Raw genomic sequence first — 114,601 nt, forward strand, 5'->3', positions numbered from 1 at the left:
AGGAGTCGAGGGAGTCGAGGGAGTCGAAAGAGGCGAAGGAGTCGTCGTAGGTGCCCGAGTCGCCCAGCGCCAGGAGGGCGTCCACGTCCGCCGCCCCCGCCAGTTCCACGTCCGCGATCCGCGTGTCCGGGTCCCGCACGGCGCCCGCCAGCAGCCGTTCGTAGCCGTCCGCCAGCCGCTCCACGCTCGCCCGGTCCAGTACGTCGGTGTCGTAGGAGAAGACGGCGGTGACGCCGTCGGGGGTCTGCTCGATGCGCAGCAGCAGGTCGAGCTGGCCCTCCTGCTGCGGTACGTCGATGAGGGCGATGTCGAGTCCGGCGTAGGGGAGGGACGGGCCGAGGGCCGCGCCCGGCGGGACGTTGGGTACGGGCGGCTCCATGCGATCCATCTGGACCAGGAACAGCGCGGCCCGGAACAGCACGGTGTCGGGGAAGGCGAGCCCGCAGGGGTAGCGCACCCCGAACATGCCGCGCATGACCCGCTCCCCGGCCTGCGTGGCCGCCGAGCGGAAGGTGGTGTCGGGGCCGAACTCGGCCCGCACGGGCATGGTGTTGAGGAAGCAGCCGATCAGGTCCCGCTGCCCGCGTCCCGAGCGGGCCGAGGCGGGCACGCCGAGCAGGAAGTCGTCCTGGCCGCTCCAGCGGTGGGTGAGGGCCTGGAACACGGCGAGAAGGTAGGCGAACGGGGTCACGCCGGCGGCGTTGGCGGCCGGGCCGAGCCCGTCGGCCGACTCCGGTGCGAGGCGTCGTACGACCGTGTCGCCGCGCAGGGACCGTACGCGCGGCCGGGGGCGGTCCAGGGGCAGTTCGGCGGGGGCCGAGCCGCGGACCGCGGTCCGCCACTCCTCGGCGGCGAGCAGGCCCGCGTCGGAGGCGGTGTAGCGCAGTTCCTCGGCCGCGTAGTCGGTGTAGGAGGAGGTCAGCGGGCGCCAGGCGGGTGCGGTGCCCGTCGCGTGTGCCGCGTAGGCGTCCAGGACGTCACGGACCAGCAGCCAGCGCGAGGTGAAGTCGCTGACGATGTGGTGGGCGGAGGTGACCAGCGCCCAGTCGTCGTCGGCGCGGCGCAGGAGGACGACGCGGAAGGTGCCCGCCTCCAGGCGGAACGGCCGGGCTCCGGCCTCCTCGGCGGCCCGGAACAGGTGGGCCTCGTCGGCGCCGTCCAGGTCGCGGAACTCCAGCCGGATCAGGGGCTGTTCGGCGACGACCCGGACCGGGCGGCCGTCCTGCTCGGTGAAGACGGAGCGCAGCAGCTCCTGCCGCTCACCGACCGAGGCGACGGCCGCTTCCATGGCGGCGGGATCGATGCGGCCGCGCAGCCTGAGCGGCATCACGATGTTGTAGGCGGCGCTGTCCGGGGCGATGCGGTACGCGGTCCACATCGACTCCTGGATCGTGGTGAGCGGCAGCGCCCGTACGGCGGTGCTCATCCGCAGCCTCCCGCGTGGCTCAGGTCGGAGGCGCGGCCCGCGACGACGGACAGGTCGGCGGCGCCGGGGTCGGTCCCCTCGCCCGGCTGGTCGAAGGAGGCGACGAAGTCGGCCACCCGGTCCAGGCCCCAGTAGGGCTCCGAGCCGTTGATGAAGTACGGCACCCCGAACACGCCGTCGCGTACGACGTCCAGCAGCGCCTTGGCGCCCTGGGCGCGCAGCTCGGGGTCGTCGGTGTCGGCGGCCTCGAAGCCGAGTTCGGCGGCGAGTTCGGCGACGGTGGCCGGGTCGCACAGGTCGCGGCCCTCCAGCCAGCGGGCCCGGCCGGCCCGCTCGACCCAGGCCTGGCCGAGGCCGTGCCGCTCGGCGACGAACCAGGTCAGGTGCGCGGGCTCCCACCACGGCTCGGCGTCCACCGGCCAGGTCAGCTCCAGGCCGCGGGCGGTGGCCAGGCGGCGCACGTCGCGCAGGATGTAGAACTGCTTGGCCCGGGACATGGGCGTGTACGGGAACTCGGCCCCGGCCTCGGCGAGCAGCTTCCCGCTGGTCTCGTCGGGCTCCCAGAAGGGCCGCCACTCGAGCCGGTCGAGCAGGTCGGGGCGGTGGGCGCGCAGCGCGCGCAGGGCGAAGAAGTTGTAGGGGCTGCGCAGGTTGAAGTAGAACCGCGGCGGCCGGGCGGCGCGTGGCATGGCTGATTCCTTCCGTGGTGCCGTGATCAGACGACCCGTGGTCAGACGACCAGTCCGCCGTCGATGGCGAAGACCTGTCCGGTGATGTAGGAGGCCCGCTCGCCCGCGAGGAACGACACCAGTTCGGCGACCTCCTGCGGCTCGCCGAAGCGGCCCAGCGGGATGCGGCGGGTCATCTCCTTGACGTGCTTCTCGGAGAGCCCGCCGGTCATGTCGGTGCCGATGAAGCCGGGGGCGACCACGTTGGCGCGGATGCCGGACCGGCCGGCCTCCTTGGCGAAGGCCTTGGTGAGGCCGATGATCCCGGCCTTCGAAGCCGAGTAGTTGGTCTGGGTGGCGTGGCCCTCCGCGGCGACCGAGGAGAGCGTGATGACCGTGCCCCGGCGGCGCTTCATCATGGGGAAGGCGAGCGCCTTGACGAAGTGGTAGGTGCCGTCGAGGTTGGTGCGCAGCACGGCGTCCCAGTCCTCGTCGGCCATCATCGCCAGATGGCCGTCCCGGACGATCCCGGCCGCGGTGACCAGGACGTCCACCGGGCCGAGCTGCTCCTCGGTCTGCCGCACGAAGTCCGCGACGGCGGCCCGGTCGGTCACGTCGACCCGGCGCGCGAGCGTCCGAGCGCCGTGCGCGGCGGCCGCCTTCGCGGCCAGTTCGCCGGCCTGCTCGTTGGACTGGAAACACAGCGCCACGTCGTAGCCGTCCCGGGCCAGCGTCTCCACGACGGCCCGCCCGATACCGCGCGATCCTCCGGTGACGAGGGCCACCGGCCTCGGTGTGTCGGACATGGACTTGCCTCTCTCCTGGGGAAGTTCGGACCGTTGGTTGCGGGAGTGCCGTCAGGCCAGGCGCAGCAGCAGCGCGCCCGCCGTGCCGTCGCGGTCGACGGCGGTGACCAGGGTCAGCCGATCCACCAGGCGCGGGTCGGCCTCGGCCTCGGCGAGGACGGCGGCGAGCTGGAAGGCGGCCGAGGCGGCGCCGGCGTCGCCGACCAGGGAGCGGACGGGCAGCCGGTTGCCGGTGAGGCCGTCGAGGGCGGACTCCTCCTGTTTGCCGAGCAGTCCGGGCGGGGTGCCGGGGGCGATCAGCTCCACGTCGTCCGGGGTGGCACCCGCGGCGGCCAGCACGTCGGCGACGCAGCGCTCCAGTGCCGTACCGGCCCGCGCGGTGTCCTGGAAGGCGCGGAAGCGGGAGCCGAGGACGGTGGCGAGGACCGGGCGGCCGGACTCCCGGGCGTCCGCCGCGTCCTGAAGCAGGAACAGCGCGGCGCCCTCGCCGAGCGGCTGCGGTGCGGCGCCCCCGTGGTCGGCGACCCGCTCCAGGCGGGCGCGCTGCACGGAGAACTCCTCGGCCGCGCCCGCCAGCAGCGCCCTGCCGTGCCCGCCGCGCAGCAGCCGGGAGGCGTACTGCAGGGAGAGCAGCGCGGTCGCGGCGCCGCCGGAGACGGTGACGTTGGGGCCCTTGAGGGTGTGCCGGATGGCGCTCTGCCCGGTGGGGCAGTTCATGACGGTGTTGGGGAAGCGTGCCGGGTCGACGAGGTAGGGCTTGTCACCGGTGAGCGCGTCCCGGGTGAAGTCCATGATCGACTGCACGCTGCCGGAGGTGCCGAGGACCAGCCCGGTCGACTCCGGGTCGGCGGCGAGCCCGGTGCCGTACTCCTCCAGGAGCATGCCGACCGTGGTGGCCGCGATGCCGGTGACCCGGTCCATGGAACGGGTGCCCTTGCGGCCCAGTACCGCCTTGATGTCGAAGCCGGGGATCAGCCCGGCCTCCTCGTACGGCACCGGCCAGTCGGCGCCGTCCAGCGGGGCGATCGCACGCCGTCCGGACGCGAGGCCCCCGGCGAAGGCGGCCCTGCCCAGTCCGTACGGCGAGGACACGGCCCAGCCCGATATCACCAGCTCCGCCGGCGGCGCGCCCGTTTCGGCTGCCATGGCGTCCCACTCCCCTCTGTTCTCGGGTGTCTGTGTCTGTTTCAGGCCACGGTCGGCACGGGCGCCGTGTCCCACCGGCCGAGCACCAGCACCGCGTTGTTGCCGCCGAAGGCGAGGCCGTTGTTCTGCACGACCTTCAGGTCCGCCGCCACGGCCTCGTTGGGCACGCAGTCGACCGCGCACTCGGGGTCGGTGGTGCGGTGGTTGACGGTGGGCGGGATGAAGCCGTCGCGCAGGGCGAGCGCGCAGGCGGCCGAGGCGAGGGCGCTGGCGGCGCCCATGGTGTGCCCGATCATCGACTTGATGGAGACGGTGCGCGGCAGCTCGTCGCCGAACACCTGCCGGATCGCGCCGACCTCGGTGACGTCGTTGGCCTTGGTGCCGGTGCCGTGCGCCGAGATGAAGTCGACGTCGGCCGCCTCGATCCCGGCGTTGCGGTGTGCGGCCGTGATGCAGCGGGCGATCGAGTCGCGGTCCGGGGCGACCGGGTGGCTGGCGTCGCAGGACAGCCCGTAGCCGAGCACCTCGGCGTAGATGCGGGCGCCGCGGGCCAGTGCCGACTCCAGCGACTCCATGAGCAGGATGCCGGCGCCCTCGCCGGTCAGGATGCCCTGCCGGTCGGCGTCGAAGGGGCGGCACACGTCGGGTGCGATGGTGCCGAGCCGGTAGAAGCCGGTGAAGGTCTTGCGGCACAGCGCGTCCGCGCCCCCGCACAGCGCCATCTCGACGTCGCCGGAGCTGATCGCGTCGTAGCCGTATCCGACGGCGTAGTTGCCGGCGGCGCAGGCGGTGGGGACGGTGACCGTCTCCACGTCCTCCAGGCCAAGCTCGCGCACGATCCCGGCGGACAGCCGGCCGGGCCACACCCGGCGGGCCACCACGGCGTCGAGGACGTCGTCGCCGCTGGTGACCTGCAGCCCGGTGAGGTGGTCCAGGTCGCGGGACTCGCCGTCGGTGGTGCCGACGGAGACCAGCGACCGGACCCCGCGCACCTGCTCCTCGGTGAGGCCCGCGTCGGCCACCGCCATCCGGCTCGCGGCGACCGCGAACTGGGCGGCCCGGCCGAGGTCGTCCGGGGACTGCTCGGTGATCCAGGCCTCGGGGTCGAAGTCGGTGATCTCGCAGGCGTTGGAGTAGGCGAAGCCGGTGGTGTCGAACGCGGTGATCGGCTTGGCCCCGCTGCGCCCGGCCCTGAGGCCCGCGGCGAACGCGTCCACTCCGGTGCCGATGCTGGTCACCACCCCGAGGCCGGTGACGACCACCCGGTGCCGGGCGCCGGTCACTGGGCCTTGGCCTCGGCGACCACGGCGTAGACGCCGGCGAGGTTGACCATGCGGCTCAGCTCGGACTGCTTCAGGGTGATGCCGAAGGTGCGCTCCAGGGAGGCGAGGATCTCGATGGTGCGCAGCGAGTCGGCGTCGTGCTCCTCCTTGAACAGGCTGGTGTCGGTGACCTCGTCCAGCTCCAGCTCCAGGATGTCGCAGACGATGTCCTTGATCTGGCCCTGCTCGGTCTCGTCCAGGGCGGGGATCTGCGTGGTCATGGGGTGCCTCCGTATGTGGGATGAAAGGGGGTTCCGTGGTCGATGCCGACCATGCTGGGCGGGCCGGCTATCGTTGCCCTATATCGGCCAACTCGCTCGTGTTCTCGGCGTGTTGGGGGAACGCGGTGTCGTCCTCCCAGAGGTGGGAGACCGCGCCGAAGTGACGCCGTACCCAGGCGTCGTCGTAGATCGTGTCGAGGTAGCGGTCGCCGCCGTCGGGCAGGATCAGGACGACGTTCGCGCCGGGTTCGACCCGTGGCAGGACGCTCTCCAGCGCGGACACGACCGCCCCGGAGGAGCCGCCGGCGAGGATCGCCTCGCGCCGCACCAGCCGCCGGCAGCCCACCACACAGTCCAGGTCGGTGACGTGGATGACGTGGTCGGCGTCCGCGGGGCGCAGCAGCTTGGGCCGTACCGAGGCACCGTGCCCGGGCACCAGCCGCTTGCAGCTCGCGGTCGGCCCGAACAGCACGCTGCCGACGGCGTCGACGGCGTGCACGGTGGTGGCGAGGCCCGCCTGCCGGATGTACTCGGCGCAGCCGCCCAGGGTGCCGCCGGTGCCGGCGGCCAGGACCAGGTGGTCCACCCGTCCGTCGAGCGCCTCGGCGATCTCCCGCATGGTGGTCAGGTGGGCCTGCCGGTTGAGGGGGTTGGCGTACTGGTCGGGCCAGTACGAGTCGGGGGTTTCGGCCAGCAGTTCCGCCACCCGGCGCAGCCGTGCGGGCAGCAGCTCGCCGGTGACCGGGTCCGGCTCGCGGACCACTTCGACCTCGGCGCCGTAGGCGCGCAGGATTGCGATGTTCTGCTGGGTGGTGCGGGCGTCGACCACGCAGACGAGGCGCAGTCCGAAGTACCCGCAGATCTGGGCGAGTCCGATGGCGAGGTTGCCGGAGCTGGACTCGATCACCGTGGAGCGGCCGGGCACGAGCTCCCCGGAGCGGATCCGGCCCAGCACCATGCCGAGCGCGGAGCGGTCCTTGACACTGCCGCCGGGGTTGAACCGTTCGGCTTTGGCCAACAGCCTGCCGGGAAATCCCGGGACGAGCCGTTCCAGCTCGATCAGCGGGGTTCCCCCCACCGCGGAAAGGATTCCCTTGAGTCCGGACGGCGGAGTGCCGGGGAGTCCGCCCGGCCCCGGGACAACGGCATTCCCGTCTTCGTACGGCATCTGATGCAGCCATCCTCTGCTGGGAGTTGCGGGGCGGTTTTCTATGCCAACCGACAATCGCCGGGCCGCCTATACCTCACCCATACAAGGCTGCTCAAGCAGAGATTCCAGCCATCTATAGAAGCGGCATAGCCGGCCCTCCGAATCTGGCGTGGAATCGCTCGACAGCGCCGGGACGAATGTGCTCCCGACCCACCCGACCAGGAGAGAGAGCCCCGCATATGACCGATACCGACTCCCGTATCCGTAAGGTCGTCATTCTCGGCGGCGGTACGGCCGGCTGGATGACCGCGGCCTATCTGGGCAAGGCTCTGCAGGGCACCGTGGACATCCAGGTGCTGGAGGCCCCCGCCATTCCCCGGATCGGCGTGGGCGAGGCCACCGTTCCCAATCTGCACCGCGTGCTCTTCGACTATCTCGGGATACCCGAGGAGGAGTGGATGCGCGAGTGCAACGCCAGTTTCAAGATGGCGGTGAGATTCGTCAACTGGCGTACCCCGGGCCAGGGTGAGCCCGAGGCCCGCACGCTGGAGGACGGCCGGCCGGACCACTTCTACCACCCGTTCGGCATCCTGCCGGACCACGACAACACGCCGTTGTCGCACTACTGGTTCAAGAACAAGCACGAGGGCCGCACGGACGTGCCGTTCGACTACTCGTGCTTCCGCGAGCCCCCGGCGATGGACGCCAAGCTCTCCCCGAAGTGGCTCGACGGCACCCCCTCCACCCGCTACGCCTGGCACTTCGACGCCGCGCTGGTCGCCGACTTCCTGCGCCGGTTCGCCACCGACAAGCAGGGCGTCGAGCACGTCCAGGACGAGATGGTGAGCGTCGAGCAGGACGAGCGCGGGTACGTCACCGCGCTGCACTGCAAGTCCGGGCGGGTGCTGGAGGCGGACCTGTTCGTGGACTGCTCGGGCTTCCGCGGGCTGCTGATCAACAAGGCCCTGGGCGAGCCGTTCCTGGACATGAGCGACCACCTCATGTGCGACAGCGCGGTCGCCACCGCCGTTCCGCACGACGACGAGGCGAACGGCGTGGAGCCGTACACCTCCGCCATCGCGATGTCCTCCGGCTGGGCCTGGAAGATCCCGATGCTGGGCCGTTTCGGCTCCGGTTACGTCTACTCCAGCAAGTTCACCTCGCAGGAGGAGGCGACCCGGGAATTCTGCGAACTGTGGAATCTTGACCCGGCCGAGACCAAGTTCAACCACGTCCGTTTCCGGGTCGGCCGCAACCGTCGCGCCTGGGTCAACAACGTGGTGAGCATAGGCCTCGCCTCCTGCTTCCTCGAGCCGCTGGAGTCGACCGGCATCTACTTCATCACCGCCGCCATCTACCAGCTCGCGAAGCATTTCCCGGACCGCACCTTCAACCCGGCACTCGTCGACAGTTTCAACCACGAGATCGAGGTGATGTTCGACGACACCCGCGACTTCATCCAGGCGCACTTCTACTACGCCCCGCGCAACGACACCCCGTTCTGGCAGGCCCAGAAGAAGCTGACGCTGCCGGAGAACATCCAGCAGAAGATCTCGGCCTACAAGGCGGGCCTGCCGATCAATTCCCCGATCGCCGACGAGTCCACGTACTACGGCAATTTCGAGGCGGAGTTCCGCAACTTCTGGACCAACGGCAGCTACTACTGCATCTTCGCCGGGCTCGGCCTGGAACCCGACGCCCCGCTGCCGGCGCTCGCCCACAAGCCGGAGTCCGTGGCGGGTGCCGAGCCGCTGTTCGAGCAGGTCCGGCAGCAGCAGGAGCACCTGCTGCAGACCCTCCCCAGCGCCTACGACTACCTGCGCCGGCTGCACGGCAAGTAAGGCCAGGCCCAGGACCGCACGGCGGTGCCCGCCGCTCCCCCCGGCGGCGCGGCACCGCCGGCCTCTCACGGACAGGAGTCCTCCTGCATGAGCACATCCCTGAGCACGGCGTCCCACAACCCTGACAACAGCGCCAACACCGATAACACCGATAACACCGATAACACCGACATACGCCCGCTGATGTCCTGCTTCCCGTCCGGGGTCTCCGTCGTCACGGCGCTCGACGCCGACTCCGTCCCGCGCGGGATGACCTGCAGCTCGCTGGCGAGTGTGGCCCTGGATCCGGCCACCCTGGTGGTCTGCCTGCGCACCGCGGGACCCACCCTGCAGGCCGCCCTGGACAGTGGCCGGTTCGCCGTCAACCTGCTGGACGAGCGGGCCCGGGACGTCTCCGACCTGTTCGCCTCCGGCACCGCCGACCGCTTCGAGCGCGCCGAGTGGCGGCTGCCCCTGGGCGCCGGCGGCCCCCATCTCACCGGGGCCGCGGTGGCCGTCGCGGACTGCGAGATCGCGCACACGGTCGAGGTCGGCGACCACACGGCCGTCTTCGGCCGGGTCACCGGCGTCACGCTGGCCGACGGGGGCGAGCCCCTGCTGTACGGCCGCCGCCGGTACGCCCGCTGGTCGGTGGCGACGAGCCCGCTCGCCGAGATGTCGGTACCCCTGGAAGGAGACGCCCGTGTCGGCACCCGCCTTTGACCCGGTGCCGGATCTGCTGATCGCGGTACCGGTGGTCATCGCCGCCTGCCGGGCCGGCGCAGGTCTGTTCCGGCGGCTGGGCCAGCCCCCGGTGATCGGCGAGATCACGCTGGGCATCCTGCTCGGCCCGTCGCTGCTCGGCTGGCTCTCACCGTCGCTCCAGCACTGGCTCTTCCCGCCCGCCGTGCTGCCGTACATCGGCGCGCTGGGCAATCTGGGGCTGCTGGCCTTCATGTTCCTGGTCGGCCTGGAGCTGGACCTCTCGGCGCTGCGCGGCCACAGCCGCTCCGCGGTGGCGGTCTCTCAGGCCAGCATCGCCCTGCCGCTGACGCTCGGTTCACTCCTCGCGCTCGGCATGTACGGCACGTTCGCCCCCGAGGGCGTGGGCCGGCTGCCGTTCGTCCTGTTCATCGCGGTGTCGATGAGCATCACCGCGTTCCCGGTGCTGGCCCGCATCCTCACCGACCGCGGCATGTACACCACCCGCCTGGGTTCGCTGGCGATGGCCTGCGCGGCCGTCGACGACGTGACCGCCTGGTGCCTGCTGGCGGTGGTGGCGGCGGTCGGCGCGAGCGGCTCCCTCCAGGACGCGGCCCTGACGGCGCTGTGGTCCGTGGTGTTCCTCGCGGCGATGCTGTGGATCGTACGACCGCTGCTCACGAAGGCCGCCGGACGGGCCTCGCGGGCGGTGGAGTCCACCGTCCTGGTCGTGCTGTTCAGCGGCCTGTGCCTGTCGGCCTTCGTCACCGACCGGATCGGCATCCACGCCCTGTTCGGCGCCTTCCTGTTCGGCGTGGTGACCCCGCGCGGCTCGCGCGCGGTCGAACTCTCGGCGGCCCGGCTGCGGGCGTTCACCGTCCCGGTGCTGCTCCCGCTGTTCTTCGTCAGCACCGGCCTGAAGACCGACGTCGCCCTGCTCACCGGCGACTCCACCCAGTGGCTGTGGGCGGCGGCGGTGCTGGCGGTGGCCGGGCTCGGCAAGTGGGGCGGCAGCACGGCCGCGGCCCGGCTGGCCGGCGAGACCTGGCGGGACGCGATGTCCATCGGCGCGCTGATGAACTGCCGCGGCCTGACCGAGCTGGTGGCCCTCAACCTCGGCCTCCAACTGGGCGTGATCGGACCCGCCCTGTTCACGATCCTGGTCCTGATGGCCCTCCTCACGACGGCGATCACCTCTCCTGCGCTGAGCTGGTTCCGCCGAGTGCCGACCGACGCCGGTGCCGGAGCCGAACCCGAAGCCCTCGCCGTAACGGCCGAGGCCTCTCAGAACCTTCCGGCAACCTCCCAGCCCCGGCCGGCTGAAACCAGCCCGTCCGGCGTTTGAGGACGAGGCCCGTTCAGGGCCGACAGCGGGGGTCTGGGGGCGCAGCCCCCGGGGGCGGTCACACCGACCCCGGGGGCCCACTCACGCGGCTGGCGCCAACGCCCTCTCCCGCGTCGCGGAAACCCACCGCTCCAGCGTCGCCCGAGCCGCCCCGGAGTCCACGGAATCCGCAGCCCGACCCAACGCGGCACCGATCCGCTCGGTGACCGTACGACCGCCACCCTCCTCAGAAGCCGCCAGAGCAGCAGCCGCCGACAGCAACACCGCATCCCGAACAGGCCCGGACGCACCGTCCAGCAAGCGCCGCGCCACACCCGCGTTGTGAACGGCGTCGCCACCCCGTAGCGCCTCGACCGGCGCGAGCGCGATCCCGACGTCCCGCGGATCGAACGTCTCCTGCCGCACCTGACCCCCGGCCACCGAGAACACGGTCGACGTGGTCGTCACCGTCAGCTCGTCGAGTCCGTCGTCCCCCCGGAACACCAGCGCGGTGGCCCCCCGCCGCGCCAGCACTCCGGCGACCAGCGGCAGCAGCCGCGGGTCGGAGACCCCCACCGCGTGCGCCGCGGGAGCCGCCGGATTGGTCAGCGGGCCCAGGGCGTTGAACACGGTCGGGATGCCCAGCGCCCGGCGCGCCCCCGCCGCGTGCCGCATCGCCGGATGGAAGTCGGGGGCGAAGCAGAAGGTGATCCCTGCCTCCTCCGCCACCGCGGCGACCTGCCCCGGCGGAATCCTGAGACTCACGCCGAGCCGCTCCAGTACGTCCGCGGAGCCCGAGGCCGAACTCGCGGCCCGGTTGCCGTGCTTGACGACCCGTACGCCGGCGCCCGCCGCCACGATGGCGGCCATGGTGGAGATGTTGACGGTGTTCGCCCCGTCTCCCCCGGTACCGACCACATCGACGGTCCTCCCCGGCACGTCGATGCGCACGGCGTGCGCCATCATTCCCCGTACGAGCCCTTCCAGTTCGCCGACGGTCTCCCCCTTGGCGCGCAGGGCGACCAGGAAGCCGGCGATCAGGGCGTCCGGGGCGCTGCCCCGCATCACCTGGTCCATGACCCACGCGGTGTCCGCGCCGGACAGGTCACGGCCGTTCAGAACGGACCCGAGCAGTGCGGGCCAGGAGCGTTCCGTCCGCTCCGTCTCGGTGCCTGTGCTCACAGATCTCTCCTTCGGTCCGTGGTCGGCCCGTCGCCCCGACTAGCTCCAGGGGTCCACGCCGCCGGTGCCCAGCTTCACGGTGACCCCGTCGCCGGAGACCACGACGCCGGCCTCGATGACCCCGTCGGCGACCGCGGCCGGCCGCGGCCGCGGCTGCGCCTCGGCGTGGTCGACGCCGGCCACCGCGGTGAAGACGGCGCCCGCGGTCAGCACGGCGAGGACGAGGGCCTGGAGCTTGTTCTTCCGAGCGGTCTTGACGAGCTGCATTTTCGTCTCCCGTTGGGTTTTCGTTGCTGCGGTTCGTTCCGACAGCAAGAAATCTATGGGGGTGCCGCTTCGCTTTATTATCGGCCGAGCTTCGCCTCTGCACGACCGACGATAACGATGATATACATGCAGGTCAGAGGCGGTCCCCGGGAATACGGACCACCGAATTCCGATATCCTGGAAGGCGAATCGGCACCGGTACGAGTAATTCCGCACCCGGTGCCGTTAATTCCGCTCGTCAAGCGACCCGCTCCACCGCCGCCGCGCCCCTCAGGAAGTTCTCCAGCAGCCGCAGCCCGCCGAGGGTGGTCACCGACTCGGGATGGAACTGGACGCCCTCGACGGGCAGATGCCGGTGTCTGAGGCCCATGACATATCCGTCGTCCACGGCCCGCGCGGTCACCGTCAGCTCCTCGGGCAGCGGTTCGGCGACGATGAGCGAGTGGTACCGGGTGGCGGTCACCTCGGTGCCGAGCCCGGCGAACACCCCGGCCCCGTCGTGGGTGACCGGGCTGGTCTTGCCGTGCTTGAGCCGCTCGGCGACGGCCACCTCGGCCCCGTAGGCGAGCCCGATGGCCTGGTGGCCCAGGCAGATGCCGAGCAGCGGCACGCGCCCGGCGAAGGCGTGCACCAGCTCCACGTGCCCGGAGTCGGCCGGATGCCCGGGCCCCGGACCGAGGACCACCGCGTCCGGCGCCCCGGCCAGCAGCTGCTCCGGTGTGCGCGTACCCGAGCGCACCACCTCGGTGTGTGCCCCGAGGGTGCGCAGGTACTGGTCGATGATGTGGGTGAAACTGTCGTAGGCGTCGACGAGCAGGACGTTCACGGAAGCAGCTCCTCACCGGTCAGCGCCCAGTAGGCGGCGCCCATCTTGTGCAGCGTCTCGCGCCACTCCGCGTGCGGGTCGGAGTCGGCGACGATGCCCGCGCAGGCCTGCGTGGAGTACGTCGTCCCGTCGTGGGCGACGGTACGGATGCACAGCGCGAGCCGGGACCAGCCGCGCACGTCGACCAGGCCGACGGCACCGGCGTACATCCGCCGCGGCTCGCTCTCCAGCTCCTCGATGATCTCCATGGCGCGGATCTTCGGCGCGCCGGTGACCGTGCCGGCCGGGAAGGTGGCGCGCAGCGCGGACCAGGTGTCCTCGCCGGGCGCGAGCCGCCCCTCGACGGAGGAGACCAGGTGGAAGACGTGCGAGTAGGTCTCGACCGTCATCAGCCGCTCGACGGCCAGCGTGCCCGGCCGGCTCACCCGGCCGATGTCGTTGCGGCACAGGTCGACCAGCATCACGTGCTCGGCGCGCTCCTTCTCGCTGGCCCGCAGTGCCTCGATGCGGGGGCCGTCGACGGCCGGGTCGCCGCTGCGCGGGGTGGTGCCGGCGATGGGCCGCATCACGATCCGGTCGCCGCGGGTGGCGAACAGCACCTCGGGGCTGGCGCCGATCAGGGTGGCCCCGCCGCGCGGCACGAGGTACATGTGCGGGGACGGGTTGCGGTGCCTGAGCCGCCGGTAGACGTCGAGCGGGGCCAGGTCGGTGGTGACGTCGATGCGGTGGCCGATCTGGATCTGGTAGATGTCCCCGACCCGGATGTGCCCGAGGCAGCGTGCGACGTTCCCCAGAAACGTTTCCTCGTCGGTGCTGTCGTGCACCGCGTGCGGCACGGGCGCCTCGGGTACGGCACCGGGCACCGGCCGCAGCCGGGCGACGGCCCCCGCGACCGTGCCGGGATCGGCGGGCGGGAAGTCCTCGCTGTGCGCGGTGCGCAGCGCGACGGTACCGGTGGCGCCGTCGTAGTGGACGACCTCGCGGAACAGGGTGAGCACCAGGTCGGGTCCGCCGTCGGCGGTGCGGTGCGGCAGCCGCTCCATGTGCCAGGCGGCGCCGTATCCGACGGTGGCGAGGAACCCGAAGGCGTAGGTGTCCGCGGGTACCGCGGTCTCGACGGCGAAGGTGCGCTCGGCGGCCCGCAGCAGCTCCCACACCTGGTCGCCGGAGGCGAGCGCCCGTGCCCCGCCCGGCAGCGGGGCGAGGTCCAGGGCGTCGGCGGCGGCGAGCAGCGCGTCCACGACCGGTGCGATGCCGTCGACGGTGACCCGGTCGGCGTGCACCTGGAGTTCGGCGAGCCGGCCGTGGCCGACGAGGGAGTCCCCGCCCTCCTGTTCGGGCGCCTCCAGGCTCTCCAGGAGGAACACCTCGCCGTCGCCGAGGCGTTGGCGCAGGGTGTCGTACAGGGCGAGCGGGTCGTGCGGGGGCAGCGGGGTCTCGTCGACGCGGACGGAAACGGGCCGGCGCCGGGCGCCGGCCGCGTGGGGCGGTGGGTCGAGCAGGGTGGTCACGGGTGGGGCCCCTTCCTCGGGGTGGTCCGGTCAGGAGTGCGCTCAGCCGTAGCGGCGCAGCTCGTGGAAGAAGTCCGGCTGGACGGCGAGTTCGCCGGAGGCGTGCAGGGTGTCGTACACGTGCTTGCCGAGCGCGAGGTCGAGGACGCCGAGGCCGAACGGGGAGAAGAACACCGGCCGGTCGGCGGGTACGGCCCGCTCGCCGGTGAGGACGTCGTACAGGGTTCCGTCGATGAAGTCCCGGCCGCCGGTGAGCTGTTCGGCCAGGTGCGGGGAGGTGTCGGCCTTCAGGCAGTGCTCGATGTCGTCGACGAAGTTGGCGCCGGTGAGGATCACCTCGGGCGCGAGGTCGCGCAGCGACACGTGCAGCACCAGCGGGTGGTGGCCGAACCAGCCGGGGTCGGTGATGTGCGGGGTGCCGGCGATCGTGGCGAAGACGATCAGGTCGCTGCTCCGGACCAGGTCCTCGGCCTTCTCGTGCACGGTGACGCGGCCGCCGTCCGCCGCCCCCTCCAGGTAGCCGGCGAATCCGGCCGCGTGCTCGGCCGAGAGGTCGTGCACGCCGATCTCGTCGAACCGCCGGCCGGTACCGGCCAGGTACTGGTGGACGTAGCGGGCGATGAGCCCCGTGCCGACGAATCCGACCCGCCGGGGCCGCTCGCCCCGCCCCCGGCTCAGCGCGTCCGCGGCCAGCGCCGCCGAGGCCGCCGTACGGGCCGCGCTGATGATGGAACTCTCCAGGCAGGCCAGCGGATAGCCGGTGTCGTGGTCGTTGAGGATCAGCACGGCGGAGGCGCGCGGCAGTCCGGCGGCCACGTTCTCGGGGAAGCTGGAGATCCACTTCAGCCCGTCGACGCGGTTGTCGCCGCCGAGGGACGCGGGCAGGGCGATGATGCGGGAGCTGGGCCGGTCGGGAAAGCGCAGGAAGTAGGACGGCGGATTGACGGTGTCACCGGCGCCGTGGACGCGGTACGCCGTTTCGATCAGGCCCACCACCTCCTGGTACCGGCCGTCGAGTACCCGGTGGACCTGGGCCCCGGAAATCACCGCGAAGGAAGGCGCCTTGGCAACGGGCGGCATCTTGTACTCCACACTTCGGCTGACGTCTGTCCCAGCCGAAAGTAGGCACGTCCCTTATCGGCTGATTATTGGGCGTCTACATCACGTGCTGCGGTACGGATCGCGTGCTGCGGTACGGGAAGTGCTGCGGTACGGATCACGTGCTTGCGGTGCGGATCACGTGCTGGCGGTACGGGACGTGCACGAAACGGCTCTCAGCCGGAAGCGCCCTGACCGGGCCCCTCGTCCAGCCGGCACAGCAGCCGCTCGGCCTGCGCGCGCCAGCGGGGCGAACCCGTACGCAGGAAGACGGCGTGGGCCGCGCTCGCCCGCTCCCGGGCGGAGTCGAGCCGGCCCTGGCGGCAGCGGGCCTCGCCGAGGACGAGGTTGATCTGGCCGTCGACGAGGGGGCTGTCGATGCGTTCGACGACGTCCAGGGCCTCCGTGAGGGTGGCCTCGGCGGCGTCCACGTCACCCGCGCCGAGCCGGGCCTCGCCCAGACCGAGCAGGGCGTAGGCGAGACCGACCAGATCGGACTTGGCCTGCACCAGCTCGATCACCTGCAGAAACGCTTCTTCTGCCTTCGGGAAATCGGACCGCGCCAGATGCACCCGGCCGAGCCGGTGGATGGTCTGCGCGACGCCCCGCTTGCTGCCCCGGTCGATCGACTCCATGACGCGCACGGCCTCGACCCCCAGCTTCATCGCCAGCTCGGTGTTGCCCCGCTCCAGCTCGATCTGGGCCATGTTGTCCAGCGCGTGCGCCTCGGAGGAGATGTCGCCGACGGTGCGGAAGATCTGGCCCGCGCGCTCCAGCCGGGTCATGGCGAGGTCGAGGTCGCCGCTGAACCGCTCCAGGATCGACAGGTTCCGCAGGTTCAGCGCCAGCCCGTGCGGCTCACCGGCCTGCTCGAACAGCTCCATCGCCTCGGTGTACCGGGCGTGCGCCTCCCCCAGCCGCCGGTAGGACTGGGCGACCCCGCCGAGCTGGTGCAGCATGGCCGCCTGACCGCGCAGACTGCCGCTGCGCCGGGCCGCCTCCAGCGCGACCTCGGCACACTCCCGCCAGTCCTCCAGATAGTGCCGGGTCTCGAAGAGCACGGCGGCGGACACCGTCAGATCCCAGGCGAGGTCGTCCATCTCCAGCTCGGCCGCCTGCGCCACCGCGGCCACCAGCGACAGCCGCTCGGCCTCCAGCCACTCCAGCGGCGAGGAGAGCAGTTCGTCGGTGTGGATACGGTCGAGGGGGCGGCGCGGCGCGGGGCTGTGCACCACGCTGAAGTGGCCGCCGTACTCCCGCCGGTGGGCCTCCTCGGCGAGGGACAGCCAGGTGCGGAAGGCCCGCTCCCGGGCCGCCCGCTGCTCCGGCTCCGGCTCCTCGGCCTGCGCCCGCTCGCGCGCGTACAGCCGCATCAGGTTCTGCAGCCGGTAGCGCAGCCGGCCGGTCGCGTCGACGCCGACGACCTCCAGGAACTGCGCGTCGACCAGGTCCTCCATGAGCCGCTCGGCGTCCAGCACGTCGACGTCGAGCAGCGCACCGCCGACCCAGGCGGCGAAGTCCGGCACGTCCAGCAGGCCGAGGCGCCGGTAGAGCCGGGCCGCGTCGTCCGGGAGATAGCGGTACGACAGCTCGAAGCTGGCCCGCACCTGTGCCGCGCCCTGGCTCAGCTCGTCCAGCCGGCGCCGCTCGTCGCCGAGCCGGGCCACCAGGTGCCGTACGGTCCAGTGCGGCTTGGAGGCGAGCCGGGCGGCGGCGATGCGCAGCGCCAGCGGCAGCCGGTCGCACAGGTCGGCCAGGCGCCGGGTGTCGGCGCGGGCGGAGTCGATGCGCTCCTCGCCGACGATCCGCCCGAGCAGCTCCACCGCGTCGTCCCCGGGCAGCACCCCGAGGTGCACCCGGGCGTCCTGCGGCCAGGTGACCAGCTCCTCCAGCTGCTCCCTGCTGGTCACCAGCACGGCACAGCCGCCGCTGCCCGGCAGCAGGGGCTGGATCTGGGCGAAGGAGCGGACGTTGTCGAGCACCAGCAGCACCTGCCGCTCGGCGAGCACGCTGCGGTAGAGCGCGACGAGGTCCTCGGTCTCGGTGGGGATCTGGTCGCTGGGCACCCCGAGCGAGCGCAGGAACCTGCTCATCGCGTCGCGGGCCGGTGTCGGCTCGTGGTGTTCGTCGTAGCCGCGCAGGTCGGCGAAGAGTCGGCCGTCCGGGAAGTGCTGGGCGGCCCGGTGCGACCAGCGCACGGCGAGACCGGTCTTGCCGACCCCCGCGATGCCGGTGATCAGCCCGATGGCGGGCCCGTGCTGGCGGTCGCGGCCCGCCACCAGCGTGTCCAATAAGGCGAGTTCCACTTCCCGCCCGGTGAAGCCGGGGACGTCTGGCGGCAGTTCGGAGGGGACGACGAGGGTGTCGGCACGCAGCGCGTCGCTCGCCGGTACGGCCGGGGCGGGCGCCAGCGAGGGGTCGTCGCGCAGGATCGCGTCATGCAGTCCCTGCAGGTCCGGGCCCGGTTCCATGCCCAGTTCCTCGATGAACTGGGCGCGCGCCTCCCGGAAGGTGGCCATCGCCTCGGCCCGCCGCCCGGACCGGTACTGGGCGAGCATCAGATGGTGCCGGGTCCGCTCCCGCAGCGGGTGTTCGCGCACCACGGAGGTGAGTTCGGGCACCAGGTCGTGGTGGTTGCCCAGTTCGAGCTGGACGGCGGTGGCGTCGTCGTAGGCGTTGAGGCGGTGGCCCTCCAGGCGGGCCGCCTCGTCCTCGACCAGGGAGCTGGAGATACCGGCGAAGGCGGGCCCGCGCCACAGCGCGAGGGCCTGGGTGTAGCACCCGGCGGCCTCGGCGTGCCGCGCCTGCTGCACGGCGGTCTCGGCGGTCTTCACCAGCCGGGTGAACTCGAGCACGTCCACCGAGTGGCCGTCGGGTCTGAGCACATAGCCCGGGTGGGCGGTGACGATGATGTCCTCGGCCGCTCCGTGACTCTTGAACGTCTTGCGCAGTGCGGCGATCACGATCGCGATCTGGGTGCGGGCGGTGGCCGGCGGGCGGTCGTTCCAGACGGCGTCCACGAGAGTGTCCACCGGGACGATCCGGCCCGAATTGAGCAGCAGCAGAGCGAGCACCGTTCGCTGACGCGCACCGCCGATCGGCAGACTTCGGCCTTGTGACGTCACCGTCACGGGCCCGAGTACCTCGAACCTGAGCCGCTCGCCCACGGATGTTCCCCCAGAACTTCCATCCCTACGTCCCGCCAGGTGGCCCAACGGACGACAATACCCGAGAAAGTGAACTTGCCCCCCACCGATTTCACCGGTCGCACCATTCACGGGGCACGCCATTGCGAAATCTGTGATTCCCCTTTTACTTGCTCAGTCCACACATTTCAGGAATGCGAATTCGCACACCACACCCTCCCCCGATTCCCCTCATTGTGTGAACATGCTGACCCCGAGCACAAGTTCCAGGACGGGCCACACAGGGCTTCACTGCCGCACAGCAGTTCGGCACCGAGTGCCTGGCCGCCCCGGAAATGCGTGGCACCGGAGCCGGCCGTGGCCCGTTCACACCCCGTACGTGGTAATTCCCCGCGCCTTCCGCCTCTTCACCCCCTTTCTCCCCGCATCGTCGATCCGTGAAGAACCCCCACCTCATCGCCCCCCTCCTGGCCGCCGCCCTCCTCCTGCCCCTCCCCCCGGCCCACGCCGCGCCCCGCTCACCCGGCAACGGGTGCACCGCACCGGGCTGGGCCCCGACCGCCACCCGGATCGACGCGAAGGACACCCACCACCCGTACGTCGGCAACGGCTACCTCGCCGCCCGGGTCCCGCCCACCGGCACCGGATACGCGGCCACCGGCGAGACGACCGGCTGGCCGCTGTACACCCCGCGCTACGACGGCACCTTCGTCTCCGGCCTCTACGGCCGCGGTCCCGAGAACACCGCCGGCCGCGAGGCGCTCGCCGCGCTGCCCACCTGGACCGGGCTCGACGTGACGGCCGGCGGCGAGACCTACGGCGCCCGCAGCCGGGTCGGCGGATACCGGCAGACGCTCTCCCTGCGCTGCGGCTACCTCCGTACCAGCCTCACCTGGACCGGCGCCGACGGCCGCCGAACGGACCTCACGTACGACGTCCTCACGTCCCGGGACGACCCGCACACCGGCGCCGTACGGCTGCGCGTCACCCCGCACTGGGACGGCGAGCTGACCCTCACCGACCGCATCGACGGCCGCGGCGCCCGCCGTGTCACGCGGACCGGCGCGGGGCCCGTCGACGCGCGCACGATCGGCGTGGCGTTCCGGACCGACGGCACCGGGACCGACGGCGCGGTCGCGTCCACGTTCGAGGCGCCGAGCGGGCGTCTCCGGCACCGCGGCGGCGGGAAAAGCGAGTTGAGTGCCAGTCAGGCCGCCACCCTTCCGGTCCGCTCCGGGCGCACCTACACCGCCACGAAGTACGTCGGCGTCGACACCGCGCTCACCTCCCGCGACCCCCGCTCCGCCGCCCGCGCCGCCGCGCACCGGGCCGCCGGGCGCGGATGGGCGGCGTTGCTCGGCTCGCACGAGGACGCCTGGCGTGCTCTGTGGGACGCCGACATCGAGGTGCCAGGCCACCCCGACCTGCAGCTCTGGGTGCGCTCGGCGCAGTACGGTCTGCTGTCGTCGCTGCGTGCGGGCGCCCGGGACAGCATCGCCCCGGCCGGGCTGACCAGCGACAACTACGCGGGCATGATCTTCTGGGACGCGGAGACGTGGATGTTCCCGTCGCTGCTCGCCACCCGCCCCGAGCTGGCCCGCCCGGTGCTGGAGTACCGGTACCGCACCCGCGCGGCCGCCGCCGAGAACGCCGCGAAGACCGCCGTGAAGGGGCTGTTCTACCCGTGGACGAGCGCGAGCCACGGCCGGCTGTGGAGCGAGTGCCAGAGCTGGCAGCCGCCGCACTGCGTCACCCAGAACCACCTCCAGGGCGACATCGCGCTGGCCGCCTGGCAGTACTACCTGTCCACCGGTGACCGGAAATGGCTGCGGGAGCGGGGGTGGCCGCTGCTCGACGGGCTTGCCCGGTACTGGGCCTCGCGGGTCACCGCGAACGCCGACGGCTCGTACTCCGTCGAGGAAGTGGCCGGTCCCGACGAGTACAGCAACGGCGTCACCGACGGCGCCTACACCAACGCCGTCGCCGCGACCGCGCTGCGCGCCGCGACCGACGCCGCCCGGGTGCTGGGCAGGCCCGCCCCGGCCGACTGGCGGCGCATCGCCGGACGGCTGCGCATCCCGTACGACCCCCGGCGCAAGGTCTTCCTCCAGTACGACGGCTACGACGGCTCCCCGATCAAGCAGGCCGACACCGTGCTGCTCGTCTACCCGCTGGAGTGGCCCATGCCGGACGGCGCCGCGGCCGCCACGCTCGACTACTACACCGCGCGCACCGATCCGGACGGTCCGGCCATGACCGACTCGGTGCACGCGATCGACGCGGCCGCGATCGGCGAGCCGGGCTGTGCCGCGTACACCTTCCTGCGGCGCGCCTACCAGCCTTTCGCGCGGGGCCCGTTCGCGCTCTTCTCGGAGTCGCGCGGCGAAAAGGCGGGAGCCTCCGACCCGCTCGCCGGCTCGCCCGCCCAGGACTTCCTCACCGGCAAGGGCGGCTTCCTGCAGGTCTTCACCCACGGCCTGACCGGTCTGCGGCTGCGCGCCGACGCCCTGCACCTCGACCCGACGCTGCCGCCCCAGCTCATGGACGGCGTGCGCCTGTCGGGGCTGCGGTGGCGCGGGCGGACGTACGACGTCGGGATCGGGCCGGAGACCACCACGGTCCGGCTGCGCTCGGGTGACCCGATCCCCCTGGACACCCCCGAGGGCCGCCTCACGCTCTCCGGCACGGTCACCCTCAAGACCCGCCGCCCCGATCTCGTCCCGACCCCCGACCTGGCCCGCTGCCGGCCGGCGGCGGCGACCTCGGCCGAGCCGGGGCTGTACCCGGAGGCGGCCGTGGACGGCAGCCCGGCCACCGTCTGGTCCCCCGCCGCCGAGCGCGCCGCCCTCACCGTCGACCTGGGACGGGAGGTGAACGTCGGCACGGTCCGGCCGACGTGGCAGAAGCGGCCGGCGTCGTCCGCCGTCGAGGTCTCGGCGGACGGGCGGGCCTGGCACCGGGCGGACGGGACCGCGGTCCGGTACGTGCGGGTGAGCGTGCGCGGGGAGGCGGTGGCGCTGGCCGAGCTGGACGTTCGGGCCTGACGGTCGGGACCGGCCCCGGCTCGACAACCCGGGTCAAGGTGGCGCTCGTTGCCCTACCGTGTCCGTATGGCGCTGCATCACCACAGTGACGGTCCTTGGCGCGTGAGGGTGGACGACGAGGAAGGCACGCCCTGTGGCGCCGGAGTGCTGCTCGACGACCGGCATGTGCTCACCTGCGCCCATGTGGTCGGTGACGCCGGAGCGGCACCCGGGGGCATCACGTCCCACGTGCGGATCAGCAGTGTGGCGTGCCGCCCGGAGTGGTCCCGCACCGCGCAGGTGGCACCGGGCACGTGGGTGTACGAGCCCGGCACGCAGCGCGGTGACGTGGCACTGCTCGAACTCGACGAGCCGGCCGACTGCGGCATCCGGACCACGCTGTGGAAGGCACCCATCTCCGGCGGCACGGTCCAGGTGTACGGCTTTCCCGATACCGCACCGTTCGGCATGGGGACGGACGCGCGGCTGGCGGGATCCGGCCACCGGCAGGGCGAGTGGGGTCTGCTGAAGCGGGTGCGCGCGGGCGACCCGTGGATCGAGCCGGGGTACTCGGGCGCCGGGGCGATGGCGGTGGACGGCGAGTTCGAAGGCCGCGTCATCGGCATCGTGGTGGCCGACTTCGTCGACGGTGACGCGAAGGCGGCCTGGATGCTGCCGACCGAGACGATGCTGACGTATCTGCCCCGGATCCGGGAGTTCACCGGCGGTGACCGCACTGACGAACTGGGTTCCTCGCACGGTGAGTTGCCCGGCGATGTGCTGGGCGACCCGCTGCGGCTCGCGCTGACGCAGGAGTTGACCCGGCTGCTCGACAGCGACTGGTCCGGCACCGTCGTCGTCGGCACCGGCGGTACGACCGCCGTGGGCGACTCCTGGCTCGTCCGTCTGGTGCGGACGGCCGATCCGGCGGCCCGGGCCACCGTCACCGACGCCGAACTCACCGGCGCCCCCGGGGACACGGTCCTCGGGCTCGGCGCCATCGACGCGGCCTACGACGCGCGCGGCAAGTCGGTGGCCGACGTCAGCGGCTACCTCACGGGCCGGTTCGGGCTCCCCGGCGGGGACGCCCACGAGGTGCGGCGGCAACTGCTGCGCCGCAGGCCGCCCGCCTGCCTGGTGGTGGGCGGCGTCGACCGGGCCCAGGACCCGGAAGCCCTCGTGGAGGAGCTGCTGGGGCAGCTGGCCGCCCGCGCCCGGTCGCGCGGCGTCCGCCTCGTCCTCGGTTTCGAGGGAACGCCACCGGCCGACCTCGCCTACGACGTCTCCCTCGACCCCGAACCACTGCGCGGGGACGCCGCCCGGGGCGTGACCGCCGCCGAGGTCCAGACGGTCGTGGGACAGCTCGCCGCCGCGGAGGACACCGCGTCCGCGCTGCAACAGGAGTGGGGCGTACGCTTCTTCGCCGCACCCCGGCTGCCGACCCGCGCCGCGCCCCGGTTACGGGTCCGGCTGGCCGTGGCCCGGGCGACGGAGCCCAACCCCGAACTCACCGCGGTCCACGACCGGGCCGTCGACGCCCGCGCCGCCCTGGCCCGGTTCGACCACGACCTGCGCCGGATGATCGCGACCTACCAGGACCTCAGCGCGGGCCTGGAACTGCACCGCGTCCGGGCCGCGCGGTACTTCGGCGACGAGGACCGACGGCTCGCCGAGCAACACGCCCCCGCCGCCCGCGCGCTGCGGACCGAGCCGATCGACCTCGTTGCCGCGCGCAAGCTGGTCGGGCGCTACACCGACGAGGTCAACCGACGGATCGAGGAAGGGTGACGCGTACGGATGAGCCGTCAGATGTGCAATCGCCCCGACTGCGGGCGCGGCGAGATCGACGCACAGGGCTTCTGCGACGTGTGCGACCGGCAGCCGCTGCCGCAGGACGACGCCGCGTCGGCGGACCGCGCCCCGGAACCGGAACCGCCGGCGCGGGGCGGCGCGCGGGTCGGCGTGGCGCACGTACGCCCGGACCCCTGGTACGGCCTCGGCCTGGTCGACTCCGATCAGGCCCCGCAGGCCCCGGACGCACCGCTGAACTCGTCGGACCCGGTCGCCGAGGACCACCGCTTCTGCGCCAACCCCTCCTGCGGGCAGCCGGTCGGCCGGGGCCACGACGGCGAGCCGGGCCGGACCACCGGCTTCTGCCCGCACTGCGGCACCCGTTTCGACTTCGCCCAGCCGAGCGGCCTCACCATCGCCGGTCGCTACGACGTCGCACGCGTCCTCGGCTCGGGGGCGTACGGCGCCGCCTACCTCGCCCACGACCGCAACCTCGCGACCCACGTCGTCCTCAAGGCCCTGAACAAGTCGGTCGCCAAGACCGCCCGGCACGAACGGGACGTCCTGGTCGAGCTCCGGCACGACAGCATCGTCCGCATCCTGGGCTACGAGCACGAAGGGCCGCACCTCGTCCTGGAATACGTGCCGGGCGTTCCGCTCTCGGCCCGCGACGGCGACCGCCTCGAAACCCTCCTCGCACACGGCGTCCGCATCCTCCAGGCGCTCGACTACCTGCACGCCCGGGGCCTGCTGCACTGCGACGTCAAACCCCTGAACATCATCCGCTTCCGGGAGGAGAGCCCGGCGGGCGCGCTCGACCGGGTGCGGCTCATCGACTTCGGCGCGGTGCGCAGCCAGACGAAGGACACCGGGCCGGTCGTGGCGTACACGAGGGCGTTCGCGCCGCCGGAGACCGATCCGGAACATCTGCGCCCCACCGCCGGCTTCGACCTCTACGGGCTGGGCATGACCCTGCGCGAGGTCTGCCGCTCCCGCTGGACCGACCGCTCCACACCGGGCGTCGACTCGCTCCACCTGCTGCTGGACCGTGCCACGGACCCCGGGCGACCGTGGCGGCGGTTCGTGTCGGCACGGCAGTTCGCCGAGCAGCTCAGCGGTGTCATCCGGCAGGTCGTGGCGGCCCCGCCGACGCGCCGTCAGGTGGCCCGGCCCTCCGCCCTGTTCGGCTCGATGCCCGAGGCGCTGCACGGCGGGCTGGGCGCGGCCCGCCCCCTCGCCCACTGGGTCGAGGCGCAGCCGGACGAGGAAGCGCTGCTGAAGATGCCCGCGCCGTTCTCCTCGCCGGATCCCGGCGACGTCGCGGCAGCCCTCCCGGCCCCCCTGTCCGATCCCGACGACCCGGATGTCACGGGCCCGGCCGACAGCGCGCTGGCCGAGAGCCGACTCGCCCTCCGCAGAAAGGACGCCGCATCGGCGGCGGGACAGCTCGCGGCGGCAGCCCTGCCCGACTGGCACTGGCTGCCCGACTGGTACTGCGGCCTGATCGCGCTGGCCGACGGGCGCCCGAAGCGGGCCTCCGTCGTGTTCACCCAGGTGCGCAGGGCACTCCCCGGCGAGCTGCTGCCGCAACTCGCCCTCGGCCTGTGCGCCGAGCTGCGCGAGGACCGCGCGGTCGCGCGGGCGCACTACAGCACCGTCTTCGACACCACCCCGGCCCTCGGCGCGGCCGGCTTCGGCCTGGCCCGCGTCCTTCTGCTGGCCGGCGAGCGCGCGAAGGCGGTGGACGTCGCCGAACAGCTGGCCAAGGAGTTCCGCTACGAGCGCGAGGCACGGGTGGCGGCCGTACGCCTGCGCGTCATGGTCCTCGCCGAGCCGGACCACCCGGCGCCGACCGAGGACGACGTGGCCCGGGCCAGGGCCGCCCTGCCCGGCCTCGACGTGGACGAGGCGGCGGCCGCCGCACTGCGCGCCGAGATCCAGTACGCGGAGTTCCTGCGCACCCACGACCGGCTGAAACTGTCCGACGCGATCCGCGCCCTCGGCCCGCACGCACCCACCGAGCGCGAGTACGTCGCACTGGTGGACCTGGCGAACCGGCTGCGTCCGGCGCTGAGATGGAGATGGTGGGGAAAGCGTGGCAGAACCGGTCATTCCCGTTTCGGAGCAACACCCGGGGGGCTAAGCTCCTGATACGTTCCGTCGAGGACGTCAGCACGCTCCGTAGGGGAACACGCAGCGACGCGATCGGGTGGTGCCGGTGGGGGACAGGTCACCCTTGGGACTCAGCTTTGCCCTGGAAGTGGACGCGCCCTCGGATCTGCCCTACGACGAGCGACGCGCGGATGCCCTGATCACCGTCACGGCACACTCCGCTGCGGGCTCGGCCCCGCAGACCCCGGGTGCCGAGATCCTCATCATGGACCGCTCGTTGTCCATGTCCGGCCACAAGCTGGACGAGGCGAAACGCGCGATGTGCGCGGCCATCGACACCCTGCGGGACGGCGCCCGCCTGGGGATCATCGCGGGCAACCACGATGCCCACGTGATCTTCCCGACGACGGGTGGCCTGGCCCGCGTCGACGCCCGGACCCGGGAGGACGCCAAGCTCCGGGTCATCGGCCAACTCGCCGAGGGCGGCACGGCGATCGGCCAGTGGCTGGCCCGCGCCCACCGCCTCTTCGCGTCGGTGGACTCCCCCGGCACGGTGCGCCACGCGGTGCTCTACACGGACGGCAAGGACGAGCACGAGACACCCGAACAACTCCGCGACATCCTCACGTCGTGCACCGACCGGTTCGTCTGCGACGCGAGGGGCTTGGGCGACGACTGGCACTACATCGAACTCCTCCTCATCACCCAGGCCCTGCACGGCACCGCCGAGGCGGTCGTCACCATCTCCGACCTCACGGAGGACTTCACCCGCCTGATGCGCGAGGCGCAGCGGATCGTCGTACCCCGGGTGTATCTGGGCCTGCGCCTCAACGACCGTTTCCAGCTCGCGTTCGTACGGCAGACACGCCCCGTCGACGCCGAACTGACGGCGCGCCAGCAGCAGGGCGACGAGACCCATGTGCCCCTGGGCTCCTGGCCCCCGGAGACCCGGCAGTACCAGGTCTCGCTCCAGTTCGACCCCCACAGCCTGACCGTCGACGAGCCCCTGCGCGCCGCCCGCGTCACCCTGCACGCCGAGCTGCCCGACGGAACCCGCGGGCCCTGCTCCGAGACCGCGGCCATGGTCGTACGCCGCCGCTCGACACCCGGCTTCGGCATCGCCCCGTCGCCCGACCTCACCCGCGTCGAGAACGAACGCGAACTCGGCATGGCCATGCGCGCCTGCGCCGACGCCCACCTGCGCGGAGACCTCGACCGCGCGGACCGCGAACTGCGCCTCGCGATCGGGCTCGCGGAATCCCTCCGGGACACCGCGCGCCTGCAGCTGCTGCGCGCGGTGGCGACCAGCGGCCCCGACGGCCGGCTGCGGGTGCGGCGGAACGTCTCCCGAGGGCAGATGCAGGGAATCGGCGTCGACTCGACCAAGACCGCGACACGGCCGGTCGATCCGCACGAACTCGCGCCCCGCGACGCCGGGTTGCCGCGCGTGTGCCCGCGCTGCGGTACGACGTCGACGTCACCCACGGCCAAGTTCTGCGAGGAGTGCGGGCACCGGTTCGGGAACGCGGGTGTGGCCGGTGGACCGGTGGATGCGCTGTGACCGGCGTGCGGTGGCGCGTACCCCATCCGATCGTGGCGCTGCGGTGGCTCAGGGCGGGCGTGCTGGGCCTGGTGGCGGTGACGGCGCTGCTGTATCTGGTGGTGGCGAATCGGGCCGGAGACCAGATCGCCGCCGCTGAGCGCACGAACACGGCCATCGGGCACATCCACAACGCGTACCTCCAGGCCGGGAAGGCGGACCAGGCGCTCAAGGCCGCCGCCAAGACCGGGGCGACCGACCTGATCGGCACCGGCGCCGACTTCGCCAACGCCACCGCCCGGGTGAGCTCCCACCTCACCTCGGCGACGGACGGCAACGCGGCCGGGCAGCAGGGACTGAGCCACATCCAGTTCGTCCAGGGCCAGTTGGCCACCTGTGTGCAGATGGCCAACACGGCGGTCCTCGACGGGCCGCCGGGCGTGGCCAGGGCGCGCGACGCACTGGACGACAGGCCCGAGGAGGACGGCAGGAGTACGGTCCCCTTCACCGGCGGCCTCAGGCAGTCGCTCAAGGATCTCGAAAAGCTGGAGGTCGAGGCCCGCCATGACCAGCTCCGGTCGGGCTGGCGCAGCCCCCACCTCCTCTGGCCCCTGTTCATCGGCCCGGTGACGGTCATGCTGCTGCTGGTCTGCGCGACCGGCTACATCGTCGCCCACCACTTCCGGCGGTACCCCAGCCCGGCGCTCGCCGTGGCCCTGCTGGCCACCACGTCGATCGGCATCACCATGTGCACGACCGCACCGCCCTCCATGGCGATCGCGCTGCCCGTGCTCGCCGCCGCCGGTGCGCTCGCGTTTCTCGCCTATCGTCCCCGTCTCGCCGAGTACAGGTTCCCTCGCTCATGAGAAGACTCACGGCACCCCTCGTGCGCTGCGCCCTGGTCCTCGGGCTGCTCCTCGCGCCGGTCGCGTGCGACGCACCGGAGAAGGACAAGGTGACGATCATGGTTCCCTGGTCCGACAAGGAGTTCGCGGCGTTCTACGCGGTCGTCAAGGACTTCAAGAGCCACCACCCCGACATCGACGTCGAACCGCAGGTCACCCGCGCCCTGACCCAACAGCTCGACGCCGCGGTGGCCGCGGACGCGGAGCCCGACCTGGCCGTGCTGCCCAGTGTGGGAGCGATCGCCAAGTACCGCGAGGAAGGGGCGCTCAGGAAACTCGCAGTGGACACGAAGGCGTACGTGCAACCGTTCCGCGGGCTCGGCATGAACGGCGCGGACGTCTACGCGGTCCCTGTCAAGGCCGACGTCAAGAGCCTCATCTGGTACGACGCCAGGGTCACCCCACGGCCTCCCGAGAGCTGGACCGCTCTCCGGTCCCGTTCCGACAAGTGGTGCCTGGGTCTGGAGTCCGGCCCGACCTCCGGCTGGCCCGGCGCCGACTGGATCGCGGACATCCTGCTCGCGGACCAGGGCGTCGACACGTACAAGGCCTGGGCCTCCGGTGGTGCGAAATGGGACTCGACACCCGTCAAGGATGCGTGGACCGCCTGGGGAGCCCTGGTCAAAACCCCTCGCAAAGACGCATCCACCCTCGGATTCCGCGACGCCACCGCGAAAATGACCAAGAAGGAATGTTCCCTGAGCCACGGCACCCTCTCCGCGATGCCTTTCGCATCGGCCCAGGTGAAGGACGACCAGTACACGTACGTGCCGTCCTCTCGTCAGGCCCTGGAGGTCTCGGCGGACTTCGTCGGAAAGTTCACCGGGAACAAGAGCGCCGACGTGTTCATCCAGTACCTGGCGAGTGCGGAAGCCCAGCAGGCCTGGGTGAACGAACCCGGCTTCGCGCTCTCCGCCAACAGGAAGGTGACGGAGTACGCCAACACCACCCAGGGCCGGATAGCCGGAATGCTCCGCTCCCCCCGTTACACGCTCTGCTTCAGCGCCGCCGACGCGATGGACCCCGACGTGTCCGCCGCCTTCTACCGAGCGGTCCTGGACTACACGAACGGCAAAGAGCCGACACCCCTCCTGACCGCGCTCGACAAAGTCCAGAAGGAACTGGGCTATTCACAGCCGAATTCCCCACCACCACCCGAACCACTCTGCAGCAGCCCCAACCGCCCCTGATCGGCCCGGCACGGGAAACAGCAAAGGGCCGGCTCCCGGAGAAGCCGACCCCTTGTGACCTGGTCGGTCACACGTTGAAGCGGAACTCCACCACGTCCCCGTCCTGCATCACATACTCCTTGCCCTCCATGCGGGCCTTGCCCTTGGCGCGGGCCTCGGTGACCGAGCCCGTTTCGACCAGGTCCGCGAAGGAGATGACCTCGGCCTTGATGAAGCCCTTCTGGAAGTCGGTGTGGATCACGCCGGCCGCCTCGGGGGCCGTGGCGCCCTTCTTGATCGTCCAGGCGCGGGACTCCTTGGGGCCGGCCGTCAGGTAGGTCTGCAGGCCGAGGGTGTCGAAGCCGACGCGGGCGAGGGTGGCCAGGCCGGGCTCGTGCTGGCCGACGGACTCCAGCAGCTCCAGGGCCTCGTCCTCGTCCAGCTCGGCGAGGTCCTGCTCCAGCTTGGCGTTGAGGAAGATCGCCTCGGCGGGGGCGACCAGGGCGCGCTGCTCGTTCTTGAAGTCCTCGTCGATCAGTTCGTCCTCGTCGACGTTGAAGACGTAGAGGAACGGCTTGGTGGTGAGGAGGTGCAGGTCGTGGAGGAGCTCGTTGCGCTCGGTGCCCTGGACGATGCCGTGCGCGAAGAGCGTGTCGCCCTTCTCCAGGATCTCCTTGGCCTCCTCGACGGCCTTGACCTTGGGAGCCACGTCCTTCTTGATGCGCGACTCCTTCTGGAGGCGCGGGAGGACCTTCTCGATGGTCTGGAGGTCGGCGAGGATCAGCTCGGTGTTGATCGTCTCGATGTCGTCCTTCGGCGAGACCTTGCCGTCGACGTGGACGACGTTCTCGTCCTTGAAGGCCCGGATGACCTGGCAGATCGCGTCGGACTCGCGGATGTTCGCGAGGAACTTGTTGCCCAGGCCCTCGCCCTCGGAAGCGCCGCGCACGATACCCGCGATGTCGACGAAGTCGACCGTGGCCGGAAGGATGCGCTCGGAGCCGAAGATCGAGGCCAGCTTCGCCAGGCGGGCGTCGGGGACGCCCACCACGCCGACGTTCGGCTCGATGGTGGCGAACGGGTAGTTGGCCGCCAGCACGTCGTTCTTGGTCAGGGCGTTGAACAGGGTCGACTTGCCGACATTCGGCAGGCCGACGATTCCGATCGTGAGCGACACGTTGCGACTTCCCGTAGATGAGGTGGGCCAGGGGCTGCCAGGGGCCAGAGACACTGGCCGATCCACCAGTCTACGGCGTCGACGCCGCCGGGCTCGCGGGAGCGTCGAACGCCCGGCCAAGCTCTCCTCACCGGCGTGTCTGAGGGGCGATTCGGCACATTAACCGACCTAGGTTGGTCCAGTGGAGTATCACAGGACCCGACCCCCGAACGACGGACCGCGACGCGGCACACCGCGCGCGCCGCTGCCGCCGCAGGCACGGCGGCGGGCGGGTGAGCGCAGGCCCGCGGCGGGTGCGCAGCGGGGCGCGCGGCCGGTACGGACCGCCCGGCCGGGGCCGCCCGGCCAGGTGCCGGGACCGCGACTGACCGGGCTCGGCGGGGGGCTGTTCTGCACGGTCGCGATGTCTCTGCTCGGCTTCCTGGACCAGCTGCTGTTCGGGTCGTCGCTGACGCTGTACGGCGTGCTGTTCCTGCCGGTGTGCTTACTGACCGCCCTGTGGGTGCGCGGCAGTGATCTGCTGACCGCGCCCGTCGTCGTACCGATCGCCTTCGCCGTGGGTCTCTTCTTCGCCGCCGACGGCAGCGGGGGTCTGCTCGGACGGCTGATGGGGCTGGTCACGGGGCTCGCCACGCAGGCGGGCTGGCTGTACGGGGGGACGCTGATCGCGGGAGTGACCGTGCTCGTACGCCGGGTGCTGTGGGTGCGGGCCCGCAGGCGCCGCACCTGAGCACCGCTCCGCTCCGCTAGCCCGCGTGGTCGTGCGCCGCGCGCATCGCCGCTCCGACGATCCCCGCGTTGTTCTGCAGCTGGGCGGGCACGATCTCGGCTCTGACGCCGTCGATGAGGTGCAGGAACTTGTCGGCCTTGCGGCTCACCCCGCCGCCGATGATGAACAGCTCGGGCGAGAAGAGCATCTCGACGTGCGCGAGGTACTTCTGGACCCGGCCGGCCCAGCGCTCCCAGCTCAGGTCGTGGTCCTCCTTGGCCTTGCTGGAGGCCCGCGTCTCCGCGTCGTGGCCGCCCAGCTCCAGGTGGCCCAGCTCGGTGTTGGGCACCAGGGCGCCGTCCATGAAGACGGCGCTGCCGATACCGGTGCCGAAGGTGAGCAGGATGACCGTGCCCCGGCGGCCCTGGCCGGCGCCGAACTGCATCTCGGCGACGCCCGCCGCGTCCGCGTCGTTGACCACGGTCACCGGCAGGCCGCCCAGGCGGTCGCTGAACAGGGTGCGCGCGTCCGTGTCGACCCAGCTCTTGTCGACGTTGGCCGCCGTACGGACCGTGGCACCGCCGGTGACCACTCCGGGGAAGGTCAGGCCGACCGGGCCCGTCCAGCCGAAGTGGTCGATGACCTGCTTGACCCCGTCGGCCACGCCGTCGGGCGTCGCCGGGTGCGGGGTGAGCACCTTGCACCGCTCCTGGGCCAGGTCGCCCTTGTCCAGGTCCACGGGAGCGCCCTTGATCCCGGATCCGCCGATGTCCACGCCGAAGATCTGCATGGCTCCACGTTACGACGGACGACTGACAGTCACGCCCCGGACGTACGGACGGTCACGCCTCCGACGTACCCGATCCACCGCGCTCGGCGACCAGGGCGGCCGCCTCTTCGCGCAGGTCACGGCGGAGTTCCTTGGGCAGCGAGAAGGTGATCGACTCCTCGGCCGCCTTGACGATCTCGACATCGCCGTAGCCCCGCTCGGCGAGCCACTGCAGGACCTCCTCGACCAGGACCTCGGGCACGGAGGCACCGGAGGTGACGCCGACCGTGGTGACGCCCTCCAGCCAGGCCTCGTCGATCTCGCTGGCGAAGTCCACGAGGTAGGCCTCGCGGGAGCCGGCCAGCTTGGCGACCTCGACCAGCCGCTTGGAGTTGGAGGAGTTGCGCGAGCCGACCACGATGACCAGCTCGGCCTCGGCGCCCATCTGCTTCACGGCGAGCTGCCGGTTCTGGGTGGCGTAGCAGATGTCGTCGCTGGGCGGGGAGACGAGCCCCGGGAACTTCGTCTTCAGGGCGTCGACGGTCTCCATGGTCTCGTCCACGGAGAGGGTGGTCTGGGACAGCCAGACGACCTTCGACTCGTCGCGGACCGTGACCTTGGCGACGTCCTCGGGGCCGTCGACCAGCTGGATGTGCTCGGGGGCCTCGCCGGAGGTGCCGATGACCTCCTCGTGGCCCTCGTGCCCGATCAGGAGGATGTCGTAGTCCTCGTTCGCGTACCGGACGGCTTCCTTGTGGACCTTGGTGACCAGCGGGCAGGTCGCGTCGATGGTGGCGAGGCGGCCCTGCCTGGCCTCGTCGTGCACGACCGGGGCGACGCCGTGCGCCGAGAACATCACGATGTTGCCCGGCGGCACCTCCTCCGTCCGCTCGACGAAGATGGCGCCCTTCTTCTCCAGGGTCTGCACGACGTACTTGTTGTGGACGATCTCGTGCCGGACGTAGATCGGGGCCCCGTACTGTTCCAGGGCCTTCTCGACGGCGATCACGGCGCGGTCCACACCGGCGCAGTAGCCCCGGGGGGCGGCGAGCAGGACACGGCGGCCAGACGAAGCGGTCATGGGACCCATCGTAAGGGTGCGTTCGGCGGCCCAGCACCGGGCCGGAATGTCGGTGGCGGCCGTTACGCTCGCCGCATGGCTGTGAACACGTCGCCGGAAGCGCCGCTCCCTGTCGGTGAGGTCTCCCGGCTGATCGGGGGCTGGATCGACCGGCTCGGAGCGGTGTGGGTCGAGGGGCAGATCACGCAGTTGTCGCGGCGGCCGGGTGCCGGGGTCGTGTTTCTGACCCTGCGGGATCCCTCGTACGACATCTCGGTCAGCGTGACCTGCTACCGGCAGGTGTTCGACGCGGTCGCGGACGTCGTCGGCGAGGGCGCCCGGGTGGTCGTCCTGGCGAAACCGGAGTGGTACGCGCCGCGTGGGCAGCTCTCGCTCCGGGCCGCCGAGATAAGGCCCGTCGGCGTCGGTGAGCTGCTGGCCCGGCTGGAGCAGCTGAAGAAGACGCTGGCGGCCGAGGGGCTGTTCGCGCCGGAGCGGAAGAAGCCGCTGCCGTTTCTGCCCCAGCTGATCGGGCTGGTCTGCGGCCGTGCCTCCGCCGCGGAGCGGGACGTGCTGGAGAACGCCCGCCACCGCTGGCCCGCCGTCCGCTTCGAGGTGCGCAACGTCGCCGTGCAGGGCGTGCACGCCGTCCCGCAGGTCGTCCAGGCCGTCAAGGAGCTGGACGGGATCGAGGACGTGGACGTCATCATCGTCGCGCGCGGCGGCGGCAGCGTGGAGGACCTGCTGCCGTTCTCCGACGAGCAGCTGGTGCGGGCGGTCGCGGAGTGCCGTACGCCGGTCGTCTCGGCCATCGGGCACGAGCCGGACAACCCGCTGCTCGACCATGTCGCCGACCTGCGCGCCTCCACGCCGACCGACGCGGCCAAGAAGGTCGTACCGGACGTCGGCGAGGAGTTCGAGCGGGTGCGGATGCTGCGGGACCGGGCCCGGCGGTGCGTGGAGTCGCTGGTGGAGCGTGAGCAGCGGGGTCTGGCGCACGCGCTGGCGCGGCCCTCGATCGAGGATCCGCACCGGATGATCGACGAGCGCGCCGACCACGTGGTCTCCCTGGTCGGGCGGAGCCGGCGGACGCTCGGCCATCTCCTCGACCGTGCCGACTCGGAGCTGACGCACACGCACGCGCGCGTGGTGGCCCTCTCCCCCGCCGCCACCCTCAAGCGTGGCTACGCGGTGCTGCAGAAGTCCGACGGGCATGTGGTGCGCGATCCGGAGGAGGTCGCGGAGGGTGAGGCGCTGCGGGCGCGGGTCGCCGAGGGCGAGTTCACGGTTCGTGTCGATATCTGATGTTTTCCGATGTCTTCTGATGTCTAGGGTGGGCGGATGACCAGCAAGGTGGATGAGGCGCTCTCGTACGAGCAGGCGCGGGACGAGTTGATCGAGGTCGTGCGGCGCCTGGAGGCGGGCGGTACGACGCTGGAGGAGTCCCTGGCGCTGTGGGAGCGCGGCGAGGAGCTGGCCAAGGTGTGCCGGCGCTGGCTGGAGGGCGCACGGGCCCGGCTGGACGCGGCGCTCGCCGAGGAAGAGGCGCGGGAAGAGGCTCAGGAACAGAGCGAGTAGGCAAGAGCCGGGCGCTGTGAAGCGGATCACCACGCCCCGATTTTTGTTGAAGGTTGAACTTCACCTGCGTATGGTCGGGGACATCAGCCGATCCGGCACCCCGGAACGGACGCGCACCCTAGGAAGTCACGCATGTCTCTCGTTCTTGACCCCGCTGCCCAGGACCTGCTGTTCCGCGAGGCCCGCACCGCCAACACCTTCACCGACGAGCCGGTGACCGAGGAGCAGGTCCAGGCGATCTACGACCTGGTCAAGTACGGCCCCACCGCCTTCAACCAGAGCCCGCTGCGCATCACCCTGGTCCGCTCCACCGAGGCCCGCGAGCGCCTGGTGAAGCACATGGCCGAGGGCAACCAGCCGAAGACGGCCGCCGCCCCGCTGGTCGCGATCCTCTCCGCGGACAACGAGTTCCACGAGGAGCTGCCGGCCCTCTTCCCGCACTTCCCGCAGGCCAAGGACGTGTTCTTCAGCGAGCGTCCGGCCCGTGAGGGTGCCGCCGCGCTGAACGCCTCGCTGCAGGCCGCGTACTTCATCATCGGTGTCCGTGCCGCGGGTCTCGCCGCCGGCCCGATGACCGGCCTCGACTTCGAGGGCGTCCGCAAGGAGTTCCTGGACGACGACCACACCCCGCTGATGGTCGTCAACATCGGCCGCCCCGGCCCGGACGCCTGGTTCCCGCGCTCGCCGCGACTGGCGTTCGAGGACGTCGTCACGACCGTCTGAGCCGCCCCAGTACGGCAGGAGGCCCCCAGCAGTGTCGCTGGGGGCCTCCTGCGTGTGCGCGTACGGGCGCTCAGGCGCTCACCGCGTCTTCAGCGCCGCCGCCATCTTCGCCAGCTGGTCGAAGGAGGCCGTGCCGGCGATCACCGTCGTGGAGCCGGGGGTGTCCTCGAGGACCAGGGCGTCGTAGCGGCCGCCGGTGTAGCGGGTCCAGGTGCGGTCGCCGATCTTCTCGGTCCGCTTGGTCGCCGAGGCGCCCTGGCTGGCCTGGTCGATGAAGTCGGCGCGCTTCTCGGTGGACTGCTCGAGCTGCGCGTACTGACCGTCGGGGGTCTGGAAGCCGAGGTGCCAGCGGTCGGAGTTCTCGCCCTGGTAGCGCACCGAGGTCGCCTTCCAGGTCCCCGGCAGCCCCTCCGGCGCTGCCACCGGGTAGCTCGCCGCGCGGCGCGCCGTGAGCAGCTCGACCCGGTAGTCGACCCGCTTGAGGTCGGGAGCGTGATCGTCGTGCGGGACGAAGAGATAGATGACCGCCGCCGCGATCCCGATGAGGCCCAGGGAGAGAATCATGTCCCGGACCGTCTTCTGCTTGCCGTTCGAACCTGCCACGCCCCCTATCGTCGCAGGTGCCCGGAGCGCTCATCCGTGGGGTCCCCTGCTCATTTTGTCTACCTAACGATAGAGTCGGGGTACACCCTCATCCGGCCGTCGTCGTATCAGAAAGGTGCGCTCCGATGACCGAGAATCATCATCTGCCTTCCGAGCTGGACGTTCCCTCGGAAGCTCCCGACCGTAACCTCGCCCTGGAACTCGTCCGGGTGACCGAAGCCGCGGCCATGGCCGCGGGCCGCTGGGTAGGACGCGGCGACAAGAACGGCGCCGACGGCGCCGCGGTGCGCGCCATGCGGACCCTCGTCTCCACCGTGTCGATGAACGGCGTCGTCGTCATCGGTGAGGGCGAGAAGGACGAGGCCCCGATGCTCTTCAACGGAGAGCAGGTCGGCGACGGCACCGGCCCCGAGGTCGACATCGCGGTCGACCCGATCGACGGCACCACCCTGACGGCCAAGGGCATGCCCAACGCCATCGCCGTCCTCGCGGCCGCCGAGCGCGGCGCCATGTTCGACCCGTCGGCCGTGTTCTACATGGACAAGCTGGTCACCGGCCCCGAGGCCGCGGACTTCGTCGACATCGACGCGCCGGTGGCCGTGAACATCCGCCGGATCGCCAAGGCCAAGCGGTCCGCGCCGGAGGACGTCACCGTCGTCATCCTCGACCGGCCGCGCCACGAGGGCCTGATCAAGGAGGTCCGGGAGGCCGGCGCGCGTATCAAGCTGATCTCCGACGGCGATGTCGCCGGCTCGGTCTACGCCCTGCGCGAGGGCACCGGCGTCGACCTGCTGCTCGGCATCGGCGGCACCCCGGAGGGCATCATCTCCGCCTGCGCCGTGAAGTGCCTCGGTGGCACGATCCAGGGCAAGCTGTGGCCCAAGGACGACGAGGAGCGGCAGCGGGCGATCGACGCCGGGCACGATCTGGACCGGGTGCTCACCACCGACGACCTGGTCTCCGGCGAGAACGTCTTCTTCGTCGCGACCGGCATCACCGACGGCGAGCTGCTGCGTGGCGTGCGGTACCGCTCCGAGACCGCGTTGACCGAGTCGATCGTGATGCGGTCCAAGTCGGGGACCGTGCGGCGGATCGACTCCGAGCACCGGCTGCGCAAGCTGCGGGCCTACAGCGCGATCGACTTCGACCGGGCCAAGTGACCACGGTCCCGCGCCTCTGAAAGGCGATGGGCGCCCCCTGTGCGGAGGGGGCGCCCTTTCCTCTGCTCAGCCCGCTATGCGGTTCGTCGTCGCCCGTGCCGCCTTCTTCAGTTCCACCTCGCGCCGCCGGCGCCTGGCCAGGACCACCCGGCGTTCCGCCGCCGTCAGGCCGCCCCAGACGCCGTACGGTTCGGGCTGGAGGAGGGCGTGCTCGCGGCACTCGACCATGACCGGACAGCGGGCGCAGACGCGCTTGGCCGCCTCCTCACGGGACAGGCGGGCGGCCGTCGGCTCCTTGGACGGGGCGAAGAAGAGACCGGCCTCGTCCCGCCGGCACACCGCCTCGGTGTGCCAGGGTGCGTCTTGGTCCCGGTCGCGCGCGGGTACCCGCTGGGCCGGAACGGCAGCGACCTGCAAGGACGAATGCGGCGGTTGCAGCACGGTCTACTCCTGACGACGGCTTCGCGAGTGAGCGACGATGCAGCAAGGCCTACCCGCTGTGCGCGAGCCTATGCACTGCGTTTCCAACCGCAGGCGCGCGGCGGCTTGTTCACGCCCCCCAGCCCCGTCCGTCACACCACCGCGGCCCTTGGGCCACGGGCGGATTCGCGACCGTCAACGGTCCAGGTGTTTGCGCAGCTTCCGGTCGACCTTGTCCTGGACCCGGTCGAGGATGTCCGCCACGCGCCGGCCGCGCTTGGGGCGCGCCTCGACGTTGCCGAGTACGGCCCACCCGTCGACGTAGACCACGGGCGCGTCGGGCTCGACCGAATCCAGCGTGTCCACCTCGAAGTTGCCCAGCACACCGCCGCCCGTGCCGCGCAGCGAGACGTTCTCCGGAACGCGGATCTGGACGTCGCCGAAGACCGAGACGGCCTTGATGACGACCTGCTGGTACTCGAAGATCGCCTCGCTCAGGTCGATCTCCACCGAGCCGAAGACCGAGTACGCGTGCAGCCGGCGCCCCGCGCGCCAGCGGCCCCGGCGCACCGCACTGCTGAAGACGGCCACCACGTTGGCGTCGGCCTCGGCCGGGATCGCGCCGGGCGAGGGGCGGGGCGGGACGGGCGTGTAGGCGGGGGCCGCGGGCCGCTGGTGGGCGGCGGGGAGGTCGCGGATGAAGACCTCCAGCTCGCCGACCGTCTTGGCGTTCAGCACCCCTTCCACGCGCTCGGCGTGCTCGTCGGCGGTCAGCCGGCCCTCGGCCAGGGCCTCGCGGAGGATGTCGGCGACACGGTCACGGTCGGCGTCCGAGGCGCGCAGTTCGGACACGCGCGGCGCGCTGTCCTGGGGCTGGGCGTGCTTCTGAAGGTCCACGACAGCAGCGTACCGAAACGCGATAGATCGCGACTAGGGGGCCGGAGCTGCCCGCGTGTCCCGGAACTGAGCCTTACCTCACAGGTTCCGTGTCGGTGGCAGGTTCTAGGCTGGTGAGGCCCGCCAGCGTCGGCGGGCGGCCGTCCGTCAGAGTGAGGAATGGGCTGAGATGCCTGAGTTCGCGTACACCGATCTGCTCCCCCAGGGCGAGGACACCACCCCGTACCGGCTGGTGACCTCGGAGGGCGTGTCCACCGTCGAGGGGCCGGACGGGCGGACCTTCCTCAAGGTGGAGCCGGAGGCGCTGCGCAAGCTGGCCGAGGAGGCCATCCACGACATCCAGCACTATCTGCGCCCGGCCCACCTGGCGCAGCTGCGCCGCATCATCGACGACCCGGAGGCGTCGAGCAACGACAAGTTCGTCGCGCTCGACCTGCTGAAGAACGCGAACATCGCGGCGGCGGGCGTGCTGCCGATGTGCCAGGACACGGGCACGGCGATCGTCATGGGCAAGCGCGGCCAGAACGTCCTGACCGAGGGTGCGGACGACAAGCACCTGTCGCACGGCATCTACGACGCCTACACCAGGCTGAACCTGCGCTACTCGCAGATGGCTCCGCTCACCATGTGGGAGGAGAAGAACACCGGCTCCAACCTCCCCGCCCAGATCGAGCTGTACGCGACCGACGGCGGCGCCTACAAGTTCCTGTTCATGGCGAAGGGCGGCGGCTCGGCCAACAAGTCCTTCCTGTACCAGGAGACGAAGGCCGTCCTGAACGAGGCCTCCATGATGAAGTTCCTGGAGGAGAAGATCCGTTCGCTCGGTACGGCCGCCTGCCCGCCGTACCACCTGGCGATCGTCGTCGGCGGCACGAGCGCCGAGTACGCGCTGAAGACCGCGAAGTACGCCTCCGCGCACTACCTGGACGAGATCCCGGCCGAGGGCTCGGAGCTGGGCCACGGCTTCCGGGACCAGGACCTGGAGCAGAAGGTCTTCGAGCTGACGCAGAAGATCGGCATCGGCGCGCAGTTCGGCGGCAAGTACTTCTGCCACGACGTCCGGGTGATCCGCCTCCCGCGCCACGGCGCCTCCTGCCCGGTCGCGATCGCCGTCTCCTGCTCGGCCGACCGCCAGGCCGTCGCCAAGATCACCGCCGAGGGCGTGTTCCTGGAGCAGCTGGAGAAGGACCCGGCGCGCTTCCTGCCGGAGACCACGGACGAGCACCTGGACGAGTCGTCCGACGTCGTCAAGATCGACCTCAACCAGCCGATGGACGACATCCTCGCCGAGCTGACCAAGTTCCCGGTCAAGACCCGCCTCTCCCTCACCGGCCCGCTGGTCGTCGCCCGCGACATCGCGCACGCCAAGATCAAGGAGCGCCTGGACGCGGGCGAGGAGATGCCGCAGTACCTGAAGGACCACCCGGTGTACTACGCGGGCCCGGCCAAGACCCCCGAGGGGTACGCCTCCGGTTCCTTCGGCCCGACCACGGCCGGCCGTATGGACTCCTACGTGGAGCAGTTCCAGGCGGCCGGCGGCTCCAAGGTGATGCTCGCCAAGGGCAACCGCAGCAAGCAGGTCACCGACGCCTGCGACACGCACGGCGGCTTCTACCTCGGCTCGATCGGCGGCCCCGCCGCCCGCCTCGCCCAGGACTGCATCAAGAAGGTCGAGGTCGTCGAGTACGAGGAGCTGGGCATGGAGGCCGTCTGGAAGATCGAGGTCGAGGACTTCCCGGCGTTCATCGTGGTGGACGACAAGGGCAACGACTTCTTCCAGGACCCGGCCCCGCAGCCGACGTTCACGAGCATTCCGGTGCGGGGGCCGGGGCTGGCCTGACCGGCGGACGGGGTCTGTCCTCCGGACCCGGCCGGGCGGCCGGCGCGTCCCGTCGGGGACGCGGCCGCCCGGCGCCGGGCCGGTCCGGATCTGCCTCGACCCATAGGTCAGTGAGGTACGCAGCCGAACCAGTTCACCGTGTCGCCGCTGGTGGTGTAGCCCATGCACCTGATGGTTCTGTCGTGCAGCGTCTCGGTCCGGTCAACGGGTCCGTTCAGATACTCCGTCTTGTGGTGGGCCTCCACGAGGGTGTCGACCTCGACGGTGTACCAGCGGCGCCCGTTGTCCGGCATGCTGCAGCCGTGGCCGGTCATGTTGCGGCTGGGGTCGCCGCTCCAGACGGGCCGTTCGGCGCGGTCGCAGTAGGCCCTGCCGGCGGCGCCCGCGGCGCCGGCGCCCGCGCCCAGCAGAGCCACCGCGCCTATGGACACCGCCGCGGTGGCGCCGAGCAGGCGCTTCGGAGTGAAGTGCATCGATTGGTCCTCCTGCCAGCCGTGGTGACGGCGGGGAATCGCTCTGTCACCTTGGGGTGATAGTCACATTTATCCGTGATGTCCGGCTCGGCAGCCGGTGGAGCAGTCCCCCGACCCGGTGACGTCGGTGGTGCCAATGCAGCAGGCCGCTGTCACCCCTCGCCCCGTGCGGCCCACGGTCCGGAACAACCGCCGCGTCCCGATCGCTGACACCGGCATGAGCGAATACCGCATCGAGCACGACTCCATGGGCGAGGTCCGGGTCCCCGCCCACGCCAAGTGGCGGGCGCAGACCCAGCGTGCCGTCGAGAACTTCCCCGTCTCCGGGCAGCGGATCGAGCGGGCGCACATCGAGGCGCTGGCCCGGATCAAGGCGGCGGCCGCGAAGGTGAACGCCGAGCTGGGGGTGGTGGACAAGGACGTCGCGGAGGCGATCCAGGAGGCGGCCGCGGAGGTCGCCGACGGGAAGTGGGACGACCAGTTCCCGATCGACGTGTTCCAGACCGGGTCCGGGACCTCCTCCAACATGAACACCAACGAGGTCCTCGCCACGCTGGCGAGCGAGCGGCTCGGCCGGGACGTGCATCCGAACGACCACGTCAACGCCTCGCAGTCGTCCAACGACGTGTTCCCGTCGTCCATCCACATCGCCGCCACCGGGGCCGTGACGAACGACCTGATCCCGGCCCTCGACCACCTCGCCGCCTCCCTCACCCGCAAGTCCGAGGAGTTCGCGGACGTCGTGAAGTCCGGGCGGACGCATCTGATGGACGCGACGCCGGTGACGCTGGGCCAGGAGTTCGGCGGGTACGCGGCTCAGGTGCGGTACGGCGTCGAGCGGCTGCGCGCCTCGCTGCCCCGGCTGGCCGAACTGCCGCTGGGCGGCACGGCCGTCGGGACCGGGATCAACACGCCGCCCGGGTTCTCCGCCGCGGTGATCAGGGAGGTCGCACAGGCCACCGGGCTGCCGCTCACCGAGGCCCGGGACCACTTCGAGGCGCAGGGCGCCCGGGACGGGATCGTGGAGACCAGCGGGCAGCTGCGGACCGTCGCGGTCGGGCTGACGAAGATCGCCAACGACCTGCGCTGGATGGCGTCCGGGCCGCGCACCGGGCTCGCCGAGATCCACCTGCCCGACCTGCAGCCGGGCTCGTCGATCATGCCGGGCAAGGTCAACCCGGTGATCCCCGAGGCCGTGCTCATGGTCGCCGCCCAGGTGATCGGCAACGACGCCACGATCGCCACCGCCGGCGCCTCCGGGAACTTCGAGCTGAACGTGATGCTCCCGGTCATCGGCAAGAATGTGCTGGAGTCGATCCGGCTGCTTGCCAACGTCTCGCGGCTGCTGGCCGACCGCACGGTCGACGGCATCGTCGCCGACCGGGAACGGGCCCGCGAGTACGCCGAGTCGTCGCCCTCCGTGGTGACCCCGCTGAACAAGTACATCGGCTACGAGGAGGCCGCGAAGGTCGCCAAGAAGTCCCTGGCCGAGCGGAAGACCATCCGTCAGGTCGTGCTGGAGGGCGGGTACGTGGAGCGCGGCGACCTCACCCTGGAGCAGCTGGACGAGGCGCTGGATGTCCTGCGGATGACGCACCCGTAACAAGTGCCGCCGCCGAGTTGAACCGTGACGGCCGCCGCAGCGTCGTATGCCTGCGGCACCTAATATCTGTGCATGACGGACGACGGAGCGGTGAGACGAGTGGCGGCGGGACCTGCGACGTACTGGACCCCCGGGACCCCGATCCTGTGGCGGTACCGGGAGAACGCCGGTGAGCACTTCCACATCGCACGGCCCGTCACCGTCGTCCGGGACGACGAGGAGCTGCTCGCGGTGTGGATGGCGCCCGGCACCGAGTGCGTCAAGCCAGTGCTGGCCGACGGCACGCCCGTCCATCTGGAGCCGCTGGAGACCCGCTACACCAAGCCGCGCGCGGTGCAGCGGGACCGGTGGTTCGGCACGGGCGTGCTGAAGCTGGCCCGGCCCGGCGATCCGTGGTCGGTGTGGCTGTTCTGGGATCCGGGCTGGCGGTTCAAGAACTGGTACGTCAACCTGGAGCGGCCGCTGGCCCGTTGGGCGGGCGGTGTGGACTCCGTGGACTACTTCCTGGACATCTCGGTGAATCCGGACCGCAGTTGGCACTGGCGGGACGAGGACGAGTTCGCACAGGCCCAGCGGGACGGTCTGATGGACGAGACGACCGCCGGGCGGGTGCGGGCGGCCGGGCGGGCCGCGGTGGAGGCGATCGGCGCCTGGGGCCCGCCGTTCTCGGACGGCTGGCAGCACTGGCGCCCGGACCCCTCCTGGGCGGTACCGTCACTCCCCGAGGACTGGGACCGTACGCCCGCGCACGTGTCCTCATGAGACCCTTGATGCGCCCCCGGTCCACAACCGTAGGATCGTCCTCCGCAAGGGGGCGCTACCGCAACTACCGGAACGTGCGCCGGGCCTGACCAGACGTCACCGAGGGGCGGCAGGACGTGAGCAAGGGGTACGAGGGCAACACCGCCAGGGCCTGCCCTGGACCGGGCGGGTTCGCCGGCGGCACAGGAACAACCTCTGACCACGCGGGAATTCCGTTCCTGGGGCACGTATTCCGGGTATCGGGATTTCGGCGGGACCATCTGCGCGCCCGGCGCGCAGCCCCGGACGGATGGATTCGACACGCGTGACGGAGCACCCCACCTCCTCCTACGAGCGCCCGCAGCCGGGCGCCGACCCCGCGGAGGCCCGCGGGGCGCTCTTGCGTACCCCGAAGCCGAACGGCAGCTCGGCCTTACCGGCACAGGCCCGGGCGGACGGACCGCCCTCCGGCCCGGGGACGACCGCGCCCTGCGGCAAGGGGAACAAGGGGAAGGAGCCCCCAGTCAACGGCCCGGAGCACTCCCAGCCCGCCACCACGGAGACGGACACCCATCGCCCGCGTCCGGCGCCGGAGGTCATTCCGCCGCAGCCGGGCGCCGAGGAGGAGCGGGCGCAGGGCGGCCAGGAGCGCCGTACCGGGCGGGGACTGCCGCCGGGGCGGCCGATGCCGATGCGGCGCGACGGGGACCGGCTCAGGTTCGTGGGCGCGGCGACCCGGCGGATCGCCCGTGGCATCGATCTGGACGAGATCGTGATGGGGCTGTGCCGCGCCACCGTGCCGACGTTCTCGGACGCGATCCTGGTCTATCTGCGCGACCCGCTGCCGGTCGGTGACGAGCGGCCCACCGGCCCGGTGGTGCTGCGGCTGCGCCGCACCGATCGCATACCGGACGAACGGGACACCGAGGGCCTGCTGCTCCCGCCGTTCCCGGAGCCGGAGCCCGAGCCGTCGGCCCTCTCGGAGCTGTCGTCGCTGACGACCGAGCTGTGCGAGGTGCGTCCCGGCGGCGCCCTGAACGAGGTGCTGCGCGGGGTGCGGCCGGTGTTCGCCGACGCGCCCGCCGCCCGGGCCGCTCTGCCCGAGCTGCTCGGCGAGGGCGGCGAGGCGGTCGTACCGGGCGGGCAGCACGCGATCCTCGCGCCGCTGCGCGGCCGGCGCCGGGTGATCGGCGCGGCGCTGTTCCTGCGCCGTCCGGAGCGGCTCGCGTTCGAGGCGGACGACCTGCTGGTGGCCGCCCAGCTCGCCACGCACAGCGCGCTCGGCATCGACAAGGCGGTGCTGTACGGCCGGGAGGCCTACATCGCCGACGAGTTGCAGCGCACCATGCTGCCCGAGACCCTGCCCCGTCCGACCGGGGTGCGGCTGGCCTCGCGCTATCTGCCGGCCGCGGAGACCGCGCGGGTGGGCGGCGACTGGTACGACGCGATCCCGCTGCCCGGCAGCCGGGTCGCGCTGGTGGTCGGTGACGTCATGGGGCACTCCATGACCTCGGCGGCGATCATGGGCCAGCTGCGCACCACGGCCCAGACCCTGGCCGGTCTCGACCTGCCCCCGCAGGAGGTGCTGCACCACCTGGACGAGCAGGCGCAGCGGCTGGGCACCGACCGCATGGCGACGTGCCTGTACGCCGTCTACGACCCGGTCACGCACCGCATCACCATCGCCAACGCCGGCCATCCGCCGCCCGTCCTGCTGCACCTGGGCGGCCGCGCGGAGGTGCTCAGGGTGCCCCCGGGCGCCCCGATCGGCGTCGGCGGGGTGGACTTCGAGGCGGTCGAGCTGGACGCGCCGGCCGGGGCCACGCTGCTGCTGTACACCGACGGCCTGGTGGAGTCCCGGCTGCGGGACGTGTGGACCGGCATAGAGCAGCTGCGTGAACGGCTCGCCGCGACCGCCCAGTTGACCGGCCCGGACCATCCGCCGCCGCTCGAGGCGCTGTGCGACGAGGTGCTGGACATGCTCGGCCCGGGCGACCGGGACGACGACATCGCGCTGCTCGCGGCCCGCTTCGACGGGATCGCGCCGAGCGATGTGGCGTACTGGACGCTGGATCCGGAGGAGACGGCCCCCGGCCAGGCCCGTCGGCTGGCCCGGCGCGCACTGGCCCGCTGGGACCTGGAGGAGCTGACGGACTCGGTGGAGCTGCTGGTCAGCGAGGTGGTCACCAACGCCGTGCGGTACGCCTCCCGTCCGGTCACGCTCCGGCTGCTGCGCACGGACGTGCTGCGCTGCGAGGTCGGCGACGACGTGCCCCAGCTGCCGCGGCTGCGCCAGGCCCGGGCCACGGACGAGGGCGGCCGCGGGCTGTACCTGGTCAACCGGCTGGCCCGGCGGTGGGGTGCGACCCGGCTGAGCACCGGCAAGGTGGTCTGGTTCGAGCTGAACCGGGCCTGAGTCCGAGGACGCGGAAGGGCGCCCGGGGAGTCCCCGGGCGCCCTTCGCGTGCGCGGGCCCTACTGGCCGAAGTTCCCGTTGCCGTTGTCGAGCGGGTTGTCCGTGACATCGCCCGTCGGCGTCCCGGTGGTCGGGGCCCCGGTGGTCGGGGTCCCCGTGGTCGGGGCCCCGGTCGTCGGGGTCCCCGTGGTCGGGGGGCTGGTGGTCGGCGTCTGGGACGGGGTCGTGGACGTCGGCGGGGCACTGGTCGGGGTGTTCGACGGCGTCTGGGACGGGGTCTGGCTGAAGGTCGGCGTGTCCGTCGGCGCGACGGCCGCACCCTGGGTGGTGTTCAGGTCGAACTTGGCCTGGTCCGTGACACCGAAGGTGTACGCCGCCCAGATCTGCGCCGGGTAGGTGCCGCCGTTGACGCGGCCGGGGGCCGGCAGCAGGCCGGTGGCGCCCATCATGGACACGTGGGCCTTGGTCTTGTAGTCCTCGCCGAACAGGCCGACGGAGGTGACCAGGTCGGGCGTGTAGCCGGTGAACCAGGCGGACCTGTTCTCGTCGGAGGTACCGGTCTTGCCCGCCACCTGCTGGCCGTTGCGCAGCGGGTTGTTCGCCACGTTCCTCTTGGCCGTACCGTCGTCGACCACACCGGTCAGCACGGAGGTCACCGTGTCGGCGGCCGTGCGGCTGATGACCTGGTTGCCGATCGGGTTGGGAATGTCGACCGAACGGCCCTTCTGCTCCGCCGACTTGAGGATGCCCGGCGTCACCTTGTAGCCGTGGTTGTCGAAGGTGGCGTAGATGCCGGCCATCTCCAGCGGGCTGGCCCCCATCGAGCCCAGCGTCTGCGCGGGCACCGCCTGCATGCCGTCGGTGTCCATGCCGAGCCGCTTGGCCGTGTCCATCACCTTGGTCATCCCGACGTCGACGCCCATCTGGGCGAAGACCGAGTTGACGGACTGGTTCATCGCCTTCTGCACGGTGATGGGGCCGTAGTTGACCTTGTCCTCGTTCGGCGGGCCGAAGCCGACCTTGCTGCCGTGGTCGACGACCTGGCGGCCGCTGGTGCCGTCGTAGAGGGTGTTCGCGGTGATCGGCTTGCCGCTCTGGGTGGTGGCGTTGTCCTCCAGCGCGGCGGCGAGGATGACCGGCTTGAACGTCGAGGCGGGCTGGTAGTCGCGGCGCGTCGCGTTGTTGAAGTAGTGCTTGAAGTAGTCCTGACCGCCGTACAGGGCGACGATCTTGCCCGTCTTGGGGTCCACCGAGACGGCGCCGGCCTGGATGTTGCCGTCGACCTTGCGCTTCTTCTTGTCCAGCTTGCTGGTCAGCTGGGACTTGACGGCCTTCTCCAGCGCGGCCTGCTTCTTCTTGCTGATGTTCAGGGTGATGGTCCAGCCGCGGTCCACGACCGCGTTCTCCGCCTGGGCCTGTGTCAGCCCCTGCTGCTTCATCAGCTGCTGTTCGAGCTGCTGGTTGGCGAGCTGGACCAGGTAGCCCTTCTGGCCCTCTTCACCGGGCGTGCCCTTGGGGTCCTTCGGGATGGCATCCCTCTTGAAGTTCATCTTCTGCCGCTCGCCGGCGTCGAGCCAGTTCTGCTTGACCATGTTGTCCAGGACGTAGTTCCACCGCTGCTCGACCAGCTTCTTGCCCACAGGGCCGGCGACCGCCCAGTCGTACTGGCTCGGCGCCTGGAGCAGCGCGGCGAGGTAGGCGCCCTCCTGGACGCTCAGCTTGGCCGCGTCCTTGTGGTAGTAGGCCTGCGCCGCGGCCTGGATGCCATAGGCGTTGCGGCCGTAGTAGCTGGTGTTGATGTAGCCCGCGAGGATCTCGTCCTTGGACAGCTGGCGGTCCACCTTCAGGGAGATGACCATCTCCCTGAGCTTGCGGGTGACCGTCTGGTCCTGGTTGAGGTAGTAGTTCTTGACGTACTGCTGGGTGATCGTCGAGCCGCCCTGGGTACCGCGGCCGGACACCGTGTTGAACAGGCCTCGGGCGAGGCCCTTCACGTCGATTCCGGAGTCGTGGTAGAAGGTCTTGTTCTCCGCGGCGACGAAGGTGTGCTGGACGCCCTTGGGCACCTTGGACAGGTCCACGCTCTCGCGGTTGACCTCGCCCACGCGGGCCAGGACGGAGCCGTCGCTGTACTTGTAGACGTTGCTCTCCTGCTTGGCCGCGGCGTTGCCCTGGGGGATGTCCACGACCAGGTACAGCACGATGAAGCCGCCGATGCCCAGCAGGCACAGGCCCAGGAAGGTGCCGAGCATCTTCTTCCAGGTGAAGAGCCGGCGTATTCGGCCCTTGGCGGGCTTGGCGCCGGCCGGGGCCGCGGGGCTGGAGCGGCGGCGCTTGGGCGCCGCGCGGTGGCCACCGCGCTGTCGCGCTCGTCTCTCTTCCGCTCGTCCCATGGCTCTTTACGCTCCGCTTCCTCTCGGGGTCAGCTCCGAAAGCTAACACCCGTCTATATGACAAAGGGCGTCCGATCCGTTCTTTTACGGACGTGACAATCAGCACCCGCCCCAAGGGAACCGACGGATATCACTGGCCCAGGGTTGCCTGCGGGCATAAAGTGATATCACTTAGCTAGACCGAAGCTAGGCATGACCCGAACGGGGGATCCACCCATGTCCGTACATGACGCATCCGCGATCGCCGACATACCCGAGATGCCCGCACCACGCGTGCGGGAGGTCCCGGCGCAGAGCATCGGGGGCGGGCTCGCCCTGCTCCTCGGCCTGCTCGGGCTCGGCACCGCCGTCGCCCTGTTCGCCGCCGCCTCCGCGGTCTCCGCGTCCGGTGCCAAGGGCGGACTCATCGCCGGCGGCGTCCTCGTCTTCCTCGGCGCGATCATCGCGATGCGCGGCCTGAACACGGTCGCGCCCGGCGAGGCCCGGGTCGTGCAGCTCTTCGGCCGGTACCGCGGCACGATCCGGCAGGACGGCCTGCGCTGGGTGAACCCCTTCACCTCGCGGACCCGGATCTCCACCCGGGTGCGCAACCACGAGACCGCCGTCCTCAAGGTCAACGACGCCTACGGCAACCCGATCGAGCTGGCCGCGGTCGTGGTCTGGAAGGTCCAGGACACCGCCCAGGCGGTGTTCGAGGTGGACGACTACGCCGAGTTCGTCGCCACGCAGACCGAGACGGCCGTACGGCACATCGCCATCGAGTACCCGTACGACGCCCACGAGGAGGACGGCCTCTCGCTGCGCGGCAACGCCGAGGAGATCACCGAGCGGTTGGCCGTCGAGCTGCAGGCCCGCGTGGAGGCGGCCGGGGTGCGGATCATCGAGTCGCGCTTCACGCACCTCGCGTACTCTCCCGAGATCGCCTCGGCGATGCTCCAGCGGCAGCAGGCCGGTGCGGTCGTCGCGGCCCGGCGGCAGATCGTGGACGGCGCGGTCGGCATGGTGGAGGCGGCGCTCGCCCGGATCGCGGAGCGGGACATCGTGGAGCTGGACGACGAACGGAAGGCGGCGATGGTGTCCAACCTGATGGTGGTGCTGTGCGGGGACCGTGCTCCGCAGCCCGTCCTCAACACTGGGACCCTCTACCAGTGACGGACTCTCCGGAAGAGACTCCTCGGCGCCGGCCGCAGCAGCGCAAGCAGGTGCTGCTGCGGCTGGACCCGTCGGTGTACGAGGCGCTGGCGCGGTGGGCGGGCGACGAGCTGCGGTCCGCCAACGCGCAGATCGAGTTCCTGTTGCGCAAGGCGCTGGCCGAGGCGGGGCGGCTGCCGAAGGAGACCGGGCCGCTGCCGCGTCGCGGGCGGCCGCCTGTTTCCGAACACTGACAATCGGCCCCCACCTGCACCTCCGCACCCCTCGCGCACCCCTCGCCATGATCTACACACTCCGCGTATACACACCGCGTATACACCATGTGTAGAGTGCTGCCATGTCCATCGGTCACACCCTTCTAGGGCTCCTGGAGTCCGGCCCCCGGCACGGCTACGACCTGAAGCGGGCCTTCGACGAGAAGTTCGGTCACGACCGGCCGCTGCACTACGGCCAGGTCTACTCGACGATGTCCCGGCTGCTGAAGAACGGCCTCGTGGAGGTCGACGGGATCGAGGCGGGCGGCGGACCCGAGCGCAAGCGGTACGCCATCACCGACGCCGGCGTCACAGACGTCGAGCGCTGGCTCGCGACCCCGGAGGAGCCGGCGGAGTACCTCCAGTCGACCCTCTACACCAAGGTCGTCCTGGCGCTGCTGACCCACCGGAACGCGGCCGACATCCTCGACACCCAGCGCTCCGAGCACCTGCGCAGCATGCGGATCCTGACCGACCGCAAGCGCAAGGGCGACCTCGCGGACCAGCTGATCTGCGACCACGCCCTGTTCCACCTGGAGGCCGACCTGCGCTGGCTCGAACTGACCGCCGCGCGCCTCGACAAGCTCCGTGCGGAGGTGACCAAGTGACTTCTCCTGCTGGTTCCCTGCTCATCGCCCAGGACCTGCGCAAGGCCTACGGCCCGACGCTCGCGCTCGACGGCGCCGGGTTCTCCATCCACCCCGGCGAGGTCGTCGCCATCATGGGCCCCTCCGGGTCCGGCAAGTCGACCCTGCTGCACTGCCTCGCGGGGATCGTGCCGCCGGACTCGGGCTCGATCACGTACAACGGGCAGGAACTCGCGACGATGAGCGACGCCCAGCGCAGTGCGCTCCGGCGGTCCGAGTTCGGCTTCGTCTTCCAGTTCGGGCAGCTCGTCCCGGAACTCACCTGTGTGGAGAACGTGGCGCTTCCGCTGCGGCTGAACGGAACCTCCCGCAAGGCGGCCGAGAAGGCGGCACTGGGCTGGATGGAGCGCCTCGAGGTCGACAACCTCAAGGACAAGCGGCCGGGTGAGGTCTCCGGTGGTCAGGGACAGCGTGTGGCGGTGGCGCGGGCGCTGGTCACCGGGCCCCGGGTGCTGTTCGCCGACGAGCCGACCGGCGCGCTGGACTCCCTCAACGGCGAGCGCGTGATGGAGCTGCTGACCGACGCGGCCCGGTCGACCAACGCGGCCGTGGTACTGGTCACGCACGAGGCCCGGGTGGCCGCCTACTCCGACCGCGAGGTCGTCGTGCGCGACGGGAAGTCCCGGGACATGGAGCGGGCTGTATGAACGTTCGGAGGGGGCACCTCCCGCGCGAGCGAAGCCGAGCGTGGGGGAGGTCCAGGGATCTGGCCATGGGGGGTCGGTTCGCCTTCGCCGGCGGACGTGAGGGCTGGGTCCGGGTGCTGCTGACGGCGGTCGGTGTCGGGCTCGGCGTCGCGCTGCTGCTGCTCACGACCGCCATACCGAACGCCCTGGCGGTACGGCACGACCGGGACGAGGCCCGCCTCGACTACACCTACGACCAGAAGCACAAGCCGAAGGCCGCCGACACCCTGGTGATCTCGGACGCCAACTCGAACTACCACGGCTCCGACATCCGCGGCCGGCTGGTGGAGCCCGAGGGACCGCGGGCGCCGCTCGCACCGGGCCTGGCCACGTACCCGGCACCGGGCGACATGGTCGTCTCCCCGGCGCTGAAGCGGCTGCTCGACTCCGCCGACGGGAAGCTGCTGCGCGACCGGCTGCCGTACCGGGTGGTCGGGACCATCGGCGAGCCCGGGCTCATCGGCTCGCACGAACTCGCCTACTACGCCGGTGCGAAGAACCTGACACCGCGCATCGACGGCTGGCAGACGGCCCGGATCACCGCGTTCGGGAATCCGCATCCGAGCCCGCCCGACAAGACGGACCCCGTGCTCATCCTGCTGATCCTGGTCGTGTTCGTGGTGCTGCTGATGCCGGTCGCCGTGTTCATCGCCGCGGCCGTACGGTTCGGCGGCGAGCGGCGCGACCGCAGGCTGGCCGCGCTGCGGCTGGTCGGCTCCGACAGCCGGATGACCCGGCGGATCGCCGCGGGCGAGGCGCTCGCGGGTTCCCTGGTCGGGCTGGTCTTCGGCACCGTCTTCTTCCTGCTGGGCCGTCATCTCGCGGGTTCGGTCGAGATCCTGGGCATCAGCGTGTTCCCCAGCTATCTCAACCCGACACCCGCGCTGGCCCTGCTGGTCGCCGTCACCGTCCCGGCGGCAGCGGTGCTGGTCACCCTGTTCGCGATGCGCGGGGTGGTCATCGAGCCGCTGGGCGTGGTCCGCACGGCCAAGCCCTCGCGGCGCCGGCTGTGGTGGCGGCTGCTGCTGCCGCTGGGCGGCCTCGCGATGCTCGCCCCGATGATCGGCCAGGGCCGGTCGAACGGCGAGTTCAACCAGTACCTGGTGATCGGCGGTGTCCTGCTGCTGCTCGTCGGCGTGACCGCGCTGCTGCCGTGGGTCGTCGAGGCCGTGGTCGCCCGGCTAGGCACGGGCAATGTCGCCTGGCAACTGGCGGTACGGCGGCTGCAGTTGAACAGCGGCTCGGCGGCCCGCATGGTGAACGGCATCGCGGTCGCGGTGGCCGGGGCGGTCGCCCTGCAGATGCTGTTCGCGGGCGTCGAGAGCGACTACACCAAGGTCACCGGCCAGAACGTCGAGCAGACGCAGATGCAGGTCCAGAATTTGCGGGGCGGCGCGTTCATCTCGGCCGCAGAGAAGTTCTCCGCCACCAAGGGCGTACGCAAGGCCACCGCGCTCGGCACTCTCCAAGTCGGCGACCGGAGCTGGAACAGCAAGGGCGCTCCCGGCACCTCCTCGAGCGTGACCGTCGGCGACTGCGCCGCGCTGCGCGAGGTGGCGCGGCTGACGTCCTGCCACGACGGGGACGTCTTCGTGGCGCGGGGCGGCGACAGGGGCATGGACGCCGACACGGCGAAGCTCGCCAGGCCGGGCCGCAAGCTCTACTTCGACACCGGCGACGGCTTCTCCAAGGGCCCGGACCTCGTCTGGCCCGTGCCGAGCGGCCTGCAGCAGGTCCGTGCGATCAAGGGCCCGAACGAGAACGTGTACAGCGGCTTCCTGATGACCCCCGCCGCCCTGCCGCACCGGATGACCGGGCTGGTCAGCGGTCAGGTGTACCTGTCGCTCGACGAGTCGGTACCGGACGTGCACGAATACGTCCGCAACACGGCGGCTCGGATCGACCCGCTGGCGGACTCGATCGTGTGGGCGGCCAACGAGCAGTCCACGAAGTTCACCTCCATCCGGACCGGCCTGCTCGTCGGTGCCACCTGTGTGCTGGCGCTGATCGGCGCGAGCCTGCTGGTGTCCCAGCTGGAGCAGTTGCGCGAGCGCAAGATGCTGCTGTCGGCGCTGATCGCCTTCGGCACCCGGCGGCGCACCCTGAGCCTGTCGGTGCTGTGGCAGACGGCGATCCCGATCGCGCTCGGCCTGCTGCTCGCCTCGACCGTGGGGCTGACGCTGGGCGCGGTGCTGCTGAAGATGGTGGGTGCGACGGTGGGCGTCGACTGGGCGAGCGTGCTGACGATGAGCGGCATCGGCGCGACGGTCGTCCTCGTGGTCACCCTGCTCAGCCTGCCCCCGCTGTGGCGCCTGATGCGCCCGGAGGGCCTGCGCACCGAGTAGCGGACCCACCGCTTGGGCCCCTCCCGCCGGGAGGGGCCCAAGCCTGGTTCCTCAGAGGCTGTGCTCGCGCACCACCCTGCGCGCCTGGGCCAGCAGCATGCCGACGTTCACCGACTTACGGCACACGATGACCGCGACGACGTCCTGCTGCTCGTTCATCCTGACGAACAGGTGGGTGAGGTTCTCGCTGTTGACGAGGATCTCCTGGAAGAAGTGGGTGTCGTCGGCGACCCCGCGGCGCTCCTTGAAGATGTCCTCGATCATCACGACCGTACGCCCCTGGAACAGGTCGAGCGTGGCCCCGGCCAGCAGGTCCAGGACCTCGGGCGGGTGGTTGTCGACGGTCTCGTACGACAGCAGCATGCCGGTGGACATGTCGACCACGCCGGCCGCGACACAGTCGGGTGAGTTCGAACGCAGTGACTTGACCAGACTCATCACCTGGTCGGAGAAACCCGGGGTCATACGCTTCGTCGCCATCCCTTCACACTCCTTCGGTGGTCTTCTCGGTGAGGATCGAGCCGATGCGGTCGAGGGCCGGCCGGGTCGCCCGGTGCAGGCGCTCCAGGTCGAGTCCCTCGTCACCGAGCACGACCATCAACGCCGTGTCGCCGACGGCGTAGAACGCGGCGCAGCCGTGGCTGCCGTAGGCCACCGTCTGCCGCAGCACTCCGCGCGCGGTGGCCTCGGTGGTGCGGCGGGCGAGGCCGAGGCCGGCCGCGGCGAGGGCCGCGAGCCCCTCCGGGTCGATCGACTCGGCGGTGTCGGACGCGATGAGCAGTCCGTCGGCGGCCGCGACGGCGGTGTCGGTGATGCCGGTCACCTGTTCCCGAAGCCCGCGCATCTCCAGCGCCAGCGCTTCACGATTCATCTGGTGGAACTCCCTTGTTCTCTGTACGGGTTCAGCCGTTGCGGCGGGCCGTCCGCCCCTCTCACTCGGCGGCTTGGTGGCGTAGACGGAAGAACCCTCTCCAGCTCGTCCCGTGCTTGGACGGGGCGAGGGCTTCGGTGATGCCGCTGGCGCCGGGCTCACGGCGTGGCAGGACGGTGGGCGCGGGAGGCGGCTCGGGCGGCGGTTCACGGTGTCGTACGGCCCCCACCTCCGGTGGCAGCCGGACCGGGATCTCCGCGGGCGTGGGGGCGCACTCCAGGAACCCCTCGGCGAGCATCCGCGCGACCTCCACCGTGACGGTGTAGACACCCCGGCCGACACGGAAGGCCAGGTCCCGCGCGGTGCGGCGGCCGTCGGCGTGGGCGAGCAACTCCTGTTGCAGCTCGGTGAGCGGGCGGCCCGTCGGTGCGCCGGGCAGCGGGCGTTCCCGGTCGGGGCGCACCGGGTACGGCAGCGTGGCAAGGGCGGCGAGCTTGCGGGCCGCGTCCTGCACCAGCCGGGCCGGGGGCTCGCCGACGGCGACCGGGGCGTGCGGCTCGGTGCCGGCGACGCGTTCGCAGCCGTCCACCCGGCCCGCGACGATGGCGAAGGCGGCGTCCTGGAGCGCCATCACGCAGACCACCCTGAGCTGAGCGGCCCCGGCGTAGCCGCGGGCGACCAGCTCCGCGGCCGGCCAGCGTGCCCCGTCGGACTCCCGCACCAGCTCGGCCCACCGCTCGGCGTCGATACGGTCGGTGCGCAGCAGCAGTACGTCCGGGCCCGGGGCACCGGGGCTCTCGGCCGCCACCACGAGTCCGTCCCGCAGGTGGAAGGCACCGCCGGGCCGTCCGGACACCCGCAGCTCCCCGGTGAACTCCGCGTGCCCGCAGGCCATGAGGGCGTGCGCCAGCCGGTCGTAGCCGACCCGGCCCAGGGCGTCCCGAACGTCCGCCATCACTCCCCTTGGCTCTTCGCACAGACGCGTGAGGCGTCGCACTGAGGGGGTATGTGTATCAGTTCGTAGGCATATTTCGGCCAGGCCTTTCCGACCTGTCCCCAGCTGACGGAAGTTGGCGGTTGGTGCCGTCCAACTCGCTTCGACAGAAGCTCATTTGATCGTTTCCGGCGCCGGGGACGCCCGGTTCTCAGGCGTCGCCGTCCCACACCCGTACGGGCAGCGGGCCCAGGGCCTCGCGCAGGGCGGTCGCCAGCTCCTCGTACTCCGCGCCGCGGGCCGCGCCGGTGCGCATGGCGAGGGCGATGCGGCGGCTCGGGGCGGGCTCGGTGAAGGAGCCGGTGAGGAGCTGGTTGCTGCGGGTGGTCTCCAGCTTGAGGGCGGTGCGCGGGAGCAGGGTGCAGCCGAGGCCGCCCGCGACGAGCTGGACCAGGGTGGAGAGCCCGGCGGCCGTGGTGGTGACCGGCGCGTCCTCCCGCCCGGCCTCCCGGCAGATGTCCAGGGCCTGGTCGCGCAGGCAGTGACCCTCGTCCAGGAGCAGCAGGTTGAGTTCCTTCAGGGCCTCGCGCGGGATGCCCTCGCGGCCGCCGAGCCGGTGGTCCAGCGGGGTGACGAGCACGAAGTCCTCGTCGAAGAGCGGGAGTTCCACGACCCCGGGCACACCGAGCGGGACGGCCAGCAGCAGCAGGTCGAGCCGGCCGGAGTTCAGGCCGTCGACGAGGTTCGCGGTCTGCTCCTCGTGCACCTGGAGGTCGAGCTGCGGGTACCGCTCGTGGACGAGTCGCAGCACCGTGGGCAGCAGGTACGGCGCGACGGTCGGGATGACCCCGAGTCGCAGCGCTCCGGTGAACGGCGCCCGGACCGCCTCGGCCTCCTCCAGCAGCGCCCCGACCTCGTCCAGCACCGCCTTCGCCCGTACGGCCAGCCGCTCGCCGGCGGGCGAGAGCAGCACCTTGCGGGTCGTACGCTCCAGGAGGGTCACGCCCAGGGTCTCCTCCAGCGCCGAGACCGCGCCGGACAGGGCGGGCTGGCTCATCCCGATGGCGGCCGCCGCGTCCCGGAAGTGCAGATGCTCGGCCACGGCGGCGAAGGCACGCAGCTGCGCGAGGCTCGGCTGCTTCCGCTTGCCGTTACTGATGGTCACTGATAGCTACCTCCGATCAACACATCCGAGTGTAGCTATTTCCCGAATCAATGCACCCTGTGACACCATCGACGACGTCCAACCCATACGAGAAAACGCCCTCAAAAGGGGCTTTTCTTCGCTGCAAGGAGAGCTAGTGCTCACTGTCGGTGACAAGTTCCCCGAGTTCGAACTGACCGCCTGCGTCTCGCTGGAGAAGGGCGAGGAGTTCGACACGATCAACCACAAGACCTACGAGGGCAAGTGGAAGATCGTCTTCGCGTGGCCCAAGGACTTCACCTTCGTGTGCCCGACCGAGATCGCCGCGTTCGGCAAGCTGAACGACGAGTTCGCCGACCGTGACGCCCAGGTCCTCGGCTTCTCCGGTGACTCCGAGTTCGTCCACCACGCCTGGCGCAAGGACCACGACGACCTGCGCGACCTGCCGTTCCCGATGATGGCCGACTCCAAGCACGAGCTGATGCGCGACCTGGGCATCGAGGGCGAGGACGGCTTCGCCAAGCGTGCCGTCTTCATCGTCGACCAGAACAACGAGATCCAGTTCTCCATGGTGACCGCCGGCTCCGTCGGCCGTAACCCCAAGGAGGTCCTGCGGGTCCTGGACGCCCTGCAGACCGACGAGCTGTGCCCCTGCAACTGGTCCAAGGGCGACGAGACGCTCGACCCGGTCGCGCTGCTGGCCGGTGAGTGACCCATGTCGCTCGACTCGCTGAAGTCCCGCGTTCCGGACTACGCCAAGGACCTGAAGCTCAACCTGGGCTCGGTCATCGGCAACTCCGACCTGCCCGCGCAGCAGCTGTGGGGCACGGTGCTGGCGACCGCCATCGCCTCCCGCTCCCCGATCGTGCTGCGCGAGCTGGCGCCCGAGGCGAAGGCGAACCTCACGCCGGAGGCGTACACCGCGGCCAAGTCCGCGGCCGCGATCATGGCCATGAACAACGTCTTCTACCGCACCCGGCACCTGCTGTCCGACCACGAGTACGGCACCCTGCGCGCGGGTCTGCGGATGAACGTCATCGGCAACCCCGGTGTCGAGAAGGTCGACTTCGAGCTGTGGTCGTTCGCGGTCTCCGCGATCAACGGCTGCGGGCTGTGCCTGGACTCGCACGAGCAGGTGCTGCGCAAGGCCGGGGTCGACCGTGAGGTCGTCCAGGAGGCGTTCAAGATCGCGTCCGTGATCCAGGCGGTCGGCGTCACGCTGGACGCGGAGGCGCTGCTCGCTGAGTAGGCCGCCGTGCCGGGGCCTCGCTCACTCTTGGTGGGCGAGGCCCTCGGTGTTTTCCTGGGCGCCCCTGGGGGCTGCGCCCCCAGACCCCCCTTCGGCCTGAACGGCCTCGTCCTCAAGCTCCTCCAGAGGGGGCACCCCCGGACGGGCTGGTTGTTGCTGGACTTCCTGCGAATACTGGCGCAAGTACCCGACCACCGTGTTCGTCACCGCCACCAGCGGTACGGCCACCACCGCGCCGCCGATGCCCGCCACCATGGCGCCGGCCGCCACCGTGAGGACCACGGCGAGCGGGTGGACGCGGACCGCGCGGCCCAGGATGAACGGCTGCAGGACGTGGCCCTCGATCTGCTGGACGGCGAGGACCACGACGAGGGTCATGACGGCCGTGAAGACGCCCTGGGTCACCAGCGCCACGATCACCGCGAGCGCGCCGGAGGCGACCGCGCCCACGAGCGGGATGAAGGAGAACAGGAAGATGAAGACGGCCAGCGGAACGGCCATCGGCACGTCGAGGAAGTAGATGCCCATGCCGATGAAGATGGCGTCGATGAGGGCGACCAGGACCGTGCCGCGGACGTAGGCCGTCAGGGTGCGCCAGGCGCGCGGGCCGGCGCCGGCCACGCCCGGGCGGGCGGCTGCGGGCACCAGCTTGAGGGACCACTGCCAGATGCGCTCGCCGTCGTAGAGCAGGAACAGCGTCGAGAAGAACACCAGCAGGATGCCGGTCAGGGCCTCGACGATGACCTGGACGCCCTCCAGGCCGGCCGACGTTATCTGGTCGGCGTTGGCGCCGATCGCCTCACGGAGGTTCTTGGCGATCTGGTTGATCTGCTTGTCGGTGACGTGGAAGGGGCTCTTCAGCAGCCAGTTGCGCAGGTCGTCGATGCCGCTCTGGATCTGGTTGGAGAGCGTGTCGATGTTCTCCATGACCTGCCAGGTCACGAACCAGCCCATCAGGCCCATGACGACGAAGCCGAGGATGGCGGTCATCGCGGTGGCCAGGCCGCGCGGCACCCCGCGGCGCCTGAGCCGGGCGACCGTCGGCTGGAGCAGCGCGGTGATCAGCAGGGCGATGACGAAGGCGAAGACCACCAGCTGTACGGCGCTGATGACCCGCATGAGGACCCAGACGGTGCCGGCGAGGACCAGCAGCCGCCAGCCGGCCTCGGCCGCGACGCGCACACCCCAGGGCACGGCCTCGGCGGGGTCGGGGCGGGGACCGGCCGGAACGGCCGGCCGGGGGGCGGGCACCACCACCGGGTCGGCGGTGTGCTCGGCGAGGGCGGGTTCGGGTGCGGTGTCCTTCTCCACCTCGGCGCGGCGCTCGTCCAGCCGCTCGCTCATCTCGGTCAGTCCGGCACCGAGCCGGCCGAGCCACCCTGGCACTCGCGACATGATCCGTCCTCTTCCCCCGCGTCCCCGGGTGTCCGCCACCACTCCCCCCTGGAGTCGTTCGGGTACGACCGTACAGGGCGAAAGCCCCTCCCCTAAGGACGGGGAGGGGCTGCGCGAGGTTGAGTGAAAGCCGGGCGGCCTAATACCAGTGGTTGGCCTGCCAGAACGACCACGCCTCACAGGGGCTGCCGTAGCGGCTGTTCATGTAGTTGAGGCCCCACTTGATCTGGGTGGCCGGGTTGGTCTGCCAGTCGGCGCCGGCGGACGACATCTTGGAGCCGGGCAGGGCCTGGAAGAGGCCGTAGGCACCGGAGGAGGCGTTGACGGCGTGGTAGTTCCAGCTGGACTCGTGGTCCACGATGTTGCTGAAGCACTGGAACTGGCCGCTCGCCACCATCTGACGCGCCATCGCCTGGATCTGCGCGACGGAGTAGCTGCTCTGCGTCGGGAAGCTGGAGGAGTCGCGGACGTCGTCGCGGCTGGCCGCGGCCTTCGCCTCGGCGCGCTCCTTGGCTTCCTTGGCGGCCTGCTCGGCGGCGGCCTTCTTGGCGACCGCGGTGTCGGCGGCGGCCTTGCGGGCGGCTGCCTCGGCGTCCTTCTTGGCGCTCGCGTCCGCGGCGATGGCCTGAGCGTCGGCCTGCTGCGTCAGGGACGCGGTCTGCACCTGGGCCTGCTGACCCGCGGGTATGTCCGCGAGAAGCGTGGTGTCGGCAGCCGTCGCCTCAGCGTCGTTGTTGTTCTGCGCGACGCTGCCCGAGGCAACTCCGACGACGCTTCCGACGGCGGTGACCGCGGTGGCCGAGGCCACTGCGAATCCCCGGACCGAAATCCGGCTCACACGGTTTCCTTCCAGCATCGCCCGCTTCGGTGACCCTGGCGGACGCAATCGTGCCCCCTGACACTGGCCTCCCAACTGCGGGGTCACGGGAGGCGCGGGCCCGGTGGGCAACTCCCGCGAGGGGAGCGCCGCGTGATGCTCGGGCGGCATACGACGACTCTATGGAGTTGAAGGTGGTGCTTCTGTGGTGCCGTACCGCTGGGGGTACAGGTGTGTCGTATGCGGGGCCTGACAGGAGTGAGACTCTGCCGTAACCCGACTGCGCGTGGCAATTCTGAGTTGCGTGTGAAAGCTCACATCCCGTTTGCCCCCGGGTATTTCAGGAAACCGCCACACGCGAAGGCGCCGCCCGGCTAGGCTCTGGGGCCTTTGCCGGACGGCGCCAACTGGGCTTGCTCAGATATGCCCTTCTTCGAGCATTTCGGTCACAAGGGCCGCGATCTGGGACCTCTCGGACCGGGTCAGCGTGACATGCGCGAAGAGCGGATGTCCCTTCAGCTTCTCCACGACGGCGACCACACCGTCGTAGCGACCGACGCGCAGATTGTCCCGCTGTGCCACGTCATGGGTCAGAACGACCCGCGAGTTCGCGCCGATTCGGGACAGAACGGTCAGCAGGACGTTCCGTTCCAGCGACTGCGCCTCGTCGACGATCACGAACGCGTCGTGCAGCGACCGGCCCCGGATGTGCGTGAGGGGCAGGACCTCCAGCATCCCGCGCGCGGTGACCTCCTCGATGACCTCACGGCTGGTGACCGCGGAGAGCGTGTCGAAGACGGCCTGAGCCCAGGGGCTCATCTTCTCCGCCTCGCTGCCCGGCAGATAGCCCAGCTCCTGCCCGCCCACCGCGTACAGCGGCCGGAAGACCATCACCTTCTGGTGCTGGCGGCGCTCCAGGACCGCCTCCAGGCCGGCGCACAGCGCGAGCGCCGACTTGCCGGTGCCGGCCCGGCCGCCCATCGAGACGATGCCGACGTCCGGGTCGAGCAGCAGATCGAGCGCGATGCGCTGCTCGGCGCTGCGGCCCTTGATGCCGAACGCCTCCCGGTCGCCGCGCACCAGGCGGACGTTGCCCTCGGCGGAGATCCGGCCGAGCGCCTTGCCGCGCTCGGACTGGATGGTCAGGCCAGTGTGCACGGGGAGGCCGGAGACCTCCGGGACGTACACATGCCCTTCCTCGAAGAGGAGGTCCACCTGCTCGCCGGAGAGTGTCAGTTCGGACATTCCGGTCCAGCCGGAGTTCTCCGTGATGGCGAGTTCGGCGCGGTACTCCTCGGCCAGCAGGCCGACGGAGGACGCCTTGATCCTGAGCGGCAGGTCCTTCGACACGACGGTGACGTCGAACCCCTCGGCCTGCAGATTGCGGGCCACCGCCAGGATGCGGGAGTCGTTGTCCCCCAGGCGGTAGCCGGTCGGCAGAACGCTGGGGTCCGAGTGGTTGAGCTCGACACGCACGGTGCCGCCGAGTTCCCCGATCGGGATGGGGGCATCGAGGCGACCGTGCTTCACCCGGTAGTCGTCCAGCAGGCGCAGGGCCTGCCGGGCGAAGTACCCGAGTTCGGGATGGTGCCGCTTGGCCTCCAGTTCCGTGACCACGACGATGGGGAGCACGACCTCGTGCTCGTCGAAGCGGGTCAGGGCGTTCGGGTCGGCCAGCAGGACGCTGGTGTCGAGAACATACGTGCGCCGGTCGGGCTTGTGGCGCTTTGTGCTGGTCACCACGGAAGGACGTACCCCCTCGGATGAGGTCGGGGAGCGACGAAGTGGAAGCCGGGCCGGGAGGGAGGGAACATTGCGACCGGTCCCTGGCCCCCGCGAACGGCGGGCCGGACACCGGACCTCCGCGGCTGCTTCCGTGCAGTGACGGCACGGTCGGGCTGGTGCAAAGGGCCTCCCGGGCGGACGGCCCCGTGCCGCCCGCTGAGATCCGACGCCCGTGGTTCGGGCGTCGACCTGCTTGGCTTATGCCCTCGAACATGCACCGCCATGCAAAAGCGGCCAACAGCGCCCTGGTGAACTCCTTGTTACTTGCGCCCCAACCGGGGTGAACCGAACGCCCCGCCGCAATGGTCACGGACGGGGCGTTCGAGGCGGCTCAGCCGCCGTAACGGCGGTGGCGTGCGGCGTAGTCGCGCAGCGCACGCAGGAAGTCGACCTTCCGGAAGGCCGGCCAGAAGACTTCACAGAAGTAGTACTCGGAATGGGCGGTCTGCCACAGCATGAATCCGGACAGCCGCTGCTCGCCGCTGGTGCGGATCACCAGGTCCGGGTCGGGCTGGGCGCCGGTGTAGAGGTGACGGCCGATCATGTCGATGTCGACGGACTCGGCGAGGTCCTCCATCGACACGCCCTTGTCCCGGGCGTCGAGGAGCATGGAGCGCACCGCGTCGGCGATCTCCTGGCGGCCGCCGTAGCCGATGGCCACGTTGACCACTATCCCGTCGACGTGGGCGGTGGTCTCCTCGGCCTCCTTGAGGGTGCGCTGCATCCCGGACGGCAGCAGATCGAGGGTGCCGACATGGTGCACCCGCCAGCGGCCGTCGGCGGCGAGGGTGCGGACCACGTCCTCGATGATGCCGAGCAGGGGGCCCAGCTCATCCTGCGGGCGGTCGAAGTTGTCCGTGGACAGCAGCCAGAGAGTGACGACCTCGACATCGGTCTCGGTGCACCAGCCGAGGAACTCCTCGATCTTCTCGGCACCGACCCGGTGGCCGTGGACCGTGGTGGAGCCGGCCGCCTTCGCCCAGCGGCGGTTGCCGTCCATGATGACGCCGATGTGCTTGGGCACCTGGGTGTGGTCCAGGTGGCCTTCCACCCGGCGTGCGTAGAGCCTGACGAGCAGGCTGCGCAGCGTGTCGCGCACGTTCACGGGACCCTCCGGGGGTTGGGCGGGGTTTGAGGGTACCCCTGGGTTCGGCTTCGCCCCTTGAGTGGGGACGCTCGCCCCCTGCTTCCACGTTCCCCAAGAAAAAACGGGCCGGTCCGTGGGGGGGAGACGGACCGGCCCGAGGGGGGGTTTCCACCATAACCCTTCGTAAGGGATGGTGTGTGCATCGGCGCGATACAACTACTCTCCGAAATCATCCGGCGACGCCCCGGTGCGCGCGGAACGATGGATTCAGGGGCATTTCATGGCCGATTCACAGCGGAATCCCAGGGGATCGGGCCGCATATGGAGTGATCAAGAGGGTTTGGGCCGTCTTGGTGATGGTTCGGCGAGTTGTCCGGGGTCCCTCCGACGGGCTACCCGGCCAGCGAACGGTGACTTGACGGTTCCGGTACGCGTTCCGCCTGGTATCGCAGCACCGCGCAGCCCCCTCCGCTGCGCGGTGCCGCCCGCACAGCTTTGCTGGCGCGAATTACCTTGGTCTGAACTTACGTGACGGGTGGGACGGATGTGAACCGCGGGCGATAACGATGTGGAAACCGTGAGGAAACTCAGGATGAACCAGGCGGCGAAATACCCTCTTTGCCCCGTTCATCAGGGGGTCGACTTCCGGACGTCGAAGAGATGGCGTGAGCTGTGCGCAACGAAAGGCCCCTCCTTCTCGATCCGCTCGTGCAGGGAGCGCAGTTGGGGCTCGTACGCCTCGACGGTGAAGCCGGGGACCATCCAGACGACCTTGCGCAGGAAGTGCACGACGGCCGCGATGTCGTGGAACTCCATCCGCAGCCGCTCCGCCCGCAGGTCCACCACCTCCAGGCCCGCCGCCTCCGCGTCCTTCCGCTCCCGCTCGGGGTCACGGCCGCCGCGCACGGCGTCCGGCTGACGCCCGAGGAAGTACTCCACCAGCTCGAACACGCTGCTGGGCCCCACGTGCTGGGCGAAGTACGTACCGCCGGGCCGCAGCACCCGGGCGATCTCCGCCCAGTCCGGGCGCACCGGGTGACGGCTGAGCACCAGGTCGAAGGCCTCGTCGGCGAACGGCAGCGGCGCGTCGTCCGGTGCGGCGACGACCACCACACCGCGCGGCCGCAGCAGGGCGGTGGCCTTGGCGACGTTCGGCGGCCAGCCCTCCGTGGCCGCGACCAGCACCGGCCGGGCCGCCCCCGCCCGGCCCAGGGCGAAGTCGAGCACCTCGCCGCCCCCGGTCTGGATGTCGAGCGCGGCCTCGGCCCGGGCCAGCCGCTCCCCCGCCGACGGTGCGTACCCCCAGGACGGCCGCGCCTCGGTGGCCCGCCCCTCGAACCAGGAGAAGTCCCAGCCCTCGGTGGGCACGGCGGCGCCCTCGGCCACGAGCGCGTCAAAGGATCGTTGCTCTGCCATGAACGCCATGGTCGCAGGGCGTTGTCGGTGGGGCCTGCTAATTTCCGCGGACATGACGACCTCTGCAGCCGGCTACACCGCCGGAGAGAAGGACATCCTGCACGCGAGCCTGGACCGGCACCGGGACGCCGTGCTCTGGAAGCTGGACGGGCTGGACGACGAGCAGCTGCGCCGGCCCATGACGCCGACCGGGACGACGCTGCTCGGCCTGGTCAAGCATCTGGCCTCGGTCGAGTACGGCTGGTTCGTGGAGACGTTCGGGCGGGAGGGGGAACCTCTGTGGTTCGACCCGTACAAGGACGAGGACATGAGCGTGTCCCCCGACGAGACGACCGAACAGATCGTCGCCTTCTACGGCCGCGCCCGCGCCGCCGCCGACCGTACGATCACCGAGCTGTCCCTGGACGCCTCGGGCCGCCCCGCCTGGCGCGACCACACGGTCTCGCTGCGCTGGACCCTCGTCCACATGATCGAGGAGACGGCCCGGCACGCCGGCCACATGGACATCCTGCGCGAGCTGATCGACGGGGCGACGGGCGACCACCGCCCGGCCACGGCCACCGCCGGGGACTGACCGGGCGGTCCGGGGCCGTCACCGGCGTTCCCCGGAGGGACGGTCAGGGACGGTCGAGGACGAGCAGGATGTGTTCGTCCTCCCCGTGCAGGACCGTGCCGGCGCGCTCGAAGCCGTGTCTCTCCAGCAGGCGGACGGAGGCGGTGTTGCCGGAGAAGGGGTCGGCGTACAGGGGCCGTACCTGATCCAGCTCCAGGAAGAGGCCGAGGGCGCGGGTGCCGACACCGCGGGCCCAGTACGGCCGCCCGAGCCAGTAGCCGACGTACCGCTGCCCGTCCACCGTCCAGGAGACGACGCTCCCGGCCACCTCGCCGTCGACGGTGACCGTCCGCACGAGGCAGTCGGGATCGCCGAGCACCCGCTCCCGCCAGTGCTTGAGGAAGCGGTCCCGCGGTCGGGGGGTGAACCTCGACCGCCGGACGGCTTCCGGGTCCTGTTCGTAGTCGTGGAGGACATGGAGGTCGTCGTCCGTGACGTCCCGCAGACTCACATCGCTGTGTTCGCCGGTCATGCGTGGGAGTGTGGCAGCCGCCACTGACAACGCCCCTCCCCCGCTCTACGACACCAGGGGCCGGACCTCCTCCGCCACGAAGCGCACGAAGCCCTCCGGGTCGGGCTCGTCCCCCGTCGGCTGCAGGACGACGGTGTCGGCGCCGGCCTCGGCCATCCGCTGCACCGCCTTGGCCACGGCGCCCGCGTCCCCGGCGGCACCGAGGTCCGGGACCGACTCCAGCCCCTCGGCGGCGAGTTCGGCGCGTAGCCGGGCGGCGGCGTCGGCTCCGGTGGCGGCCAGCAGATAGACGACGACCTTGTGCGGCTCGGTACGCCCCGCCTCCCGCCGCCCCTCGTCGATGATCCGCCGCGCCTCCCGTACACCGTCCGGCGAAGTGGCCGCGGTGAGCAGGGTGCCGTCGGCCTTGGCACCGGCGAGGCGGAGCGTACGGGGTCCGGTGGCGCCGGCGAGCACGTCGACCGGCTGCTCCGGCGGCCAGTCGAGGCCGACGTCGTCCAGCTGCACGTACCGCCCGCTCACGCTGAGCCGCTCTCCGCGCAACAGGGCGCGCAGCGCGTCCAGTTGCTCGCCGAGCAGGGTGAGCGGCGAGGCGGCCCGCGCGCCGACCTGGCCCATCCAGTCCTGCACCCCGTGCCCCAGGGTCAGAATGGCCCGGCCGGGGAACATGCGCTCCAGCGAGGCGGCCTCCATGGCGGTGATGGCGACGTTCCGCAGCGCCACGGGCAGCAGCCCGACCCCGATCCGCACCCGCTCGGTCCAGGCGAGAGCGGCGGCGGCCGTGGAGATGCCGCCCTCCCGGAAACAGTCCTCCCACAGCCAGAGTTCTTCGAGCCCTGTGACGTCCGCGAGCCGGGCCACGGCGCGGAGCCGCTCGGGAGGAAGCTGGGGGCGGAACACGGCACCAAGTCCAGTCATGGGGCTTTCCTAGCCATCGACCGGGGTCGCGCAAACTCGATCACACGCGCGGTGGGTCGCCGGTGGGCGGTGACGGGTACGGTCGCCTCGACTGCGTGAGGGCGGAGGTGGGCCGGGCATGGGGCGGCGCTGGCGGGACGGGCGAGGAAAGCTGGTCGTACAGCGGGCGGACGGGACGTCGGTCTCGCTCCCCCTGGAGATCGCGGCCTCGTATCGCGCCCGGACGAAGGGGCTGCTGGGGCGGGACTCGGTCGACGGAGTGATGCTGCTGTCTCCGGCGAGCGGTGTGCACACCTTCCGGATGCGGATGGCGATCGACGTCGCCTATCTCGATCGCCGGCTGCGGGTCATCGCCGTACACACCATGAAGCCGGGCCGGCTGGGCCTGCCCCGGCTCCGTTCCCGGCATGTGCTGGAGGCGGAGGCGGGGGCGATGGCGGGGTGGGGGCTGGTGGCGGGGGCTTCGGTCCGCGTCGAGGGCGGTGCCGAGGGCGTTGTCAGTGGGGCGGCCTAGCATCTGGGACGTTCACGGTTGCGGTGGGTGAGTAGGCGGCTCACTGCTCGGTGCGCGGGAACGAGACCTCGACCCGTCGGTTCTTCTTCCGGCCCGCCTCCGTCGAGTTGTCGGCGATCGGGTACTGCTCGCCGTAGCCGCGTACCTCGAAGGTGATGTCCGGGCTGTTCAGGTCCTGGTCCAGCACCGCCTGTACGGCGTTGGCGCGCTGCCTGGACAGGATGTCGCCGTGCGCGGAGGAGCCGAGGTTGTCGGTGAAGCCGAAGACGCGGACCTGGGTCGCGTTCTGCTTCTTGATCTCCTCGGCGATCGTCGCGATCCGCGCCTTGGCCTCCTCGCCGAGCTTGGCGCTGTCCTTGCTGAAGAGGACCTCGGCCTGCAGAGCGAAGGTGACGTCGGCGTTCGTGTCCTCGCGGCGCTCCTCCCCGCTCTGGTCCTCCACGACCGACTTGATGTCCAGCACCTTGGGCTGAGCGAGGGTGGCGCCCTCGGGGAGCTTGAGGTCGGGGTCGGTGGGGTCGATCTTCACGGGGGCGGTGGCGGAGGGTTCGGTGTCGGGGGGCTGACTCGGGTCCGTGTCATCGGCGCGGGCCGGGGTGGCGGCGAGGAGAAGGACGGCGGTGAGGGTGAGGGCGAGACGGGTGGTGGTCACTTCAGCCTCACCCGGAGATCTTGATGGTGGCGGAGGAGAAGGTGGGCAGCTGCAGGGTCACCTCGGTGGTGTCCTCGGGCGGGGAAGGAAACTGCATGAAGACCTGCAGCGACTGCCCCCCTTTGAGCGTGTTCAGCCCGGTTGTGGTGAGCGGGCGGCCCTCTGTATCGCGCAGTACGTAGTAGCGCTTCTTGCCCTTGGAGTCGACAAGGGTGGCTCCGCCAAGGGATGGGCCGTTCTTGGTGATCTCGGTTTCATTGCCGCTGAGGGCGGACGGGATGAGCAGATCCTTGGACCCGTCGTTCTTCAAGGTGCCGTTCACAGTGACGAAGCCACCGGAATCACGCTGAGCGGACGTGACCTGCAGGAGCAGACCGTCTGAGCCCTTCAACTCGGCCAACGGAGTGTCCGACTGCCCCTCTTGGGTACTCGGGTCCGCTCCACCGGACGCGGAGGCGGACGCCGTACGGTCCGGCTTCTTGGCGTCATCGCCACCGCCACCACCGCAGCCGGCCACACCGAGGGCCAGACCGGCCACAACGGTCAGCGCGACCATCCCCCTGGTGGCCTTCCCAGTGACCCGAATGCTCATGACTCTGCTTCCTTCTTTACGTCAGTCAGCCAGGTGGACGTCGAAAAGATCCTCGGGCCTCGGGAGGTCGGCGAGGTCGTCCGGGTTCAGGTCCCAGTCCCGGTCCTTGCAGGTGAGTCGCGGCAGCGCGTCGTTCCCCGCGCCTTCCCCAGGGAGTTCGAACGTGCAGAGGGGTTCGATCACGGCCCTGGCGGACGCCGTCGAGTGGACGTTCTCGGTTCCGGGAACGATGGACTTGCCGACGGACTTCTGAGTCCTGGCCGTGACCGTGAACGCGAGTGGCTCCGGCGAGTCACACTGCGCTTGGGCGTCGTTCTGCGCTGCGAGTTGATCTGCGCGCCAGCACGATGGTCCGAGCGGCACCTTGCCGTCGAAGTCGTCCTGCCACTTGGTCGGGTCGAGGACATCCTCCACCCATTTCGCCGCGAGTTGGTCGCGCCTGTTCTGTGCGGCGGCGAGCGCCGCAGCGTCAGCCGCGGTCTGGGCACCGCCCCGATTGACCGCGGCCTGGCCGACGGCGAGGTAGGCCAACGCAAGAAAGAGCAGGCCTGCCACCACCGTGATGTAGATGGGGAAGGCCTGCCCTGCGTCGCGGCGCGGAGGAATCAGCCGCCGGTGACCTCGGTGATCTTGTTCCTGATCGCATCGAAGATCGTCTGGCCGATGCTCGTACCCGTGATCGCCAACACGATCGCCACGACCACCGCGATGATGCCGAGGTACTCCACCGCCGTCTGCCCCTTGTCGCTGCGGGCAACCCGGGCCTGCAGATACGCGACGGTGGTGTTGAACCAGTTGCTCATGGTGGTCCCCTCCGGGTTCGCCTCCGATCCGGAAAACGTACGTGGGGACACACACCCCACGAGAGGGCCCCCGGACCCAACCCCGGACCCAATCCACCTCACGCCACCCCCAACCACTTCGCGGCCGCCTGCGACCTGCTTGTGCTGTGGAGCTTGGCGAAGATGCGGTTGATGTGGTTCTTGACCGTCTTCTCGCTGATGAAGCAGGCCGCGGCGATCTGCTGGTTGGTCATGCCGGATGCGATGAGGTCCATGATCTCCGCCTCCCTGGCACTCAGTTGGAACCGCGACCGAAACGACTGTCCCACATCGGATTGCAGTTGCGAAAGGTTTTGAGGTGGAATTCCACCGAGAAGACTTGAGAGTTCCGGCTCCGTGTGTGCAGGTGCACTCGACTGAAGGTGAGCCAGTAACGCCTTCGCCGCCCCCGGAGTCACATGCGGCCGTCCCTCCCGCACATCCCGTACCGCCCTCACCAGTTGCTCCGCCGTGAACTCCCCGTGCACCAGATATCCCCCCGCCCCCAGCCGCAAGGCCTCCTGCACGGTCTCCGTCTCGTGGCTGTAGGTGAGCATCATGACGGGGGCCAGCCGGACCAGGTGGGGCAACGCCGAGATTCCGTCGACTCCGGGCATGCGGACGTCGAGGAGGATGACGTCGGGCCGGTGCCGCAGCGCCGCCTCGTACGCCTCGCGGCCGTCCGCCGCCTCGCCGACCACCGTGGTGTCCTCGCGGTCGGAGAGGAGGGCCGTGAGGCCCGCGCGGATCACGGGGTTGTCGTCGGCCACCACGAGGCGCAGGGGGGCCGTGGCGGTGGGCGCCGGGAAGTCCTGGCCGGGTGGGTTCCGGTGCTGCATCGGGTGCCTCCTCTCAGGTTTCCTGGATGGGGGGCTGGATGGGGAGATCGGACGCCAGGGCACGCAGCGGCAGGTCCACGACGACCTGAGTGCCCCGCTCGTGGTCCCCGCGCCCGATACGGATCCGCGCCCCTGCGGAAGCCGCACGCTCCACCATGCCGAGCAGGCCGAAATGGCCGGAGTGGCGGAGGTGTTCGAGGGTGGTGCCGGGGGGCAGGCCCCGGCCGTCGTCGTAGATCGTCAGGCGGAGCAGGTCCCCCTCAACGCCCGCGGTCAGTTCCACCTGGGTCGCCGACGCGTGGCGGTGGGCGTTCTCCAGCGCTTCCGTGGCGATGGCGAGGAGGTCGCGGGCGACGGGTGGCGGGATGGATGGGACAGGGACTGAGCCCGTCTCACTCCACACCACCCTTAGTCCCGTGCGAGTAGTGAAGTCGACCGTGCGCGCGAGCAGTTCGGTCCAGAGGTCCCTCGCCCCGCCCGAGCCCCCCTCCTGGCGCAGGTCAGTCAGCAGCTCCCTCGACTCCGCCGCCGCCCTCCGCGCCGACCGGGACACCAGTTCCGCCTGCTGCCGGATGCGGTCCGGGTCGGGGGTGTCCGCCGATGCCGTCGTCGCCAGGCCGTCGGCTGCGAGGGCCACCCCGTACAGGGTCTTGGCCACCGAGTCGTGCATCTCGCGGGCCAGCCGGGCCCGTTCCGCGTGGACCGCCTCCGTCGCCGCCAGGCGGGCCTGGGCCGCCGTGAGGGCCTGGGTGGCCGCGCCGAAGCGGAGCATCAGGTTGCGCAGGGTCGAGCCCATCGCGCCGGCGATGACGCACAGGCCGGGCAGGAGGAGGGATTCCGCCACGCCCGCCTGGCCGCCGGGCTTCAGGGTGGCGTGGACCAGGAGCAGGATCAGCGATTGCAGGGACGCGAAGCAGGCCGCGCCCCGCCAGCTGTAGACCAGGCCCGCCAGCAGCGGGGTGCAGACGCTGACGTAGGCGAGGGTGGTGTCCGGGCCCGCCGAGATCAGGAGGAGGGAGCCGAAGAGGGTGTCGGCCGCGAGCAGGCTGGGGTGGCGCAGGAGGAGGGGGCCGAAGCGCTCCCAGTCGCGGAAGAGGACGTAGGACACCATGAAGGTGACGACCACGGCCGCCCCGACCAGGCGGACGCCCAGGCCCGGGGCCGCGTTGAGGAGGGCCGCGGGGGCCGCCAGGACGATCATCGCCAGCCGGAAGCCGAAGACCTGGCGGCACATCGCCTGCAGGGCCCGTATCTGGATCTTCTCGGAGGGCTCGGGGACCGAAGCCTCCATGCGAGACGTCCGGGACATCGCCGACGGCCGTTTCGACCGGAGGTGCCCCAGAAGCGCGAGCCACCCCCTCCCCACCCCCCGAAGGGACAGCCGCCTCCCCGGCCCCATCGCTCCCATCGTCGTCACCGCCGCTCACTTCCCCGTGAGCGAGCCGAAGTCCACGCCCGAGCCCAGCAGCAGGCCCGCGCCGAGCAGGAGCATCGTCGCCGGGACCATGAACGTGGTGATCATCAGCGTGGCCTTGGGCACCGCGCGCGCGGCCTTGCGGCGGGCGTTCTGGGCATCCGTGCGTCGCATGTCCTTGGCCAGGGAGACGAGGGTGTCGACGATCGGGGCGCCCAGTTCCTCCCCCTGCTGCAGGGCCGTGACGAACATGGCCACCTGCTCGGAGTCGTTCCTGCGCCGAAGCTCCGCGAAGGCCTGGCGGCGGCTCATGCCGAGGTCCATCTGGCGGAGGGTGATGCGGAGTTCGTCCGCCCAGGGGCCCTCGTACCGCGAAGCCACCCGGTCCAGGGCCTGCCGGAAGCCCAGCCCGGCGCTGACCACCACCGCCAGCACGTCCAGGAAGTCCGGCAGCGTCCGCTCGATCACGTCCTTGCGGACCCGGATCGCCGACCAGATGCCGACCTCCGTCCAGAATGCCCCGAAGAGGAGAAGGAGCAGGGCCACGAACCACTGGCCGCGGAGCAGGAACACCAGGAAGCCGACGCCGCCGAGGGCGCCGTAGACCGCGCGGCGGGCCGCGTAGCGGTCGATGGTCAGACCGCCGGGGTTGCCCGCGAGGTCGATCCTGCGGCGGTACTTGGCGACCAGGCGGGGGCCCATCAGGCGCAGCACCGCGGGGGCGTAGCGCATGCCCATGCGGTCGATCACCGAGTCGACCGCGCCGGTGCGGGTGGCGCCGACCTCCAGGGCGAGCGCCAGGTCACCGGGGAGTTTGGCCTCCGCGCGGTACATCCGGATGCCGGCGAAGACGCCCCAGACGCCGAGGCCCATCAGCAGTGCGAGCAGTATTCCCACCATCAGGCCAGCCCCCTCACACGTCGATCCGGCTCATGCGGCGGATGAGGACGAAGCCGACGGCGTACATCGCGAACGCGATGATCACGCAGGCCTGGCCGACCGATGAGCCGGTCATCCGCTCCAGGGCGCCGTCCTTGACCCCGTTCATCAGGAACAGGGCGCCGATGCCGAGGACGGGGACGGCGTACGACGTCATGGTCACCTGGGAGAGCTGGGTGCGGATCTCGCGTCGGGTCTCCTTGCGTTCCTCCAGGGTCTCGGTCAGGTTCCGGAGTGCTGACACCACCTGGCCTCCCGCCCTGTTCGACAGCACCAAGGTCGTGACGAGTACGACCAGTTCGCGGGAGGGGAGGCGGTCGGCCAGTTCGCCGAGCGCGTCGTCCAGGGAGTGGCCGATCGCCAACTGGTCGGAAACCTTGGCCAGTTCTTCCCCGGCCGGGGCGTCCAGCTCCTCGGCCGCCATGCCGATCGCGGTGCGCAGGGCCAGGCCCGCCTGGGTGGCGTTGGCCAGGATGCGGGCCAGTTCGGGGAGCTGGTTGATGAAGCGCTCGATGCGTTTCTGGCGCTGCCAGTTGAGGAACTGGAGCGCCGCCCAGATGCCCAGCAGACCCGCGAGCGGGCCGAAGAAGGGGGCCAGGGTGGCCTGGCCGATCAGCCAGAGGGCGGCGACCGCGGCGAGCATGTAGGCGAAGAACTCGCCCGGGGTGACGTCCAGGCCGGTGGCCGCCAGCCTCAGCTCCAGTCTGCGGCCCAGTGCCGTACGGCGCAGGCGGCGGTCCAGGTTGCGGAAGCGGCGCCGGCGGCCGGTGGCCGGGGCCTGGCCCGTGTGGGACAACCGCTGTACCAGCTCGGCGCGTTGGGCCCGGCCGGCCGCGTAGGTGTGCACGCCGACGACGGCCAGGACGCAGGTCAGCAGGGCGACACCGGTGGTGAGCTGGACGAGGGTGGGGAGTTCCATGGGCCTACCTGGCTTCTCGGGTGGCGAGCTGGTCCGCGGAGTGGGCGACGCCGAAGGCCTGCGGGATGGGCTGGCCCGCCATGTAGAGGCGGTCGGCGGTACGGCGTGGCAGCGGGAAGTACTCGAAGGCGCCGTACACGCGACCGTCGTGGGTCATGGGCCGGGCGTGGAAGCGGGCCGCGGTCGCCAGCCGGTACGGCTCGCCGCCGTGGCTGTCGAGCAGGGCGATCTCGGTGATGCGGCGGGCGCCGTCGGCGAACCGGGTGAGCTGGACGAGGACGTCGACGGCGCTGTTGATCTGGTCGTGCAGGGCCACGAAGGGCACCTCGACGTCGGACATGGAGGCGAGGGTCTGCAGCCGGGTGAGCGCGTCCTCGGCGCTGTTGGCGTGGACCGTGGCCAGGGAGCCGTCGTGGCCCGTGGACATGGCCTGGAGCATGTCGAGGGACTCGCCGCCGCGGACCTCGCCGACCACGATCCGGTCGGGCCGCATGCGCAGCGAGTTGCGGACCAGGTCGCGGATGGTGACCTGGCCCTTGCCCTCGACGTTCGGCGGCCTCGACTCCAGCCGGACCACATGGGTCTGCTGGAGCTGGAGTTCGGCCGAGTCCTCGATGGTGATGATGCGTTCATGGGCCGGGATCAGACCCGAGAGCGCGTTCAGCAGGGTGGTCTTCCCGGTGCCCGTCGCCCCCGAGACGATGATGTTGAACTTGGCCTGCACCAGTCCGGCCAGCAGGAACACCATGTGCTCGTCGAGCGAGCCGAAGCCGACCAGCTCCTGGAGGGTGAAGGAGCGCGGGAAGCGGCGGATGGTGAGGATCGGGCCGGTCAGCGACAGCGGCGGGATGATGACGTTGACGCGCTCGCCGGAGGGAAGGCGGGCGTCCACCATCGGGTTCGACTCGTCCACCCGTCGGTTGACCGTCGACACGATCCGCTCGATGGTCTGCATCAACTGGTCGCCGGAGACGAAGCGCAGCGGCAGCTGCTCCACCCGGCCGCCGCGTTCCACGAAGATCGCGTCCGGGCCGTTGACCATGATCTCGGTGATCGACGCGTCCTCGAGGAGCGGTTCCAGGATGCCGAGGCCCAGCGCCTCGTCCACCACACGGCGGATCAGCTGGGAGCGCTCCACCGTCGACAGCACCGGGCCCTCGCGGCTGATGATGTGCCCGAGCACCCGTTCGAGGCGGGCCCGGCGCTCCGCGGCGGCCAGCGAACTCATCTCCGCGAGGTCGATCTCCTCCAGCAGCTTGGCCCGGTAGGAGGCGACCAGATGCCCGTCCTCGCCCCGGCTGCCGTGCTCCTCCGGAGTGTTGATGCGTGCCCGCAGGCTCATGGGTTCGCTTCTCCTCGGTCAGTGGTCGCGGGGCATGGTGGCGGACTTCTCGGCGGGGTCGAAGTGCCAGCCGGGGACGATCTGGGGGATGTGGACCGACGCGGTGACGGTGACCGAGTCGTCCCCTCCCCCGCTCTCGCCGCAGGTCACCGTGAGCCCGCCGCTGACCGCCTGCGCACACGCCTGTTGAGCCGACTGCCCCAGCGACGCGGCCCGCGCCCCCGCCCGGGCCGCCGTACCGGCCTGCTCGGCGGCGTAGGCGACCGCCCCGATCTGGATGCCGGCCAGCCCGACGATCAGCAGGACGGGGACGAACCCGAGGTACTCGATGGCGACCTGGCCCGCATCGCGGCGACGACGGCGGTACGACATCTCAGTCCTTCACCTCCTCCACGGCACCGGCGTGGCCGTGCACCGTGACGGGGAAGTCGATCGAGCCCGGGAAGAGGACGGGCACCTTGACGTCGACATCGGCCGTGACATAGCCGGACGGACTGCAGGTCACCGACGCGCCCCCCTTCCACGCCCCCGACAGGTGCTTGAGCCCGGCCGCCTCGCACGCGGCCTGCCGCGCACCGCCCCGGTGCGCCGCCGTACCCGCCCGCACACCCTCGTCCGCAGCATTCCCCGCGAGCGTGTACGCGTACCCCACGAGCACGCACTGCCACATGAGCACCAGCGTCAGGATGATCAGCGGAGTCATCCCGAGGAACTCGATGCTGACCTGCCCCCGATCGCCTCCCGGCCGTCTGCGCACGCCTCACTCCTTCCGCCGCCGGAAGCCGACTGCCCCGCGGCCGCCCCCGCGATGGGACGCTTCGGGCGCCTTCGCCAGCCCCAGTTCCCCGGCGAGCCCCCACAGGGCCTGCTTCACCGTGCTCCTGCTGTCCAGCTCGTGCAGCCGTCCGGCGTCCACGACCCCCTGCAGCTCCTTGAAGTTGGCGGGTACGGCGATACGCGCCACCGCCGTACCGGTGATCCGCTGGACCAGCGCCGGCTGGATCTCCGTACTCCGCGTATGGCGGTTGACGACCACCGTCGTCTCCTCGGCCTTGCGGATCTGCAGCCGGTCCCACATGCGCACGGTCCGCTTGGCGGCCCGTACGGCGACCACGTCGGGCGTGGTCACCAGCAGGGCGGTGTCGGCCATCTCCACGGCCACCGCGCTCGCCGCGCCGAGCTGGGCGCCGCAGTCCACCACGACGACCTCGTACCGGGAGCGCAGGACGCCGACGATCAGGCGGGCGGCCCGGTCGGTGACCTCCTCGCCGCGCTCGCCCTCGCCGGGGGCGAGCAGCAGGGCGAGGCCGGTGTCATGGCGGAAGACGGCGTCGGCGAGGACGCGCGGGGTGATGTCGCTGATGGCGGCGAGGTCCACGACCGAGCGGCGGAACTGGACGTCCAGGTAGGAGGCGATGTCGCCGGTCTGCAGGTCGAGGTCGACCAGGGCGGTGGACCGGCCGGAGGCCTGGGCGGCGAGCGCGAGCTGGATCGCGGTCAGGGTCGCGCCGACGCCTCCCTTGGCGCCGCTGACCGTGACGACCGTGCCGCCGACACCGCCGAGGACGTCGGAGGCACCGTGGCCGAGATGGCGCCGTACCCCCGTCGACCACTGGGCGACGGCCTGGACGCGGCCGGCGAGTTCCTCGTACGACAGCGGGAGCGCGACCAGGCCGCGGGCGCCGGAGTCCATGGCGGCGGCGAACAGGCCGGGGCTCGTGTCGGTGGTGACAAGTATGACGCCGACGGCGGGAAAGCGGAGCGCGACCTCGCGGATCAGCTCCAGGGCCGGAACCGGCCCGATCCGCTCGTGTACGACGACCACCTCGGGCAGCTCGTCCACCGACTCGGCGGCGAGGCGGGCGAGGGTGTCGACCAGCTGGGTGGAGTCACCGACGGGCGGCTGCGGTTCGGCGTCGGGGAGCTGGCTGAGCAGGGTGGTGAGGGAGCGGACGGCGTCCGGGTCCGCACCGGCCGGAAGGATCCTGGTGGGCATGCGGGCCGCCTCTCACTTGTCCGTCGCGAGTTCGTAGGTGCGGTCCTTGTCCGGGACGCTGGTCTCGCTGCCGGGTGCCACCAGAGCGAGCCGGACGCGCTGGGCGAAGGACTCGGCGTAGGTGATGCGCTGGGCGTCGAGGGTGGACAGCGCGAAGGTGATGGGGACGGCCTCGGTGGGCTGCTGCTGGTTCTTGCTGCTGTCGGGATCGAGGGCGGTGATGTGGCCGACGTCGAGGACCCGGGCGTTGGTGACGATGATCTTCGACTGGTCGGGGTCGCCGTCCTTCTTTCCCTCGAAGGTGGCGTACACGTTGACGCGCGCCCCCGGCGTGATCTTCCCCGCCACACCCGTGGCAGCGTCGATCATGATGGCGACCTCCTGCTGGCCCGGCTGGAGGGCGGGCTGGTCGACGATCATGTCGGTCTGCAGCAGGGACCCGGCGCGCAGCGTGGTGACGGCGATCTTGCCCTGGATCTGCCGCAGATCGGTGACGGCGTTGCCGGACAGCCACCGCTTCGGCATCTTGATCTTCTCGAACTGGTCCGTGTCCAGCGCGGTGTACGGCTGCACATCGGACCTGACCCGGTAGGCACTGACCTCGGGTCCGACCTTGGACTGCACGTCGTCGACGACGGAGAGCACGCCGGCGAACGCGCCGAGGGCGCACAGGACCGACAGGATCAGGAGTATCACGCCGCGGCGCTGACGGGAGTTCATGAACCGTGCAACCTCATTGGGGGAATCGGTCGAGCGGGAGGGTGAGTGACGTCGGTGCGGGTCAGGCGGGCGTGCGTTGCTCCAGGGCGCGGGGAGCCGGGGGTTCGTGGACGGGCGGGGTGGCGGAGCAGAACACGCAGAGGTCGCCTATGACATCGAGGCCGCACCAGTGACACCTGGACTGCCGGACCGAGGTGACCAGTTGGTACAGGACCGACAGATCCGCGAGATAGCTGCAGAACTCGACCATCCGCCCGGTCCCCCACCACCGCGGGGACTCGGCGGGCAGCGGGGTCTCGCGCAGCCCGTGCGGGCCCCACGCCTCCGCCAGCCCGGCGATCCAGTCCGTCTGCAACTGCCCCTTGGCGACGAGCATCCACGTACTGAACTCGGGTCCCTTGAGCGTGGCGCCGGGGGCGACCTTGACGAGCTGCGGCTCGGGATGGGCGACGACGGCGAACTGGCTGCCCGGCACCCACGACTTGGCATGCGCCTTGAGCCCGACAGGCACCCGGTCGAGCCTCGCGACCGAGCCGAGAACGGCACCGGCGTGGATGTAGTGGGTGAGCAGCCGCCCGGCCGAGGCCAGCACACCCGGACTGAGATCGCAGGAGGCGAGCTGCCGCAACTGCCTGGCCAGCACGGCCGTACCGAGCGGGGGAAGCTCGGGCCGGAACAGGGCGATACGGTCGCTCTCCAGCAACGACCGCAGGGTGTACAGCCGCCGTATCACAGGCTCCGGAACGGCCTGGGAGCACACGACCACGACATACCCGTACTGCTCGGTCAGAGCGTGGAGTTCGGTGAGGGCGTGGTCGAGCGGGCGCTGGTCGAGGTCGCGCAGCACGACGGCGGGCATGGTCCGTTCGTCCTGCGCCGGCAGTGCCATGTCGGCACTGGTCACGGCAATGACAGTTGGCACGCGCAGCTCCCCGCTTCTTCACACCCTTCGGCCCACCGGCGTAACTCCAATGCGCCAGGACGACTTCATTGCGTGACTACCTGAGCACTGTATCCACGCCCCAATGACCGGAGAACAGCGTTTGTGTAGCTCGTGTGGAACGCCCTGGGCACAAGTCCCGCCAAAACCGGACAGGTTGAGCATCGGACCAGGGGTGATTTTGGTCTGGACCTCTTGACAGCGCAATTGGTCTGGACCAACTTGTAGGCCAGCGGTGGCCACCGTCCCTCACCCCTCTCCCCGCAGACTCCCCACCGGAGGCCCCAGTGGACCGCGCCCCAAACATGCCCAGACGCAGACGACGGATCGCGATGTGGTCCGCCGCCACCTCCCTAGCCCTCTCGGTGGCAGGCCTCGCGGCCACCCCCGCGTCCGCGGCGGACGTCAACAACGTCAAGAACGCCGGCTTCGAGTCGGGCCTGACCAACTGGACGTGCACGGCGTCCAGCGGCACGACGGTCTCCTCCCCGGTCCACTCCGGCGCCTCGGCCCTGAAGGCGACCCCGGCCGGGCAGGACAACGCCCAGTGCACCCAGTCGGTGGCGGTGAAGCCCAACTCCACGTACACACTGAGCGCGTGGGTGCAGGGCGGCTACTCCTACCTGGGCGTGACGGGCACGGGCACGACGGACGTGTCGACCTGGACCCCCGACTCGTCCTCCTGGAAGCAGCTGTCGACGACGTTCACGACGGGCGCGTCGACCACATCGGTCACGGTGTACACACACGGCTGGTACGGACAGGCCGCGTACTACGCGGACGACGTCTCGGTCTACGGCCCGGACGGGGGCGGTGGCGGCGACCCGGCGCCGACCGTCCCATCCGCACCTTCTGGCCTCTCGGTCTCCGGCACGACCTCGTCGTCCGTGTCGCTGTCGTGGTCCGCGGTGTCGGGCGCGACGGGCTACAACGTCTACCGCAACGGCACGAAGGTGACGGCGGTGACGGGCACCTCGGCGACCGTGACCGGCCTGTCGGCGTCGACGTCGTACTCCTTCCAGGTCACGGCCACCAACTCGGCGGGTGAGTCGGCGAAGTCGGCGACGGTGACGGCTACGACGACCTCCGGGAGCAGCGGCGGAGGCGGGGGGACTCTCCCCAAGCACGCCGTGACGGGCTACTGGCAGAACTTCAACAACGGCGCGACGGTCCAGAAGCTCTCCGACGTCCCCTCCGCGTACGACATCATCGCGGTGGCCTTCGCGGACGCGACCTCGACCCCGGGCGCGGTCTCGTTCAACCTGGACTCGGCCGGCCTCGGCGGCTACACGGTCGACCAGTTCAAGGCGGACATCAAGGCCAAGCAGGCGGCCGGCAAGAAGGTCATCGTCTCCATCGGCGGCCAGAACGGCACGGTGTCGGTGAGCGACTCGACCTCGGCGACCAACTTCGCGAACTCGGTGTACTCGTTGATGCAGACGTACGGCTTCGACGGCGTGGACATCGACCTGGAGAACGGCCTGAACGCGACCTACATGACGCAGGCACTGCGCGCGCTGTCGGCGAAGGCGGGCTCGTCCCTGATCATCACGATGGCTCCGCAGACGATCGACATGCAGTCGACGTCGAACTCCTACTTCCAGACGGCGCTGAACGTGAAGGACATCCTCACGGTCGTCAACATGCAGTACTACAACAGCGGTTCCATGCTGGGCTGCGACGGCAAGGTGTACTCGCAGGGCTCGGTGGACTTCCTCACGGCCCTCGCCTGCATCCAGCTGGAGGGCGGCCTGTCCCCGTCCCAGGTGGGCCTGGGCCTGCCGGCCTCGACGAGCGCGGCGGGCAGCGGGTACGTGTCGCCCTCCGTGGTGAACAACGCGCTGGACTGCCTGGCCAAGGGCACGGGCTGCGGTTCCTTCAAGCCTTCGAAGACGTACCCCGATCTGCGGGGCGCGATGACCTGGTCGACGAACTGGGACGCGGCTTCGGGGAACGCGTGGTCGGGCTCGGTGGGGGCGCATGTGCACGGGATGTCGTGACGTGAGCGTCTTGATCGTCTCGGTCGTCTCGGTCGTCTCGGTGTGACGACGCGCCCGGGCCCCGGTGTGGGGTCCGGGCGTCGTCGCGTCTGCCTCTCTGCCGGTGGACGGATTCAGCCAAAGGCCCTCCAGTGTGCCGAGTACCGCGTTGCGTTCGGCAACGGACCGATGTGATGATCCCGGACATGGCTGATCACGGGGGTGGCGCCGACTCGTCGGGGCCGATACGCAGGTCGCCTCTGGCGGACTACGCGGAGCCGGCCGGCGCGGACGTATCTCATGGGGCTCCTGCTCCCTCCCAGGCAGAGGACGTCGCGCGCAGGCGCCGTGAGTTCGCCGCCGTACTGGGCGAGTTCCGCCGTACGGCCGTGCTGGTCCCCCTCGACGAGGCCTCGGTTCCAATGACCGCGGACCACGGCAGCATCCGCTGGATCCTGGCCTTCTCGAACGAGTCGACGCTGGCGCGATTCGCGATCGCGCGGGGTGAAGGGGACCGGGAATGGGCGTACCAGCGGGTGCTGGGCGCCAGGTTGCTGGATGCAGGGGTTCCGGCCGTCGGGGTGCCGTGCGGGGTGGCCCTGGATGCGGCCAGCGGGGACGAAGGGGTGCTGTTCCCGCCAGTGGTGGGGATCGTGCCGGACTCGGCGGCCGTAGACGTGAGGAACGGGGAGGCATCGCGGTGAGCGGGGGAGCGGGCGGCAAGGACATCAGGGCTGCCGGGCTGGACGAGATATCGAAGGGCATCACTCAAACGCTCGCTGAGCTGAAGGAGCTGGGCGTCGACAGTCTGGCGGGTGTGGGCCGGGGCTTCTCGAACCTGGAGCTGTCCGGGCTCCAGCTGGGCAACGAGGGTTTGACGTCGAAGTTCCAATCTTTCTGCGAGCGTTGGGAGTGGGGTGTGCGCGCCCTGGTGGCCGAGGGCAACACCTTCGCGGAGGACGTGGGGTTGTCGGCGGGCACGCTGTACGAGACGGACCAGTACGTCGGCGGCGCGTTGAAGGTCGGCTACAACTCGCTGGTGGGCAATCCGTACGCGTCCGAGGACGACGTCGAGAAGATGAGCTGGGATCAGCTGCGGCAAAGCAGCGCCGACGCCCTCACCCACCCCGACTACAGCGGGAAGTCCTTCTCGGACGCGTGGGAACAGGGCAAGCAGAGTGGCAAGGACGCCGGGCGTGACGTGATGACCGGGTCGGTGGGGCTGCCGCCGGGCGTGACCATGGACAACGTCAACCGGGCGACCGGGAACAGCGGCGAGTACAACCGCATGCTGGACGACTTGTGGGGCCCGTCCCCGGAGGAACGCGCCCGCGCCGCTGAGCAGCAGCAGAAGCAGCAGCGGGACGGGAGTGCCGGCTGATGGGGCTCGGTGACCTGACCAACGACCTTCTCGGTGGCGCCGGGCACGTCATTGACTCCGGGAAGAAGTTCGTCGGAGAGGGTATCGACAAGGGCACCGACCTCGTCGGTGCGGGCTTGGACAAGGCCGGTGCCCACGGCTGGGCGGACAAGGTCGAGAACTGGGGCGACGGGGCCGCATCCGCTCTGGGCGCCACGCCGGGCGAGAAGCAGCTCGGCGAGAGCGACGACCCGACCGACCTGGTCCACGGCAACGCAGCGGACATCCGGGCCACCGCCAAGCACCTGAAGGACTTCCACAAGGCCTTCGACAATGTCGGCCAGGGCATGCGGAAGCTGGATTCCTCGCAGTGGCAGGGTGAGGCGGCGGAGGCGTTCCGCGAGAAGTTCGCGATGCATCCGGTGAAGTGGCTGCATGCGGCGGACGCCTGCGCCAAGGCTGCCGCGGCCCTGGAGACGTACGCGGAGACGGTCACCTGGGCACAGAAGCAGGCCAAGGACGCGATCGACCTGTACAAGGCGGGCACGGAGGCCTCTGCGAAGGCGGCGGTCGCGTACAAGAAGAAGGCTGACGCGTACAAGGCCGCTGTGTCCTCCGGCGACAAGGACCCCGGCCCGGACCCCGGCAACTTCCACGACCCCGGCACCGCAGACCTCAAACGGGCCGACGAAGTCCTTCACGAGGCCCGCAAGCAGCGCAATACCGCTGCCGACACCGCCACCAAGGCCGTCGACACGGCCCTCGCCCACGCCCCCGCCGAACCGCCCGCGCTGACCCGGCTCAAGGTGGACGCCGCCGACGGCTTCGACGCCTTCAACACCGAGGCCGTCCACTTCGGCGGCGGCGCCGTCAAGGCCACGACGGGCATGGTGAGCATGGCGCTCAACGCCAACCCACTGAACCCGTACACCCTGGCCCACCCCGCCGAAGCCCTTAAGCACCAGGCGATGACGCTGGCCGGCCTCGTCTCCAGCGCCACGCATCCGGAACAGGCCCTGAAGCAGAACTTGGCCGACTTCGCCAAGGATCCGTCCGAGTTCTTCGGACGGCTCGCTCCCCAGGCTCTGACCGGTGGAGCAGGGATGGAGGCGAACGGGGTGCGGGCTGCGGCTGGGGAGAGAGCCGCAGCAGCGGACGCGGCAAAAGCAGCTGCGAAGCACGAGGGACAGGCGGGCGCCGGGGCAGAGACCGGGAACTCTGCCCGGCAGACCGTGAACGAAGATCCACCAGCGACCTCCCACGAGCAGAACAGCACGGTAAGCAAGGGCACCGACCCGATCAGCCTCGCCACCGGCAAGATGTACCTGCCGCAGACGGACGTCGCGCTCCCCGGCGTACTGCCCCTGATTCTCAAGCGGCGCGTGGAGTCCGGCTACCACCTGGGGCGCTGGTTCGGCCCGTCCTGGTCCTCCACTCTGGACCAGCGCCTGGAGATCGACGCCGAGGGAGTCGTCTTCGTCACGGAGGACGGCCTGCTCCTGGCGTACCCGCACCCGGCCCCCGGCCTGCCCACCCTCCCCAGCCGCGGCCCCCGCTGGCCCTTGGACCGCGTGACCGACGGCTACACGATCACGGACCCCGGCACACACCGCACCTGGCACTTCGCCGACCGAGGCGAAAACCTGGCGGTGCTGGAGCAGATAGACGACCGCAACGGCAACTGGATCACCTTCGAGTACGACGCGGAGGGTACGCCGATCACGGTCGTCGCGAGCAGCGGGCAGGCTGTACGTGTCACCACGGAATCCGGCCGCATCACGGCCTTCCACCTGGCCGCAACCGGCGAGGAGCTGAAGCGTTACGGCTACACGGATGGCAACCTCACGGAGGTCTACAACTCCTCAGGCCTCCCGCTCCGCTTCACGTATGACGAGGCGGGCCGGATCACCTCTTGGACGGACTCGAACGACCGCAGCTACACGTACGAGTACGACGACCGGGACCGCTGCATAGCCGAGGGCGGCTCGGCGGGACACATGGCCCTGCGTCTGACCTACGGGGACCCGGACCCGGAAACCGGTCTTCGGACCACGACAGCGACGACGGGTGAGGGTCACACCCGCCGCTACCTCGTCAACGCCGCCTGGCAGGTGATCGCGGAGATCGATGCACTCGGTGCGACCACGCACTACCAACGCGACCGCTACAACCGCCTGCTGTTCCAGACAGACCCGCTGGGCCACACGACGACGCTCCGCTACGACGAAGAGGGCAACCTGACGTCGGTCGTCCGCCCGACGGCCGCGAGGCGAGGGCGGAGCACAACGAACTCGGCCTGCCGGTCAAGGTGGTCAACCCGGACGGCACGGTATTCCGCCAGGCCTACGACGAGCGCGGCAACCGCACCTCGGTGACGGACCCGGCGGGTCAGACAACCCACTTCACCTACACGGAGGCCGGCCACCTCACCTCCGTGACCGACCCGCTCGGCAACACGACAAGGATCGTCTGCGACCGCGCAGGCCTCCCGCTGGAGATCACGAACCCGCTGGGCGCGACCACCCGCTACGAGCGGAACGCCTTCGGCCGCCCGACCGCGATCACGGACCCCACCGGCGCAACGACGCTGCTGGAATGGTCGATAGAGGGCCACTTGACCCGGCGTACGACCGCAGACGGCACCTCCGAGTCCTGGACGTACGACGGCGAGGGCAACTGCACCAGCCACACCGACCCGATCGGCGGAGTCTCCCGCTTCGAGTACACCCACTTCGACCTGCTGACGGCCCGCACGGGCCCGGACGGGGTCCGCTACGAGTTCGAGCACGACAGCGAACTGCGCCTGACGAAGGTCACCAACCCACAGGGCCTGACGTGGACGTACGAGTACGACGCGGCGGGCCGTCTGGTGACGGAGACGGACTTCGACGACCGAAGCCTGACCTACGCATACGACCCTGCAGGTCGTCTCACCTCGCGCAGAAACGTTCTCGGCGAGGAGGTGTCCTTCGAGCGGAACGAACTGGGCCAGGTGACTCGCAAGGACGCGGCCGGCCAGATCTCGACCTACGCCTACGACCTCACCGACCAGCTGGCGCAAGCAACAGGCCCGGACGGCACCACCCTCACCCTCCTCCGCGACCGCTACGGTCGCCTGCACTCGGAAACGGTCAACGGCCGCACCCTGACGTATACCTACGACGCCCTGGGCCGCCGCACCAGCCGCACGACCCCCACAGGTGCCACCACCACCTGGTTGTACGACGCCGTGGGCCGCCGCACCGGCATGGTGGCCTCGGGCCGCGCCATCGACTTCACGTACGACGAGGCAGGACGCGAACTGACACGTCGGCTTGGCGGGACGATCGCGGTGGAGCACACCTTCGACATACTCGGCCGCCTGACGACCCAGTCGGTGACGGGTGTCGAGAGCCGCACCGTCCAACACCGGGCGTACACCTACCGAGCAGACGGCAACCTGATCGGCATCGACGATCAGCTCATGGGCAGCTCCCGCCACTTCGACCTGGACGCGGCGGGCCGGGTGACGGCGGTACATGCGGCGGGCTGGACGGAGCGGTACGCGTACGACGAGGCGGGAAACCAGACACAAGCGAGCTGGCCGGCCAACCACCCCGGCCAGGAGGCAGTCGGCTCCCGCACCTACACAGGCACCCGCATCACGCGCGCCGGCAACGTCCGCTACGAACACGACGCCCTGGGCCGCATCACCCTCCGTCAGAAAACCCGCCTGTCCCGCAAACCCGAAACCTGGCGCTACGAATGGGACGCCGAAGACCGCCTGACATCAGTGGTGACCCCCGACGGCACCCGCTGGCGCTACACCTACGACCCCCTGGGCCGCCGCACCGCAAAACTCCGCCTCGCGCCGGACGTCGAAACAGTCGTAGAACGAGTGGACTTCACGTGGGACGGCACAACACTATGCGAACAGACCGCTAAGTCCCACGATCTCCCAAATCCGGTCACCCTCACCTGGGATCACCAGGACCTGCGTCCTCTGAGCCAAATTGAACGCATCACCGCAGGCGACGCATCCCAGGACGAGATCGACTCCCGCTTCTTCGCCATAATCACCGACCTGGTCGGCACACCTAGCGAGCTCATAGACGAGCAGGGCGACATCGCCTGGCACACCCGCAGCACCCTGTGGGGAACGACGGCATGGGCAGCCAATAGCACGGCCTACACACCCCTACGCTTCCCTGGCCAGTACTACGACCCAGAATCCGGCCTCCATTACAACTACTTCCGCCACTACGACCCCGAAACTGCCCGCTACCTCACACCCGACCCGCTCGGGCTTTCACCTTCCCCGAATCCGTCCGGATACGTACAGAACCCGAACACGTGGTTCGACCCCTTGGGATTGTCCCCTTACTCGAATTCGCAACAAACAGAAGTTGAAGAGAAAGCGGACGGGAATCAGTGGAGGGACTTGAGCAAAGCAACAGGAAAGACCACCCAGGCCAGAAATCGCGCCATAGAGGCAATCATAAAGGAGGACTTCCCTGATCTTAAATTTACGCATCAACCGCAGTACAGCCCCTGGGTGAATACAGGTATAGCGAGGCTCAACGAGGGCACCCACATCGGATGGAAATCCTTTGTCAGTAGACATGAACTACGAGACAGCCTGGTACATGAAGAGCTACATCATCGGTGGTATTCTCGCGGCATACCGCCCGGCACCCACCACCCGCGCGACGGGTCCGGCCTATCCGACCGCTTTTACGAAATAAAAAACCGATACCTGAGAATGAGGGGCTGGATTGACTGAGCAAGCTGCAAGGGTTACCGAAAACTGCGGGAACTGCCAGTCAGAAATTGAGGGCTGGGCAGTACAATTGACACGCAATCGGCGACTTCGCTGGGAGATGGATTGGGCGTGCAACGAGTGCGGTAATTGGCGAGACGGAGACTGGGGGCCCGCCCCGGACTATGTGCGCGATGCGATCCTAAATAGTCACGGCTACTATCGCCTGAAAATTTTGACCGAATCCCCTCCTGGGGGGAAGGCACTCAAGGCGTTCCGTGACGCATTGGGAGTATCGCTTAAACAAGCCAGAGATTCAGCGCTCGAAGCTAGCACCGAAGGCTTCCGGGGTACGTACGTAGAAACAATGCTGATTCGTGAGCTACTTGAGGCCAGCGGCATCATATCCAGCATTGTTTCCGAAAAGGCACGGGAAGAAGACCCACACAACACCTGATCGCCGGAGCGCGCGGGCCTGGCTGATTTCTCTTGAACGCACGCACAGCCACCCTCACCAATTTGGAGCAAGTACGATCCAGTTTCCGCCTGGGATGTGATCGAAAAAGTTTGAGGTCTCGATACCCCCACCTCCTCGGCTTAGAGAGAGGGCACACGGAACCCATAACGAACAAAGGACAGGGCGTCTGATGTCATTCGGTCCGTCACCCGCAGGTTTCGGGCCTGCCATATCGCCTACGTGGACACCGCCAACGGACATCGAGCAGGCGTTGTTCGAGGCCAAGTCGCGCGAGGACTGGCCTGCGTACTTCGGGACGCTTGCGCAGAGCAGGCTGTTCTTCGAGATACAGAAGGACAAGGCGGATGCCACACCCCCTGCCACGTACGCCGTCTTCGGACACGATCCGCGTGTCGCCGGCGGGCGGATCTGGGCCGTGTACACCGAGGGCATGCTGCCCGCGCCGGAGCCCCACCGGGTGTTCGACTGGAACCGCCTCGAGTGGTTCACCAAGGTGTGGCGGCCAACTGATCCGTCGATGATCGTGGTCAATCCGGGGAGTCCTTGCGAGGCCTTCCTTCCCTCGGCGCCGCCGCATTCGGCGACTTGGGCGCAGTACGGGGAGCGGGCTCCCGCTCGGAAGCGGTCCCTGCGGCTGCGTACCCTCCGCGTCGGCGGCCCGCTGCACGGCTCCGTCGCCCACGGCCTCGCCTGCGGCGCGCTCCTGTGTGTCAGCAACGGCTCCTTCTGGAACTCCATGGCCTGGCACGGCACGGGATATCCAGGTGAGCGGACACGGCTTCGCGAATGGTGGGGCATCACCACCCGCGAGGAGTGGCAGTACTACCTGCGCGACCTCCTCGCCTGCGAGCAGCACAGCTCGGTCTGGGATTTCGCCCTCGGGCTGCGCCGGACCATCGCTCGGGATTTCGGCGGGCACGTCGATACGGGGTACTGGCGGCAGGCCGCCGGCAACCTCATCCGGGCCAGGTCCGAGGGTTCGATCGTGGTGTCCGAGGACGGCGTCACCAGGACCGACCCCCGACCCGAGTCCGAGGTCGAGGCCCGCGTCGAGGGTGTGCAGCGGCTCATCGGGCGTATCACCCGCTACGAGGCCCGGATGCGGGCCGACGGTGTGCTCGACGAGAACCGGTACGTGTCGTCCGTCGACGCCTGGGATCTCGGGCGCGCCTCGAAGATGGCCCGGTGGGGGCTGGGGGCGCGGTTCGGCACCCTCGCGGAGGCCGAGTCCGCCGTCATCCAGGCGGGGCGGACCGCCTCTCATTCCTACAAGTCGTGGCAGGACTTCTCCGCCGGCTACATCCTCGGGCGCTGCCTTCACTTCGATGAGGAGGAGTTCGGGGACTGGTATCAGGACATGGTCGAGGCCCATCGGATCCTGATGTCCGATCCCGGGAGTCCTTGGCTCAACATCCCGTTCCGGTGACGGTCTCGGCGAACAGCTCCGCCGCGCGAGTCGCGATGAGTCCTGCGGCGTCCGGCGGTCGTACTGTCGAACCCGTCACCGAGGAGGACTTCTGATGCGCAGCGTCACCTATTCGATGAGCATCTCACTTGACGGCTACATCGTCGGGCCGGACGGCGGCTTCGACTGGACGGTGCCCGACGCGGAGGTCTTTCGCTTCTGGATCGACGAGATTCGAGAGGTCGGCGTCCACCTGTTGGGCCGACGGCTGTACGAGACGATGCTGTACTGGGAGACCGCCGACCAGAATCCATCGCTCGACGACTCAGAGCTCGAGTGGGCCGCGCTCTGGAATCCGCTCCCGAAGGTGGTGTTCTCGACCACGCTGTCGGCGGTACAGGGCAATGCCCGCTTGGCCTCCGGCGGCCTGGCGGAGGAGATCGAGCGGTTGCGAGCCGAGCCGGGGGAGGGTGACATCGCGATCGGCGGCGCGACTCTCGCCGCCGAGGCGGCCGCGTTGGGTCTGATCGACGAGTACCGGGCCATGGTCTACCCGGTGCTGCTGGGCGGTGGCATTCCGTTCTTTCCCCAGCGCGAGCGCCGGGTGGATCTCGAACTCGTCGAGACCCGCACCTTCAGCTCGAGAGTCGTCTACCTCCGCCACCGCGTGACGCGCTAGGTGCTGTTCGGGGTTCGGACCCAGGTGGAGTCCATCGTTTCCCGTTCGGTTGGTTTGACCACCTGTTAGCGTGCGCGGATGGAAGATCTGGGACCCGTGGCCTGGCCGCCTGCACCGATCAGGACCGAGAGGCTCGTGCTCCGTGAGCCCGAGAGCCGGGACCGTACGACGTTCATCGAGCTGCTCGCCTCGCCCGAGGTGCACACCTACCTCGGCGGCCCCCGACCGCGTGACGAACTTGAGCGCGAGCTGCCCGGGGCGCCCGAGCGGTGGCCCGGGAGCTTCGTCGTCGATCTCGACGGGTCGATGATCGGCCAGATCCTGCTCAGGAGAGCAACGGGGCACCGTCGCCCGGCTGCCGCGGGGAAGGCCGATCTCGGCTACCTGTTCCTGCCGCGGGTGTGGGGATTCGGGTACGCCTACGAGGCGTGCGCGGCGGCACTCGGCTGGCTCGCCGACGCGCTTCCCGGCGAGCCGGTGGTGCTCACCACCCAGACCGCCAACGTCGGCTCGATGCGTCTCGCGGCGAAGCTGGGGTTCACTGAGGTAGAGCGGTTCGAGGCCTGGGGCGCCGAGCAGTGGCTCGGCATGCGGTCCCCGGTCACGCCGTCCAGTTGAGATGGTGACGGAACGGTCGGGGAGTACCCGCCCATCCACGCGCGAGCGGTCTGCAACCGCGACTTGGCCGCGTGCATGCCGGGCGTCACCTCTTAGCCGGCTCGTCCGCCGGGCCCTGGGAAGAACGGGCCAGCCGACGTGAGCGTCTCGGACGTCTCGGTCGTCTCGGTGTGAGGACGCCCGGGCCCCGGTGTGGGGTCCGGGCGTCGTCGTATGTGCGGCTCCCTCGACGGACACATTCAGCCACGACACTCGCGGAGGCCGAGTCCGCCGTCATCCAGGCGGGGCGGACCGCCTCCCGGACTTGCGAAACCTCAGAGGCGGGCGCAGGTCGCGCCGACGCCCGGGGAGGCGTACCAGCGCCAGGAGACCTTGCCGCGGGTGTCCGGACCGTAGACGCCGTCGGGGTAGAGGCCGGTCTGGGACTGGAGGGTTCGTACGGCGGCCACGGTCTGCCCACCGTAGACGCCGTCGATGCCGCCGGTGTCCAGGCCGTGGCAGATGACGAGGGCGAGCTGAAGGGCCTCCACCGCCTCTCCGCTGGAGCCCTTCCCCATCAGGCAGGAGGTGGAGCCACCGCTGGTGGCGGGCACCAGGGTGTGGTAGCCGCCCCGGTCCACGCCGATGGTCGTGGTGCACCAGCCGTCGGCCGCGGAGGCAGTGGGGGCGAGGCTGACCATGCCGCCGAACACGGCTGCGGCCGCGCCGATGGCGGCAAGCGTGCGCTTCATTTCTTCTGTTCTCCGTTGCTGGTTCAGGAGGATGCTGGAGGTGTTGGTGGCCGGTGGGCCTGGTACTGGGAGCTGCCGCCTACATGAAGCTGCACGTCACGTCGCCGTCGTTCCAGTAGTACTGCCAGAAGACGTGCATCCGGGTGTCCGGGCCGTAGATGCCGTCGGGCTCGAGCCCGACGCGGGATTGGATCGTCCGTACGGCGGTCTCGGTCCTGGCGCCGTAGACACCGTCGACGCCTCCCGTGTCCAACTCGTGGCAGTTGACGAGCGCGCGCTGCAGCTCCGCCACCGCCGACCCGCTGGACCCGCGGCCCATGATGCAGGAGGTCGAGCCGCTGCTCGTGGCCGGCTGGATGAAGCGGCCGGAGTCCTTCCACACGGACGTCGTGGTGGTGCACCAGCCGTCCGCCGCGCCCGCGGAAGGCGCGCTTCCGATCAAGCCCATGATGGACACGACGGTCATGCCCAAAACAACTAGAGCGCGTTTCATACGCTGATTCCCCCCAAGCACGCGTATCTGGCGTCGAGCCGCCGATGTCAGACTGCCGGGCATCGACAACAGACGGACAACAGCAGATCAACAGCGCCCGGGGCGCCGACCACCAGGAAAGGGAGGGCGCTGCTTAGCATGTGACGAGGGGTAAGGGGGGTGCGATGCCGACGTTCGGACTGCTCGGTCCGCTGATGGTCCACGACGGGATACAGCAGCGACCGTTGGGAGCCGGCAAAGTCCGCGTTCTGTTGGCGGCGCTCCTGCTTCACCGCAACCGGACGATATCGAAGGACGGCCTGAAAGAGGCTCTGTGGGGGCCCAACCCCCCGGCGACCGCCGACGCCTCCCTCGCCAACCACGTGGCGCGACTGCGACGGCAGTTGGCGTCTCTTGGTGACGATGCGCGACGGCTCGCGGCGGAGCCGCCCGGATACCGGCTGCATGTCGGCGACGGGGAGCTCGATGTCGACGTCTTCGAGGCCCATGTGAGCGCCGCCCGCCGGGCGTACCTGCACCAGGACTGGGACACGGCGGCACGCCGGAGTACTGACGCCATGGCGCTGTGGCGCGGGCAGCCGCTGGCTGACATTCCCGATTTCGCGGACGCCGAGCCGCAGGCTCGGCTGGTCCAGCAGCTTCTCGAAACCCGGCTCCAGGTCCTGGAGTGGGGGTTCGAAGCGGCCCTCGCTCTCGGCAGGCACCACGAGCTGGTCCCGCAGCTGACGGCGCTCGCCTCCGAGCACCCGCTGCGGGAGGCGTTCCACCGCCAGTTGATGCTCGCCCTGCACCGCTCGAACCGGCAGCCGGATGCACTGCAGGTGTACGTGCGGCTGCGCCGGAGCCTGGTGGAGGAACTGGGCGTCGAGCCGTCCGCCACTGTCCGGGCGACACACCAGGACGTACTCGCCGACGAGGGCACCGCCGTTGTGCCGACGCCCGCGTCCGCCGCCATCTCCCCGCCCGAACGTCGGCCGTTGCGCCAACTTCCCGCGGACGTTGGTTATTTCACCGGCCGGGACAGGGAGATCTCCACTCTTACAGCGCTGCTCCGCCCGGGCGCCGACGCCGGGAGGCAACCACTCGACCGCTGCCCCCGACCGGTCGTCGTCTCCGGAATGGGCGGCATCGGCAAGACGTCCCTGGCCGTCCATGTCGCGCACCGGCTGCACGAGGACTTCCCGGACGGCCAGCTGTACGCCGACCTGCGCGGCTTCAGCCCAGGCCGGGAGCGCAGCCCCCGCGACCTGCTCGCACGGTTCCTGTCGGACCTCGGAGTGCGCGCGGAGTCCCTCCCCGATGACACGGACGACTGCGCGGCGCTTTTCCGTACGGTCATGGCGGAACGCCGGATGCTGCTGGTGCTCGACAACGCGCGAGATGCCGCTCAGGTCACGCCGCTGCTGCCGGGCAGCGGCAGCTGCGGCGTGGTGGTCACCAGCCGCCACACCCTCGCGGACCTGCCGGATGCCACGCTGGTTCCGCTGACGCCCCTCGATGCCGATGCCCAGGAGACGCTTCTGGCCGCACTCTGCGGAAGCATGCGCGTACTGGAGGAACCGGCCGCCGCCGCCGACATCCTGGCTGTGTGCGGCGGGCTGCCGCTGGCGTTGCGCGTCGTGGGTGGCAGGCTGGCCTCCCGGCCGGCATGGCCGCTCGCCCTGCTCGCGCGGCAGTTGTCGTCCAGCTCCGGCCGTCTGCGGGAACTCAGCGTCGGTGGTCTCGACGTCCACGCGACGTTCGCCATGAGCTACGTCGCCATGCGCGACAGCGAGAAGCCCCGGGAGCGGGCGGCCGCCCGAGCCTTCCGTTTGCTGGGACTGTGGCCCGAGCATGAGCTGACACCGCATTCGGCGGCGGCGCTGCTCGGCCTCCCGGTGCGGGAGGCCGCCCGCCTGCTGGACCTCCTGGCCGACGTCCACCTCGTGCAGTGCCCGACGCCCGACCGGTACGCCTTCCACGATCTTCTCGGCGAGTACGCCGCCGAACGAGCCGCGGCGGAGGAGACCCCGCGGGAGCGGGCGGACGCCTCGCTCCGGCTGCTGTCCTGGTACGTGGCGGCGGTGGAGAAGGCATCGAGGGTGACCGTCGGTGAGACCCAGCCGCCTCCCCCGCTGGACGAGCAGCCGGACGAACCCGTTCCGGACTTCGGGGACGCCCAGCAGGCGCTGCGGTGGTATGTGCGAGAGCTGCCCGCCATCCGGCAGGCAATCGGCAGGGCCGGTTCCCTCGGCCGCTCCGACGTGGCCTGGCGCCTCGCCGTCGGTCTGTTCGGGTACGCGGACACGTACTGGTGGACCGGCGAGTGGGACACCTGTCTCCAGGCCGCCCTGGCCATCGCCGTGGAACGTGACGACACCGTGGGGCAGGCCTGGCTGTACCGTCGTCTCGCCGTCGCGCACGGCATGGCCTACCGCAACGACGAGTGCCTGGAAAACCTGCAGATCTCCCTGAACCTCTTCGAGCGGGCCGGAGACATCACCGCCCAGGCATCGATCCTGGGCAACATGGCGGCACTCCACACTCAGGCCGGCCGGGCGGAAGAAGCCCTCCTCTACGCGTTGCGCTCGCAGGAGCTGTACCGCCGGACGGACAACCCCGGCAGCGAAGCCCTCGTACTCGGCAGGATCGCCGACGCACTCCAGCTGGCCGGGGACTTCAGCGGGGCCGCGGAACAGCACCGCAGGCGCATCCCGCTGCTGCGGAGGCAGGCGCGACCCACAGCACTCGCCACCGGCCTGACGAACTACGGCTCGGCGCTGCAGAACCTGGGCCTGCGTGACGAGGCCTTCGCGGCCCTGGACGAAGCCATGGCCATACGCCGTCAGCTGGGCGATCACGGCGGCGAGGCGGACTGCCTGGCGGCCACCGCCCGGGCCCACCATCACTTCTCGGAGTGGGAGGCCGCCCGCCGCTGCTGGCACGCGTGCCTCGACCTCGCGCGCGCCCACACCCTGCCACAGCGTGTCCAAGAGAGCCTGGACGGCATCGCAGCGCTGGAACGGGCCTGCACGACCGGCGCGCCGACGTGAGACCCTCGGCTGGGGAAACGGCACGTCCAGCACCGATCCGGCGCAACGCCTCGTGAGACGAGCCCACCATCACGCCGCCCCCAGCTCACACCACACGAACTTCCCCCGGTTGCCGAACCGGGCCGAGGGCTGCCAGCCCCAGTAGTCAGCACAGGCCCTGACCAGCGCCAGGCCCCGCCCCTCCTCCAGCTCGGCGACCTGCTCCAACGGTCGCGGAGGCTCCGGCGGCCCGGGGTCCGTGTCCCACGCCCCGATCCACACCACCCCCTCCGGGGAGCGGCGCACCCTGAGCGCGGCCGGACCCTTCGTGTGCCGTACCGCGTTCGAGACCAGCTCCGTCGCGAGCAGCTCCGCCGTGTCCACCAGCCCGACCAGCCCGTGCAGCGTCAGGATCAGACGCAGGGTGCGACGACAGACGGTCACCGCTCTCAGGTCGTTCGGGATGTACAGGGTGTAGTCCCAGGTTTCGGGCATGGCTCAACTCCGTTCAGAAGGAGGGGATTTCACGCACGGTGGCATTGCCGCAGCCGTCATGGCAGGACGGCGCGGTGCGCTTCCGCTGCGTGTACGTCGCATCACCGACGGTAGACCTTAGAATTAAGAGCAAGCAAGGCGATCCCGTAATCTGACCCCGAACGAGGTGCATGGACAGGCGCGTTGAACCAAGGAGCGGTCGATGGGGACCAAGCGTGAGCCCACAGCGCGTCAGATGCGGCTGGCCGTGGAACTGCGCAGGATCCGCGAGGCAGCAGGGCTCAGCTCTCGCGAGGCTGCGGCTCTGCTCGGCGTGAACTCCGTTCAGATCAGTCAGATCGAGGCCGGCACCTCAGGAGTGAGTGAGCAGCGTCTGCGTCGCATGGCGGCCAACTACGCCTGTGCGGATGGAGAGTTCATCGATGGGTTGGTGGCGATCGCCACTGACCGGACGCTGGGCTGGTGGGAGGAGTACCGAGGTCAGCTGCCTACGCCGTTCATGGATCTGCCCGAGCTGGAGCATCACGCCCGCTGCCGGTGGGACGTGGAGTTCCTGCACGTCCCGGGGCTTCTCCAGACCGCGGACTACGCTCGGTCCCTCTTCTCGTACGTGAACCCGGAGTTTCCGCAGAGCGATGTCGAGCGGTGGGTTGATCACCGGATGAAGCGCAGGGTCATCATCGAGCGCCCGGACCCGGTCCCGTACGAAGCGGTGATCCACGAGGCCGCACTGCGCATCAGGGTCGGCGACCGATCCACGGCACGGGCTCAGCTCACCCGCGTCCTGGAACTCTCCGAGGCCGACCACGTCACCGTGCGCGTAGTCCCCTTCGAACTGGACGACTTCGGCGGGGCCGGAAGTGCGATGGTGTACGCGAGTGGCCCCGTCCCCAAGCTGGACACCGTTGTCCGTGACGGCCCCGGCGGCCCGGTCTTCATCGATGCCGAAGCCCAGCTCAACCGATATCGAACGCTCTTCCGTAGGGTAGAGGCAGTGTCACTCGACCCCGATCGTTCGCGTGACTTCATTCACCGGCTGTCGAAGGAGCTGTGAGCATGCCGACCCCCGACACCTGGCAGAAGTCCTCCTTCTCCGGTGGCGGCCAGGGCGATGCCTGCGTCGAAGTCGCAGACCTGGACGCCCACATAGCCATCCGCGATTCCAAGGCCCCGGCCAGAGCAACCCTCACCTTCCCACCCGGAGCCTTCACCCCCTTCATCGAAGCCCTGAAGACGACGGTCCACCCGCGTCACATAGCATGACCAGGCAAGTCAAGTCGCCTTAGAAGGCCATAAGTTGAACAGGGCAAACATGTCGTTCGGTCCGCCACCCGCAGGGTTCGGGCCTGCGACGCCGCCGACCTGGACGCCGCCGACAGAGATAGAGCAGGCGCTCTTCGAGGCCAAGTCGCGTGAGGACTGGACGGGCTACTTCGACACCCTCGCACGGCATCACCTCTACTACGAGATACGGCGCGACAAGTCGGATGCCGACCCGAGCAAGGTCCATCCCCTCTTCGGGCACGATCCTCGGGTCGCCGGCGGTCGCGTCTGGGCGGTGTACACCGAGGGAATGCTGCCCGCGCCGGAGCCGCACCGGGTGTTCGACCGGAAGTCGCTCAGGTGGTTCGCCCAGGGGTGGGAGCCCACGGACCCGCTGTGGCTCGTGGTCAATCCCGGCAGCCCCTGCGAGGCTTTCCTCCCGTCCGCGCCGCCACACTCCGGGGCCTGGGGGCAGCACGCCGAACGGATCGGCGTGCCCTCGTGCAGTCCGGCGCTGCGCTCCCTCCGGGTCGGTGGGCCCCTGCAAGGCGCCGTGGCCCATGGACTGGCCTGTGGTGCTCTGCTCTTCGTGAAGTGCGGGCACTCCTGGAACGCCATGGCGCATCACGGCCACGGGTACCCCAAGGAGCGCAAGCTGCTCGAGGAGTGGTGGGGCGTCACCAGTCGCGAGGGATGGCAGGAGCAGCAGCGCGCCCTGCTCGACCCCGACGGCGCCAACCCCGTCTGGGAGTTCGCCCTCGGGCTGCGTCGCACCATCGCTCGTGACTTCGGCGGTCATGTCGACACCGGCTACTGGCGTGACGCGGTTGCGCGGGTGCTGCGTGGTCGGTCGGGCGGAGAGATCGTCATCACCCCGGACGGGGTCACCTCCACCCCCACCGTCCCCGAGGCGGAGACCGAGGCCCGCATCAAGGGCGTCCAGGCTCTCGTCGGGCGCATCACCCGCTACGAGGCGCGCTTCCGGGCCGACGGCATCCTCGACGAGAACCGGTTCGTCAGCTCCGTCGACGCATGGAACTTCGGGCGGGCCTCGGGTATGGCTCGCTGGGGTCTGGGAGCCCGGTACTGCTCACTGCCGGAGGCCGAGTCCGCCGTCATCGAGGCCGGGCGGGCCGCCGCGCGGTCGTACAAGTCCTGGCAGGACTTCGCCGCCGGGTACATCCTCGGGCGCTGTCTGCACTTCGACGACGAGGAGTTCGGCAGCTGGTACACGGACATGGTCGACGTCCATCGGATTCTGATGTCCGACCCGGGCAGTCCCTGGCTCACCGTGCCCTTCAAGTGACGGCTGCTTCGGCGCATTCCCGCCGTAGTCGCTTTGACGCACCCTTGACCTGACCATGCCAACGCTTCACCATGAGCGCCAGCCCCGCACAGCGGCCCCACAGCAACACGCGCCACGACCCCGCACAGCGCAACCCCGCACATCGCACCCCGCACGTCGCACTGAAGCACCCCCCAGCTCCACTCCCCACTTCCGGCGACCCCGGAATTCCTGGAGACCCAAGGAGAGTTCATGCGACTTCGCATCCGCGCCTCCGGCGCGCGCGGCGGCAGACGTACCGCCGCACTCGGCGCGCTGCTGGCCCTCGCCCTCGCCGCCCCCGTGTCGGCCACCGCCACACACGCCACCGCCGAGAGCGCCCGGAAGGCTCCCTCGTCCGGTGAGGACATCCGGCAGTACGAGATCCATCAGAGCACCAACCCCGTGACCCGTACGGCCATTCAGCAGGCCGGCGTCACCGTCGACGAGGCCGACGAGGAGACCGTCGTCGTGTCCGGGCGGGCCGAGCAGATCGGCAAGCTGCGGAAGCTCGGGTACGACGTCAGTCCGCTGGGTGCCGCGCCCCAGCGATCCGGGGCCCGGCTGTACGACTTCCCGAGCGCCGACTCGAAGTACCACAACTACGCCGAGATGAACGCCGAGATCGACCAGCGGCTCGCCGCCTACCCGAACATCATGAGCAAGCGGGTGATCGGGAAGTCGTACCAGGGGCGGGACATCGTCGCCATCAAGGTGAGCGACAACGTCGGGACCGATGAGAACGAGCCGGAGGTGCTGTTCACCTTCCATCAGCATGCTCGTGAGCATCTGACCGTGGAGATGGCGCTGTATCTGCTGCGGGAGTTCGGCGCCGGGTACGGGAGCGACTCCCGGATCACGAACCTCGTCAACAGCCGGGAGATATGGATCGTCCCCGATCTCAACCCGGACGGCGGCGAGTACGACATCGCCACCGGGTCGTACCGGTCGTGGCGGAAGAACCGGCAGCCCAACTCGGGGTCGTCGTACGTCGGGACCGACCTGAACCGGAACTGGAACTACAAGTGGGGCTGCTGTGGCGGGTCGTCGGGGTCGACGTCCTCCGAGACCTACCGTGGTTCCGCCGCCGAGTCCGCGCCCGAGGTGAAGGTCGTCTCCGACTTCGTGCGGAGCCGGGTCGTCGGGGGCAAGCAGCAGATCAAGGCCGGGATCGACTTCCACACCTACAGCGAGCTGGTGCTGTGGCCGTTCGGGTACACGTACTCGGACACGGCCACCGGGATGACCGCGGACGACGCCGCCGCCTTCAAGGCCGTGGGACAGAAGATGGCCGCGAGCAACGGGTACACGCCCGAGCAGTCGAGCGATCTGTACATCACCGACGGGTCGATCGACGACTACCTGTGGGGCGTGCACAAGATCTTCGACTACACCTTCGAGATGTATCCGACATCCAGTTCGGGGGGTGGGTTCTACCCGCCCGACGAGGTCATCGAGCGGGAGACGTCCCGGAACAAGGATGCGGTGTTGCAGCTGCTGGAGAACTCCGACTGCATGTACCGGTCGATCGGGAAGGCCGACCAGTACTGCGGCTAGGCCTGGCTAGGCCTCCTCGAAGTACGCGTCGAGGACCGCGTCCAGCTCGTCCTCCCACTCCTTGAAGCGCGCCCTGGCCGTCGCCTCGATCTCGATCGGGTACCAGCGACGGTCAGGGGTGTGCACCGTGATGGTGAAACGCTTGCCGAAGCGGGGGGACTCCGTCTCGACCGCGGCGATCTCGTTCCAGCGGAACTCGCACTTCTCCTCGTCCAGGCTGAGACGGACCCCGCGGTGGTCGGCGACGAACTTGGCGCGGCGGTCGGAGGCCTCGAAGACGGGGCCGTCTTCGGGCGCCGCCTTCTCTTCCTCCGGCTCTTCCTCCGGCTCTGCCGGTGCCTCGGCCGTCTCCGCCTTCGCCTTCGGCTCAGGCTCCTCGGCGGGCTCCGGTGCCGTCGGCTCCGACTCGGACTCCGGCTCCGGTTCCGGCTGCGACTTCGCCGCCGGTCCGGTGATCCCGGGGATGAAGGCCGGGTCGAATCCGGCGCCCGTCACGGGCTCGCCCTCGACGGGCTTGCTGCTCGATCCTATGCGCTGCTCCACGGCGGCAGTATGGACGACATTCCTGTGCCGGAACCAGTCAGCCCACCGATCCCTGGGGTCACATGCGTCATTCGTCCATGAAGACGATGCGTCGGGTCCGGCCGCCGTCCCCCGGCACCGGCGTCACCGCCGCCCGGCCCGCAGGTACCGCGCGTTCGCGGCCCCAGGCCCGGATCTCCTCGATCTGCTCGGGGTTGCTGACGCTGAGCGGGCGTACCTGGGCGAAGGTGTCCATGACGTACGAGTCCTTCAGCTGGGCGATGCCGCCGCGGCGCACCGCCTCCTCGGCCACGTCGTGCAGGGCGGCCTCTATGTCGGAGCCGGCGAAGCCCTCGGAGAGGTCGACCAGGCGGTCGAGCTGCTCGGGGGTGGGGTCGGCCTGGAGGTAGCGATGGTGGTAGATGCGGATGATCTCCTTGCGGTCCTGGGCGTCGGGCAGGTCCACGAAGAAGAGTTCGTCGAAGCGGCCCTTGCGCAGCAGTTCCGGGGGGAGGCTGCGGATGTCGTTGGCGGTGGCCACGACGAACGCGCGGGACTGGGACTCCTGGAGCCAGTACAGGAACTGGCCGATGATGCGCTGCGGGACGCCGGACATGTCGTCCCGTCCGGCCAGGCCCTTCTCGATCTCGTCGATCCACAGGACGCAGGGGGCCACACGGTCGGCCATCGCCAGGGCCTCGCGGAAGCGGCCCTCGGACTCGCCGAGGTACTTGCCGTGGATGCTGGCCATGTCGAGGCGGTAGAGGGGCAGCTGCCAGTCGTGGGCGATGGCCTTGGCGGAGAGCGACTTGCCGCAACCTGGGACGCCCACCAGGAGGACTCCGCGCGGCGGGCGCAGGGCGGTGTGGCGCAGGTCGCGGGAGATCATGTCGTGCTTGCGTTCCAGCCAGGTGCGCAGGCCGGTCAGGCCGCCGATGGCGTAGTCGCTCTGCTTGAGGTGGACCCGTTCCAGGCCGGTGAGGTCGCTGAAGATGCGGTCCTTGGCCTGGGCGAGGCCGAGGACGTCCTCGCGGCGGATGGCGCCCTTGGCGGCGATGGTCGCCATGAGGTTGACGCACTCGGCCTCGGTGACGCCGTTCAGGAACTCGGCCGCGCGCCGGGCGTCCTCCTCGGTCCACTCGATGGGGATGTGGCCGTGGTGGTCGCCGAGGAAGCCGCTGAGGATGCCGTACATCTCCTCGGAGTCGGGCAGGTCCAGGCGCAGGCTCATGCCGAGGCGCTGCAGGCCGCTCCAGATGGGGGTGTCCGTGATCAGGACGATGCTGCCCATGTTGCTGTCGGCCAGGCGGGCCAGTTCCGCGAAGTGGCGGGTGACCGGGGTGTCCGACTCGAGTTCGTCGGGGTCGACGAAGACGACCGTGGCGTTGGCGCGGCTGCCGAACTGGGCGGCCGCGAAGTCCATCGCGCCGGCGAGTGAACGGTCGTCCTGCACGGACGCGTTGGTGCGCAGGTCGCGCAGGCCGGTGGCCCGGGTGTAGATCCAGAACGGCATGCTGCTGCGCCGGGACTGGGTGGCCGCCTCGCGCAACAGGCGCAGGGCGCGCTGCTGTTCGATGGTGCGCATCGCGATGACCGGGACGCGGGCGGAGATGTAGCTGTCGAGGTGGCTGAGGCTCTCGGCGTAGTTCGACATGCGGGCCTTCTCGGACCTTCTTCGAGGCGGGACGGATCGGGACGGGTTGCGGGCGGACCGCGCCTCAGTCGGGCACGATGCGCCGTCGGGGCGGTGCCGCCGGGTCGTACGACCATGCGTCCCCGGCCGGTCGTACGGTCAGCGTGGCGGTCAGCGCGTTGTCCCGCAGGGTGCGGCGGCGGCGCTCGACCAGGCGGGGGTCGGTGCCGCGCCGGATCTCGGCGTCCAGGTTCCGCTCCAGCTGGGCCTGCACCTCGGTGATCTGGTTGTCGACCAGCTCGGTCAGCCGGGTGCGCAGGGACTCCGGGAGGCCGGGGTGGGCGGCCAGCCCGCGGATGCTGTGCAGACCGGTGCGGGCCTGGGCGAGTTCACGGCCCCAGCTGAAGTCGTCCCGGGACTCGTTCAGGGCGCGGACCAGGTGTTCGGCCCAGGCGACCAGGCGGGTGTTCAGGGCGCTGGTGAGGTGCTCGGTCAGCCGGGCCCAGGTGTCGCCGTCGTACTGCTCCTCGGCGAGCGCGGGCAGCACGCCCGGGTCGGCGGGCTCCAGGGCCGCCCAGCGGCGCAGGAAGCCGACCCAGGCCTGGTAGGGGCCGCCGTCGCCCCACAGACCGCTCATGCGGTGCTGCCCGGCCGGCGTACGAGGGTCTCGCCGGGCGGCAACGGCTCCCAGTCGGGCAGCCCCTCCACAACCCGCCGAAGCCTGCTGGTGACCCGCTCCTGCTGCGGCCGACGCTGCGCGGCCCACGGCGAGGACTGGGCACGACCGGAGTCGGCGGAGGCGGCCCAGGGGGAGGCGGGGCCGGTGCCGCTGGGCTGGGCGGTGTGGGGGGCGATGCCGCCGGCGGCGGACTGCGGGGCGGCGGTCCAGGGAGCCGCCGGGGTGGCTCCTTGGGGTGCGGCGCCGCCTGCAGCGGACTGCGGGGCGGCAGCCCAAGGCGCCGCCGGGGTGGCCCCTTGCGCAGGCACCGCGGCTCCCTGGCCCGGCACCGTGGCCCCGGGCTGCCCGGTCGCGGCCCAGGACCGCTGGGCCGCGGTCGCCGACGGGCCTGCCGTGCTGCTCCCTGGCGGCGGCACCGTCCCCGCCTCGGGCGACGCGGGGCGCGCGGCGTTCGCCCACGGCGACTCGTCCGGCGCGCTGCCCTGCGCGGGCGGCGTCGGTCCGGGCTGGTGAGCGGGCGGCGGTGGCGTACTCATCGGGCGCTGTCCTCCTGGGACTCGGACGAGTTCTCCTGACCGGCCTTGGCCTCCGGCCCGGACTCCTTACGGGACGACGACGCGGACGCGGACTGCCAGGGGGCGGCCGGAGGTACGGCGTCTTCCTGGGCCGAGTCCTCGGGCGCGTTCTCCTTGCGTACCGTCCGCCCCTCGAACGGCGAAGCACCCCCGCCCGCCGTGGGCAGCGTGGCGATCAGTTCGCGGACCTTTGTCTCCGTCTGGTCGGCGGAGGTGAACTTCTCGTACCAGTCGGTGAGTTCGGCGGAGGCGCCGCGTAGCTGGTGCAGGGACTCCGTCTTGGCGCGGGTCAGGAGTTCGCGGGCCGCGTCCTGGGCGCGTTTCGCGGTCTGGGCCTGGTTGCGCAGGATCAGGCCCCAGACCAGGGCGACGATGGCCGCGGAGCCGATCGCGAAGAGGGGGAAGCTGCCGGCGAGGAAGAGGAGGATGGCCGCGACGACGCCGGCCAGCGGGGCCACCTTCTTCAGCCACGGGAAGGCGAGCGCGTCGACGAACGGGCCCGTGTAGCGGTCCCAGTGGTCGCTGAGGGACTTCTCCAGGGTGGCCAGGGGCTGGGTGAAGGAGCCGACCCAGGTGGGGAGTTGGAAGAGCTGCGAGCCCACGGAGTGCGAAGTGGCGAACTGGGCCTGGACGTCCTGCGGTACGGCGGCCCGGTAGTCGCGGGTGTGGGCGGCGTGCGCCTGGCGGAACCACTCGTGGCAGGCCGCGACGGAGAGCCGCTGGGTGGCCGGTGAGGTGCCGATGGCCTGCGGGTTGAGCGCGGCCGTGGTCTGCACGGTGAGGTAGTCGAGGGTCTCCTCGTACGAGGCCGCGTCCGCGTCGGCGGTCTTGCGGGCGGAGGTGAGGTCGCCGTCGTGGTCGACCACCGCCTGGTTGAAGGCGAGGTCGCGGCGGAGCGGCAGCTCCTCGTTGTCGTACTCGGAGACCAGCCGGTCGAGGATGTCGTCGACGGCGTCCTCGATGCGCTCGGACGGCTGGAACTCGCGTTCCATGATGGCCTTGTACTTGTCCAGCACGGGCTGCTGGCCGCGCGCGGAGGAGAGCACGCCGTCGAGGGTGAGCCACTGCGGGGACAGGGCGGCCAGGCGCGGGAACTCGGCCGCCTGGGACGGACCGCGTAGGGACTCCAGCTCGTCGCGCCAGCGCCGGACCTGCTTGGCCTGTGCGTCGGCGCTGTCCATCAGCTGGTTGCGCCACTCGGCGAGGGTACGGTCCAGCAGCTCGCGGCCGACCAGTCCGAACGCGCCCTGGGCGATGGCCTCCAGGATGACCGCGAACTCGCGGCCGAGCGCGGCCGGGTCCTGGGCGAGGAGGTAGTGGCGCAGCCAGCGTACGGCGCCCTCCGCACGGCCCTGGCGGCGCAGGACGAGCGCGAAGAACAGGGAGGTGCGGTCGGGCGAGCGGCGGAACGCCTCGTCGACCGCGCGCTCGCACAGGGTGCGGTCGTCGGCGGACCAGGAGGCTAGGGCGACCAGGGCGGGGGCGAGCCAGTAGCGGGGGGTCTGGAGCATCAGCTGGTCGCCGACCATCCGGACGTTGTCCTCCGACACCAGGCCGATGTCGAAGGCCTGGAGCATGCCGACCGCGGTACGGCGGACCGTCTTGTGGTGGCCGAACTCGTGGTCGATCTTGTCCTCGATGGCCCCGATGCGGGTCTCGGCGCGCTGCACGTTCGCGGTGGCCTGCGCCTGCTGGACGAAGGCGAGGAACTCGTCGCGCAGTTGCTGGAGTTCGGTGCGGGTCTGGTGCTGGTTGGCCTCGACGGTGGAGACCTGGCCGGAGACGGAGCCGACCTGTTCGCTGAGTCTGATGACGAGGTTGCTGACCTCCTGCACCTGGCGGCGCAGTGTGTAGTCGACCTCGGACATGCGGAACTCCGTTCGAGTGCTGCGGGGTGAGCGGGCAGGGGTCGGGGGTCAGGGGCGGACGACGGTGCCGTCGTCCAGGACGGGCAGGATCAGGCCGTCGTCGTAGACCTCGACGTAGGCGTAGCCGCCGGAGCGGGCGAGCATGCGGGCGGCCGAGAACGGCTCGGGCATCGGCTCGGCCGGGGCGAAGTGCCGCACGATGACGTGGAAGAGGTTGAGCTGGTGGTCGACGTACGGCGGGCCCAGATAGCAGCGGGCGACGAAGCCGAGCGGCACCGAGCCGTACGCCGTCGTGTACTGCTCGCGGACCCACTCGGCCAGCGACCGGCAGGCCTGCTCGTCCAGTCCCGCGTCGAGCCGGCCCACGGCGTCGAGCAGCTTCCGGGAGCGCGCTGTGTACAGCTCACGGCGCAGGGCGGCGGGCGCCGGGTTCGCGGGCGCGGCGCCCCGCTGGGCGCCCAGGCCCGGCTGGATCCCCGGACCCTGCTGTGCCGACTGCACGATACGGCGCGGCCGTTCGGTGTTCCCCATGTGTCCCCCGAGAGTCATGGGTGGTGAGCGGTTGTGCGATGCACGGAAGGTGAAGGTTAGTGACGTCACGTCAAGAGTGCATCTCGGTACGGCTGATTGACACCGACAGGACACTGGCAGACTCTCCCCTATGGGGACGATCAAGGCACTGCTGGTGGGCATCGACGACTATCCGGCGTCCGTGGCGAGTGCGCTCGGCGGCTGCGCGAACGACATCGCGGAGGCGGGCCGGCTGCTGGCCGACCTGGCCGGTGAACAGGCGGACATCACCGTCCTGTTGAACGCCGACGCGACTGTCGCCGCCGTGACGGACGCGGTGCTGCGGCACCTGGGCTCGGCCGGTCCGGACGACACCGCGCTGCTGTGGTTCTCCGGGCACGGCACGCAGGAAGCCGCCACCGGTGACGATCTGCTGATCGAGGCGACGGGCCTGAACCAGGCGCTGGTGTGCGTGGACGGTCCGCTGCTCGACAAGCGGCTCGGCGCGCTGCTGGACCGGGTCGCGGCGGGCGGTGCCCAGGTCACGGCGGTGCTGGACTGCTGTCACTCGGGGGGCGCGACGCGGGAGGCGGAGCTGACCCAGCGGTACGCGCCGCCCCGGCCGGAGTGGGACTTCGGCGCCCGGGCCCACGGCGGGCCGCCCCGGCACGTGCTGCTGGCGGCGAGCCGGCTGAACGAGCCGTCGTACGAGGGCTGGTTCGAGGGGCGCCGGCACGGGGCGTTCACGCATGCGCTGGTCGGCGCGGTGCGGGCGGCCGGTCCCGGCGCCACCTGCCGCGAGCTGCTGGCGGCGGCCGCGGCGCGGGTGCAGCGGGCGGGCAGCACCCAGCATCCGGTGCTCTTCCCGGACCTGCCGGGCGGTGCGGCGGACCGCCCGCTGCTCGGCGGCGCGCCCCGGCTACGCGGCCTCACCGCGAGCCCGCACCTGCTGCGGTACGGCGCCGACGGCTGGGAGGTGGACTGCGGTGCCGTGCACGGGCTCCGGGAGGGCGGCGCCGAGGCCCAGGGCACCACCTTCGCGGCGCTGGAGGAGGGGCCGGGCCGGGGGGTCGTACGCGCGGTGGAGGTGTCGGCCGCGCGGACGCTGGTCACGCCGGTGGACTGGGAGCCGGAGCCGGAGCGGGTGTATCCGGTCGCGCTGTCGGAGGTCGCCCTGCCGCCGGCCAGTGTGGCGGTGGACGGATCACCGGAGGACGTACGGCGGCTCGCGGCGGCACTCGGGCCGCTGGTGCGGCTGGTGGACGGGGCCGAGGAGGCGCTGGGGCTGCACTTCCGGGTACGGGTGCGGGACGGGCGGGCGTCGGTGCTGCGGCGTGACGGTACGGAGTTCACGGCGCCGCTTCCCTTCGCCGCACCGGCGGACGCGGAGCGGGTCGCGGACTGCCTGGCCCACCTCACCCGCTGGCACCAGCTGCGCGATCTCACCCCGCGGCCCTCCCTGCTGGACGGTCTGGTGGAGCTGGAGATCACCCCGTGGGGCTCGGCGGAGCCGCTGCGGCCGGACGCGTCCGGGGAGATCGTCTGCGAGTACGGCGGCGGCCTGCGCCCGCCCTGGGTGTCGATCCGGCTGCACAACCGCTCCCCCGACCGCACCCTGTGGTGCGTCCTGCTCGACCTGACCGACGGCTACGCCTCCTCCTCGGAGCTGTATCGGGGGCACTTCATCGGTCCCGGCCGTACGGGCCACGCGCTGGACGGCGATCCCGTGCGGCTGTCGCTGCCCGCCTCCCAGGCCGTCGTGCCGGGGGCGGAGGCCCGTGACTGGCTCAAGCTGATCGTGGCGGACCGGGAGTTGAGCACGGTGCCGTTCCAGCTGCCCGCCTGGCACGCGGCGACCGGGCGTCGGATCCTCGGTCCCGTGCTGGGGGCGGCGGGCCGCTGGACGGCGGTGACCGTGCCGCTGCGCACGCTGGTGCCGGAGCCGGTCAGCGGCCCAGATGCGTGAAGCCGGCCCAGGCGCTCAGATCGTGCGGGTCGATCCGGCGGGCCCGCTCGGCGAGGAACTCCGGCAGCTCGGGCGGTAGTTCGCGGTCGGGGTTGAGCATCCACAGCTGGGCACGGCGCAGGGCCCGGGCCGGGGGTTCTCCGTGGGTGCGCAGGAAATGGTGGGTGAGGAACATCAGCACCGAGGTCGCCTCGTCCGGGACCGGCCACAGCGAGCCGACGACCGAGCGGGCGCCGGCGGCGAGGAAGGCGGTGGCGAGGCTGTAGGCCTCGTTGTGGCCGCGGCCCGAGACATGGCTGCGGCAGGCGGCCAGCAGCACGAGACCCAGCCGGTCACCGCCCGCGCCGGCGATCTCCTCCGCAGCCAACTGCCCGTCGTGCAGGGCGAGATAGGCGCTGCGGCGGGCGTTCTCGGCGACGGACGCGTGGCAGGCGAGATGCAGCACCGCACCGTCGTACGGCGTCTCGCGCAGCCATCGCAGCACCTCGCCCGGGGTGCCGGGGCCGTCGGTGGGACCGGCCGTGCGGCGGCCCAGGAACCGGGCGTCGGGGTAGAAGGCCCGCTGCACGGCGTCGGCCTCCTCGCCCGCGTGGCGCAGGTCGCCGGTCGGGTTGCCGACGATCAGGGCGGCGCCGGTGTGCTCGGCGGCGGGGCGGGCGGCCACCTGGCACAGCAGGCGGGCCGAGGCGGCGTAGGAGATCTCGGCGGCCTGGAGCGCGTACTGCCGGCCCCGCGGCCCGCCCGCCTCCCAGGCCGCGTGCCAGGGCACGAGCCCCAGCTTCCCCATCGGCACCAGCACCAGCCGGGGCAACCGCCCGGCCGGCATCTCGAAGGCCTCCAGCAGCGGCCGCATCGCCGCGTACCAGGCCCAGCCGCACAGCCGGTCCAGCTGGGCGCGGAGGGAGGACGGGGCGGTGGGGCGCCAGCCGGGGACGGGGCCGAGGTCGCGGGGGTGGGGGTGGGCGGGGGCGCCGGTGGCGTCGTGGGCGAGGCCGCCGCCCGGGCCGTACTCCGTCGGCGGGTCACCCGGGCCCCCGGACAGACCGGCGCCCGAGGCGTACTGCGCCTGCGCGGCGCCCGAATCCGGGCCCCCCGCACGCGACAGCCCCTCCCCCGGGCCGTACTCCTTCAGCGGCGCCGCGTCCTCCGTGAGCGTCGGCAGGGGTACGGCGTGCACCGTGGCCTTCGAGGTGACGACCAGGGCGGTACCCGGGGTGTCGTCCGTGGCCGGCACCAGGTAGACCAGGGCGTCCTTGGTGAGGGTGCGCAGGGCCTCGGCGATCTCGTCGGGGGTGGGCGGGTCGAGGAGTTGGGCCTGGTGGGTGCCGGTGAGGGCGGCCAGGACGCGGCGGCGCAGGGTGCTGGGCACGGTGAGGGGGGTCTGGGCGGCGGTGAGGGGGTCGCTGGGCCGCTCGGTCGCGCCGGCTCCGGCGGCCTGCCAGTCGGCCGCGAGGCCGGTGTGGCCGGTGGCGGTGAGGAGGTCGGGGACGGTCGCCGAGGTGAGGGTCGCGTGCAGGACCAGGCCCCGGCAGGCGTCCAGGGCCTGGAGGGCCTCCTCGGGGCGGTCGTCCTTCAGGCACCAGCCGGCCACCTCCAGCGCGGCCCCGGTGGCCTGCGCGGCGGCGACCGTCGCGTGGTCGGTGCCGGACTGCAGCAGGGCGGCCCAGGCGTGGCCGCGCAGGGACTTCAGGCCGAGGGAGCGGGCGCTCGCCCGGTCGCGGCGGTGCAGGTCGTCGCGGGTGCGGTGGGCGCGGGCGAGGGCGAGGCCGATGTCGGCGTAGAGCCGGTGCTCTGGTCCGCCCGCCTCCGCGAAGGCGCCCTCCAGCAGGGCGATGCCCTTGGCCAGGCGCTCGCGGCGGCGCACCCGGTCGAACTCCATCTCGGACAGGACGCAGTGGGCGATGCCGAGGCCGTTGGCGTAGCGCAGGCGGCTGTCGCTGCCCGGCTCGCACAGCTCGTGGGCCTCCCGGAGCAGGCCGATGGCCGCCACGAGTCCCGGTCCGTCCTGCTGGGCGGCGGCCTGCGCGAAACGGGCCATGCCGGTGTCGCCGAGCACCCAGGCGCGATGGTCGCGTGGCAACCGGCTTGCCTGGCGCCGCAGTTCGGCCGGGCCGGGGCGGGCGGCGAGCGGCGGCAGCGGGGGTACGCCGAGGTGCTGAGCGAGGTTGTCGCGGCCGAGGCGGGCGTTCTCCAGGAGGATGAGGATCTCGATACGGGAGGGGTCCTCGTCGCTGAGCGCGGCGTGGCCCTCGGTGAGCGCGGCGATGTGCCGGTCGGCGGTGGCCAGGTCGCCGCTCCGCACGGCGGCGTGCGCGTCGAAGCCCGCCTGCTGGAGCTCCATCAGGCGGCGCACGTGCGCGGGCAGGGCGGGGTCGGAGCGCAGTCGGCGCCAGGTCGCGGCACCGGCCTCCATGTCGTCGCCGGCGCCGCCGGTCTGGCCGCGCTGGGTCTGGGCCACGAACCGGGCGAGGGCGAGGCCGTAGTCGGCCTCGTCGCCGAGGCCGCCGTCGGCCTCCGCCCGGTCGAAGTGGGCGAGCACCTCGTCGAACCCGGCGCCGGAACCGCTGATCATCTCCTCTTGCAGCCGGGCGACGCCGGCGATGGCGTGCGCCGGCCCCCGCCAGGCCGGATCCCGTTCGGCCCGTTCCAGGACCGCCTGGGTCAGCTCCCGCCGGTGCTCGGCGGTGACGTGGGTGCCCTCGGGGTCGACGAGGGTGAGGTTGTTCAGTATCAGCGAGGCGAGCTGGGCCCGGCCGGGGCTGCCCGGTTCGAGGGCGCGCAGCCGGGCGAGGGCCTGTTCGAAGCCCTGGATACGACGGCGGGATCCGACGACGTCCCGTTCCATGCCCCGCAGGAACTCCTCCTCCCCGAAGTCGACGAAGGCCCGGCCCTCGCGGATGTCGTCGAGCATGCCGTCCCAGGTCTGCTTCAGCCGTTCGGCGTCGAGTCCCTCCGGGTATCCGTCGATCTCGGGCAGTTCTCCGTGGTCGGCGAGGGTGAAGCGGGCCCAGCCGTCGAGCATGCGGGCGGACTGGAGCAGGTCGTGGTTGTCGGTCCCCGAGTCCAGCACGATGCCGGCGGCCCGCAGCACGTCCCGGGCACGGTCCGGCCGGGGGTCGTCGTGGTGCCGGGACTGCTGGAAGAGGGCGAGGAAGAGCGCGGTGGCGCCGATGTCGCCGTCCCGTTCCGGCCGCCAGGTGTCGAGGGCCCGGCGGACCAGGGAGATACCGCGGTCCCTGCCCTCGGCGTCGTCACGGGCGGCGGCCCGCTCGTACAGCAGCCGCCCGAACATGTCCAGGTACTGCGGCAGCAGCTGCTCCTCGGCGCCGGGCCGCTCCAGCAGGCGCCGCAGCTCGACCTCGGCGGCCAGGCTGTGGCCGACGTCCTTCCAGGTGCCCCAGATCATGGCCCGTACGAGGAGGGCGTTGACCTCGGCCTCGAACGCCCAGTGGGGTTCGGGTCCGCCCGCCCGGCGGGCCTCGGTGAGCGCGGTGTCGAAGGCGTCCCGGGCGGCCTCCAGTTCCTCCCGGTCGACCCGCACCCGTCCGCGCACCATCGCGGCCAGGCCCAGGCTGTAGCGCAGGTGCGGGACTTCGGCGGGCGCGGCCGTGTCGAGGAGGGCGCGGTAGTGGCGGGCCGAGGTGTCGGCGGCGTCGAGGTCGCCGTGGAGCAGGGCCCGCTGCATGGACAGATACCCGGCCCCGGCCCTCAGGTCGGCCTCTTCCTCACTGCCCGGCTCCACGTCCGCAAGGGCGTCGTCGTGCCTGCGCAGGGCCTCCGCCAGCAGCTCGGCGGAGTCGGGTTCGGCGAGACAGCGCAGCTTGGCGCACACGGCGAGCACCTGCCGCCCCCACACTCGCTCCCAGGCGAAGTCGGGGTCCTGGTCGGGCAGCCCCTCCACCCCGGCCACCAGCAACGCGAAGGCCTCTTCCAGCACGTGCCGCTCGCCGCCGTCCTCGTACTGCACACCCCGCAGCTGCCCGAACCGGACCCGCCAGGCCGACCAGAGCGGCTCGGCGCCGGGATTGCGGAACGCGTGCTCGAACGCCTCGACGGCCAGGGCGAGTTCCTCGTCCCGGCCGTCGTCGTCCCGCAGCAGATACAACCGGTGGCTCAGCTCTCCGGCGTACCCGCACAGCTCGGCGGACTCCGGATCGCCGGCGGAGCGCCGGGCCAACTCGTCTAGTACGGCGTCACGTTCGGCGGTGATGTCACCGATCGGGTCGGTCGGCCGGGAGGAGGAGAAGGTCACGTACCCATACTGCCTACAGGAACACGCTCACCACCCCCGCCACCGCGAACCCCGCCACCGACAGCACCGACTCCAGCACCGTCCACGTGCGCAGCGTGTCCCGCTCGGTGATGCCGAAGTACTTGGCGACCATCCAGAAGCCGCCGTCGTTGACGTGCGACGCGAAGATGGAGCCGGCGGAGATGGCCATGATGACGAGGGCGACGAAGGCCTGGGAGTGGTGGCCCTCGGCGAGGAGCGGGGCGACGATGCCGGCCGTGGTCACGATCGCGACCGTGGCCGAGCCCTGGGCGACGCGCAGCACCAGCGAGATCAGGTACGCCAGCGCGATCACCGGGAGACCCACGTCGTGGAAGGTGTCGGAGAGTGCCTGGGCCACCCCGCTCGCCTTCAGGACGGCGCCGAAGATCCCGCCCGCGCCGACGACCAGCAGGATGTTGCCGACCGGCTTGAGGGACGACGTCGACACGGTCTCCAGGGACTTGCGGGACCAGCCGCGCCGGATGCCGAGCAGGTAGTAGGCGAGCAGCAGGGCGATCGTCAGCGCCACGAAGGGGCTGCCGAAGAACTCGATCACCGAGCGGCCGGTGGACGGGTCGAGGGCGATCGACGAGAAGGTGGCGGCGAGGATGAGGATCAGGGGCGTACCGATGATGCCGAGGACGGTACCGAGCGGCACCGGTTGCTCGCGCGGCTCCACGCCCTGCTCGCGCTGCTCGTTCAGCACCGCCAGCTTCGCCTCGGCCGCCGCCTCGACCATGTCCTGCGGTACGGCGACGAAGACGCGCCGGCCGATCCACGCCGAGTACGCCCACGCGGCCAGCACCGCCGGGATGCCGCAGACGATGCCCATGAGGATGACCCAGCCGAGGTCGACGTGGAGGAGGCCCGCGGCGGCGACCGGGCCCGGGTGCGGCGGCAGGAAGGCGTGGGTCATGGAGAGGCCCGCGAGGAGGGGCAGGCAGTACAGCAGGATCGACTTGCCGGAGCGTTTGGCGGCCGCGTAGACGATCGGCGCGAGGACGAAGATGCCGACGTCGAAGAAGACCGGAATACCGAAGATCAGGCCGGTCAGACCCATGGCGAGGGGCGCGCGCCGCTCCCCGAACAGGTTGAGCAGCCGGGACGCCAACACCTCGGCCCCGCCGCTGACTTCGAGGATCGCGCCGAGCATCGTGCCCAGCCCGATGATGATCGCGACATGGCCGAGGATGCCGCCCATGCCGGTCTCGATGGTGGAGACGGCGTCGGAGCGCTGGACGGTGCCGAAGAGTTCGGTGACGGAGAGGCCGGCGAGGAGACCGACCGCTATGGAGACGGCGAGGAGGGCGACGAAGGGCTGCAGCCGGACCTTGATGATCAGGAAGAGCAGGAGGGCTATGCCGATGGCGGCGACGGTGAGCAGTCCGGCGGTGCCGTCGACGAGGAGGAGCAGGCCTCCGGTGTGGGGTGGGGCTGCGGGGGCGGGGGCGGTTGCGGCGAGTGGAAAGGACATTCGAGGGTCCTCTTCTTAAATGCATGGTGCTCTCGGGCAGGGGAGATCGCGGCACGGCACCCGAGGGGGTGCCGTGCCGTGCGGGACGTACGGGAGGGAGCGGGAGCGGAGGTGCCGTCAGCTCAGGACGGCGAGGGCGTCGATCTCGATGAGGAGGCCGGCGGGCAGACCGACGTAGACGGTGGTCCGGGCGGCGGGCGGCTGGGTGAGGCCCTGTTCCTCGAAGTAGGCGTTGTAGATCGCGTTCATCTCGGCGAAGTGGTCCACGTCCGTCAGATAGACGCGGATCATCATCGCGTCGTCCCAGGTCGCGCCGCCCTCCTCCAGGATCGCCTTGACGTTGGCGAGGGTCTGCAGGGTCTGCTCGCGCAGGGTGGGACCGGCCGGCGTCGGGGGCTTGCCGTCCTCGGCGGGCAGGAAGCCGACCTGGCCGGCGACCTGGAGGATGTTGCCCTTCTTCACGCCGTGGGAGAACTTCGCGGGCGGGGTGGTGTGGGTCTTCGGGGTGAGCGCGATCTTCTCGGTCATGCGGGGGGTGTCCTTCGCTGGCGTTTCGGTCATTCGGGGGTGCCCTTCACCGGCGTTCTTCCGGAGTACTCGCCGCTGATCGCGTCCGCGGTACGGCGCACCTGCGGGAGCAGGGTGAGGAGTTCCTCGGCGGTGACGACGACGTTCGGTGCGGACACCGACATCGCGGCGACCACCCGGCCGTCGGCGCCGCGGACGGGGGCCGCGACGCAGTTGATGGACTCCTCGTGGCCGCCGAGGTCGGTGGCCCAGCCCTGTTCGCGCACCTGCTCCAACTCCCGCAGGAACGCGGTGGCGTTGGGGGTGGAACGGGCCGTGTACAGGGGGTAGTCGAGCTTGTCCGCGAGGGCGCGGCGCTCGGGTTCGGGCAGGTCGGCCAGGAGCAGCTTGGCGACGGCGGCGACCGTGATGGCGACGGGCTTGCCGATCCGCGAGTACATGCGGACCGGGTAGCGGCTCTCGACCTTGTCGATGTACAGCACCTCGTTCTCCTCGTACACGGCGAGGTGGACGGTGTGGCCGCACCGCTCGTTGAGGCGGACGAGGTGGGGGTGGGCGATCTCGCGGATGTCGAGGTTCTCCATCGCCTCCTGGGCGAGGGCGAAGAGGCGGGCGCCGAGGCGGTAGCGCTGGTCGGACTGGCGGTAGACCAGGCCGTGCTCGTGCAGGGTGCGCAGGAGACGCAGGGCCGTGGACTTGTGGACGCCGAGGCGGTCGGCGACCTGGCCGAGGTCGGCGGGGCCCTCGGCGAGCAGCGGCAGGATGCTCAGGGCGCGGTCGACGGTCTGACTCATGGGGTGTTCGCCTCCTCCGAGGCCTCGTCGGCTTGCGTCCAGCCGGGGCCGAGTCGAAGTCTCCCCCATGCGTGGTCGTCCAGGGCGGCGAGCCGGTCGGCGTGGCTGCGGGTGGGTGGGGTGGCGAGGTCGCCGGGGGTGGTGAGGGTGGCTGCGGCCATGAGGTGGCCATGGCGGAGGCGGTCGCGCATCGGAAGTCCTCGGAGGGTGCCGGAGAGGAATCCGGCGGCGAAGGCGTCTCCGGCACCGACATGGGCGACGACATCGACCTGGGGTGCCCGGACGAGGGTTGCCGTGCCGTCGGCGTCCTCCCTTCCGTCGGTGTTCCTGTCGAACGCGACCGCTCCACCCCTGCCCTGCTTCACGACCACGATCTCCGGCTCGGGCAGCGCCTCCACAATGGCCCGGCCGCCGTGCAGCCCCCAGGCCTGGCGTGCCTCGTCGTGTCCCACGAACACGATGTCGGCCCCGCGCGCCAGCTCCAGCAACACCCGGGCGTCATCGGCGTCCCGCCACAGTCCGGGCCGGTAGTTCACGTCGAAGGAGACCAAGGGCCGCCCCTCGCCGGGCTTCACCAGTTCGCGTACGAGTTCCAGGCACCCTTGCGACAACGCCGCCGTGATCCCCGACAGATGCAGCACCCGCCCCGCCCGCACCGCCTCCACGTCCACGTTGTCCACGGTCATCGCGGAGGCCGCCGACCCTGCCCGGTAGTACGCCACCTCGTGCTCGTCCGTCGACCGGTCCCCGGCCGTGCGGAAGTACAGGCCGGTCGGGCGGGTCGTGTCCCGCCGGACGTGGGTGACATCGACGCCGTACGCCCCGATCGTCTCGACCAGGTGGTCCCCGAAGCCGTCCGCCCCCACCCGGCTGACCCACCGCACCGCGTGCCCGGCGGCCGCCAACCCGCAGGCCACGTTGGACTCGGCTCCGCCGATGGTCCGGTCGAAGGCGGGGACGTCGGCGAGGCGGCCCGGGCGGGTGGGCAGGAAGGTGACCATGGACTCGCCGAGCGCCACGACATCCACCGTGTCGGGGGCGTTGCGGGATCCGGTGGCGGTCACGATCGTCGTAGCTCCTCGGTGGGGGGAGTCCGTTGACCCCGCGTTGGCCGAGATGTTAGACAGCAGTGAGCGGCATACGCAATGGATGTTGCAGAGAGTGCAACGCACCAGATCAGGGAGGCCCCATGGCCCAGGAAGCCGGTACCGAAGCACTCGCCCGTCTTGCCGAGGAACGGGTCGACCACCGCTTCAAGGGCCTCCCGCCGGACGCCGAGGGCCTGACCGTCGCCGAGTTGGCCGCCCAGCGCCGCAACCTCTTCACCGGCGGCTTCACCACCCCCGTGCTCGCGCTCTCCGCCGAGCGCCTGGAACACAACCTCGCGCTCATGGAGACGTACGCCGTCCGCCATGGCCTCGCCTTCGCCCCGCACGGCAAGACCTCCATGGCACCCCAGCTCTTCCGGCGCCAGATCGAGCACGGGGCCTGGGGCATCACCCTCGCCGTGCCGCACCAGGTGTGGGTGGCCCGGGCGTTCGGGATCGAGCGGATCTTCCTGGCCAACGAGCTGGTCGACCCGGCGGCCCTGCGCCGCGTCGCCGCCGACCTCGCGGCCGACCCCGACTTCCGTTTCGTCTGCTACGTCGACTCCGTGCGCGGGGTCGAGCTGATGGACGCGGCCCTGCGCGGCGCCGCCCGCCCGGTGGACGTCGTGGTCGAGCTGGGCGCGGGCGAGGGTGCCCGTACCGGCGTGCGCACCGACGCGGACGCGCGGGCGGTCGCGGACGCGGTGGCGGGCGTGGAGACCCTGCGGCTGGTGGGCGTGGCGGGCTACGAGGCCCAGGTGCCCGGCGCCGCCCCCGAGCCGGTGCGGGCCTGGCTGGGCCGGCTGGTCGCGCTCGCGGCGGAGTTCGACAAGGCGGGGCGGTTCGCCGGGGCCGAGGAGATCGTGGTGAGCGCGGGCGGCAGCGAGTGGTTCGACGCGGTCGCCGACGTGTTCGCCGACATCCCGGAACTGTCCCTCCCCGTGCTGAAGTTGTTGCGCTCGGGCGCGTACGTCTCGCACGACGACGTGCACTACAGCAGGCTCACCCCGTTCAACCGGGTGCCCGAGGAGGGCGCGCTGGAGCCCGCGTTCCGGCTGTGGGCGCAGGTCGTCTCCCGCCCCTCCCCCGAGCAGGCCTTCGTCAACGCGGGCAAGCGGGACGCCGCCTACGACCTCGACCACCCGGTGGCCCACGTGGTGCGCCGGGACGGCACCGAGCACCCGGCGACCGGCGTCGAGGTGACCGCCCTGTCCGACCAGCACCTCTGGCTGGGCACCAGCCCCGAGGCGGACGTCGAGGTCGGCGACTGGATCGGCTTCGGCCTGTCCCACCCCTGCACGGCGTTCGACAAGTGGCAGCTGATCCCGGTGGCCGAGGCGGACGGGACGGTCGTCGACTACATCCGCACG

Annotated in this window: 102 protein-coding genes and 1 pseudogene (2 of these 103 running past the window's edge); 43 read left to right on the top strand and 60 right to left on the bottom strand. The window is 70.8% G+C overall.

Annotated features, from left to right (window positions below):
* The 7 genes from BEK98_RS05070 to sbnA form a co-directional block, all read right to left on the bottom strand.
* Positions 1-1,426, bottom strand: partial view of a condensation domain-containing protein gene (locus BEK98_RS05070; protein ID WP_094215164.1) — the 5' portion only. 35 nt of this gene lie to the left of the window's left edge; only the first 1,426 of its 1,461 coding nucleotides appear in the window; the start codon lies at positions 1,424-1,426; its stop codon lies beyond the left edge, outside the window.
* Entirely contained in the window at positions 1,423-2,115 is a 693-nt protein-coding gene (locus BEK98_RS05075; protein ID WP_094215165.1) for a 2-hydroxychromene-2-carboxylate isomerase, read from the bottom strand. The genes BEK98_RS05070 and BEK98_RS05075 overlap by 4 nt, the downstream gene beginning before the upstream one ends.
* Positions 2,116-2,156: 41 nt before the next feature.
* Positions 2,157-2,900 (bottom strand): 3-oxoacyl-ACP reductase FabG, encoded by a 744-nt coding sequence (gene fabG / locus BEK98_RS05080; RefSeq protein WP_094215166.1) that lies wholly within the window; start codon positions 2,898-2,900, stop codon positions 2,157-2,159.
* Positions 2,901-2,951: 51 nt separating this feature from the next.
* Positions 2,952-4,046 carry a beta-ketoacyl synthase N-terminal-like domain-containing protein gene (locus BEK98_RS05085; RefSeq protein ID WP_208643011.1) on the bottom strand — a complete coding sequence of 365 codons (1,095 nt, stop codon included), beginning with the start codon at positions 4,044-4,046 and terminating at the stop codon, positions 2,952-2,954.
* A gap of 41 nt (positions 4,047-4,087) precedes the next feature.
* Positions 4,088-5,329: a beta-ketoacyl-[acyl-carrier-protein] synthase family protein gene (locus BEK98_RS05090; RefSeq protein ID WP_094215167.1), complete on the bottom strand. Its 1,242-nt coding sequence runs from the start codon at positions 5,327-5,329 to the stop codon at positions 4,088-4,090.
* On the bottom strand, positions 5,326-5,589 hold the full coding sequence (locus tag BEK98_RS05095; protein WP_094215168.1) for an acyl carrier protein: 264 nt from the start codon (positions 5,587-5,589) through the stop codon (positions 5,326-5,328). Before BEK98_RS05095 ends, BEK98_RS05090 begins: the two co-directional genes overlap by 4 nt.
* Positions 5,590-5,656: 67 nt before the next feature.
* Complete coding sequence (gene sbnA, locus BEK98_RS05100; RefSeq protein WP_244201752.1) at positions 5,657-6,667, bottom strand: 2,3-diaminopropionate biosynthesis protein SbnA; 1,011 nt, start codon at positions 6,665-6,667, stop codon at positions 5,657-5,659.
* A gap of 311 nt (positions 6,668-6,978) precedes the next feature.
* Between sbnA and BEK98_RS05105 the strand changes: the two genes are divergently transcribed.
* The 3 genes from BEK98_RS05105 (at position 6,979) to BEK98_RS05115 (ending at position 10,606) form a co-directional block, all read left to right on the top strand.
* The gene (locus tag BEK98_RS05105) at positions 6,979-8,580 is read left to right on the top strand and encodes a tryptophan halogenase family protein (RefSeq protein WP_094215170.1); all 1,602 of its coding nucleotides are present in this window, start codon (positions 6,979-6,981) and stop codon (positions 8,578-8,580) included.
* Positions 8,581-8,667: 87 nt separating this feature from the next.
* Entirely contained in the window at positions 8,668-9,282 is a 615-nt protein-coding gene (locus BEK98_RS05110; RefSeq protein WP_167444091.1) for a flavin reductase family protein, read from the top strand.
* Positions 9,263-10,606, top strand: a complete 1,344-nt coding sequence (locus tag BEK98_RS05115) for a cation:proton antiporter (protein ID WP_094215172.1) — start codon at positions 9,263-9,265, stop codon at positions 10,604-10,606. Before BEK98_RS05110 ends, BEK98_RS05115 begins: the two co-directional genes overlap by 20 nt.
* Positions 10,607-10,687: 81 nt before the next feature.
* Here BEK98_RS05115 and trpD read toward each other — a convergent pair whose 3' ends face one another.
* The 6 genes from trpD to BEK98_RS05145 form a co-directional block, all read right to left on the bottom strand.
* A complete protein-coding gene (trpD, locus tag BEK98_RS05120; protein WP_094215173.1) occupies positions 10,688-11,767 on the bottom strand; it encodes an anthranilate phosphoribosyltransferase in 1,080 nt (359 codons plus the stop codon).
* 39 nt (positions 11,768-11,806) lie between these two features.
* A complete protein-coding gene (locus BEK98_RS05125) occupies positions 11,807-12,034 on the bottom strand; it encodes a hypothetical protein (RefSeq protein ID WP_094215174.1) in 228 nt (75 codons plus the stop codon).
* A 238-nt stretch (positions 12,035-12,272) separates the two neighbouring features.
* Positions 12,273-12,860: an anthranilate synthase component II gene (locus BEK98_RS05130; protein ID WP_094215175.1), complete on the bottom strand. Its 588-nt coding sequence runs from the start codon at positions 12,858-12,860 to the stop codon at positions 12,273-12,275.
* Entirely contained in the window at positions 12,857-14,371 is a 1,515-nt protein-coding gene (locus BEK98_RS05135) for an anthranilate synthase component I family protein (RefSeq protein WP_094215176.1), read from the bottom strand. Before BEK98_RS05135 ends, BEK98_RS05130 begins: the two co-directional genes overlap by 4 nt.
* 42 nt (positions 14,372-14,413) lie before the next feature.
* On the bottom strand, positions 14,414-15,451 hold the full coding sequence (sbnB, locus tag BEK98_RS05140) for a 2,3-diaminopropionate biosynthesis protein SbnB (protein ID WP_094215177.1): 1,038 nt from the start codon (positions 15,449-15,451) through the stop codon (positions 14,414-14,416).
* Between the two features lie 194 nt (positions 15,452-15,645).
* Positions 15,646-18,636 carry an AfsR/SARP family transcriptional regulator gene (locus BEK98_RS05145; protein WP_094215178.1) on the bottom strand — a complete coding sequence of 997 codons (2,991 nt, stop codon included), beginning with the start codon at positions 18,634-18,636 and terminating at the stop codon, positions 15,646-15,648.
* Positions 18,637-19,052: 416 nt separating this feature from the next.
* Here BEK98_RS05145 and BEK98_RS05150 point away from each other — a divergent pair, with 416 nt between their 5' ends.
* From BEK98_RS05150 to BEK98_RS05175, 6 genes are all read left to right on the top strand, one after another.
* The gene (locus BEK98_RS05150) at positions 19,053-21,659 is read left to right on the top strand and encodes a glycosyl hydrolase family 65 domain-containing protein (RefSeq protein WP_094215179.1); all 2,607 of its coding nucleotides are present in this window, start codon (positions 19,053-19,055) and stop codon (positions 21,657-21,659) included.
* 66 nt (positions 21,660-21,725) lie between these two features.
* Positions 21,726-23,426, top strand: a complete 1,701-nt coding sequence (locus BEK98_RS05155) for a trypsin-like peptidase domain-containing protein (protein WP_094215180.1) — start codon at positions 21,726-21,728, stop codon at positions 23,424-23,426.
* Positions 23,427-23,435: 9 nt separating this feature from the next.
* Positions 23,436-25,580, top strand: coding sequence for a tetratricopeptide repeat protein (locus BEK98_RS05160; RefSeq protein WP_094215181.1), 2,145 nt, complete (start codon positions 23,436-23,438; stop codon positions 25,578-25,580).
* Positions 25,581-25,665: 85 nt separating this feature from the next.
* On the top strand, positions 25,666-27,102 hold the full coding sequence (locus BEK98_RS05165; protein WP_143684075.1) for a VWA domain-containing protein: 1,437 nt from the start codon (positions 25,666-25,668) through the stop codon (positions 27,100-27,102).
* On the top strand, positions 27,099-27,947 hold the full coding sequence (locus BEK98_RS05170; protein WP_094215183.1) for a hypothetical protein: 849 nt from the start codon (positions 27,099-27,101) through the stop codon (positions 27,945-27,947). The genes BEK98_RS05165 and BEK98_RS05170 overlap by 4 nt, the downstream gene beginning before the upstream one ends.
* Positions 27,944-29,176 carry an ABC transporter substrate-binding protein gene (locus BEK98_RS05175; RefSeq protein WP_094215184.1) on the top strand — a complete coding sequence of 411 codons (1,233 nt, stop codon included), beginning with the start codon at positions 27,944-27,946 and terminating at the stop codon, positions 29,174-29,176. Before BEK98_RS05170 ends, BEK98_RS05175 begins: the two co-directional genes overlap by 4 nt.
* A 67-nt stretch (positions 29,177-29,243) precedes the next feature.
* On the opposite strand, the gene ychF is transcribed toward BEK98_RS05175, so the two are convergent.
* Positions 29,244-30,332, bottom strand: coding sequence for a redox-regulated ATPase YchF (ychF, locus tag BEK98_RS05180; RefSeq protein ID WP_094215185.1), 1,089 nt, complete (start codon positions 30,330-30,332; stop codon positions 29,244-29,246).
* Between the two features lie 181 nt (positions 30,333-30,513).
* On the opposite strand from ychF, the gene BEK98_RS05185 reads away from it, so the two are divergent.
* The gene (locus BEK98_RS05185; RefSeq protein ID WP_208643012.1) at positions 30,514-31,062 is read left to right on the top strand and encodes a DUF6542 domain-containing protein; all 549 of its coding nucleotides are present in this window, start codon (positions 30,514-30,516) and stop codon (positions 31,060-31,062) included.
* Between the two features lie 16 nt (positions 31,063-31,078).
* Here BEK98_RS05185 and ppgK read toward each other — a convergent pair whose 3' ends face one another.
* Together ppgK and BEK98_RS05195 are read right to left on the bottom strand one after the other, a co-directional pair.
* Entirely contained in the window at positions 31,079-31,831 is a 753-nt protein-coding gene (ppgK, locus tag BEK98_RS05190) for a polyphosphate--glucose phosphotransferase (protein WP_094215187.1), read from the bottom strand.
* 52 nt (positions 31,832-31,883) lie between these two features.
* Entirely contained in the window at positions 31,884-32,900 is a 1,017-nt protein-coding gene (locus BEK98_RS05195) for a 4-hydroxy-3-methylbut-2-enyl diphosphate reductase (RefSeq protein ID WP_094215188.1), read from the bottom strand.
* 66 nt (positions 32,901-32,966) lie between these two features.
* Here BEK98_RS05195 and xseA point away from each other — a divergent pair, with 66 nt between their 5' ends.
* From xseA to BEK98_RS05210, 3 genes are all read left to right on the top strand, one after another.
* Positions 32,967-34,175, top strand: coding sequence for an exodeoxyribonuclease VII large subunit (gene xseA / locus BEK98_RS05200; protein WP_094215189.1), 1,209 nt, complete (start codon positions 32,967-32,969; stop codon positions 34,173-34,175).
* A gap of 36 nt (positions 34,176-34,211) precedes the next feature.
* Positions 34,212-34,448, top strand: coding sequence for an exodeoxyribonuclease VII small subunit (locus BEK98_RS05205; protein WP_094215190.1), 237 nt, complete (start codon positions 34,212-34,214; stop codon positions 34,446-34,448).
* Between the two features lie 132 nt (positions 34,449-34,580).
* Positions 34,581-35,171 (top strand): malonic semialdehyde reductase, encoded by a 591-nt coding sequence (locus BEK98_RS05210; protein ID WP_094215191.1) that lies wholly within the window; start codon positions 34,581-34,583, stop codon positions 35,169-35,171.
* A 78-nt stretch (positions 35,172-35,249) separates the two neighbouring features.
* Here the strand turns inward: BEK98_RS05210 and BEK98_RS05215 are convergent, their stop codons facing one another.
* Entirely contained in the window at positions 35,250-35,774 is a 525-nt protein-coding gene (locus BEK98_RS05215; protein ID WP_094215192.1) for a DUF4245 domain-containing protein, read from the bottom strand.
* A 125-nt stretch (positions 35,775-35,899) separates the two neighbouring features.
* Between BEK98_RS05215 and glpX the strand changes: the two genes are divergently transcribed.
* Complete coding sequence (gene glpX / locus BEK98_RS05220; RefSeq protein WP_094215193.1) at positions 35,900-36,934, top strand: class II fructose-bisphosphatase; 1,035 nt, start codon at positions 35,900-35,902, stop codon at positions 36,932-36,934.
* Between the two features lie 66 nt (positions 36,935-37,000).
* Here glpX and BEK98_RS05225 read toward each other — a convergent pair whose 3' ends face one another.
* Together BEK98_RS05225 and BEK98_RS05230 are read right to left on the bottom strand one after the other, a co-directional pair.
* A complete protein-coding gene (locus BEK98_RS05225) occupies positions 37,001-37,375 on the bottom strand; it encodes a WhiB family transcriptional regulator (RefSeq protein ID WP_094215194.1) in 375 nt (124 codons plus the stop codon).
* A gap of 174 nt (positions 37,376-37,549) precedes the next feature.
* A complete protein-coding gene (locus BEK98_RS05230; RefSeq protein ID WP_094215195.1) occupies positions 37,550-38,251 on the bottom strand; it encodes a DUF1707 SHOCT-like domain-containing protein in 702 nt (233 codons plus the stop codon).
* 169 nt (positions 38,252-38,420) lie between these two features.
* Here BEK98_RS05230 and BEK98_RS05235 point away from each other — a divergent pair, with 169 nt between their 5' ends.
* Positions 38,421-40,091: a fumarate hydratase gene (locus BEK98_RS05235; protein WP_094215196.1), complete on the top strand. Its 1,671-nt coding sequence runs from the start codon at positions 38,421-38,423 to the stop codon at positions 40,089-40,091.
* A gap of 107 nt (positions 40,092-40,198) precedes the next feature.
* On the opposite strand, the gene BEK98_RS05240 is transcribed toward BEK98_RS05235, so the two are convergent.
* The gene (locus BEK98_RS05240) at positions 40,199-40,564 is read right to left on the bottom strand and encodes a hypothetical protein (RefSeq protein ID WP_094215197.1); all 366 of its coding nucleotides are present in this window, start codon (positions 40,562-40,564) and stop codon (positions 40,199-40,201) included.
* Between the two features lie 217 nt (positions 40,565-40,781).
* Between BEK98_RS05240 and BEK98_RS05245 the strand changes: the two genes are divergently transcribed.
* The 3 genes from BEK98_RS05245 to BEK98_RS05255 all read left to right on the top strand — a co-directional run bounded on the left by BEK98_RS05245 (position 40,782) and on the right by BEK98_RS05255 (position 45,324).
* Positions 40,782-42,167 carry a class II fumarate hydratase gene (locus BEK98_RS05245; RefSeq protein ID WP_094215719.1) on the top strand — a complete coding sequence of 462 codons (1,386 nt, stop codon included), beginning with the start codon at positions 40,782-40,784 and terminating at the stop codon, positions 42,165-42,167.
* 72 nt (positions 42,168-42,239) lie between these two features.
* Complete coding sequence (gene fomD, locus BEK98_RS05250; RefSeq protein WP_208643013.1) at positions 42,240-42,929, top strand: cytidylyl-2-hydroxypropylphosphonate hydrolase; 690 nt, start codon at positions 42,240-42,242, stop codon at positions 42,927-42,929.
* A gap of 304 nt (positions 42,930-43,233) precedes the next feature.
* Complete coding sequence (locus BEK98_RS05255; RefSeq protein ID WP_094215199.1) at positions 43,234-45,324, top strand: ATP-binding SpoIIE family protein phosphatase; 2,091 nt, start codon at positions 43,234-43,236, stop codon at positions 45,322-45,324.
* 59 nt (positions 45,325-45,383) lie between these two features.
* Here the strand turns inward: BEK98_RS05255 and BEK98_RS05260 are convergent, their stop codons facing one another.
* A complete protein-coding gene (locus tag BEK98_RS05260; protein WP_094215200.1) occupies positions 45,384-47,717 on the bottom strand; it encodes a transglycosylase domain-containing protein in 2,334 nt (777 codons plus the stop codon).
* A 216-nt stretch (positions 47,718-47,933) separates the two neighbouring features.
* Here BEK98_RS05260 and BEK98_RS05265 point away from each other — a divergent pair, with 216 nt between their 5' ends.
* The 5 genes from BEK98_RS05265 (at position 47,934) to BEK98_RS05285 (ending at position 52,801) form a co-directional block, all read left to right on the top strand.
* Positions 47,934-48,869: an SPFH domain-containing protein gene (locus BEK98_RS05265; RefSeq protein ID WP_094215201.1), complete on the top strand. Its 936-nt coding sequence runs from the start codon at positions 47,934-47,936 to the stop codon at positions 48,867-48,869.
* A complete protein-coding gene (locus BEK98_RS05270) occupies positions 48,866-49,102 on the top strand; it encodes a type II toxin-antitoxin system antitoxin (protein WP_094215202.1) in 237 nt (78 codons plus the stop codon). Before BEK98_RS05265 ends, BEK98_RS05270 begins: the two co-directional genes overlap by 4 nt.
* A 104-nt stretch (positions 49,103-49,206) precedes the next feature.
* On the top strand, positions 49,207-49,731 hold the full coding sequence (locus BEK98_RS05275) for a PadR family transcriptional regulator (RefSeq protein ID WP_094215203.1): 525 nt from the start codon (positions 49,207-49,209) through the stop codon (positions 49,729-49,731).
* Positions 49,728-50,417, top strand: a complete 690-nt coding sequence (locus tag BEK98_RS05280) for an ABC transporter ATP-binding protein (protein WP_094215204.1) — start codon at positions 49,728-49,730, stop codon at positions 50,415-50,417. The genes BEK98_RS05275 and BEK98_RS05280 overlap by 4 nt, the downstream gene beginning before the upstream one ends.
* A gap of 65 nt (positions 50,418-50,482) precedes the next feature.
* Positions 50,483-52,801 (top strand): ABC transporter permease, encoded by a 2,319-nt coding sequence (locus BEK98_RS05285; protein WP_094215205.1) that lies wholly within the window; start codon positions 50,483-50,485, stop codon positions 52,799-52,801.
* Between the two features lie 51 nt (positions 52,802-52,852).
* On the opposite strand, the gene BEK98_RS05290 is transcribed toward BEK98_RS05285, so the two are convergent.
* The 4 genes from BEK98_RS05290 to BEK98_RS05305 all read right to left on the bottom strand — a co-directional run bounded on the left by BEK98_RS05290 (position 52,853) and on the right by BEK98_RS05305 (position 55,771).
* Positions 52,853-53,281, bottom strand: a complete 429-nt coding sequence (locus BEK98_RS05290) for a hypothetical protein (RefSeq protein ID WP_094215206.1) — start codon at positions 53,279-53,281, stop codon at positions 52,853-52,855.
* Between the two features lie 4 nt (positions 53,282-53,285).
* Positions 53,286-53,672, bottom strand: coding sequence for a roadblock/LC7 domain-containing protein (locus BEK98_RS05295; protein WP_208643014.1), 387 nt, complete (start codon positions 53,670-53,672; stop codon positions 53,286-53,288).
* A 61-nt stretch (positions 53,673-53,733) separates the two neighbouring features.
* Positions 53,734-54,627, bottom strand: a complete 894-nt coding sequence (locus tag BEK98_RS05300; protein WP_094215207.1) for a MarR family transcriptional regulator — start codon at positions 54,625-54,627, stop codon at positions 53,734-53,736.
* A 190-nt stretch (positions 54,628-54,817) separates the two neighbouring features.
* Positions 54,818-55,771 (bottom strand): LysR substrate-binding domain-containing protein, encoded by a 954-nt coding sequence (locus BEK98_RS05305; protein WP_094215208.1) that lies wholly within the window; start codon positions 55,769-55,771, stop codon positions 54,818-54,820.
* A gap of 136 nt (positions 55,772-55,907) precedes the next feature.
* Here BEK98_RS05305 and BEK98_RS05310 point away from each other — a divergent pair, with 136 nt between their 5' ends.
* The gene (locus tag BEK98_RS05310; RefSeq protein ID WP_094215209.1) at positions 55,908-56,462 is read left to right on the top strand and encodes a peroxiredoxin; all 555 of its coding nucleotides are present in this window, start codon (positions 55,908-55,910) and stop codon (positions 56,460-56,462) included.
* Positions 56,463-56,465: 3 nt separating this feature from the next.
* Positions 56,466-56,999 carry an alkyl hydroperoxide reductase gene (locus BEK98_RS05315; RefSeq protein WP_094215210.1) on the top strand — a complete coding sequence of 178 codons (534 nt, stop codon included), beginning with the start codon at positions 56,466-56,468 and terminating at the stop codon, positions 56,997-56,999.
* Positions 57,000-57,020: 21 nt separating this feature from the next.
* On the opposite strand, the gene BEK98_RS05320 is transcribed toward BEK98_RS05315, so the two are convergent.
* From BEK98_RS05320 to BEK98_RS05345, 5 genes are all read right to left on the bottom strand, one after another.
* On the bottom strand, positions 57,021-58,394 hold the full coding sequence (locus BEK98_RS05320) for an AI-2E family transporter (RefSeq protein WP_094215211.1): 1,374 nt from the start codon (positions 58,392-58,394) through the stop codon (positions 57,021-57,023).
* 139 nt (positions 58,395-58,533) lie between these two features.
* Entirely contained in the window at positions 58,534-59,232 is a 699-nt protein-coding gene (locus tag BEK98_RS05325) for an aggregation-promoting factor C-terminal-like domain-containing protein (protein ID WP_483027322.1), read from the bottom strand.
* Between the two features lie 396 nt (positions 59,233-59,628).
* A complete protein-coding gene (gene phoH2, locus BEK98_RS05330; RefSeq protein ID WP_094215213.1) occupies positions 59,629-60,954 on the bottom strand; it encodes an RNA 5'-3' helicase PhoH2 in 1,326 nt (441 codons plus the stop codon).
* A gap of 373 nt (positions 60,955-61,327) precedes the next feature.
* Positions 61,328-62,101 carry an isoprenyl transferase gene (locus BEK98_RS05340; protein ID WP_094215215.1) on the bottom strand — a complete coding sequence of 258 codons (774 nt, stop codon included), beginning with the start codon at positions 62,099-62,101 and terminating at the stop codon, positions 61,328-61,330.
* A gap of 612 nt (positions 62,102-62,713) precedes the next feature.
* Positions 62,714-63,499 carry a class I SAM-dependent methyltransferase gene (locus BEK98_RS05345; protein ID WP_094215721.1) on the bottom strand — a complete coding sequence of 262 codons (786 nt, stop codon included), beginning with the start codon at positions 63,497-63,499 and terminating at the stop codon, positions 62,714-62,716.
* A 52-nt stretch (positions 63,500-63,551) separates the two neighbouring features.
* Between BEK98_RS05345 and BEK98_RS05350 the strand changes: the two genes are divergently transcribed.
* On the top strand, positions 63,552-64,073 hold the full coding sequence (locus tag BEK98_RS05350; RefSeq protein WP_094215216.1) for a DinB family protein: 522 nt from the start codon (positions 63,552-63,554) through the stop codon (positions 64,071-64,073).
* Between the two features lie 43 nt (positions 64,074-64,116).
* Here the strand turns inward: BEK98_RS05350 and BEK98_RS05355 are convergent, their stop codons facing one another.
* Together BEK98_RS05355 and BEK98_RS05360 are read right to left on the bottom strand one after the other, a co-directional pair.
* Positions 64,117-64,584 carry a GNAT family N-acetyltransferase gene (locus BEK98_RS05355; RefSeq protein WP_094215217.1) on the bottom strand — a complete coding sequence of 156 codons (468 nt, stop codon included), beginning with the start codon at positions 64,582-64,584 and terminating at the stop codon, positions 64,117-64,119.
* Between the two features lie 45 nt (positions 64,585-64,629).
* The gene (locus BEK98_RS05360) at positions 64,630-65,502 is read right to left on the bottom strand and encodes an LLM class flavin-dependent oxidoreductase (RefSeq protein WP_094215218.1); all 873 of its coding nucleotides are present in this window, start codon (positions 65,500-65,502) and stop codon (positions 64,630-64,632) included.
* A 118-nt stretch (positions 65,503-65,620) separates the two neighbouring features.
* On the opposite strand from BEK98_RS05360, the gene BEK98_RS05365 reads away from it, so the two are divergent.
* Positions 65,621-66,016 (top strand): DUF192 domain-containing protein, encoded by a 396-nt coding sequence (locus BEK98_RS05365; protein WP_094215219.1) that lies wholly within the window; start codon positions 65,621-65,623, stop codon positions 66,014-66,016.
* Between the two features lie 40 nt (positions 66,017-66,056).
* Here BEK98_RS05365 and BEK98_RS05370 read toward each other — a convergent pair whose 3' ends face one another.
* The 14 genes from BEK98_RS05370 to BEK98_RS05435 form a co-directional block, all read right to left on the bottom strand.
* Positions 66,057-66,668: an OmpA family protein gene (locus BEK98_RS05370; RefSeq protein ID WP_094215220.1), complete on the bottom strand. Its 612-nt coding sequence runs from the start codon at positions 66,666-66,668 to the stop codon at positions 66,057-66,059.
* A 7-nt stretch (positions 66,669-66,675) separates the two neighbouring features.
* Entirely contained in the window at positions 66,676-67,260 is a 585-nt protein-coding gene (locus tag BEK98_RS05375; protein WP_094215221.1) for a hypothetical protein, read from the bottom strand.
* Between the two features lie 21 nt (positions 67,261-67,281).
* A complete protein-coding gene (locus BEK98_RS05380) occupies positions 67,282-67,866 on the bottom strand; it encodes a pilus assembly protein TadG-related protein (protein ID WP_094215722.1) in 585 nt (194 codons plus the stop codon).
* Entirely contained in the window at positions 67,866-68,063 is a 198-nt protein-coding gene (locus tag BEK98_RS05385; protein ID WP_094215222.1) for a Flp family type IVb pilin, read from the bottom strand. The genes BEK98_RS05380 and BEK98_RS05385 overlap by 1 nt, the downstream gene beginning before the upstream one ends.
* Before the next feature lie 98 nt (positions 68,064-68,161).
* Complete coding sequence (locus BEK98_RS05390) at positions 68,162-68,920, bottom strand: response regulator (RefSeq protein WP_094215223.1); 759 nt, start codon at positions 68,918-68,920, stop codon at positions 68,162-68,164.
* A gap of 13 nt (positions 68,921-68,933) precedes the next feature.
* Entirely contained in the window at positions 68,934-70,211 is a 1,278-nt protein-coding gene (locus BEK98_RS05395; protein WP_244201754.1) for a sensor histidine kinase, read from the bottom strand.
* Positions 70,212-70,343: 132 nt separating this feature from the next.
* On the bottom strand, positions 70,344-71,231 hold the full coding sequence (locus BEK98_RS05400; protein ID WP_094215723.1) for a DUF5936 domain-containing protein: 888 nt from the start codon (positions 71,229-71,231) through the stop codon (positions 70,344-70,346).
* A 16-nt stretch (positions 71,232-71,247) separates the two neighbouring features.
* Entirely contained in the window at positions 71,248-72,192 is a 945-nt protein-coding gene (locus BEK98_RS05405) for a type II secretion system F family protein (RefSeq protein WP_094215224.1), read from the bottom strand.
* A 4-nt stretch (positions 72,193-72,196) separates the two neighbouring features.
* Complete coding sequence (locus BEK98_RS05410; RefSeq protein ID WP_094215225.1) at positions 72,197-73,534, bottom strand: TadA family conjugal transfer-associated ATPase; 1,338 nt, start codon at positions 73,532-73,534, stop codon at positions 72,197-72,199.
* Positions 73,535-73,552: 18 nt separating this feature from the next.
* Positions 73,553-73,906, bottom strand: coding sequence for a TadE/TadG family type IV pilus assembly protein (locus BEK98_RS05415; protein WP_094215226.1), 354 nt, complete (start codon positions 73,904-73,906; stop codon positions 73,553-73,555).
* Position 73,907: 1 nt separating this feature from the next.
* Positions 73,908-74,291, bottom strand: a complete 384-nt coding sequence (locus tag BEK98_RS05420) for a TadE/TadG family type IV pilus assembly protein (protein ID WP_094215227.1) — start codon at positions 74,289-74,291, stop codon at positions 73,908-73,910.
* 3 nt (positions 74,292-74,294) lie between these two features.
* Entirely contained in the window at positions 74,295-75,530 is a 1,236-nt protein-coding gene (locus BEK98_RS05425) for a CpaE/TadZ family protein (RefSeq protein ID WP_094215228.1), read from the bottom strand.
* A 12-nt stretch (positions 75,531-75,542) separates the two neighbouring features.
* A complete protein-coding gene (gene cpaB, locus BEK98_RS05430; protein ID WP_094215229.1) occupies positions 75,543-76,250 on the bottom strand; it encodes a Flp pilus assembly protein CpaB in 708 nt (235 codons plus the stop codon).
* Between the two features lie 61 nt (positions 76,251-76,311).
* Positions 76,312-77,154 (bottom strand): hypothetical protein, encoded by an 843-nt coding sequence (locus BEK98_RS05435; protein ID WP_094215230.1) that lies wholly within the window; start codon positions 77,152-77,154, stop codon positions 76,312-76,314.
* 341 nt (positions 77,155-77,495) lie between these two features.
* Between BEK98_RS05435 and BEK98_RS05445 the strand changes: the two genes are divergently transcribed.
* The 8 genes and pseudogenes from BEK98_RS05445 to BEK98_RS05475 all read left to right on the top strand — a co-directional run bounded on the left by BEK98_RS05445 (position 77,496) and on the right by BEK98_RS05475 (position 88,447).
* On the top strand, positions 77,496-79,190 hold the full coding sequence (locus tag BEK98_RS05445; RefSeq protein WP_094215232.1) for a chitinase: 1,695 nt from the start codon (positions 77,496-77,498) through the stop codon (positions 79,188-79,190).
* A gap of 185 nt (positions 79,191-79,375) precedes the next feature.
* A complete protein-coding gene (locus tag BEK98_RS05450; protein ID WP_094215725.1) occupies positions 79,376-79,873 on the top strand; it encodes a hypothetical protein in 498 nt (165 codons plus the stop codon).
* Positions 79,870-80,550, top strand: a complete 681-nt coding sequence (locus BEK98_RS05455; RefSeq protein ID WP_094215233.1) for a hypothetical protein — start codon at positions 79,870-79,872, stop codon at positions 80,548-80,550. Before BEK98_RS05450 ends, BEK98_RS05455 begins: the two co-directional genes overlap by 4 nt.
* Positions 80,550-85,291: pseudogene (locus BEK98_RS51250) on the top strand (putative T7SS-secreted protein). Before BEK98_RS05455 ends, BEK98_RS51250 begins: the two are co-directional and overlap by 1 nt.
* Before the next feature lie 163 nt (positions 85,292-85,454).
* Positions 85,455-85,724: a hypothetical protein gene (locus BEK98_RS49540; protein ID WP_208643015.1), complete on the top strand. Its 270-nt coding sequence runs from the start codon at positions 85,455-85,457 to the stop codon at positions 85,722-85,724.
* Between the two features lie 190 nt (positions 85,725-85,914).
* Entirely contained in the window at positions 85,915-87,171 is a 1,257-nt protein-coding gene (locus tag BEK98_RS05465; RefSeq protein ID WP_094215234.1) for a DUF1266 domain-containing protein, read from the top strand.
* A gap of 94 nt (positions 87,172-87,265) precedes the next feature.
* Complete coding sequence (locus tag BEK98_RS05470) at positions 87,266-87,829, top strand: dihydrofolate reductase family protein (RefSeq protein WP_094215235.1); 564 nt, start codon at positions 87,266-87,268, stop codon at positions 87,827-87,829.
* Between the two features lie 78 nt (positions 87,830-87,907).
* Positions 87,908-88,447, top strand: coding sequence for a GNAT family N-acetyltransferase (locus BEK98_RS05475; RefSeq protein WP_094215236.1), 540 nt, complete (start codon positions 87,908-87,910; stop codon positions 88,445-88,447).
* Positions 88,448-88,761: 314 nt separating this feature from the next.
* Here BEK98_RS05475 and BEK98_RS05480 read toward each other — a convergent pair whose 3' ends face one another.
* Both BEK98_RS05480 and BEK98_RS50810 read right to left on the bottom strand, forming a co-directional pair.
* Positions 88,762-89,178: a peptidoglycan-binding domain-containing protein gene (locus BEK98_RS05480; RefSeq protein ID WP_094215237.1), complete on the bottom strand. Its 417-nt coding sequence runs from the start codon at positions 89,176-89,178 to the stop codon at positions 88,762-88,764.
* A 79-nt stretch (positions 89,179-89,257) separates the two neighbouring features.
* Positions 89,258-89,644 carry a peptidoglycan-binding domain-containing protein gene (locus BEK98_RS50810; protein WP_279635452.1) on the bottom strand — a complete coding sequence of 129 codons (387 nt, stop codon included), beginning with the start codon at positions 89,642-89,644 and terminating at the stop codon, positions 89,258-89,260.
* A 191-nt stretch (positions 89,645-89,835) separates the two neighbouring features.
* On the opposite strand from BEK98_RS50810, the gene BEK98_RS05490 reads away from it, so the two are divergent.
* Entirely contained in the window at positions 89,836-92,703 is a 2,868-nt protein-coding gene (locus tag BEK98_RS05490; RefSeq protein WP_094215239.1) for an AfsR/SARP family transcriptional regulator, read from the top strand.
* 69 nt (positions 92,704-92,772) lie between these two features.
* On the opposite strand, the gene BEK98_RS05495 is transcribed toward BEK98_RS05490, so the two are convergent.
* Entirely contained in the window at positions 92,773-93,177 is a 405-nt protein-coding gene (locus BEK98_RS05495) for an ATP-binding protein (protein WP_094215240.1), read from the bottom strand.
* 235 nt (positions 93,178-93,412) lie between these two features.
* Between BEK98_RS05495 and BEK98_RS05500 the strand changes: the two genes are divergently transcribed.
* The 4 genes from BEK98_RS05500 (at position 93,413) to BEK98_RS05515 (ending at position 97,321) form a co-directional block, all read left to right on the top strand.
* Positions 93,413-94,231, top strand: coding sequence for a helix-turn-helix domain-containing protein (locus BEK98_RS05500; protein WP_425276590.1), 819 nt, complete (start codon positions 93,413-93,415; stop codon positions 94,229-94,231).
* A 2-nt stretch (positions 94,232-94,233) separates the two neighbouring features.
* Positions 94,234-94,440 carry a DUF397 domain-containing protein gene (locus BEK98_RS05505; protein ID WP_094215242.1) on the top strand — a complete coding sequence of 69 codons (207 nt, stop codon included), beginning with the start codon at positions 94,234-94,236 and terminating at the stop codon, positions 94,438-94,440.
* Positions 94,441-94,489: 49 nt separating this feature from the next.
* A complete protein-coding gene (locus BEK98_RS05510; RefSeq protein WP_094215243.1) occupies positions 94,490-95,746 on the top strand; it encodes a DUF1266 domain-containing protein in 1,257 nt (418 codons plus the stop codon).
* A gap of 231 nt (positions 95,747-95,977) precedes the next feature.
* Positions 95,978-97,321, top strand: coding sequence for a M14 family metallopeptidase (locus BEK98_RS05515; RefSeq protein ID WP_094215244.1), 1,344 nt, complete (start codon positions 95,978-95,980; stop codon positions 97,319-97,321).
* A 6-nt stretch (positions 97,322-97,327) separates the two neighbouring features.
* Here BEK98_RS05515 and BEK98_RS05520 read toward each other — a convergent pair whose 3' ends face one another.
* The 4 genes from BEK98_RS05520 to BEK98_RS48515 form a co-directional block, all read right to left on the bottom strand.
* On the bottom strand, positions 97,328-97,864 hold the full coding sequence (locus tag BEK98_RS05520; RefSeq protein ID WP_094215245.1) for a hypothetical protein: 537 nt from the start codon (positions 97,862-97,864) through the stop codon (positions 97,328-97,330).
* Positions 97,865-97,931: 67 nt separating this feature from the next.
* The gene (locus BEK98_RS05525; protein WP_094215246.1) at positions 97,932-99,497 is read right to left on the bottom strand and encodes an AAA family ATPase; all 1,566 of its coding nucleotides are present in this window, start codon (positions 99,495-99,497) and stop codon (positions 97,932-97,934) included.
* Between the two features lie 64 nt (positions 99,498-99,561).
* Complete coding sequence (locus BEK98_RS05530; protein WP_094215247.1) at positions 99,562-100,113, bottom strand: hypothetical protein; 552 nt, start codon at positions 100,111-100,113, stop codon at positions 99,562-99,564.
* Positions 100,110-100,463, bottom strand: coding sequence for a hypothetical protein (locus BEK98_RS48515; RefSeq protein WP_143684076.1), 354 nt, complete (start codon positions 100,461-100,463; stop codon positions 100,110-100,112). Before BEK98_RS48515 ends, BEK98_RS05530 begins: the two co-directional genes overlap by 4 nt.
* On the opposite strand from BEK98_RS48515, the gene BEK98_RS48520 reads away from it, so the two are divergent.
* Positions 100,444-100,668 (top strand): hypothetical protein, encoded by a 225-nt coding sequence (locus BEK98_RS48520; protein ID WP_143684077.1) that lies wholly within the window; start codon positions 100,444-100,446, stop codon positions 100,666-100,668. The genes BEK98_RS48515 and BEK98_RS48520 overlap by 20 nt on opposite strands.
* A 19-nt stretch (positions 100,669-100,687) precedes the next feature.
* Here the strand turns inward: BEK98_RS48520 and BEK98_RS50815 are convergent, their stop codons facing one another.
* Together BEK98_RS50815 and BEK98_RS05545 are read right to left on the bottom strand one after the other, a co-directional pair.
* The gene (locus BEK98_RS50815) at positions 100,688-102,598 is read right to left on the bottom strand and encodes a hypothetical protein (protein WP_279635453.1); all 1,911 of its coding nucleotides are present in this window, start codon (positions 102,596-102,598) and stop codon (positions 100,688-100,690) included.
* Positions 102,599-102,646: 48 nt separating this feature from the next.
* On the bottom strand, positions 102,647-103,129 hold the full coding sequence (locus BEK98_RS05545) for a hypothetical protein (protein WP_094215248.1): 483 nt from the start codon (positions 103,127-103,129) through the stop codon (positions 102,647-102,649).
* Between the two features lie 130 nt (positions 103,130-103,259).
* Here BEK98_RS05545 and BEK98_RS05550 point away from each other — a divergent pair, with 130 nt between their 5' ends.
* The gene (locus tag BEK98_RS05550) at positions 103,260-105,074 is read left to right on the top strand and encodes a caspase family protein (RefSeq protein WP_094215249.1); all 1,815 of its coding nucleotides are present in this window, start codon (positions 103,260-103,262) and stop codon (positions 105,072-105,074) included.
* On the opposite strand, the gene BEK98_RS05555 is transcribed toward BEK98_RS05550, so the two are convergent.
* From BEK98_RS05555 to BEK98_RS05575, 5 genes are all read right to left on the bottom strand, one after another.
* A complete protein-coding gene (locus BEK98_RS05555; RefSeq protein WP_244201755.1) occupies positions 105,055-109,326 on the bottom strand; it encodes a CHAT domain-containing protein in 4,272 nt (1,423 codons plus the stop codon). The two genes, BEK98_RS05550 and BEK98_RS05555, sit on opposite strands and share 20 nt — an antisense overlap.
* A gap of 13 nt (positions 109,327-109,339) precedes the next feature.
* Complete coding sequence (locus tag BEK98_RS05560) at positions 109,340-110,821, bottom strand: GntP family permease (protein WP_094215250.1); 1,482 nt, start codon at positions 110,819-110,821, stop codon at positions 109,340-109,342.
* A 117-nt stretch (positions 110,822-110,938) separates the two neighbouring features.
* Complete coding sequence (locus tag BEK98_RS05565; RefSeq protein WP_094215251.1) at positions 110,939-111,349, bottom strand: RidA family protein; 411 nt, start codon at positions 111,347-111,349, stop codon at positions 110,939-110,941.
* Positions 111,350-111,378: 29 nt separating this feature from the next.
* Positions 111,379-112,143 carry an IclR family transcriptional regulator gene (locus BEK98_RS05570; RefSeq protein ID WP_094215252.1) on the bottom strand — a complete coding sequence of 255 codons (765 nt, stop codon included), beginning with the start codon at positions 112,141-112,143 and terminating at the stop codon, positions 111,379-111,381.
* Positions 112,140-113,207, bottom strand: coding sequence for a sugar kinase (locus tag BEK98_RS05575; RefSeq protein WP_094215253.1), 1,068 nt, complete (start codon positions 113,205-113,207; stop codon positions 112,140-112,142). Before BEK98_RS05575 ends, BEK98_RS05570 begins: the two co-directional genes overlap by 4 nt.
* Positions 113,208-113,332: 125 nt before the next feature.
* On the opposite strand from BEK98_RS05575, the gene BEK98_RS05580 reads away from it, so the two are divergent.
* Positions 113,333-114,601 carry the 5' portion of an alanine racemase gene (locus tag BEK98_RS05580; protein ID WP_094215254.1) on the top strand. Its footprint extends 9 nt past the window's final position, so 1,269 of the gene's 1,278 nt are visible here — the first part of the coding sequence; the start codon lies at positions 113,333-113,335; its stop codon lies beyond the right edge, outside the window.

It is taken from the genome of Streptomyces diastatochromogenes, assembly GCF_002242805.1.
Taxonomy (GTDB): domain Bacteria; phylum Actinomycetota; class Actinomycetes; order Streptomycetales; family Streptomycetaceae; genus Streptomyces; species Streptomyces diastatochromogenes.

Excerpts from the sequence above, each read along its gene's own strand:
- BEK98_RS05290 (WP_094215206.1), bottom strand. The coding sequence starts at position 53,281 with ATGGCGACGAAGCGTATGACCCCGGGTTTCTCCGACCAGGTGATGAGT.
- BEK98_RS05095 (WP_094215168.1), bottom strand. The coding sequence starts at position 5,589 with ATGACCACGCAGATCCCCGCCCTGGACGAGACCGAGCAGGGCCAGATC.
- fabG (WP_094215166.1), bottom strand. The coding sequence starts at position 2,900 with ATGTCCGACACACCGAGGCCGGTGGCCCTCGTCACCGGAGGATCGCGC.
- glpX (WP_094215193.1), top strand. The coding sequence starts at position 35,900 with ATGACCGAGAATCATCATCTGCCTTCCGAGCTGGACGTTCCCTCGGAA.
- BEK98_RS05425 (WP_094215228.1), bottom strand. The coding sequence starts at position 75,530 with ATGCCCACCAGGATCCTTCCGGCCGGTGCGGACCCGGACGCCGTCCGC.
- ppgK (WP_094215187.1), bottom strand. The coding sequence starts at position 31,831 with ATGCAGATCTTCGGCGTGGACATCGGCGGATCCGGGATCAAGGGCGCT.
- BEK98_RS05275 (WP_094215203.1), top strand. The coding sequence starts at position 49,207 with ATGTCCATCGGTCACACCCTTCTAGGGCTCCTGGAGTCCGGCCCCCGG.
- BEK98_RS05405 (WP_094215224.1), bottom strand. The coding sequence starts at position 72,192 with ATGGAACTCCCCACCCTCGTCCAGCTCACCACCGGTGTCGCCCTGCTG.
- BEK98_RS05490 (WP_094215239.1), top strand. The coding sequence starts at position 89,836 with ATGCCGACGTTCGGACTGCTCGGTCCGCTGATGGTCCACGACGGGATA.
- BEK98_RS05175 (WP_094215184.1), top strand. The coding sequence starts at position 27,944 with ATGAGAAGACTCACGGCACCCCTCGTGCGCTGCGCCCTGGTCCTCGGG.
- BEK98_RS05315 (WP_094215210.1), top strand. The coding sequence starts at position 56,466 with ATGTCGCTCGACTCGCTGAAGTCCCGCGTTCCGGACTACGCCAAGGAC.
- BEK98_RS05125 (WP_094215174.1), bottom strand. The coding sequence starts at position 12,034 with ATGCAGCTCGTCAAGACCGCTCGGAAGAACAAGCTCCAGGCCCTCGTC.
- BEK98_RS05320 (WP_094215211.1), bottom strand. The coding sequence starts at position 58,394 with ATGTCGCGAGTGCCAGGGTGGCTCGGCCGGCTCGGTGCCGGACTGACC.
- BEK98_RS05530 (WP_094215247.1), bottom strand. The coding sequence starts at position 100,113 with ATGAGCGGTCTGTGGGGCGACGGCGGCCCCTACCAGGCCTGGGTCGGC.
- BEK98_RS05350 (WP_094215216.1), top strand. The coding sequence starts at position 63,552 with ATGACGACCTCTGCAGCCGGCTACACCGCCGGAGAGAAGGACATCCTG.
- BEK98_RS05385 (WP_094215222.1), bottom strand. The coding sequence starts at position 68,063 with ATGAGCAACTGGTTCAACACCACCGTCGCGTATCTGCAGGCCCGGGTT.
- BEK98_RS05505 (WP_094215242.1), top strand. The coding sequence starts at position 94,234 with ATGCCGACCCCCGACACCTGGCAGAAGTCCTCCTTCTCCGGTGGCGGC.
- BEK98_RS50810 (WP_279635452.1), bottom strand. The coding sequence starts at position 89,644 with ATGACCGTCGTGTCCATCATGGGCTTGATCGGAAGCGCGCCTTCCGCG.
- BEK98_RS05345 (WP_094215721.1), bottom strand. The coding sequence starts at position 63,499 with ATGGCAGAGCAACGATCCTTTGACGCGCTCGTGGCCGAGGGCGCCGCC.
- BEK98_RS05410 (WP_094215225.1), bottom strand. The coding sequence starts at position 73,534 with ATGAGCCTGCGGGCACGCATCAACACTCCGGAGGAGCACGGCAGCCGG.
- BEK98_RS05210 (WP_094215191.1), top strand. The coding sequence starts at position 34,581 with ATGTCTCTCGTTCTTGACCCCGCTGCCCAGGACCTGCTGTTCCGCGAG.
- BEK98_RS05565 (WP_094215251.1), bottom strand. The coding sequence starts at position 111,349 with ATGACCGAGAAGATCGCGCTCACCCCGAAGACCCACACCACCCCGCCC.
- BEK98_RS05495 (WP_094215240.1), bottom strand. The coding sequence starts at position 93,177 with ATGCCCGAAACCTGGGACTACACCCTGTACATCCCGAACGACCTGAGA.
- cpaB (WP_094215229.1), bottom strand. The coding sequence starts at position 76,250 with ATGAACTCCCGTCAGCGCCGCGGCGTGATACTCCTGATCCTGTCGGTC.
- BEK98_RS05515 (WP_094215244.1), top strand. The coding sequence starts at position 95,978 with ATGCGACTTCGCATCCGCGCCTCCGGCGCGCGCGGCGGCAGACGTACC.
- BEK98_RS05355 (WP_094215217.1), bottom strand. The coding sequence starts at position 64,584 with ATGACCGGCGAACACAGCGATGTGAGTCTGCGGGACGTCACGGACGAC.
- BEK98_RS05235 (WP_094215196.1), top strand. The coding sequence starts at position 38,421 with ATGCCTGAGTTCGCGTACACCGATCTGCTCCCCCAGGGCGAGGACACC.
- BEK98_RS05085 (WP_208643011.1), bottom strand. The coding sequence starts at position 4,046 with ATGGCAGCCGAAACGGGCGCGCCGCCGGCGGAGCTGGTGATATCGGGC.
- BEK98_RS05510 (WP_094215243.1), top strand. The coding sequence starts at position 94,490 with ATGTCGTTCGGTCCGCCACCCGCAGGGTTCGGGCCTGCGACGCCGCCG.
- BEK98_RS05395 (WP_244201754.1), bottom strand. The coding sequence starts at position 70,211 with ATGGAGGCTTCGGTCCCCGAGCCCTCCGAGAAGATCCAGATACGGGCC.
- BEK98_RS05525 (WP_094215246.1), bottom strand. The coding sequence starts at position 99,497 with ATGTCGAACTACGCCGAGAGCCTCAGCCACCTCGACAGCTACATCTCC.
- BEK98_RS05240 (WP_094215197.1), bottom strand. The coding sequence starts at position 40,564 with ATGCACTTCACTCCGAAGCGCCTGCTCGGCGCCACCGCGGCGGTGTCC.
- BEK98_RS05075 (WP_094215165.1), bottom strand. The coding sequence starts at position 2,115 with ATGCCACGCGCCGCCCGGCCGCCGCGGTTCTACTTCAACCTGCGCAGC.
- BEK98_RS05160 (WP_094215181.1), top strand. The coding sequence starts at position 23,436 with ATGAGCCGTCAGATGTGCAATCGCCCCGACTGCGGGCGCGGCGAGATC.
- BEK98_RS05415 (WP_094215226.1), bottom strand. The coding sequence starts at position 73,906 with ATGTCGTACCGCCGTCGTCGCCGCGATGCGGGCCAGGTCGCCATCGAG.
- BEK98_RS05450 (WP_094215725.1), top strand. The coding sequence starts at position 79,376 with ATGGCTGATCACGGGGGTGGCGCCGACTCGTCGGGGCCGATACGCAGG.
- BEK98_RS05465 (WP_094215234.1), top strand. The coding sequence starts at position 85,915 with ATGTCATTCGGTCCGTCACCCGCAGGTTTCGGGCCTGCCATATCGCCT.
- BEK98_RS05105 (WP_094215170.1), top strand. The coding sequence starts at position 6,979 with ATGACCGATACCGACTCCCGTATCCGTAAGGTCGTCATTCTCGGCGGC.
- BEK98_RS05570 (WP_094215252.1), bottom strand. The coding sequence starts at position 112,143 with ATGAGTCAGACCGTCGACCGCGCCCTGAGCATCCTGCCGCTGCTCGCC.
- BEK98_RS05475 (WP_094215236.1), top strand. The coding sequence starts at position 87,908 with ATGGAAGATCTGGGACCCGTGGCCTGGCCGCCTGCACCGATCAGGACC.
- BEK98_RS05285 (WP_094215205.1), top strand. The coding sequence starts at position 50,483 with ATGGGGGGTCGGTTCGCCTTCGCCGGCGGACGTGAGGGCTGGGTCCGG.
- BEK98_RS05360 (WP_094215218.1), bottom strand. The coding sequence starts at position 65,502 with ATGACTGGACTTGGTGCCGTGTTCCGCCCCCAGCTTCCTCCCGAGCGG.
- BEK98_RS05445 (WP_094215232.1), top strand. The coding sequence starts at position 77,496 with ATGCCCAGACGCAGACGACGGATCGCGATGTGGTCCGCCGCCACCTCC.
- xseA (WP_094215189.1), top strand. The coding sequence starts at position 32,967 with ATGGCTGTGAACACGTCGCCGGAAGCGCCGCTCCCTGTCGGTGAGGTC.
- BEK98_RS50815 (WP_279635453.1), bottom strand. The coding sequence starts at position 102,598 with ATGTCCGAGGTCGACTACACACTGCGCCGCCAGGTGCAGGAGGTCAGC.
- fomD (WP_208643013.1), top strand. The coding sequence starts at position 42,240 with ATGACGGACGACGGAGCGGTGAGACGAGTGGCGGCGGGACCTGCGACG.
- BEK98_RS05265 (WP_094215201.1), top strand. The coding sequence starts at position 47,934 with ATGTCCGTACATGACGCATCCGCGATCGCCGACATACCCGAGATGCCC.
- BEK98_RS05110 (WP_167444091.1), top strand. The coding sequence starts at position 8,668 with ATGAGCACATCCCTGAGCACGGCGTCCCACAACCCTGACAACAGCGCC.
- sbnB (WP_094215177.1), bottom strand. The coding sequence starts at position 15,451 with ATGCCGCCCGTTGCCAAGGCGCCTTCCTTCGCGGTGATTTCCGGGGCC.
- BEK98_RS05500 (WP_425276590.1), top strand. The coding sequence starts at position 93,413 with ATGCGGCTGGCCGTGGAACTGCGCAGGATCCGCGAGGCAGCAGGGCTC.
- BEK98_RS05300 (WP_094215207.1), bottom strand. The coding sequence starts at position 54,627 with ATGGCGGACGTTCGGGACGCCCTGGGCCGGGTCGGCTACGACCGGCTG.
- BEK98_RS05155 (WP_094215180.1), top strand. The coding sequence starts at position 21,726 with ATGGCGCTGCATCACCACAGTGACGGTCCTTGGCGCGTGAGGGTGGAC.
- BEK98_RS05260 (WP_094215200.1), bottom strand. The coding sequence starts at position 47,717 with ATGGGACGAGCGGAAGAGAGACGAGCGCGACAGCGCGGTGGCCACCGC.
- BEK98_RS05245 (WP_094215719.1), top strand. The coding sequence starts at position 40,782 with ATGAGCGAATACCGCATCGAGCACGACTCCATGGGCGAGGTCCGGGTC.
- BEK98_RS05195 (WP_094215188.1), bottom strand. The coding sequence starts at position 32,900 with ATGGGTCCCATGACCGCTTCGTCTGGCCGCCGTGTCCTGCTCGCCGCC.
- BEK98_RS05550 (WP_094215249.1), top strand. The coding sequence starts at position 103,260 with ATGGGGACGATCAAGGCACTGCTGGTGGGCATCGACGACTATCCGGCG.
- BEK98_RS05295 (WP_208643014.1), bottom strand. The coding sequence starts at position 53,672 with ATGAATCGTGAAGCGCTGGCGCTGGAGATGCGCGGGCTTCGGGAACAG.
- BEK98_RS05390 (WP_094215223.1), bottom strand. The coding sequence starts at position 68,920 with ATGCAGCACCGGAACCCACCCGGCCAGGACTTCCCGGCGCCCACCGCC.
- BEK98_RS05205 (WP_094215190.1), top strand. The coding sequence starts at position 34,212 with ATGACCAGCAAGGTGGATGAGGCGCTCTCGTACGAGCAGGCGCGGGAC.
- BEK98_RS05560 (WP_094215250.1), bottom strand. The coding sequence starts at position 110,821 with ATGTCCTTTCCACTCGCCGCAACCGCCCCCGCCCCCGCAGCCCCACCC.
- BEK98_RS05545 (WP_094215248.1), bottom strand. The coding sequence starts at position 103,129 with ATGGGGAACACCGAACGGCCGCGCCGTATCGTGCAGTCGGCACAGCAG.
- BEK98_RS05365 (WP_094215219.1), top strand. The coding sequence starts at position 65,621 with ATGGGGCGGCGCTGGCGGGACGGGCGAGGAAAGCTGGTCGTACAGCGG.
- BEK98_RS05470 (WP_094215235.1), top strand. The coding sequence starts at position 87,266 with ATGCGCAGCGTCACCTATTCGATGAGCATCTCACTTGACGGCTACATC.
- BEK98_RS05375 (WP_094215221.1), bottom strand. The coding sequence starts at position 67,260 with ATGAGCATTCGGGTCACTGGGAAGGCCACCAGGGGGATGGTCGCGCTG.
- BEK98_RS05480 (WP_094215237.1), bottom strand. The coding sequence starts at position 89,178 with ATGAAGCGCACGCTTGCCGCCATCGGCGCGGCCGCAGCCGTGTTCGGC.